The sequence below is a fragment of the Sphingomonas sp. UYEF23 genome, from assembly GCF_040546165.1.
GTDB lineage: Bacteria > Pseudomonadota > Alphaproteobacteria > Sphingomonadales > Sphingomonadaceae > Sphingomonas > Sphingomonas glacialis.
On the sequence record NZ_JBEPNG010000002.1, the window covers coordinates 448,226 to 562,664 of the forward strand.

Below are 114,439 nucleotides of genomic sequence, written 5' to 3' on the forward strand. Positions count from 1 at the left end.
CTCGGCCTGTCGGGAAGGCCGACTCGAAGCGCGCCAGACCGAGCGCGAGCGCGGCGATCTCGGCGCGCGCGGTCGGCATCGCGGGTGTCGCGCAGCCGTTGGCGAAGCGAGCGGGGATCGACCGTCCCCGGTTCGATCGCATTGCCGCGAAGCGCGGCTTGAGCCCGTGGATACCAATGAAATCCCATCGCTCGACATATTTCCCCGGCGGGCGCTGACGCAGTGTCGGCCGCTGCGGCCACAGCGACGAACCTTCGGCAGGCGGCGGGCAATCTGCCTCAGCACGAATCGCACGGGCAAGCGGGCTCCAACCTTGGGGACGATGCGCGAGAGCCTGCCACCCCGACTGACAGATACGCCGGCGTGCCGGTGTCGTTGCGGGAATGTAACCGAATCAGCCTTTTAAGGTAATCTTTAGGTCTGGCGGTGCAGGGAAATGGATCACAGGAGCTTTGTTTGTGCCTCAGGAAATTGCGTTCGAATCTCTTTCCCTCACGACCCTAGACGGAATGAGCGACGTCGAACGCGATGCCTTGCCGTTCGGGATCGTCGGGTTCCCTGCGGATACGACGGTACAGGTCTATAACGCCACCGAGGCACGCCTTTCGGGGCTCGACCGTGCCAGCGTCATGGGCGTCCCGTTCTTCGAGGCGGTCGCGCAGTGCATGAACAACTTCATGGTTGCGCAGCGGTTCGAGGAAGAGCCTGAAATCGACGACATCGTGCCCTATGTCCTGACGCTGCGCATGCGGCCGACCAAGGTGCGGCTGCGCCTGCTGGCCTCGCCCGAAGCGGCGCGCCGCTACGTTCTCATCGAACGCTAGGAACCGCCATGACCGAGCGGTCGAGTGAAGAGCAGCTGCTCGAGTTCCTTTACGCATGCCCGGTCGGCCTGCTCGAATGCGACATGGCGGTCGAGATCGGGATGATGAATCCGCACGCCATGCAGCATCTGCTGCCGTTGGCGGGCCCGCGCGATGCCGGCAATCTGTTTTCGGCGTTGGAACAGCACGCCCCCGAGCTGCGCAGCATCGCTGCCGCGTTCGCCCCCGCGACTGGACGCGTCTGCGACGGCCATCGCATCTTCGTCGAGCTCGGATGTGCGCGGCGTACTACCCCGCGCAAGGTGCTGGCGTGCACGATGGTAAAACTTGCGCCCGATCGGCTGATGGTGACGCTGACCGATATCAGCCAGCAAGTCGTGCAGGAACAACGGCTTCGCCAGGCGGACACGTGGTTCGCAACGCTGCTGAATGGGATCAACGATTATGCGGCGCTGACCGTCCGGCCGGACGGTGAGGTCATCACTGGCGATCCCGGCTTCACGCGCCAGACGGGATACGATCTTGCCGCGGTGATCGGTCAAAAACTCGGCGACGTGCTGAAGACCGATACGACCGGCGGGGACTTGCGTCTGGACGAGCAACTGGTGGTCGCCGAGCGGGATGGCTGGCACCTGCAGGAAGGCTGGCAGCAGCGTGCCAACGGCGAGCGCTATTGGTGCCAGCGTCTGGTGGTCGCGCGCTCGCGCGATGACGAAACGGGCCCGATCGGCTTCTCCGTGATCCTGCGGGACGTGCCGCGGCGAGAAGCGGCGGCAGAGGATCTGCGACGCGTGCTGACTCGCGACCATCTCACCGGCGCCGCCAACCGGCGGCATTTCAGCCACGCGATGGAACGCGAGCAGACGCGGTGGCGCGACCTGCGGCATTCGCTGTCGCTGATCATGCTCGATCTCGATCATTTCAAGGCGATCAACGACACCTACGGGCACCCTGTCGGTGACATCATGTTGCGCCGCGTCGCGGAGGCGTGCGCGCCGTTGCTCCCGCCGCGTGGCGTATTCGCGCGGCTTGGGGGTGAGGAATTCGCTGCGTTGCTGCCACGGTACGATGGGGAACAGGCAATCGGGCTCGCCGAGGACCTGCGCGCGGCCATCGCCGCAATCGAGGTCGAGACGGCGGGCACGATATTGACGCTGACAGCCAGCTTCGGCTGCGCGACGCTGGATGAAGCGGATGGTTCGATCGACGCGCTGATCGCGCTGGCGGACAAGCGGCTGTATGCGGCCAAACGCGGCGGACGCAATCAGGTGTTCCAACCACAAGCCGCTGCAGCGTGAGCAGCGTCGAACTGCGGCGCTCCGCCGTGCATCGCATCGCGTGTGCCGCTGTGGCCGCCGAAGTGCGGCGAATCCGGGAAACGGTTCTGCCACCGCTTGTCGAGGGCATCTGGCCCGAGGCGATGGCGATCGACGAGGCGGGGCTTGGGCTCGATTCGCTCGAGCAGCTCGGCGCGCTCGGCGCGTTGGCGGAGATGTTCGATCTCGACGATAGCCTGCTCGATGAGGCTCCACCGAGCACCGTCGGCGCGTGGATCGACTGGATCATGGCCGGACAGACCGCGGCGGACAGCAACATGACGGTCAGGACGTCGGGTTCTACCGGCGAGCAGCGGCCGTGCGTCCATGCCACGTCCGATCTGCTCGACGAGGCGGCGTGGCTTGCGGCGCGGTTTGCCGATCGGCGGCGCATCGTCGCGCTGGTTCCCGCAAACCATCTGTACGGCATCGTCTGGACCGCATTGGTGCCAAGCGTGCTGGGCGTTCCAATCGTCGTGCGTACGCTCGGCGCGCCGCTTGGCCTCGTCGCTGGCGATCTCGTCGTCGCCGTCCCCGAACAGTGGCAGGCAGCGCTGCGCCTGATCCGCCGTTTCCCCGAAGACGTGGTCGGCGTCAGTTCGGCAGGCGTGCTCGACGCATCGGTTGCCGATGCGCTGCGTGCGGCGGGGCTGGCGCGCCTGGTGGACGTCTATGGCGCATCGGAGACCAGCGCCATCGCGATCCGCGAAGTGCCGGCGGCGCGTTATGACTTGTTGCCGCGGTGGCGCCTTGTTCCGCACGGCGCGGACGACTGGCAGCTCAGCGACCGCGCAGGTGTGATCACGGACTTGCCCGATCACGTCGAGCGAATGGGCGATCGCGCCTTTCGGCTGCTCGGTCGGCGGGATGGCGCCGTGCAAGTCGCAGGACATAATGTCTGGCCGGCCCGCGTCATCGAAGCGTTGAGATCGGTCGATGGAGTGGCGGAGGCGGCCGTCCGGCTTAACGCAGCCGGGCGGCTCAAGGCCTTCATCGTGCCGCGCGATTGGCAAGATCCTGTCACCCTCGGCGTCCTCCTCGAGCAGGTCGCGGCGGAGCAACTGACGGTTCACGAACGGCCCAAGAGCTTCCGTTTCGGGGCGGCGCTGCCCCGCAACGCGATGGGTAAATTGGAAGATTGGGCATGAACGACGGTGAAGTCGGCATCGGCGCTGCCGCGTATCCCGCCAAGGCGGCTTGCGCGGGTTGCAAGACGAGCAAGCCATTGAAGACGCAAATCACCATGGCCTTCCAGCCGATCGTCGACATCGCGACCGGCTCGGTCTTCGCCTATGAGGCGCTGGTACGGGGCATCGCCGGCCAATCCGCGGCCGAGGTGATCGCGAGTGTCGAGCCGGACGTGATCTACAAGTTCGACCAGACCTGCCGCGTCAAGGCGATCGAGCTCGCCGGGGGTCTGTTCGCGCCTGACAGCGCCACCAAGCTCTCGATCAACTTCATGCCCAATGCCGTGTACGAGCCGAACGCCTGTATCCGGGCGTCGCTCGCTGCGGCGCGGCGTGTCGGGTTCGATCCGGCGCGGTTGATGTTCGAATTCACCGAAGACGAGCGGATGCGCGATGTCACCCACGTCCGTAGGATCATCGAGGCCTATCGCGCGCGCGGCTTCACCACCGCGATCGATGATTTCGGTGCCGGTTATGCTGGCCTCAGCTTGCTCGCCGATCTTCGCCCGGACATGCTGAAGCTCGACATGGCGCTCATCCGCGGGATCGATTCCTCGATGGCGCGGCAGACGATCGTCGCGGGCGTCGCTTGGATGGCCGAAGCGCTCGGTATCGGTTGCATCGCCGAGGGGATCGAGACGGCCGCGGAATTGCAGACGCTGAAGACGATCGGGATCCGCCTTGCCCAGGGCTATCTGCTCGGCCGGCCTGCAATCGAGGCGCTTTCGCCCAGCTACCTGGTGCCGCCGCGTGGGGTGCTCGCGTTGGAGGACGCGAGGAGTACCCTCAACCGAGCATGGCCCTGGTCCGCACCGGTGCCCGAAGCGAGCGCGGCTAGGGTTTTGCCCGCCGCGCCGTCAGAACCTTTACCGGTGCTATCGGCACTTCGCCCTTGAATGCGCCACGCTGCGTGGCGGTCGGCGAGACGGGCGCGTCCATGATGCCGACGATCACGTCCATGCCCTCCACGACGTGGCCGAACGCCGCATAGCCAAGATTGTCCGCGGGCTGCCCCCGCCCGGCGTCGAGCGAATGCGTCTGATCGCCGACGCTGATCGTGAATTCGCCGCCGCCGGTGCCCGGCGCGCGGCGGGCGAGCGAGATTTCGCCGTCGGTGTGGTGAAGGCCGGTCTGTGTCGTCGGCTCGTGCGCAATTGGCGGGAGTAAGCGCTTGGGGTCACTGTTCGCCCCGAATTGCACGAAACCAAAATGATCGGCGGCCCTCACCGCGCGGTAGAATTCGGTGCCGTCGAGCTTCTTCTGTTCGACGTATTTGAGGAAATTGCCGGCGGTGATCGGCGCTTTCATGGTCTCGAGTTCGATCACGATCCGTCCCGCACTGGTCTCAAGCGCGACGCGCGGCAGCATCGGGGATGGCGCGGCAACCGGCACCGGTGCGGCCGCCGGCCCCTGCGCCAAAGTCGGGGTGCCAACAGCGACCAGCAGTGCGGCGAGACAGGCCTTCATCGCATTTCCTTCTATCTAATAAGGCGTATCGAATAGCGTCCGTCCGTCGTCCCGGCCACTTCCGATGACGAATCCCGGTGGCGGCAAATGGAACAGCGGCACGCCTCTCGCTTTGTGGGGCAAAGTGCGTCCAACTGGCGATGCGATGGATCGGCTCAGCGCGGCGCGGCGCGAAGCGGGCTTCCGGGCTTCCACGCCGGCGCGGTCGGCTGATCCGCGACGCGAGCCGCGAGCGTGTAGAAGAACCGGTTGAAGTCCGCGGCCGCCTGCCAGTCGATCGGCTGGTCGAGATCGTCCTGCGGCTTGTGATAGCCGGTCTTGTACCAGCGGCGGTAGATGCGCTCGCTCTCGGTGCCCGGGCGGTAGCCGAAGACGAACGCGGTCGCCGGAATGCCGGCCTGGAGGAAGGGCCATTGGTCGGCGCGGCGCAGCAGATTGCGCTCGGGCTCCGGATCGGGCTGAACGGCGATCTGCAGGCCGGCGGCGACCGCGCGCGCATTGTCGCCGAGCGTAGTGTCCGTGAGCGCATGTACCGTCAGCAGCCGAAGCGGGAAGATCGGGCGCAATTGGTCGAGGTTGATATCGGCGGCGATGCGGGCGATCGGAACCGTCGGATGCGCGACGAACCAGCGCGCGCCGAGCAGGCCCTTTTCCTCGCCGGTGAAAGCGGCGAACAGCACTGGCCGCCGAAACCCGGACTGGTGCCGCCGCTCGGCCAAGCGGATCAGCAACGCGACATAGGCGGCGTCGTCGAGCGTGCCGTTGTAGATGCGGTCGCCGGCAACGGGTTCGCCGGGGCCGTAGCCGTCGAGATGCGCCGACAGAACGATCGTCTGCGCGGCAAGCGCGGCATCGGTGCCGGGCAAGCGTGCAAGCACATTGGGCGCGCTGATCGCACGCTCCGCCAGTCGGAAATCGGCGCGGAAGCGGCCGGGGGTGTCGAAGGCGGGCAGGGGGGCGCCCGCGCTCCCCGCCGCGATCAGCTGCGCGGCATCGTGGCCGGCCCCTGCGATCATTCGGCCGAGCGCATCGGCATTGAGGATGAAACGGGCGATCCCCGGCGCCTCGGGCGCGCTGCCGCGGAGCCACACCGTGCGCGCATAGGCGAACGGCCAGCGCGGCGGCTCCACCGCGAAGCCGGGATCGGCGATGGTGACGAGCGCCAAGGCACCCGCCGTCTTCACCGTGGCGGCGCGATCGGCATCCGTAGGCAGGCCGGCCCGGTGGGTCCCGTGACAGATCACCACCTTGCCGCGCACATCGCCGAGCGTACCCGCCGCGCAATAGCCGCGATACGCGATCGCAGCGTCGAACCGCGTCGGCATGCTCGGATAAGGGTTCGTCATGATGTCGTGCAGGAACCGCAGCGGCCGGGAATCAATGCGCACCGTCGCCTGTTCGATCGACAACGCCTGCATCGGCACGCGCTGGAAATAGCTGCCATTCTCGCCGGCGGGCGCGAGCCCGGCGGCCGCGAACCGCGCCGCCACCAACGTCGCGGCGCGCTCGTAAGCGGCCGAGCCAGTGTCGCGGCCTGCCATCGCATCGCCCGAAAGCGCCGCGGTCGTCGCCCACCAGGCGCGCGTGTCGGGATCGACCGGCAGAGGTCGGGACGCCCCGGTCAGGAGCAGGCAAAGCGGGATCACCGCGCGGAAGGGCTTGAGCATAGCGGTGAAGCTGCCCAAAACGCGGCGCCGCGGCAAGGTGTACCGGTGCTCGACATCCACGTCGCCCCCGCCGACGCCCGAACCGAGGTCTTCGTGCGCCACGCGCGTGATCGCGACGTTGGAGCGCGGCGTGCCACCCCGAGGGAACCTCGGTCGACCTACGGGGCGTCCCCGGCATCCTGCGCTGTGACGGCAGCACGTCCTGACCCTAGTCGCGAACGCCGGATCAGTGTAGCCGGAAGGCAAGAGTCCCGGGGCGAGTGCTGTGCTCACGCCGGACGATCGAGCTTCGGAGTGACCGACATACCACGCAAGACAAATTACGACTTCGAGCGCCGCGAGCGGGAAAAGACCAAAGCGGCCGAGACGGCGAAGAAGGCGCAAGCCAAGGCGGACAAGCGGGCCGTCGATCAGGCAACGCCGGATGCCGATGAATGAGGACGTCCTCAGGACGGCTGAAGCTGCGGTGAAAACGTCCGACCTCAGTCTTGCGCAGCTCGGCTGGAAAGCGTTCTTCAGCGAGCAGGTCTCTCTCGAGGAGAGCCGCAGTTTTCAGCCTGCCCGGGTGATTTCGGTTCACCGCGGAAGGGTGAGCGTTGCGGGTGAGGGGCTCGAAGACTCGATCCCCTCCAGTCTGCCCGTGGCAGGGGGCGCGGAGGACAGGCCGACCGTGGGCGACTGGCTGCTGGTCGACCGGAACAGCCGAACCATCGCGCGCATCCTGGCGCGGACGAGCCTTTTCAAGCGGCCTGCCCCCGGGGATGAGCGCCGGGTGCAGCTCATCGCCGCGAATGTCGACACGCTTTTCATCGTCACGGCGTGCAAGCAGGACTTCAACATCGCGCGGTTGGAACGCTATCTGGTGCTCGCGCGCGAGGTGGGTGTTCGTCCCGTCGTGGTCCTGACGAAGGCCGATCTATCGCCTGCGCCCGAGCTGTTGGTCGATGCAGCGCGTGCGCTCCAGTCGGGATTGCAGGTGGAACTCGTCGACGGGCGAGATCCGACGAGCGTGGCTCGCCTGGCAGACTATTGCGGCGTCGGACAGACCGTCGCGCTGGTGGGATCATCGGGTGTCGGCAAGTCCACGCTCGTAAAGACGTTGACGGGATCGAGCAGCATCGCAACCCAGGCGGTCCGTGAGGACGACGGCAAAGGCCGCCACACGACGACGGTCCGCGAGATGTATCGCCTCGCCAATGGCGCGGACGAAGGTGGCTGGCTCGTGGACACGCCCGGCATGCGCGAGCTCCAGATGTCCGAAGTGAGCACTGGAGTGACCGAGGTCTTTGACGATGTCACGAACGTGGCGCTCGACTGTCGGTTCTCGAACTGCACGCATATCGCGGAGCCCGGATGCGCTATCAACGCCGCGATGGCGGCGGGAGAGCTCGATCCCGCCCGCGTTGCCCGGTGGCGCAAGCTCGCGCACGAGGATGCGGCCAACAGCGGTGCCGCGGCCGCGCGCCGCTCCCGACCTGGAAACGCTGCAAACAGGCGATGACGCTTTCGGGCATGCCCGCTACCCCGCCGCGTAAGCGAGACCCCGTTCGAGCCCGCGCAATTCGGCAAGGCCCCGCATGCGGCCGAGCAACGAGTAACCCGGGTTGGTGATCCGTGCGAGATCATCGAGCATCTGATGCCCGTGGTCTGGCCGCATCGGGATGCTGCGGTGTTCGCGCACCGACAAGCGATGCACTGCCGCGACGATCGCTGCCATCGCGGCGTCGCCGCCGAGATGCTCGGCCTCGTGGAACGCGCCGTCGGGCTCGCGCTGGACCGAGCGGAGATGCAGGAAACCGATGCGATCGCCGAGCCGATCGACCATTCCGGGCAAATCGTTGTCGGCGCGAACCCCGAGCGACCCCGTGCACAGGCACAGCCCGTTAGACCGGTTCGGTACGCGCGCGAAGAGGTTGGCGAGGTCGGCTTCGGTGCTGACGACGCGCGGCAGGCCGAAGATCGGGAAGGGTGGGTCATCGGGATGGACGACCAGGCGGATGCCCAGCGCATCCGCGGTCGGACACACCGCCGCCAGGAACGCGACATGATGCTCGCGCAGCGTGGCGGCGTCGATCTCGGCATAGGTCTCGATTGCGCGCAGGAAGGCAGGCGAGGTGAAGCCTTCCTCGCTGCCCGGCAGCCCGGCGATGATCGTCCGTTCGAGCTCGCGGCGCGCGGCCTCGTCCATCGTCGCATAGCGCTGCTCGGCCGCAGCGCAGGTCGCCGCGTCGTAGCTCTCGGCCGCCCCCGGCCGCTGCAGGATGAACAGATCGTAGGCGGCGAGCGCGACCAGCTCGAAACGCAGCGCGCGCGCGCCGTCGGGCAATTCCCAGCCGAGGTCGGTGCGCGTCCAATCGAGCAGCGGCATGAAATTATAGGTCACCACGTCGATGCCGCAGGCCGCGAGGTTGGTCAGGCTCTGAGAATATTGCGCGATCAGGCGGTCCCACTCGGGTGAGCGCGTCTTGATCCCTTCGTCGACCGGCAGGCTCTCGACCACGCGCCAGTCGAGCCCGGCGGCGCGCACCATCGCCTTGCGCGCGGCGATCGCGTCGCGCTCCCACACCGCGCCATTGGGCACTTCGTGGAGCGCGGTCACCACTTCGGTCGCGCCCGCTTGCCGAATGGCGCGCAACTGCACCGGATCGTTCGGACCGAACCAGCGCATCGTCTGTGTCATTAACACGAATTAGCCTTTCTGCATTTCAACGGGTGCGCGCGGCTTGGCGCGCAACAGGCTCCACAGCACAGCGGCTGCGAGAAGATCGAGCGCCGCCAAGGCGGCAAAGAGCGGGTCATAGCCGAATGCGTCCGCGCTCTGCCCGATGAGCAGCGTGAACAGCACGCCGCCGATCCACGCGGAGGTACCGGCCATCCCGCTCGCGGTGCCGACCGTCCGGCTGTCGAACATGTCGGCGCATAGCGTGATCAGCGCGCCGCTCAGCATTTGATGCGCAAAGCCACCGACGCAGAACAGGATGATCGCGACGCCGGGGGATCCCGCAAGGCCGATGCACGCCGGCCCGATCATGCACAGCGCGCCGACCGTCATCGTCACCTTGCGCGACGCGACCAGCGGCACGCCGCGCTTCATCAACCAGGTCGGCAGCACGCCCGCGGCAAGGCTGCCGAAGTCGGCGGCGAGAAAGGGCATCCACGCCCACAGTGCGATGCTCTTGAGATCGAGGTGCCATACCGACACGAGATAGAGCGGGATGAAGAAGTTGAAGGTCTGCCACGCCGGTTCCGCGAGGAAGCGCGGCACGGCGATACCCCAGAAGGCGCGGCTTCGCAGCAGGTCCTTGCGCGTCGCGGGCTTGGCGCTGACATCCTCGTCGCGCGCCGCGGTGATCGCCGCGCGTTCGGCCGGGCTCAGGCGCGGATGGTCGGCCGGGCTGCGATAGCTCCAATACCATAGCAACGCCCATATCAGGCTGAGCCCACCGGTGACGATGAAGGCGGCCTGCCAGTTCCAGGCGAGGATGCAGAAGGCGACCAGCGGCGGTGCGATCATGTTGCCGACGCTGGTGCCCATCTGGAACACGCTGGTCGCAAGCGGACGTTCGCGCGGGGGGAACCACTCCGACACGGTCTTGGCGCCCGCCGGGATGGCCGCCGCCTCGCTCGCGCCGAGCAGCGCGCGGAACACGGCGAGGCTCGGCCAGCCGGTCGCCAGCGCGTGCGCCATGTTGGCGAGCGCCCAGCCGAGCGCGAAGAGGAAGAAGCCGAGCCGCGTGCCGAGCGCATCGAGCACCCCGCCTGCGACGGTCTGCATGATCGTGTAGCTCGCCTGGAAGGCGAGCACGACCCAGCTGTAATCCTCGGTCGTCATGCCGAATTCGGTCTTCAGACGCGGTGCCGCGACCGACAGCGTCGAGCGCGCGAGATAGTTGAGGATCGTCCCAAGCGTGACGAGCCCGATCAGCTTCCAGCGGAGCGGTACGTCGCGCCAACCGCGACCCTCGATCCTCAATGCCATGCCGCAATCCTCCGCTGGCGGGTCGACGCGATCATCGCAGGATCTCGATTGCCGAGACGATCGCGGCGCCCGTGCGCGGCACGAACGCCAGGTCGAGCTTGCCGCCGCGAACGGTGACGGTCGCGGTGCGGGTCAGCGCCTTGGCCGATCCGCCGGCGCTGCGCGCGATGTCGAGCCGCTCAACGATCGTGCGCCCGTTGGCGGTGACGTCGAACACGCGGGCTCCGGCTGCCAGCGACGGTTCGACGAAGGTCAGCGCGACGCGGTACTGCCCGTCGGCGAGCGGGACCGCATAGCTGAAGCGGCCCTCGCGATAGGTCGCAGCGACGGCGGCGTCCTGCGCTCCGGCGATCACGGCTGCGACGGCGGGCTTGCCGTAATCGGCCGGCTTGGTCAGCGTGCCCGCCTTGCCGCCAGTGAAGAAGGCATCCGATCCGAACCGCTGCGTCGCCTTCGCCGCGACGATCGCGCCGGCGTCGATCCGCACGTTGGCGGCGGCGTCGGGCGACAGCGTCCAGGTGAGGCTATCCTCTGCCGTGCCGCCCCGTGCGACGAGCGCGTTGTTGCCGGCCGTGAGCGCGACGTTTTGCCACACGCAGATCCGGTCGGGGCAATCGCTGCGCTGCCCGAGCGAACGTCCGTTGAGCAGCAGATCGGTCGTCGCGGCATTGCTGTAGACGCGCACGTCGGTCACCCGATAAGCGCGATCGGCATAGCGTCGGCCGGTGATGTGGACCGTCGGCGTCGCGCTCCAATTCGCCTTGTAGAAATAATAGGCGTCCTTGCGGATCGCGCGGTCGTAGGTGACGAGCCCCTTGGTGTTGATGTCCTGCGCGTCGCCCTCGGCGCGGATCGTCGTCGCGAAATCGAACGCGTTCCACAGGAAGGTGCCCCAGAGATACGGACGCGCCTTGAGCGCACGCCATGCGTCCTCGTGGACATAGCTCTCATATTCCTCGGGCTGCGTGACGCCGCGTGAATCGATCGGGCCGCCCAGGACATTGTCGCTGTGGATGCTGGTTGCGCCGCCCGCGCCATATTCGGTGACCGACAGCGGCTGTTGCGGCCGCTTGGCGTGGAGCATGTCGAGATGCGGGCCGAGATCGCCGGGCACGCCGAAATACCAGCCGAAATAGCGATTGGCGCCGCCGAGATCGGCGGCGGTGGCGGTGGTCGGAATCGCGACCCCCTGATCGAACAGCCGCCCCTCACAGCACGTGGCGAGCGCGGTGGGGCGGCTCGGATCCTCGCGATGCGTGAGATCCTGCAGCGTCTTGAGCAACGGCATCGGGTCAGGCGTCTTGCCGTCGGGGAAGCCGGTCAGGAAGGCCGGGAAGGAATTGCCGAAATCGACTTCATTGGCGATGCCCCAGGTGACCACCGAGGGATGGTTGCCGTTCTGGCGGATCAACTCGCGCATCTGCTGCTGCGCATTGTCGACCAGCGCGGCGCGCGGCTCGAGCTCGCCGCGCCGAGTCCAGGCGGACACCAGCGGAATCTCGTCCCACAACAGCAGGCCGTAGCGATCGGCGAGATCGTGGATCGTCTGGCCGTGCTGGTAATGCGTCAGGCGGATCGCGTTGACCCCCATCTCGCGCAGGATCGCCACGTCGGCGGCGACGTCGGCGGCGTCGATTGCCCAGCCTTTGCCCTCGTGATCCTGGTGATAGCCGACGCCGCGAAGCTGGACGTGCTTGCCATTGAGGAACAGCCCCGCCTCGGGGTCGATCCGGATCGTGCGGATCCCGAACGGCTGGCGGACGCGATCGAGCAGACGGCCGCGCGCGTCCGTCACATCGACGGCGAGGGTGTAGAGATAGGGATCCTCGACGCCCTGCCACAGATGCGGATTGGCGACCGTGAGCTTCAGTGCCGCTTCCTGCGTCGCCGCCGCGGCGAGCGTTTGCGCCGTCTGCAGCGACGCCGCCACGCGGCCGTTCGTGTCGATCAGACTGGCGGTGATGCGGACCGCGCCCGAACGGTGGCTCGCATTGGCGATGCGCGTCCGCACATCGACCTGCGCGGTGGCCGCCGTGGCGGCGGTGGTGGCCGCGGACACGCCCGAGCCGCCGAAATCGGCCAAGTCGATATGGATCGGATCGACCGCAATCAGCCGCACCGGGCGATAAAGGCCACCATGGACGAAGAAGTCGCCGGTCAGCGGCAGGATGTCGGCGGTCGTCGCGTCCTTGCCGCCGGGCGCGCTATTGTCGGTCCGCACCACGAGCACGTTGTCGCCCGAGGCGCGCAGCGCGTCGGTGGCGTCGAGCCGGAAGCGCGAGAAGCCGCCGGCATGGTCGCCGAGTTTGGTGCCGTTGAGCCATACGCTCGCGGTACGGCTGGCGGCGTCGAATTCGAGCCAGATGCGCTTGCCGCGCATTGCCGCGGGCACGGCGAAGCGCTGGCGATACCAGCCGAGCCCCTGTGTCTTGTTGATCGTATCGGCGCGGTTGATGTGGCTTTGCGGATCGGGGCGATAGAAGCCGACGCGATTCCACGTGTGCGGCACTGCAACCGACTGCCAGTCAGCATCGTCGAACCCGGGGGTGGTCACCGCCTCGGGCGCATCGCCCTGGTGGAACCGCCAGCCGGTCGCCAGCGTGCTGGCAACCCGGGCATCGCTCGCTGCCGCTTCCGCCGCGATGGCCGGGGCGGACGCCATCATCAGTGCGGTCGCAGAGACAAGCGTTGCGGCGGCGATCCCGCGCATAAGACGGTCGTTCATGGTTTTCGCTCTCCTATCCGACCATCGATATCATTGCCGATGCGGTCTTACCAGATGGTGTGCTGTGCCAGTCGCAACTTTCTACCTCGCCGAAAAGGAAATGCGCGGAAGGCCGCAAAATGAGGATAATCCGGGTAATTTGTGGCAGAACCTGACGGTGATCTAACCACATCACGTTTTAACTAACCGTCAGGTGTAGCTAAGTGGCTAGACCAGACTGCGGCTATGCGGTGTCTTTTGAGGGTGAGGATTTATGCGCAACGGTATCGTTTGGCTCGGTGGCGTAGCGGCAGTGGCACTCGCCACTCCGTTTCGGCGCCAGCGAGCCGCGCGGCAACGGCGCCCGTGCCCCACTCGCGACAGCGCGGTCGCTCCCCAAGTGGCGACGACAGCGCCCGTCGCCAAAGGCACTCTGACCGACATCGTCGTTACCGCGCAGAAGCGCGAACAGGCTATTCAGGACGTGCCGGTCGCCGTCACCGCGATCTCGGACGGCACGCCGATCAACCGCAACGTCGCTACCGTGACCGACCTCACGCGCCTCGCGCCGAGCCTGACCGCCCCTACCGGCGCTGTACCGACCAACACTTCGCTCGACATCGGCATCGACGACGCCGTGGATCATTGCAATCTGGTGCGTGTAGTCACCTTCTGCATCAGGATGACTCAGCGCTCTATGCGATTGGCGCTGCTGCTAAGCGTTTGGCTTCTTCGCCGCGGATGGCGAGCAGATACATCACCGGCGTGACGATCCGGCTGAGGAAGGTCGAGCTGATCAGCCCGCCGATGATCACCCACGCCAGCGGCGAATACAGCGACGATCCCCCGAGCGCCAACGGCAGCAAGCCGCCGATGGCGGTGACGGAGGTCAGCAGCACCGGGAGGAAGCGGATCTCGCCCGCCTTCTCGATCGCTTCGCGGAGCGGCATCCCGCGTGCGCGCAGTTGCGTGGTGAAATCGACCAGCAGGATCGAATTCTTGATCTCGATCCCGATCAACGCGACGAAGCCGATGATCGCGAGGAACGACAGCGAATTGCCCGTCAACAGCATCGCCACCAGCCCGCCGACGGTGCCGAGCGGAATGACCCCCGCCACCACCATCGTCTCGCGGAAACGCCCGAATTCGAGCACCAGCACGCCGAAAATCCCGAAGGTCGCGAGCAGGATGATCGGCCCAAGCCCGGAGAAATTGCGCCGCGCCGCCTCCGCCTCGCCACCGATGCCGAAGCTGTAGCCGGCTGGCAGGTCGATCTTTGCCAGCCGTTGCGTCACCGCAATGTTGAGGTTGGAGGTCAACACGCCTGGCTGGTTGTACGCGGTGATCGTGACGGTGCGCTGCAATTTGTAGCGCGTGATCAGCGGCGGCACGCTCGTCAGCTTGGGGGACGCGATCTCGAGCAAGGGGATGCTGCCGCCCGCGAGTGTCGGCACATAGATGCTCGAAAGCGCCGAGACCGGCTGGTTCGTCGCCATCGGGAGGCGGACGGTGACGGGCCAGGTATCGCCTTCATTGTCGCGCAACCGGCTCGCTTGCTCGCCGCTGATCGCGAGCCGAACCGCACGCCGCGCTTCTCCCGGCGCAACGCCGAGCAGACTGGCCTTCGCGGCATCGAGCCCGAGATCCATGTCGACCCGGTCGAACGCGAAAGGATTGTCGATATCCCGCAAGCCCCGAATTTGTGTCAGCGCCGCACCGACCCGGTCTGACAGCGTTTTCAACACGGCGAGATCGGGTCCGCTGATCCGCACCGCGACGGGGGCTTCGACCGGCGGGCCATTTTCGAAATTGACCAAGGTCACGCGCGCATCGGGATAGGCGGCGAGTGTAGTGCGCAGGCGTTTCAACAGCTTGGGGCTTTCACGCACGTCCCAATCCTGCATCGTCACGAAGATATCGCCGTAGCGCGCACGCTCCTCGCGCGGGAAGATGTTGTAGAAGATTTGCGGATTGCCGCGCCCGGCGTTTTCCATGACGTTGGCCACCACCCGCTCGCGCCGGAGGATCGCCGCGACCTGCGCCACGGCGCGGTTGGTCGCGGTGGTCGTGCTGCCCTCGGGCGTTTCGACGCGAACGATGAAATACGGCGTCTCGGCGGCGGGAAACAGGCTGAAGCCCAGCACCGGGACGAGCGCGAACGCACCGACACACACCGCCATCGCCGCCCAGAACCACGTGCGCGGCCGATCGAGCGCACGGTGGAGGATCGGCGCGTAAATGCGGTGGATCCCCGCCATGATCCAGCGCAGGAGCGCATTGCCCGCGCCGGCGTGCGGGCGCAGCAGCTTGCTCGCGACGAATGGGATGATCGTCAGCGACACGAGCAGCGAACTCGCCACCGTGACGAGCACCGCCATCGGCAACCCGCGCACGAAATCGCCGGCCCCCTCGGGCAGGAAGGTCAGGGGCAGGAAGGCGAAGAGCAGCACGCCGGTCGCGCCCATCACTGCCGCCGTGATTTCGTTGGTGCCGTTGATCGCGGCATCGGTTGGCGTGTCGCCGTCGCGCAGATGGCGCTCGATATTCTCGGTCACCACGATCGAATCGTCGACCAGCAGTCCGAGCGAGATGATGAACCCTGAAATGCTGATCTGGTTGAGCGAATAGCCGAGCAAGGCGAGCAGCAGGACGCCCATCGCCAGGCTCAAGGGTATCGAGATCGCGACGATCAGCGACGGGCGGAACCCGAGCGGCAGGATCGTCACCAGCACCAGCGCCAGCGCGATCGCGAAATCGCGCGCGAGTTGTGCCAGTTTGCGCTGGATGTCGTTGCTCTGGTCGAAGCCGATCTCGAGCTTCAGATCGGGCGGCAATTGCGTGCGGACTCTCCCGATCGCCGCAACGAGATCGTTGCGCAACGTCCCCGCATCGGCCTCATCCTTTTGCCGCACGGTCACGAACAAGGCGCGGTGTCCGTTGAAGCGCGCGATATGCGTCTGCTCGGCCTCGCGCCAATCGACGGTCGCGATGTCGCCGACGCGCACCAGCCGACCATCACCCGCGCGTACCGGGACCGCGCGGATCGCCTCGACATCACGGTAGGCGCCGCCCGCATCGAGATTGTAGCGCCGACCTGCAGCGTTCAGCGTGCCGGCCGGCAAATCGACCCCGCCCTGCTGGATCGCGGTGGCAACAGCGGAGGCAGGGATGCGCGCCTCGGCCAGCCGCCCGGCATCGATCGCGACGCGCACCTCGGGGCTGGCCGCGCCGTCGATGCTGGTCGAGCGCACGCCGCGAACGACGTTCAGCCGGTCGCGCATGTCCTCGGCGAACTTCGCCATGCGGCGCCAGCTCGCGGTGTCGCTGACCAAGGCGAGCTGCAACACCCCCGCCTCGGTCGTACGCGGACGGCGGAAGGCGATGCGTTGGATCCCCTGTGGCAAGCGGTCGCGCACCGATTGCACTTCGCGCACGACGCGGTCGAGCGATTGTTCGGCGTCGGTGCCATGTTCGAAATTGACCGAGATGACCGCCGTGCCATCAGTGCTGGTCGAGCGAATCTCGTCGATCTTGTCGAGGCCCTGCAGCACGTCCTCGAGCGGCTTGGCGATGGTCTCCTCCATATCGGCGGCGTCCGCCCCGGGCAGGATGACCGTCACCACCACGGTCGGGATTGGAAAATGCGGATCGACCGAGCGCGGTATTGCGAGGAACGCCGATACGCCCAGCAATGCGAGCAGCACGAAGGCGACCAACGTCACCTGCCAGCGCCGCACCGCAAAGGCGGTCAGGTTCATCGAGCGGGGCCGAGCGGCGCGACCTTCATGCCGTCGGTCAGCCGGTCGACGCGCGACAGCGCGACCCATTCGCCGGGCTTGATGCCGCCGGTCACGCCAATGCCCGCGTCATTCGCCTCGCCAATGTGGATCTTGCGCAAATGCACCCGCGACGTGGCGAGATCGACGACATAGACCAGCGCCTCGCCCGCGCGCGGGCCGAACACCGCGCTCGGCGGCACCGCGAGCGTGGTCGCACCGACGCCGTTTGCGGTGATCCTGGCATTGCCGATCTGGCCCGACCGCAAGCGCTTGTCGTCGGGCAGCGCGATCTCGACCGCGAAGGTGCCGGTCGCCCGATCGGCGCGCCCCGCGATTTCGATCACGCGCCCGACGATCACAGCATCGTCGAGCGCGGCAAGCGTGGTTTGCGCCGCCGCGCCGAGCGTGAGACGCGCGGCGTCCCGGTCCGACACCGGCAAACGCAGCACATAGCCGCTCGCTTCCTCGCCGATCACGAGCACTGGCGTTCCCGCTGCAACGACTTGCCCCGGCTCGGCGAGCCGCGCGAGCACGGTGCCGGGGCCGGGCGCGGCGATCGTCGCATTCGCGCGCTGGAACCCCGCCGCACGGACTTGCGCCTCGGCCGCGAGCAGCGCGGCGCGTGCGCTTTCGAGGCGTGGCCGCGTGATCCAGCCTTGCTGCATCAATCCGTCGCTCCGCGCATATTCCGCGCGCGCGCGCTCGCGCCCGGCGGTCGCGCGTGTCAGATCGGCGGCGACCGTCGTGGTATCGAGCGCGGCGAGGATCTGCCCGCGCCGAACGGTGTCGCCTTCATTGACGCCGAGCCGCGCGATCCGGCCCGCGCTGGTGAAGCCGAGCGAGGTCTCGCGGCGGAGTGCCACGGTGCCGACCCCGGCAACGGTCGGCGCAATCGCGGTGCCACCGATTTGTGCAATCCGCACCTGCGGGAGCTGCGGGACATCGTTTTCGACGGCGCGAGTCCCACACGCACTCACCACGGCACACAGGACAAGGCCGATAAGCCTTCGCGTGTACGCCCCATGTCGCCGATGCAGTCCCGCGGGGTTCGTCGTCAGACAAAAAATCAATCGTCTCCTTTGCCGCAAGTGGGCGATAGGAACAAATAATCGATCAGAATCAGTAATATGCTAAAAACTAGATCTATATTTATGAAGTGACGCTGAGGGCCGCAAATCCTGCGAAAGGTACGACGGTTTTATCCGATCAGTCTATCTCTGATTGAGACGAATTTGAATATAGGTCGGGTCATTGCCAACCATGAAACGCGCTTGCGCGAAGTCGGGAGGTTTCATCCAGACTTTGGGATTGTTGCTCCAGCCAAGCCCTTCCTTGGGCAGTACGCCGAGCGTCATATCGAGCTTCTGGTTGCTGTTTTCATCATGAAAGGCGGTGATCGCGGCCGGGCCGGTTTCGACGCCTTGAAAGACGCAGGTTGCCGTTCTGCCCGATAGTGTTCCGATGATCCGCTTGGCTGCCAGTTCGGGCTGGCGGGGAAAGCCCTGGGCCGAGCGGAACAGCGTGCAGTGCATCTGGCCGGTTCCGGTTTTCAGGTTTGATACCGTCACGACGATGCTGGAACGCGCGGGCTCCTGCGCTGCACCTGTACACGGGGCGGTTGCGGTGGCGGCGGCGACAGCGAGCAAAGCAAAGTTTTTCATCTTCATGACTCTTTCCTAGTCTCAGGGCTAGTGTTGCGCTGCCGGTGGAGCAAGTCCGGCTTGCCGCGCGTGTCGAGGATCACCGCACCCAAAAACAGGGCCATGCCGGCAAGCGCGGCAATCGCCCCCAGCTTGAAGACCCAATCCAAGTCCGAACCCAGCGCACGCAGAGCGTGGGCGAGGGGTAGCACCAGCCCGCCGCAACCCGACATCAGGAGATTGAGGAACGACCAGCGCGGCCGGGCTGGCGAATGGCGGTAATAGCCCCCCATCAAGGCGAGCGTGACCCAGCCGAGCAAGTTGAGATGCGCGTGTGCGGCGATCAGGGTATAGTCATCCCTCAGGCCCATCAGCGCGCCGACGCCCATGCCGCCCAGGCCGCACAGTGCTGCCAAGCAGAAGAAATATTGCGCGATGCGGCGCTGACCGCCGTCGGTGTTCGATGGCATCGTTACCGCCCTCCATCGGACAAGAAATAGATCGCCTGTTCCGGGCAGACGGCTTCGCACATGCGGCAGCCGCGGCAGGCGGACGGATCGACCAGCACGGCCTGTTGCCAGCCATGGGCATAGCCCTTTAGGATTCCCGGCAGCGAAAGCCCTTGCCGTTCGACCTTGGGCAGCGGCGCCACCACAAGCGCGTCCCATGGGCATGCAGGCACGCAGGCGGCTTTGCCTTCGCAGCGGTTGCGGTCGATGATCGGCCGGTGCGCGCGTGGGTCCGCGTTCGGGTCAGTCATGGACCAGCCCCCGCCGTTCGGCTTTCAAAACGCGGCGATAAGCCAGTTTGTTAACCATCAACACATCCTTGCTGCTGGAGTCACGGTCGAGACGATAGCCACCCTTGGACAGGAGATCGAACGCTGTGCGGCGTGCCTTGCTGGCGGTCAGGTATGTCGCAATCAACTGCGCCTGCCACTCGAAGACGCGCCAGTGCGCGCCGATGGGATGGATCAAGCCAACGAAGAAGAGCGTCGGTTCATCTCGATGGAAGATCTGCCGCCGCAGCGCGCTTTTACGCTCCGGGTCATTCGGCTGATGCTTGGGATCGAGGAATGGGAAATCGGCGCGATACCCGGTACTGCACACGATCAAGTCGATGGCATCGCGGTTTCCATCTGCAAAGGCGACGTGTCCGTCATCAAGCGCCGCCACCGGCCCGCGATGGATGATGTCGCCGATCGCGTAGAAGGTATAGACTCGCTGATCCATGGTGGGCGGTGGCGGGCTGTCATCTATTGTGTACGGTGGGATCCCTAATTTGGCATTTGTCGCGCCGGAAACGCGAAGCACCGTTTCGGACATCAGCGCGATCATTCGAAACATGCTGGTCAATGGTAAGCGCGCCAGCAGCGCACCGATCAATGGCGGCGGCGATTCCATCATCGCTTCGGTGGGGTGACCCATGAAAAACCGGGGTGTGCAGATGAAGCCGCGGCGCGTGCTATGGTAGACGGCTTTCGCGACCGCCGCAGCGTCGCACAGCACATCCATGGCGGACTGGCCCGCACCGATCACCAGCACGCGCTTCCCGGCGACCGTCTCGGGGCCGGTGTAGTCTTTCGAATGGAGAATTCGCCCGGCGAACGGGCCTTTAAGATCCGGCATCCGCGGGGTGTCGTGGTGGCCGCTGGCGACGATCAAATGGCTGAACCGGTCTTGCGTGCCGTCGGTAAAATGCAGTTGCCAGCCGCCCGCGTCGCGCCGTGCGCTTTCAAGCGCGCGTCCGCACCGGACATGATCGCGCAAGCCGCACGATTCCGCATAGTCTTGCAGATAGGACAGTACGAGATCGTGGCGCGGATAGATCGGAAAGGCGTCGGGCATCGGCTGATCCGAGAAAGCCTGTGCCGATTTGGGCGAAACAAGGTGCGTGTTGCGCGCGACGCCGCTGCCACTGTCGGCGTGCCACAACCCGCCAATATCCGGCCGCCGTTCGAATACGGTGATCGCCACATTGGCATCCAGCAGCGCCTTGGCGGCGGCCAGCCCGGCGGCACCCGCCCCGACGATAGCCACATGTCGCTCGGTCTCGGGACTGTGGAGGTCGGCGCGCGCGACCTGCGCGCCGGCGAGCGCCGATTCTTCGACCGCGCGCCGTCCAGAAAGAAGGATTGCCTCCAGGACGCCAAACGCCAGCGCCGTCATCCACGCGCCATGGATCATCGGGACGGCCGCAATCTCGATCATGACGCCGAGCCAGTTGGGATGGCGCATCACCGCATAGATGCCGCCGGTCTCCGCTGCCTCGCCTGGCTTCACGATCGTCGGCAACGTCCAGCGCGACCCGAGGCGGATCATCGCCAAAACGCGCAGGCCGAGCGCGATCAAGGCCAGGCAGATCGCCAGCCGGCCGATCGAGCGATCAAAGGCGCGGTTCAGGCAGTGCACTTCCGCGAGCATCGCGACGATCCAGCCGCACCTGAGCGCAATGTTGGCCCGGCCGATCCCGCTGGCATCGACATTGACCGCGCCGTGGGCCAGCCGACGCGCGACATTATGTCGGCTATACACTGCCAACCCGATGAGCTGGGCCGCCGTCACTGCAACTACGACGTCGAACAGGGCAAGTGGCGCCATGGCGGTCAGTGCCAGTGGACTAGCGTGGCTTCTTGCGAGAATCCCGGACCCATCGCGACGAGCAGCCCGTTGCGGTTCGTGGGTCGGTCGCCGCCGCGCATTATGCGATCCAGCATGACCAATACGGTAGCCGAAGAGATATTGCCCAAGTCCCGAAGGATATCGCGGCTAGGACGCATCATCGCTTCCGACAGCTTAAACGCGTGTTCTGCGGCGTCCATGATTTTGGGACCGCCGGGGTGAAGCGTCCAATGGTCGATATCTGCGACGGCCAGATTCGATTCAGCCAGCATCGGCAGGATGACATCGGCCAACGCCTCCCCGACAAAGGTCTTGACCTCGGGCCGCAGGATGTTGCGCATGCCTTCGTCGATATAGTCCAGCCCCATGATGTGTGCCGTATCCGGCACCCAGTTTGAGCGATTGTCGATGACGGACAGCACGGCCCGGTCGGCCAGTGGATGTTCATCTCCCACCAGCATCACTGCACCCGACCCGTCACCAAACAGCGCCGCCGTGACAATCGCCATGACGATTTCGCCATAGAGCTGAGGCTCGCCTTCCAGGCGCGTAATCATCTTCTGAAGATCCGCTTGAACCGAACCCTGCCAGAGGCCGGATGACAGTTCGCAAGATATCAGGATCGCCGCCTCATCGGGATGACCCGCGAGATAGTCTGCCACACGATTGATGCCGGCAACTCCCGCCATGCACCCAAGGCCGGCTAGCGGCATCCGTCGCGTGCTTCTTCCGAAATCGATCCGGTTCATCAGCCGGGCTTCAATGCTGGGGACCGCGGGCGTCAGGGTGACGGAAGCGATCAGCGAAATGTCGCGCGGGCAAAGCCCGGTATCGGCCAGCAATGTGCGGACGTTCGTCTCGGAATGGGCCACGCACGCCTCGACTGCGCTAGCGGCCGACTGCGCGATGGTTGGCGGCGCGCAGAAATTGCTGACACTGAATTCAAAATGCCGTCCGTCGACGCGCACGTTGGCAAAAAGATTTGCGACAAGCTGACGGGAAAAATCGAGATTGTGCTTGTCGAGGAACGCCACAATCGTCTCGGCGAGCTCCGCCTGAGTGTAATAGGTCGCTGGGAGAGAACTGGCGGACGCGACGATATGCGCCTTAGGTCGGGTGGGCGGCTTCAGCATGAAAGAACCTCCTCGGGTGGGGACGTATCTGCTTGATCCAGGAGGTGGTTCTGCACGGCGGCGATGCGGCTGATCCCGGCTAAGGCGGCGTCGGTTGGCACGCCAAAATCCACCAGACATGCAATCTCCGTCACGCCGATCGCGCGGAGCGCGTCGGCGCGGTCGGCGCACTCCTGCGGAGTTCCACACAGCGAGTGCGTCCGCACATAGCGTTCGAAGGCGAATTCGATGACTCGGTCCCGATCGGCATCGCTCAGTTCGTCAAATGCCGGAAATTGCTGTTTCCACAAATCGGTCGAGTCGCGCAGATACCCGAGCAGCGGCTGACGGACGGCGCGACGCACACCCTCCCGGCTCTCGCCGACATAGGTATGCAACATCAGCGTGACCTGCCCACGCCCGTCATGCCCGGCTTTCTCGCGTGCCTCGCGGTAGCATGTGATTTTTTCGGCCAGCTCGGCTATGGTCTGAAACAGCAGCGCGGTCAGGACGTTGGCGCCCATCTCGCCGGCTTGTCGAAAGCGGTCGATCGACCCCGAGCATGTCAGCCAGAGCCCGAAACTATCCTGTACCGGCCTGGGAAAAGTTCGGACGTCGGCCACTTCACCGATACCGTTGCGGCGCGTTTGCGGGGTTCCCGCCCAAAGCGACGAAACGGTTTCGATCCCGTCGTGCAAATTTGCCAGGCGGCCGGCAAAGGCGTCTGGCATCAAAACGAAATCGTTCGGGTTCCAGCCCTGGCCGAACCCGAGATCGACTCGCCCGTCGGACAGATTGTCGACAACCGCCCATTCCTCGGCGATCCGGATCGGATCGTTGAGCGGCAGAATGACGCTGCCCGCACGAATGCGCAGCCGGCTGGTGACCGCCGCCACTGCCGCGCCGACCACCGCCGGGTTCGGGAAAGCGCCGCCAAAGCGGTGAAAATGGCGTTCCGGCAACCAGACGGCCAAGAGCCCTTGCTGATCGGCCAGGCGGCAGGCGTCCATCAGAAAGCTGTAAATCCCGTCGGGACTTTTGACGCCATCGCTGGCGAAGAACATGAGGCTGAACTGCATGGTAGCGCCGCTGCTCACGCGTTTTCGATCAACTGTCCGACGCCCCGGATAGAGACGCCGTCGAAATAATGCTCGACCTCAATTTCGACCCCGAATTTTGCGCTGATTTCGTGCGTCAATTGCAGCTGCGAAAGCGAATCGATCCCCATGTCGATAATCGGCGTGTCGCACCGCACCAGATCCCGGTCGATCTTGAGATTGCGCGCCACCAATTCGAGCAGCCACGCCTCGGTTTCTGACCGGGGGTGTATCGCCGCGTCTGCATCTGCCGCCAGAAGTTCGGTCGTCGTACCAGGGAGTGCCAAACGGTCATCAAAGGTCAGGCAATCGAATTCCCCGTCGGCGTGCATGTCTCTTGCGCGGGACCGTTGAACCTTGCCGCTGCTTGTCCGGGGCAGCGCGCGGGGCCGGACGAGTCCGACCGCAATACCGGCAAGCTGGAATTCAGACGAAAGCGCGCTGCGGATCGCCGCGACAATGTCTGCCGAGTCTATTTTGCTCAGCATTTCGCGCCGGATCTCGGCAATAAGAATGATATCCAGCGGGTTGGACGGCTCAACTTGGAAGGCGATGACACCGCTTGGCTCGATCGCGGGATGGGAGCGCCACGCGGCTTCTTCCAGATCCTGCGGATGATAATTGAGCCCGCGCACGATGATCAGGTCCTTGATCCGCCCGGTGACGAACAACTGGCCATCCGAGACGAAGCCGAGGTCTCCGGTCCGCAGATAGCGCTTGGGCTCGCCGTCGTGGTTGTTCAGCATGGCGAACGGCTGGGGCTGGTCGGGCGCGTCTGCGGCATTCGCGGCCCAATAGCCCGGTGTGACGCTCGGTCCCGACACCCAGATTTCCCCGCAGCGGTTCTCCGGCAATCGCTCTTCCGTCGCCGGATCGGCGATCACCAGATCATGGCCCGAAATAACGCTGCCACAGCTCACAAAGGGCTGAATTCCAGCGGCGCTGCGCGTCCTAAACACCACGCGCCCGTGTTTGAGACCGGTCTTGTCGACGTAACGGACGGCTGCCTGATCTTGCACCGACACGCCCGTTACCATCAACGCGCTTTCGGCCAGGCCGTAACAGGGGAGGAACGCCTTGCGGCTGAACCCGCACTCCGCGAATTTCTCGCAAAAGGCTTCGAGGACCGCGCTCCTGACCGGCTCCGCCCCGTTGGTCGCGACGCGCCATCCCGACAGGTCGAGATCGGCGATCACGGCTGGGCCAATTCGGTCAACGCAATGTTGATAGGCGAAATTCGGCCCACCGCTATAGCGCGCTTTCGTTTCGACGATGGCCTGAAGCCAACGGGCCGGATTGCGCACGAACTCGGTCGGCGCCATGAAGTTTAGGGTAACGCCGGAATACAGCGAGCCCAATACCATGCCGATCAAGCCCATGTCATGGTACATGGGCAGCCAGCTGACGGCTGTTTCGCCGGAAGTTGTACCCATATGGCTGGTGATGGCCGCGACATTGGCTAGCAGGTTCGCATGGGTCAGGACCACGCCCTTTGGCGCGCTGGTCGATCCGGACGTATATTGCAGCAGCGCGATTTCGTGTGGCGTCGCGACCAATTCCCCGACATCGGCGCCGAAATCTGTATCGACGGCGACGAGCCGGTCTGGCGATAGCGAAAGCCCCCCGAATTTGGAGACGATTCGGTGGTGCACCGCCGTGCTGGCCAGCACCCACGACGCCTCGCAATGCGTGATGATGCGCCGAGCGGTCAAAGCATCGCGTTGCGGCGGATAAGCGGGAACCGGGATCGCGCCTATCCACTGGCAAGCCAGAAAGCTGGCGATGAAATCTAGGCTGGAGGGAAAGAGCAGAACAACCCGCTCGCCGTGCCGTACGCCAATCGACTGGAGACCGGCACCGATGGACCCAGCACGCGAGCGGAGCGCTCCATAGGACAGCGCGCCAGCCACCTGACCATCCTGCAAATGGACGAAGGCGCGCGTATCCGGCCGCTCTTCCGCATGGGTCCTCAACCGCTCGAGGATGGTCTGTGCAACCGTAACGCCCCTAGCGGGCGTCGACAGCGACGGTGCAGGAATGATGGCGGTGCGCATCAAGTCTGCGTCGCGTTAGCGGTGCTAGCGAACCCGCCGATCGCGACGGTTTGCCAAATTTCTGGTAACGTCTGGCGACGCGCGCGCCGCAATTCGATGTTGTGTTGCCTGCGGCGATCCACCGCCTCGGTGATGGAGCAGAGGGTATCCCAATTTTCGGGGATGTCGGGCCGAACACTATAATTACGGAACGCCGTAAAAATATAAGAGTTTTTCATGCCCCCTCCCGACTGAATAAATTACGTCAATAGAGATTCATAAATATGGGTTTACATCAAATGCGATTTATAAATTCGTATAATTCAAATAAATGTATTTGATAGTTCGTAGTAATTGAAAGAAGCATATGCATATTCTGATTGATGATCAATAATTCTAGGTAATCAATGTAGGTAACTAAGGCGATTCTGGTTATAATTTGTACGCCTTCGAGCCAAAATGGATTTTTATAGCGGCTGGTGACCCTGTCGGCTTCCCTTCGGCATAACGAAGCCGGTTTCGGCATTCGTCGGGCGGAAACAGATCGACACGGTGACCGATGCGGTCCCAGCGTCCGGAGCGATTTTTTTTGAGATGGCCATTTCGATCGGGTTCAGACCGGGTGAGTAGCGCAGGAGGAAGCGCGACGTCGCGCCTTTGTCGGCGATGATCTGTGCGGTCTCGGTGTCTTTACGGCTTGAAACGCGGAGGCATCTGACGATGTCACCGCCTTGGAGCGCGGGAACCAGATACTGCGAGGCGTAGTCTAGCAAGACCGCCCGGTTCATCGGTTGACCGACGATCAGCGGTGTCATGATGCCCTTGCGGTCGAGCCCGGCAAGACGGCCGTGATCCGCCGATCGCCAACGAGCGCGAAGCCATTGATGCGCTGCCCTTTGCGCCCTTGGCACTCATATCGGACCATGTTGATCGTGACGCCTGTTTCGTCGCAGAAGATCAGCCGCCTGCCGGCAATCATCGACGCAACGTCGCGCGCTACAGTGCGGGCATCGGCTGCATCAGACCGGAACTACTCCCTGTCGTGTACGCTATTCGCCAATCCCACACTGCGTATGAAACCGGCTGCGCCGCTCGGCATCGGCCACGACGCAGCACCCGCCGCCGCCCTTCGGTCGTCGCCCGCGTAGCGCTGGCGCAGCACCTATGCCGGAGACCGTCGAGTGTCTGACCCTGATCGAAAGAGGGCAACCAATCGTCGCGATAGACCCGAGGCAGTCCATTCGCGCCGACACAAAGGGAGAAACCAAAATGCGGATGCGGATCTCGCCGCACCGTCACAAGGCCCGACGATTTTGGTTTGGCGATGGTGACCCCTACGGGAATCGAACCCGTGCTTCAGCCGTGAAAGGGCCGCGTCCTAACCGCTAGACGAAGGGGCCATGCCGGCGTCGCCGGTTGGTTGGAGGCGGTTAGGGAAACTCGCCGCGCCGGTCAAGCCATCTCTTGCACGAAATCGCCTCAATCGGCCCAGGCCGCATCGTCGATGTGCAATTCGGCGGCTGGGCGCGAGCCCCAATCGTCGATCTTGGCGCGGCCCGCGAGCCACAGGCGGCGGTGCGGCGCGGCGCCGAGCAGCGCCTGGCCGAGCGCGGTGTCGGCCTGGCGGAAGGCGACGGTCTTGAGCGACCCCCCGCCATCGCCCGCGACGATCGCGCGGACATGGCCGTTGCCGACGACATCGGCCTTGATGATCCGCACGGGGCCGGCGACGACGCGCGGCTGCGGCCAGCCCATGCCGTAGGGACCGCCGAGCTCCATCGCGGTGACGAGATCAGGGGTGACGCCGCCCGCGGTCAGCACTGCGTCGAGCAGCAGCGCGCGGTCGCCCATCGCGCGCGCGACCGCGGCTTCGAGTCGCTCGCTGAGGAAGGCCGCGAAGGCATCGACGTGATCCTCGGCGATCGTCAGCCCGGCCGCCATCGCGTGACCGCCACCCGCGACGAGCAGGCCTTGCTCCTTCGCCGCAAGCACCGCCGCACCGAGGTCAACGCCGCTGATCGAGCGGCCCGAGCCCTTGCCGAGCCCCGCATCGTCGAGCGCGATGACGAGGGCAGGGCGGCCGTATTTCTCCTTCAAGCGCCCCGCGACGATGCCGATCACGCCGGGGTGCCAGCCATGCCCTGCGACGACGAGCACCGCGCGGTTGCTCTGGTTGAGCGCGATGAGTTCGGCGGCTTCCTGGACGATGCCTTCGATCGCGCGGCGTTCCTCGTTCAAACGGTCGAGCTCGACCGCGATTCGCTCGGCCTCGGCCGGGTCGCGCGTCGTGAGCAAGCGGACGCCGAGATCGGACTTGCCGACGCGTCCGCCAGCGTTGATCCGCGGCCCGAGCGCGAAGCCCAGATCGGTGCTGGTCGGCGCGCGCGTCAGGCGCGACGCGGTGATCAGCGCGTTCAGCCCGATGTTGCGGCGCTGCGCCATCACCTTGAGCCCCTGCGCCACGAAGGCACGGTTGAGCCCGCGCAGGGCCGCCACGTCGGCGACGGTGCCGAGCGCGACGAGATCGAGCAGATCGAGCAATTTGGGTTCGGGGCGATCGGCGAAATAGCCGCGCCCGCGCAGCGTGCGGATCAACGCCGCGCCGAGCAGGAAGGCGACGCCGACCGCGGCGAGATGACCGTGCTCGGCGCCCTCGGTCTCATCGAGCCGGTTGGGATTGACGAGCGCGTGCGCATGCGGAAGCGCGGCGGCGCATTTGTGGTGATCGACCACCAGCACATCGACCCCGGCATCGCGCGCCGTTGCGAGCGCGTCGAACGCCTGTGCGCCGCAATCGACGGTGACGATCAGCGTCGCGCCTTCGTCCTTGAGCCGCACCAGAGCGGCGCCGGTCGGGCCATAGCCCTCGCGCATCCGGTCGGGGATGTAGGGCCGCGCCTCGAGCCCGAGATCGCGCAGCAGCAGGATCATCAGCGCCGCCGACGTCGCCCCGTCGACGTCGTAATCGCCGAAGATCGCGAGCTGCTCGCCCGCCTGCACCGCATCGGCGAGCCGGTCGGCGGCGCGGTCCATGTCGCGAAAGATCGAGGGGTCGGGCATGAAGCCGCGGATGCTCGGCGCCTTGTGCGCGTCGAGCGCGTCGCGCGGGCAGCCGCGCGCGAGCAGCAATTGCGTAACGAGATCGTCGGGCGCGAAACCGGGATCGCGCGCGTCGGTCTCGAGCATGCGCCAGCGCCAGGGCTGGCCGAGGATCGAATGGCTGATGTTGAGGACGGTGTTCATTGCCCGCCCTCCTACGCGCTTGGCGGAGGAGCGCAAATCGGAGCGGTCAGCGCAAAGGCTGGGGTCAGGCCTTGATCCACTTCCCCTCGCGAAACCATTTGGTCACGATGTACTTGGTGCCGCTCACTACAGGCATGCCCTCGTGGAGCGTCTCGGTGTTGCGGCTGCCATCGCGGTTCATGTTGTTCCACGCGAGCAGCAGGCCCTTCTTGGGGGCGACGCGAATGCCGATCTGCGGGAACCAGGTCGCGCCGCCCTCCTCGACATGGTTGAGATAGATCATCGCGGTCCAGGTGCGTTGCCCGCCGGTCTCGATCATTTGCGGCCAATAGGCCTGCTTCTCGTTGAAATAATCGAAATGCGCGCGGAAATGCTGGCCGACGGCGTAGCGTTGGCCCTGCATCGTCTCGCCTTGCACCGGATCGATCCCGAGCAGGTGCGCGATCGCCTCGTCGGTCGGGCGGACGTCGGGCGACCAGCGGTCCATGTCGCAGCTTTCGCTCGTGCGGAACTCCTGGATGTTCTCCTCGGCAAGCACCGTCGAGCGGCGCTTGTTGGCGTCGATCATCGCGACGAGCGCGTCGCAGGTGGCGGCGTCCAGGAAATCGGGGTGCTGATAGATTTGCGCGCCGTCGACCGCGAAGCGCTTGACCGCGGGATTGGCATCGAGCCGCGCCCCGACGGTTTCGCCGAACTGGCGGCGCAGCGGCGAGGCGCCGTTGGGTTTCCTTGCAAAGAGAGCCATGCGCGCGACTTTGCCGCGGGCGGCTCAAAAAACAAGGGGTCCGCAAGCGGCGAGCCTGCGGACCCCGAGGTCGGTCTTCCGGGTCTTACCAGAAGATGTCGTACACCGTGTCGACGACATATCCGGTGCGGATGTCGACCAGCAGCGCGTCGTTGTAATAGCGCACCCAGCGATACGGACCGTAGGCCGGCGGCAGGCGGTAGTAATCGGCGTCTTCGATCCAGTAATTCTGGTTGAACAGCACCGAACTCAGCGAGAAGCCGACCGAGAAGCGACGATAGCCGCCCGACCAGCCCGACGGCGCATAGTAGCGCGGGAGGCGATAGAGATTGCGGTTCTGGGTGCGATAGCTGTTGTAATTGTAGCGGTTGTCGCGCCGCCAATCGCGGTTCCACCCACCGCGATTGTCATTGCGGTCATAGCCGCCGCCATATCCGACGCCATTGCCACGATTGTAGCCACGATCGCCGAAGCGCCCGTCATTGCCACGGAAATCGCCACGATCATTGCCGCGGAAATCCCCGCCGCGCTGCTGCCCGTCGAACGCAGGGCGCCCGTCGCGTGGGCCACCTTCGAAACCGGGGCGACCATCGCGCTGGCCGCGGTTGAAATCCGGGCGGCCGTCGCGCTGACCACCGTTGACGTCGGGGCGGCCATCGCGCTGCCCGCGGTTGAAATCCGGCCGGCCGTCGCGCTGGCCGCCGTTGAAATCGGGGCGGCCTTCGCGTTGCTCACGCTCGAAGCCCGGGCGGCCGTCGCGCTGCCTGCCGGGGAAACCGGGCTGGCCAGCTTGCGCCTGCGGCGGGACAGCTTGCGGCTGGCCGCGATACTCGCCGCGTCCGCCGAAGTCGCGCCCACCGCCGCCCTGGCGATCGGGGCGCTGCTGCTGTTGCTGTTGCTGCGGCTGCGGCTGAGCCTGGACCGGCGCCTGGACCTGAACCGGCTGCTGCACCTGGCCCTGCGGGCGCTGCCAGTTCATGCGGCCTTCGGCACCCGGCATCGCCTGGCGCTCGGGGCGGCCTTCGCCCTGTCCCTCCTGCAGGCCGCGCCGCCCTTGACCGTCGCCGCGGTTTGGCCGATCGCCAGCATCCTGCGCCATCGCGGTGGCGGGGATCAACGCAGAAGCCGCCATGATCGCGGCGAGCAAAGACTTGCGCATCGATACTTCCTTATCTTCGTCCGGAAAGCATTTCCGGTCGTTAAACGCGGTATACTCTGCGCGCGATGAGCCGTGGCTGAATTGCGATGACAGCGTTGCGAAAGCTTTGGCTCATCTTGGCGGGGTCAGTGCTGGAACTTCGCGCGCTGCGTCGGCGGGCGTGATGGCAGGGCGCGGCGGTGCAGCAATCGTCTCGTCGCCGCGCTGGACGCTGGCGGCGAGCAGGATCGCCTCGACCAGTCGTGGATAGATGCCGCAGCGACACAGATTGGTGATCCCGGCGCGAATATCGTCCTCGCTCGGGTTGCGATTCTTCTTCAGCAGAGCCGATGCGGCCATGATGATACCGGGGATACAGAAACCGCATTGCGTGACGTTCTTGTCGAGGAACGCCATTTGCACCGGGTGCGTGCGGTCACGCGACAGGCCCTCGATCGTGGTGACATAGCTCCCCTCGATCGCGCCGATCGTCCGCTGGCACGATCGCACCGCCTCGCCGTCGATATCGACGGTGCAGGCACCGCAGTCGCCGGTGCCGCAGCCATATTTGGTGCCGGTCAGGTTCGACGCATCGCGCAGCGCCCAGAGCAGCGGGGTGTTGGGATCGATCCGGTACTGGACCGGCTGATTATTGACGGTGAAGCGCGTCATGCGTGGCCTCCACGGCGATGGCGCGAGCGTGGGGCAGGGGCGAGTGGCCGGGACATGCGACGACCATGCCCGCGCGCGACCGGCCCGGCAAGCATGCGGCGAACACCGCGAAACGCGCCGTTTCCGGCTGCGCGATTGTCGGCGCGGCGCCCGCGCCCGATATAGCGGGGATGAAACTTCCAACGCTCTTCATCCCGCATGGCGGTGGCCCGTGCTTCTTCATGGATCCAGCCGGCGGCCTGCCCGACCCGATGTGGCGCCCGATGCAGGCGTACCTTGCCGGATTGATCGCATCGCTGCCCGAGCGGCCGCGCGCGATCTTGCTCGTGTCGGGACATTGGGAGACGCCCGAACTCGCTATCAACACCGGCGACGGGCATCCGCTCGATTACGACTATTTCGGCTTCCCGCCGCATACCTATCGGCTCGACTGGCCGTCGCACGGCGATCCTGCGCTCGCGCAGCGCGTGAGCGCGCTGCTCGCCGACGCAGGGATCGCGCATCACGGCGAGGAGCGCGGCTGGGACCACGGCGTGTTCATCCCGATGATGGTTGCGGTGCCAGGTGCCGACATCCCGCTCGTCCAACTCTCATTGCGCGCCGATCTCGATCCGGCGGGACATATCGCGATCGGGCGAGCGCTCGCACCGCTGCGCGACGAAGGCGTGCTGATCGTCGGATCGGGGATGAGCTTCCACAATCTGCGCGCGCGCGGGCCCCAGGTCACGCCGATCGCCGCGGCCTGGGCTGTCGCACTGACCGCGGCGGTGACCGATCCCGATCCGGTGGCGCGCGCCGCACGCGTCGCCGCCTGGGACACGCTGCCCAACGCCCGCTTCGCGCATCCCGAGGCCGAGCATCTGCTCCCGCTGATGGTCGCGCTCGGTGCTGGCGGTGAGGATGCGGCGATCTGCGATTACCGCGATGTCGTAATGGGGTGGGTGGTGTCGGGCTATCGCTTCGGATGAAGCGTGCGGGGCGGCGTAGCGCCGCCCCGCGACGATCAGGCGGGCTTCGCGCCGGGCGTGCCGCATTTGGCGAACTTGCCGTTCAACCGGCACTTGGTCGCGACCGGCTTGGCGGGCGGGCACTTCATGAAGCGGCCCTTGGCGTCCTTGCACGGCGCCGCCATGACGGGTGTCGAGGCGAGCGAAAGCGTAGCAGCGACAAGCAGGATCTTGAGCATTCTTGGTCTCCACACGGTAAGGCCCGACCGAGGTTAGGCGCGTGCCCGTGGGAGGCAAGAGTGCTATAACAGGTTATTGATTAGATTGGCTTTGCTGCGAGAATCAAGCACGCCAGCCGGTGTCGATCTTGTCGACCAGTCGCACCATCGCCGCGAAATCGGCAGCGCCTGCGCCGCCCGGGACTTGCGCCATGTGCAGATCGCGCTGGTGGACCGCCACGACGTCGGGCGTCACTTCGATCGGCGTTCCCATCGACATTGTGGCGATCTGGATCTCGCACGCGCGCTGGAGCGACCAATGCTTGATGAACGCCTCGGGCAGCGTCTTGCCCATCACCAGGATGCCGTGATTTTTGAGCAGCATCACGCGCTTGTTGCCGAGATGCTCGAGCAGCCGCGCGCCTTCCTCGTCGCGGACCGTCACGCCCTCGAAGTCGTGATAGGCGATCTGCCCGGCGAAGTTGCACGCGTAGAAATTGGTCGCGCGCAGCCCGCCCTCGAGCGAACTGACCGCCATCCCGGCCGTGGTGTGGGTGTGCATGATGCAATGCGCGTCGGGCAAGTGGCGGTGGAACAGCGCGTGCTGGACGAAGCCCGCGCGGTTGACGGGGTAGGGGCTGTCGTCGAGCTTGTTGCCGTCGATGTCGATCTTGACGAGGCTCGATGCCGTCACCTCGCTGAAGTGCAGCCCGAACGGGTTGATCAGGAAGGCACCGTCCTCGCCCGGGATCTTGAGCGTGATATGATTGTAGATCATCTCGGACCAGCCGAGCATCGCGAAGACCCGGTAACAGGCGGCGAGCTCCTGGCGCGCTTCCCATTCGGCTTCGGACATCTGCACGCGGTCGACAGCGGCGGTAGCCATGGCGGACTCTCCTGATCCGGATTGTTCTAGGCGCTGGGTATCGCATGGCATTCTGCGGATTGCCAGACCGGGCGTCGGCGGGGCAAGGGATGCTACGAGAGAGACTGGCGGCGAGAGCGGCCGATTAGGGGATCGCATATGCACATAGAGGCCGCCACGACGCCGCACGGCACCGACGAAATCGCCACCAAGGGGATCAACGCGCCCGACCTGCAGGTCTTCGTGTTCGCCCTGTTCTTCATCTTCGGCGGCATCACCAGCCTCAACGACGTGATCATCCCCAAGCTCAAGGACCTGTTCACGCTGAGCTATGCGCAGGCGCTGCTCGTGCAATCGGCGTTTTTCGCGGCCTATTTCGTCTTCTCGATCCCCGCCGCGGCGATCGTGCGCAAGGCAGGCTATATGCGCTCGGCCTCGATCGGCCTGCTGACGATGACCGCGGGCTGCCTGCTGTTCGTGCCGGCATCGCAGTCGGGCACGTTCGCGGTGTTCCTGCTCGCGCTGTTCGTGCTCGCGGCGGGGATCACGATGGTGCAAGTCGTCGCCAACCCGCTGATCTCGCTGCTCGGGCCGCCCAAGACCGCGTCGAGCCGGTTGACCTTCGCGCAGGCGTTCAACTCGCTCGGCACGACGATCTTCCCGTATGTCGGCTCGATCGTGATCCTCGGGTCGCTCGCGAGGATCGATCCCAAGACGCTGACCGGCGCTGCGCTCGACGCGTATCGCACCGCCGAGACGCAGACCGTCGTGCACACCTATATTGGGCTCGCGGTGGCGCTGGTGATCGTCGCGGCCGTCGTGTGGACGCGCCGCAACCGGCTGCAGACCGCGGTCGATGACCAGGGCAGCATCGTCAAGGCGTTCGGGCTGCTCCGCCTGCCGCGCTTTGGTTTCGGCACGCTGTGCATCTTCCTCTATGTCGGCGCCGAAGTCGCGATCGGCTCGCTAATCGTCAGCTATCTGACGCAGGCCGATACGCTCGCGCTCGGTGCCGAGGCGGCGGGCAAGCATGTGCCGTTCTACTGGGGCGGCGCGCTGGTCGGGCGCTTCATCGGGGCAGCCGTGCTGCGCTACGTCTCGCCGGGCAAGGTGCTCGCCGGCGTCGCGATCGCCGGGATCGCGCTGATCGCGCTGTCGACGCACACCACCGGGCTCGTCTCGGGCTGGTCGCTGCTCGCGATCGGGCTGACCAATTCGATCATGTTCCCGACGATCTTCAGCCTGGCGAGCGAAGGCCTCGGCAAGCGTGCGGCCGAGGGGTCGGGCGTGCTGGCGATGGCGATCGTCGGTGGCGCGATCATCCCGCCGCTGACCGGCCTGATCGCCGATCAGAGCGGGCTGCGCTTCGCCATGATCCTGCCCGCGGCCTGCTATGCGATCATCGCCTGCTACGGCGTCTTCGCGCGCAAGCCGGTGGTCGCTTAACCGAGCAGCGCCTCGATCTCGGCCGGAGCGAAGCCCGCTTCGGCCAGGATCGCGGCGCCGTCCTGCGCGCCAGCCATGCGCGGGGCCACGGTTTCGCTGACCGAATACCGCGGGGCGGGGGCGGGCTGCGTCACGCCGCCCGCGGTCACGAATGCACCGCGCGCGACGTTGTGCGGATGCGCGGCGGCTTCCTCGAACGCCAGCACGGGCGCGACGCACGCCTCGTGCCCGTCGAACGCCGCGACCCATGCGTCGCGGCTGCGCTGCTTGAAGCGATACGCCAGTTCCTGCTTGAGCCGCGGCCAGACGGCCGGCGCAAACTGCGCGTCCCATTCGGCGCCGTCGAGGTGCATCACGCGGCGCAGCGCGGCGTAGAATTGCGGTTCGATCGCGCCGACCGCGATCCATTTGCCGTCGGCGGTCTCATAGGTGTCGTAGAAATGCGCGCCGCCGTCGAGCAAATGGGTGCCGCGCGCGCCGCTCCATTGGCCCATGCCGCGAAACCCCCAGATCATGCTGGCGAGCACCGCCGATCCTTCGGTCATCGCGCAATCGACGACCTGACCCGTGCCGCTCGCCTGCGCCTGCAGGATCGCGGCGAGCATCCCGAACGCGAGCATCATCCCGCCACCGCCGAAATCGCCTGCAAGGTTGATCGGCGCGGTCGGCTTGCGGCCTGCTTCGCCGAGTGCGTGGAGCAGGCCCGAGATCGCGATATAATCGATGTCGTGGCCGGGTTCGTGGGCGAGCGGGCCGCTTTGCCCCCAGCCGGTCATGCGGCCATAGACGAGCCGAGGGTTATCGCCGATCAGCACGTCGGGCCCAAGGCCGAGGCGCTCCATCACGCCCGGGCGAAAGCCCTCGATCAGCCCGTCGCACGTCCCCGCCAGGCGGCGCACCGCCGCGACCGCCTCGGGCTGCTTGAGATCGAGCGCGATCGTCCGGCGCGAGCGCAGCAGCGGGTCGCGCGTCGGATCGGTCAGCCCCGGCGGGCCGGGACGTTCCACGCGGATCACCTCGGCGCCGTGGTCGGCCAGCATCATTCCACAGAACGGGCCGGGCCCGATCCCCGCCATTTCGAGGATCCGCAGGCCGGTCAGGGGGGCTGATGCTCGGCCGTTCATCCTATCCTCCTTCAGTCCCGCAAAGGCGGAAATCCCGCTTCTTCCCGCCGCTAGAAGAAGCGGGACCCCCGCTTGCGCGGGGGTGACGGGAAGGGCGGTGCGCCATCAGAACGCGGCGATCCCCGTGATCGCGCGACCGAGGATCAGCGCATGGACGTCGTGCGCGCCCTCGTACGTGTTGACGGTTTCCAGGTTCATCATGTGGCGCATGACCTGATATTCGCCCGAAATGCCGTTGCCGCCATGCATGTCACGGCTCATCCGCGCGATATCGAGCGCCTTGCCGACATTGTTGCGCTTGACGATCGAGATCATCTCGGGCGCGAACTTGCCCGCGTCCATCAGGCGGCCGACACGCAGCGACGCCTGTAGCCCGAGCGCGATCTCGGTCTCCATGTCCGCGAGTTTCTTCTGGTAGAGCTGGCGCCCGGCGAGCGGGGTGCCGAACTGGTTACGGTCGAGCCCGTACTGGCGTGCGGCATGGAAGCAGAATTCGGCAGCGCCGAGCGCGCCCCAGCTGATCCCGTAGCGCGCACGGTTGAGGCAGCCGAACGGACCCTTCAGCCCTTGTACGTCGGGGAGCAAGGCATCCTCGGACAGCTCGATTTCGTCCATCAGGATCATGCCGGTGATCGAGGCGCGCAGCGACAGCTTGCCCTCGATCTTGGGCGTGGCGAGCCGCTTGGCGCCCTTTTCGACGATGAAACCGCGAATGCCGTCGCCGTGCGCTTCCGACTTCGCCCAGATGACGAACACGTCGGCGATCGGCGAATTGGAGATCCAGGTCTTGGCGCCCGACAGCAAATAGCCGCCGTCGATCTTCTTCGCGCGCGTCGTCATGCTGCCGGGGTCCGATCCGGCATCGGGTTCGGTCAGGCCGAAGCAGCCGATCCATTCGCCGCTCGCCAGCTTTGGCAGATACTTCCGCTTCTGCGCTTCCGAACCATAAGCGAAGATCGGGTACATCACGAGGCTCGACTGCACCGACATCATCGAGCGATAGCCCGAATCGATCCGCTCGACCTCGCGCGCGACGAGGCCATAGGCGACGTAGGACGCGCCGACGCCGCCATATTCCTCGGGAACGGTCGGGCCGAGCAGGCCTTGCGCACCCATCTCGCGGAAGATCTCGGGATCGGTGGTTTCGTTCTGGAAGGCGTCGACGATGCGCGGGGCGAGCTTGTCCTGCGCATAGGCGCGCGCAGAGTCGCGGATCATCCGCTCGTCATCTTCTAACTGATCGTCGAGGAAGAAGGGGTCTGCCCAATCGAAACGCGCCATGTCGGCCATGTCAGGTCCTTTGATTTCCACGTCGCCCCGGCGGAAGCCGGGGCCGCTGGATTATGACGCGAAGATCGTGCCCCAAACCCAGCGGCCCCGGCCTGCGCCGGGGTGACGACTATTGTTGTAAGATCCGGTCGTCGAACAAGCCGAACGCCAGGGTCGAGGCATAATATCCGATCGCGCGCTCGCGTGTCATCGTATGTGCCCATTTGCGCATGTCGAACGCCGCATTCTGCATCGCCATCAGCGCCTGCGCCGCGATCAGCGGATCGACCGGGCGGATCGAACCCTCGGCGATGCCGTCGCTCATCGTGCCGGCGAAGCGACGCGCGATACGGTTCGAACGGTCGACCATCTGCGTGCGCGATTCGCTCGGCAGGCCCGATAGCGCCGTCGTGCGCAGCAGTGGCCCACGTTCGGAAAACTGGACGTCGAGCAATGTCGCGATCGTCCCCGACAGCCGCTCCCAATGGCTCCCGCCGCGCTCGTCGGCGAGCCGCTGCGCGTCGGCGACGGTATCGAGGCTGCGCTTGTAACACGCGAGCACCAGATCGTCCTTGGCATCGAGATGGTGGTAGAAGCTGCCCTTGGTGACGTTGAGCTCGGACGCGATCTTCTGGACCGAGGCACCGCGATAGCCGAGCTGGTTGATCAGCCGCGTCGCGGCCAGCAGGAACGCCTCGCGCCCGGGCTCGGGCTCGTCATGCGCCAGATCGATCAGCTCGGGATCCCAGCTCGCTTTCGGCCCGGCGATGCCGTGGGCGAACACGTCCATCAGCCGTTCCTCGATCCGTGGATATTGATCGGGATCATAGCGCGTCAGCCAGATCGGCAGCCAGAAGGTGTTCTCGAGCAGCACATGCGCGCGCCCGCCGTGAAGATCGGTCTGCGCGCGGTTGGCGGCGGGGCCCCACAGGCTGCGCGTCTTGCGGAACACTTCGCGCCAGCCCGCCATCAACTTGCCGAGCACGGGCTCCTCCATCGCGCGCAGATCCGACAGGATCGCGAACGCGGTCTCTTCGCCGCGCTGGATCCGGGTGAGCCGGATCATGTTGAGCGAGAGGTATTTCGCGACGCGCGCTTGCGGCGTCGGCTCGAGCAGCGATTCGTCGAGCATCGCCAGCAGCTTTTCGAGCGTGTACTCGAAGCAGGCGGCGGCGAGGTCTTCCTTGCGCTTGAAATAGTAGGTCACGCTCGTCGTGTTGAGCCCGACACGGCGCGCGACATCGGCGAAGGTCATGCCCTTGGCGCTCTGTTCGTTGATCGCTTCGGCCGCTGCAGCGAGGATCGCGTCGCGCTTGGCGCGGAAGCGCTTGGTACTGGTGTCGGAGTCCAGGCTCTCGGCGGTCGGAATGGTGTCGTTGGCCTCCATGCGGCAATCTGTAACATCATCTTTTAGAAGAAACAGTCCCTTTCGTGCGCGCGGGCAATGCGTGGCTTTTCCACGCCAAAGACGCTTTACCGAAAACGCGGTACGGTATACCCAGCCTCCCAACGACCCGATTGGAGAGAGCAGATGGACTTCAGCTTCAGCGAACGCGAGATCTATTTCAGGGATCGTGTGAAGGGGTTCATCGACCAGCAGATTCGCCCGCGCCAGGCCGAATATGACGAGCAGCACCATAGCGGCGAGCGCTGGAAGGTCATTCCGGTGATCGAGGAGATGAAGGAAAAGACCAAGGCCGCCGGCCTGTGGAATTTCTTCATGCCGCCGCATTCGGGTCAGAGCCATGTCGATGATTCGTTCGTCTTCGAAGGCACGCAGCTGACCAATCTCGAATATGCGTTATGCGCCGAGGAGATGGGCAAGGTCGGTTGGGCGAGCGAATGCTTCAATTGCTCGGCTCCCGACACCGGCAATATGGAGGTGCTCCACCGCTACGGCACGCTCGAGCAGAAGGAGCGCTGGCTGCGCCCGCTGATGAACGGCGAGATCCGTTCGGCCTTCCTGATGACCGAGCCGGCGGTCGCTTCGTCCGACGCGACCAATATCGAGACTTCGATCGTCCGCGACGGCGACGAATACGTCATCAACGGCACGAAATGGTGGTCGTCGGGCGTCGGCGATCCGCGCTGCAGAATCGCGATCACGATGGGCAAGACCAACCCCGACGCCTCGCGCCACAGCCAGCAGAGCCAGATCCTCGTGCCGATGGATGCGCCCGGCGTGACGATCAAGCGGATGCTGTCGGTCTATGGCTATGACCATGCGCCGCACGGTCACGGCGAAGTCTTGCTCGAAAATGTCCGCGTTCCCGTCGAGAACATCCTGCTCGGCGAGGGCCGCGGGTTCGAGATCGCGCAGGGGCGCTTGGGGCCGGGCCGCATCCATCACTGCATGCGCACGATCGGCGTCGCCGAGACGGGCATCGAGGCGATGGCCAAGCGGCTGCTGAGCCGCGTCGCGTTCGGCAAGCGGATCGCCGACCAGTCGGTGTGGGAGGAGCGCATCGCGCGCGCGCGCATCGACATCGAGATGACGCGGCTGCTCTGCCTCAAGGCAGCCGACATGATGGACAGAGCGGGCAACAAGTCGGCGCAGCAAGAGATCGCGATGATCAAGGTGCAGGCGCCCAACATGGCGCTCAAGATCCTCGACGATGCGATCCAGGCGCATGGCGGCGGCGGCGTGTCGGGCGATTTCGCGCTGGCGCATGATTGGGCCGCGATGCGCACGCTGCGCTTCGCCGATGGTCCCGACGAAGTGCACAACCGGGCGATCGCGCGCAACGAGTTCGGCAAGTACGCGGATCTGCCGGCGGCAGTTGCGGCGAAGGACGCGGTGCGGCGCTAAACTAACCGTCACCCCGGCCTCGTGCCGGGGCCCACCGCGCTTCGCCTACGATGCGTGAGTGGTGAGATGGACCCCGGCACAAGGCCGGGGTGACGAAGAGAAAAAGAGGGACACGTGAAAGCAGCCATCCTTTACGCCCCGAACACCGAGCTGGTGATCGACGATGTCGCGATCTCCGACCCCGGCCCGCGCGAAGTGCTGATCCGCACCGTGGCGTGCGGGGTGTGCCGCAGCGACCTGCACTTCGTCGACGGTGCCTTCCCGCACCCGATGCCGACCGTGCCGGGGCACGAGGCGGCGGGGATCGTCGAGGCGGTCGGTTCGGACGTCGCGCATCTCAAGGTCGGCGACCATGTCATCACCTTCTTCACCGTGTTCTGCGGCGCGTGCGAGATGTGCGTCACCGGGCGGCCGTCTTTGTGTGTCGATCCCTCGACGCGGCGGCCCAAGGGCGCACCGCCGCGGTTGGCGCTGAACGACGGCACGCCGCTCGCGCCGTTCCTCAATTTGTCGGCGTTCGCCGAGATGATGCTGGTCCACGAAAACGCCTGCGTCGCGATCAGCAAGGAGATGCCGCTCGACCGAGCCGCTTTGCTCGGCTGTGCGGTGATCACCGGGGCGGGCTCTATCTTCAACGACAGCCAGTTGCGCCCCGGCGAAAGCGTCGCGGTGATCGGCTGCGGCGGGATCGGGCTCGCCGCGATCAATGCCGCCAAGATCGCCGGCGCGGGGCAGATCATCGCGATCGACCCCGTCGCCGACAAGCGCGCGCTCGCCGAGAAGCTCGGCGCGACGCACACGCTCGATTCGAACGATGCTGACCTCGCCAAGAAAGTCTTCGGGATGACCGGCGGCGGGGTGCATTACGCGATCGAAGCGGTCGGGCGGAGCAACACTGCCGAGCTCGCCTGGACGATCCTGCGGCGCGGCGGCACTGCGACGATTCTCGGCATGATCGCGCCGGGCAACGACGTGAAGATTGCGGGGCCGACCTTCCTGACGGGCAAGAAGCTGCAAGGCTCGCTGCTGGGCTCGACGCGCTTCCCGATCGATTTGCCGCGGCTGGTGCAGATGTATCTCGACGGCAAGCTCGACCTCGACACGATGGTCGCCGAGCGGATCAAGCTCGAGGACGTCAACCACGCGCTCGCAAACTTGCGCACCGGCGACACCGTGCGCTCCGTGATCGAGTTTTCGTGATGGACGATTTCGCGCCCCAGACGATCGCCGTTCCCGAGAAGGACCGGCTCGACGAGGCCGCGCTGACGGCGTGGATGGTCGCCAATGTCGAGGGCTTTGTGGGGCCGCTGAGCTACGCGAAGTTTGCGGGCGGGCAGTCCAACCCGACCTTCAAGATCGAGTCGCCCTCGGGCACCTATGTGTTGCGGCGCAAGCCGATGGGGGTGCTGTTGCCCTCGGCGCATGCGGTTGACCGGGAGTATCGGGTGATCGCGGGGCTCTATCCGACGGGTTTTCCGGTCGCGAAACCCTATGGGCTGTGCACCGACCCCGCGGTGATCGGCACCGATTTCTACGTGATGGGCTTCGCCGATGGGCGCAATCTGTGGGACGGCACCTTGCCCGACTACGCGCCTGGTGAGCGTGCCGGCATCTACAACGCGATGTGCGACACGCTCGCGGCGTTGCATAATACTGATCATGTCGCCGCGGGGCTCGGCGAATACGGCGGCCCCGGCAATTATTTCGAACGCCAGGTGGCGCGCTGGACCAAGCAGTATCGTGCGTCCGAAACCGAGCCTATGCCGCAGGTCGAGAAACTGATCGAGTATCTCGGCCGCACCGTGCCCGAACAGACGCGCACCTCGGTGGTGCATGGCGATTACCGCATCGACAACATGATCTTCGATAAGACCGAGCCGCGCGTGATTGCGTTGCTCGACTGGGAATTGTCGACGCTCGGCGATCCGCTGGCCGATTTCTCCTATTTCCTGATGAGCTGGGTGACCGCTCCAGAGGGGCGGTCGGGGGTGCTCGGGCATACCGGGCCGGCGACGGGAATCCCGACGATCGAGGCGATGGTCGAGCGCTATTGCGCGGCGACGGGGCGGGACGGCGTGCCCGATCTCAACTGGTATTTCTCGTACAACCTCTTCCGGCTGACCGGGATTGTCCAGGGGATCAAGAAGCGGATTGTCGAGGGGACCGCGTCGAGCGCGCAGGCGGAGAAGTCGGCGGCAGGCGTGTACCGGCTGGCCGATGCGGCGTGGGATTTCGCGGTGAAGGCGGGGGCTTAGTTTCTTATTCCCCTCCCGCTTGCGGGAGGGGTTAGGGGAGGGAAGTGGCGGAGCGCCTGCGGACAGGCCCACCCCCAGCCCCTCCCGCAAGCGGGAGGGGAGTCAGCATGTCGCAATTCGATCTTACCGGCAAAGTCGCCATCGTCACCGGGTCCTCGCGCGGGATCGGCAAGGCGAGCGCGTTCGAGCTCGCCGAACACGGCGCCAAGGTCGTCATCTCGAGCCGCAAGCAGGACGCCTGCGATGCGGTCGCCGCCGAGCTCAACGCGCGCTTCGGCGAGGGCACGGCGATCGCGGTTGCCGCCAACATCTCGGACAAAGCGGGGCTCCAGCACCTCGTCGACGCCACCCGCATGGCGTTCGGCCAGATCGACGTGCTCATCTGTAACGCCGCGTCGAACCCCTATTACGGCCCGCAAGCCGGGATCGCCGACGAGCAGTTCCGCAAGATTCTCGACAACAATATCGTCTCGAACCACTGGCTGATTTCGATGGTCGCGCCCGAGATGCGCGAACGCCGGTCGGGCAGCATCGTCATCGTCTCGTCGATCGGGGGCTTGCGCGGGTCGACCGTAATCGGCGCGTACTGCATCTCCAAGGCCGCCGACATGCAGCTCGCGCGCAACCTTGCGCATGAATTCGGGCCCGACAATGTCCGCGTCAACTGCATCGCGCCCGGGCTGATCAAGACCGATTTCGCGCGCGCTTTGTGGGAGGATCCCGAGCGGATCGAGGCCGCGAACAAGACCGTGCCGCTGCGGCGGATCGGCGAGCCCGAGGAGATTGCCGGTGCGGTCGTTTTTCTGGCCAGCGCGGCGAGCAGCTTCATGACCGGGCAGACGATCGTGCTCGATGGCGGGGTTACCATCTAGCGCCGTCGCCCCGGCGGAGGCCGGGGCCGGTGTGGCTTGGCACGCGTGTGCCTCAAACGAAACGGCCCCGGCCTTCGCCGGGGCGACGGAGGATGCAATGGCACGGTTCAGCGGAAAATCGATCATCGTCACTGGGGCGGGCTCGGGCATCGGGCGCGCGACGGCGTTGCTGTTCGCGAAGGACGGCGGCAGCGTGATCGTCGCCGATCAGAGCGAAACGGTCCACGAAACCGCCGCGATGATCGAGCGGGCGGGCGGCGCGGCGCACGCGATCCAGATCGACGCGGGCAACGAGGACGACGTGATCCGCGCGGTCAACGTCGCGTGCGAATATTATGGCGGGCTCGACATCATGTTCGCCAATGCCGGGATCTCCGGCGGGATGGCGAACCTGTTCGACACCGATGTCGCGCTGATCACCGAGGTGCTGCGCGTCAATTTGATCGGGCCGTTCCTCGCGATCAAGCACGCTGCCCCCAAGATCGCAGAGCGCGGCGGCGGCGCGATCGTGCTGACGGCTAGCGTTGCGGGGATCCGCTCGGGCGCCGGATCGCCGGCCTATTCGGCGTCGAAGGCGGGTGTGATCAACCTCGCGATGGTGTCGGCGCAGCAGCTGTCGGGATCGAACGTGCGCGTCAATGCGATCTGCCCGGGGCTGACCGAAACGGGGATGACCAAGCCGACCTTCGATTACGCGCGCGAAGCGGGGAAGATAGATCGCGTAGGCCGGCTCAACCCATTGCGGCGTGGCGCGCAGCCCGAGGAACTGGCCGAGGTCGCGGCGTTCCTCGCCTCCGATGCGGCGAGCTACGTCAACGGACAGGCGATCGCGGTCGATGGCGGTCTGTCGAGCAGCCATCCGGTGACCAAGCAGGAATATGGCAAGACGGCGGTGTAGCGGTCACTCGCGCAGGCGGATCAGCCCTTCCTGCGCGACGCTCGCGACGAGCCGCCCGTCGCGCGCGAAGATCTTGCCGCGGTTGAAACCGCGCGCATGGCCTGCCCAGGGGCTGTCGCAGACATAGAGCAGCCACTCGTCGGCGCGGAAATCCTCGTGCAGCCACAGCGCGTGGTCGAGACTGGCGGTCTGCAATTTGTGCGTCATCCAGTTGACGCCGTGCGCCAGCGTCGCGGTGCCGAGCAGCGACATGTCGGAAGCGTACGCCAGGATCGCGCGGTGAAGCGCGGGATCATCGCCGATCGGCGCGACGACGCGGAACCAGCTGTTCTGGCGGGGCTCCTGCTCGACCGGGTCGAGCCAGCTGCGGGGGCTGACCGGGCGGATGTCGACCATGCGCGGGCGCAGGAAAACGCCACGGAATTTCTCGGGGATGCGGTCGATCATCGCAAGGCGGAGCTCGCGGTCGCTGGTCAGATCCTCGGGCGGCGGCACGTCCGGCATCGCGTCCTGATGCGCGAGGCCGCCTTCGGGGACTTGCAGCGAGCAGGCGAGGTTGAGGATCGGAAGCCCACGCTGCGTCGCGATGACCCGGCGCGTGGCGAAGCTCTTGCCGTCGAAATCGCGCACGACGCGGTAGAGGATCGGGTGGCTCTCGTCGCCCGCGCGCATGAAATAGGCGTGGAGCGAATGCGCTTGCTTAGGGACATCGGTCGAACGCTGCGCCGCCTGCAGCGCCTGCGCGATGACTTGCCCGCCGAACACGCGGCCGAAACCGTCGGTGCCGCGAATGCCGCGATAGAGATCGGTGTCGATTTCCTCGATGTCGAGCAAATCGACGAGGTTCTGGGCGAGTTGGGCGGGGGTTGGGTCGGTCATGGTGTGCCTTAACGCTTCCTCCCCGGGACGGGGAGGGGGACCGTGAGCCTTGATCGAACGGTGGAGGGGGCGTGCCTCGGGCCTGGTGTTGGTGGAGGTCCCCCTCCACCACTCGGCTGAAGAAGCCGCGCGGTCCCCCTCCTCGTTCCGTGGGGAATCAATACCCTGCCGCGCGTGCAACCTTGTCGGCGTGGAAGTTGGCATCGCCGAACATCTCGGCCAGCACGCGCGCGCGCTTCATGTAGAAGCCGATGTCATATTCGTCGGTCATCCCGATCCCGCCGTGCATCTGGACGCCTTCCTGCACCGACAGCGTCGTCGCCAGCGCGGTCATCGCCTTGGCGACCGAGACTGCGGTGTCGGCATGTGGGCTATCGAGATCGAGCAGTTGCTGGGCTTTCAGCACCGCGGCGCGCGCGACTTCCATCTCCGAATACAGGTGCGCGGCGCGATGCTGGAGCGCCTGGAAGCTACCGATCAACGTGCCGAACTGCTTGCGCTGCTTGAGATAGCCGACCGTCATGTCCATCGCGCCGCCACCGACGCCGAGCAATTCGGCCGAGGCGCCGGTCCGGCCGGCGCGCAGCAGCCGGTCGAGCGGCGAGCGGCCGCCATCGACGTCGCCGATCACCGCATCGGCATCGACCTCGACGCCATCGAACTCGAGCCGCGCGGCGAGGCTCGCGTCCGCAAGGCGCTCGGGGGTCGCGGTGAGGTTGGCGGCGTCCTTGGGGATCGCGAAGAGCGTCACGCCCTCGGCGTCGTCGGCGCTGCCGGCGGTGCGCGCGGCGACGATCAGCAGGTCGGCGACATGGCCGTGCGTGACGAACTGCTTCTTGCCAGTCAGCTTGAAGCCGTTGCCCGAACGCTCGGCGGTGAGGCCGACGCTGTCGCGGTGCTTGGCGGCCTCGTCGATCGCGAGCGCAGCGACGGTGTCGCCAGCGATGATGCCGGGGAACCAGCGCGCGGCATGCGCCGTGCCCTTGAGCGCCTCGACCGCCGCGACTGCGGTGGTGAGGAACGGCGAGGGCGACAGGTTGCGGCCGATCTCCTCGAGCACGACGCCCGCCTCGACATGGCCGAGCCCGAGCCCGCCTTCATCCTCGCCGATCAGGAGGCCGGTGAAGCCCATCTCGGCGAAGCTCTTCCACAGGTCGCGGCTGAAGCCGGTCGCATCCTTGGCGTCACGAAGCCCGCGCATGTGGCTGACGGGCGCCTGCTCGCCGACGAAATCGCGGATCGTGTCCTGCAGGGCGGTTTGGTCTTCGTTGAGAAACAGGGGCATTGCTAAACTCCGTCGCCCCGGCGAAGGCCGGGGCCGCTGTGATACGTGCACTCGCGGCGTTGCGCGCGGCAACGCGGCGGCCCCGGCCTTCGCCGGGGCGACGTTGCTTACGCCGGCAATTCGAGGATGCGCTTGGCGATGATGTTGAGCTGGACCTCGCTCGTCCCGCCCTCGATCGAATTGGCCTTGGTGCGCAGCCAGGCGCGCGCCTCGGCGCCGCCGCGCGAGCCTTCGCTCTCCCATTCGAGCGCGTCCGATCCGCCCGATGCCATCATCAGCTCGTGGCGGCTCTTGTTGAGCTCGGTGCCGTAATATTTCATCATCGAGGGCTGCGCCGGGTGTGCGCGACCGGCCTTCAGCTCGTCGATGAAGCGCTCGGACATCGATCCGAATGCTTTCGCGCGAACCTCGAACGTCGCAATCGCCGCGCGCAGCAGCGGATCGGCGAGGCGCCCTTCCGAATCGAGCCCGATCGTCGCGATTGCACCGTCGAGCAGCGGATTGCCGCCGGTCGAGGCGAGCCCCATGCCCGAGATCATCTCGCGCTCATGCCCGAGCAGATACTTCGCGACGTCCCAGCCCTTATTCTCTTCATGGATGCGCTGCGACTTGGGCACCTTCACATTGTCCATGAAGGTCTCACAGAACGGCGAATATCCCGAGATCAGCAGGATCGGCTTGGTCGAGACGCCTTCGCTCGCCATGTCGAACAGCACGAAGCTGATCCCGCCCTGCTTGCTGCTCTTGTCGGTGCGGACGAGGCAGAAGATCCAGTCGGCCTTGTCGGCGTAGGACGTCCATACCTTCTGGCCGTTGACGATGTAATGATCGCCCGCATCCTCGGCCGAGGTCGCGAGGCTGGCGAGATCCGAGCCGGCATTGGGCTCGGAATACCCTTGGCACCAGCGGATCTCGCCGCGTGCGATCTTGGTGAGATATTCGAGCTTCTGCTCCTCGGTGCCGTATTTCAGCAACGCTGGCCCGAGCATCGAAATGCCGAACGAATTGAGCGGATTGCGCGCCTTGATCGCCGCCATTTCCTCGCGCAGGATCTTGGTTTCGGCAGGCGACAGGCCGCCGCCGCCATACGCCTTGGGCCAATCGGGCACGGTCCAGCCGCGCGACGCCATCGCGTCCATCCACTCCTTCTGGCCCGGCTGAAAATCGGGGTTGCGGCCGCCCCAGCACGCGTCCTTTTCGGAGCGGACGGGTTGGCGCATTTCGGGCGGGCAATTGGCTTCGAGCCAGACGCGGGTTTCGCTGCGGAAAGTGTCGAGGTCTTGCGTCATGGAATCAACTCCTCATCAAGGCATGGGCGGCGCGCGCCACCGCGATGGCGGTGAAGTCGCGATTGTAATCGGCGATCACTTGGACGCCGATCGGCAGACCGTCGGGGTCGGTGCCGATCCGCACGCTCGTCGCGGGCAGCATCGGGAAGGTGGCGAGGCCGGGATAGGCCATTTGCAGCGCGGCTTGCGTGTCGACACCGTCGATCATCGCGATCCGCGTCGCGAGCGGGGTGTCGTCGTGGTGATAGGCGGTGGTGCCCCAGGCGGGCGCGATCACCGCGTCATAGGCGCCGAACAGCCGTGCCCAATCGCGACGGCTCTTGGCCTGCGCATCGACCAGCGTGAACCAATCGGGGAGCGGAAGCGGTTGCCCGCCGTCCATCGGCGCGCCGCGCGCCATCGCGACGAGCAGCATGTGGATATAGGCGCCGTGTTGCGCGACGAGATCTGGCAGCAAGGCGCTGGCATCGTCGACCTGCGCGCCTTCCGCGCGGAACGCCGCACCGACCGCGGCGATCGCTTCCTCGATCGACGCTTGCGAGCGCGCGAGCGGATGTTCCGGAAGCAGCAGGATCCGCCATTCGCCGGCTCCGCGCGGCGCGGGGCGGGCGAGCGCGTCGCCGCCCATCACGCCGAACAGCGCCTCTAGATCGTCGGGATCGCGCGCGAGCGGCCCGGCGACGTTGAGCGCCACCCCGCAGCTTTGCGTGCGCGGGAAATTGTGGCCGAACGCGTTGAGCGCATTGTACGTCGGCTTGTGGCCCCACACGCCGCAAAAGGCAGCGGGCAGGCGAATCGATCCGCCAATGTCGGAGCCGATCTCGACGGCCACGAACCCCGCGGCGAGTGCCGCCGCCGCGCCGCCCGACGATCCCCCGGGAACGCGGTCATGATCAATCGGATTGCGCGTGCGACCATAGACCGGGTTGTTGGTCTGGAGATCGGCGAGCGCGACCGGGACGTTGGTCTTGCCGAGGATGACCGCGCCGGCTTGCTTGAGCCGCGTGACCTGGACCGCGTCTTCGGTCGCGACGAAATCGGCATGTTCGGCAAAGCCCCAGCACGAGACGAGCCCGGCGACATCGAAGCTTTCCTTGACCGTCATCGGCACGCCGAGCAGCACGCTTGTCGCGTCCTTGGGGCAAGCGTCGATCGCGCGCGCGGCATCGCGCGCGCGATCGAAATCGCGGACGACGACGGCGTTGATCTCGCCGTCGCCCGCCTCGATCCGCGCGATCGCGGCATCGCATTCGGCGAGCGCGGTGGTCTCACCGCTACGGATTGCGGCGGCGGTCTGGAGCGCGGACCGGACCGCCGTCACCCCGGCGGAGGCCGGGGTCGTCCTGCCGTGATGCGAGTCGGGTGCCTCACTCCCAGCGGCCCCGGCCTTCGCCGGGGCGACGGCGGTTTGCTCATCCATTGAACCGACCGCCGCTTTCCGCCTTCGACTTGAGCAGTTCCGCCACCGCGAAGCCGTGCTTCTCGAGCCCGGCGACGATCTTCTTGAGCCCCTCGGTATCGGCCCAGAACATCGGCCCGCCGCGATAGACCGGCCAGCCATAGCCGTAGATCCATACCACATCGATGTCGCTCGCGCGCTGCGCCATCTTCTCCTCGAGGATCAACGCGCCTTCGTTGACCATCGTGTAGAGCGTCTTCTCGACGATCTCCTCATCGCTGATCTCGCGCTTCTGCATGTTCGACTTCGAGCGGAAATCCTCGATGATCTCGGCCACGCGGGGGCTGGGCGTCGGGTTCCGCTTCTCGTCATAATCGTAGAAGCCCTTGGCGGTCTTCTGCCCCCAGCGCCCTTCGGCGGCGAGCGCGTCGCGGATGTTCTCGATCCGGTTGGGGTCGCGGTGCCAGCCGATGTCGACGCCGGCGAGATCGCTCATCTGGAACGGCCCCATCGGCATGCCGAACGCGACATGGACGCGGTCGATCTGCTCGGGGGTGGCGCCTTCCATCAGCAGCTTCATCGCCTCGACCTGGCGGGGCTTGAGCATCCGGTTGCCGATGAACCCGTCGCACACGCCGGCGACCACGGCGACCTTCTTGATCGTCTTGGCGAGGGCCATCACGGTGGCGAGGACATCGTCCTCGGTCTGCGCGCCGCGGACGACCTCGAGCAGCTTCATCACGTTGGCGGGCGAGAAGAAGTGCATGCCGACCACGTCACCGGGCCGCTTGGTGACCGAGGCGATCTCGTCGATGTCGAGATACGACGTGTTCGAGGCGAGGATCGCGCCGGGCTTGGCGAGCGCGTCGAGGCGGGTGAAGATCTCCTTCTTCACGTCCATATTCTCGTACACTGCCTCGATGATGAGATCGCACTCGGCGAGCGCCTCAAAATCGAGCGTCGGGTTGAGCGCGCCCATCGCTGCCTCGACCTGTTCTGGCTTCAAGCGGCCCTTGGCGGCTGAGGCCTCGTAATTCTTGCGGATCGTGCCGGCACCGCGATCGAGCGCGTCCTGCGCCATTTCGACGATCGTCACGGGGATGCCCGCCGACAGGAAGTTCATCGAGATGCCGCCGCCCATCGTGCCCGCGCCGATCACGCCGACACGCTTGATCTCGCGCAGCGCGATCTTGGGGTCGATGCCGTCGATCTTGGCGGCCTGGCGCTCGGCGAAGAAGATGTGGCGCTGTGCAGCGGACTGGACGCCCATCATCAGCTTCATGAATTCCTGGCGCTCGAAGGCGATGCCCTTGTCGAAGCTCGATCCGTCGGCCGCCTTCTCGACGCAGGCGATGTTGGCGGCGGGGGCATCGAAGCCGCGGAAGCGCCGGGCGTTGTCCTTCTTGAACGCGGCGACGGCTTCGGGGTCGGCGTGCGCGACCTTCTCGCGGGCGCGGGGCAGGGGCTTGGTGTCGGCGACTTCGCGCGCAAAGGCGATCGCGTCGGCGGCCAGGCTGTCCTCACCTGCCAAGCGATCGATCAGGCCGGCCGACAGCGCGAGCTTGGCCGGGATCGGATCACCCTTGGCGGTCATTTCGAGCGCGAGCTTGACCCCGGCGATGCGCGGGATGCGCTGCGTTCCGCCGGCCCCTGGCAGCAAGCCGAGCTTGACCTCGGGCGTGCCGATCTTCGCGCTCGGCACGGCGATGCGATAGTGGCAGCCGAGCGTCACCTCGCACCCGCCGCCAAGCGCGGTGCCGTGGATCGCGGCGATAACCGGCTTGTCCGACGCTTCGATCATGTCGACCACGGTGGGGAGGCCGGGCTCCTGCATCGGCTTGCCGAATTCGGTGATGTCGGCGCCGGCAAAGAAGGTGCGGCCGTCGCAGCGGATCACCATCGCCTTGACCTGCGGATTGGCGAGGCCCTCCTTGATCCCCGCCTCGAGCCCCTGGCGCACGGCCGCGCCGAGCGCGTTGACCGGCGGGTTGTTCGAAATGATGACGAGGACGTCGTCGTGGAGTTCGGTGGTGATCGGGCCGGTCATTCTTCTCTCCTGCTACGAACGTCGCCCCGGCGAAGGCCGGGGCCGCTGGAGGTGGTCCGCGACGTCAGCGACGCGCGCCCGACCCAGCGGCCCCGGCCTGCGCCGGGGCGACGGATGGGTTAGGTCAAGGCACTGTAAATCAACGTCTTCAACTCGCGTCGGATCGGGTAGATGTTCGACGGCGACACTTGCGTCATGAACACCATGTGCAGCTGCTCGACGGGATCGACGAAGAAGGCGGTCGAGAACATGCCACCCCAATAATATTCGCCGACCGACCCCGGGATCATCGAGCGCGCGACGTCGATGTTGACCGCGAAGCCGAGCCCGAAACCGGTTCCTGCATTCGCCGCCTCGCTGAACAGCGATTTCGACAGCGTCGAGAGATCCGCACCGCCGGGGAGGTGGTTCATCGTCATCAGCTCGATCGTCTTGCGCCCGACGATCCGCGCGCCGTCGAGCTCGCCGCCGTTCAGCAGCATCGTGCAGAAACGATGATAATCGAGCGCGGTCGAGACGAGCCCGCCGCCGCCCGAGACGAGCTTGGGCGGCTTGCTCCACGCGCTCGCCGCGCCGCGATCGTAGAGCACGCGGCCCTTGCCGGCGGCGAGCGTGTAGCAATCGGTCAGCCGGTCGATCTTATCTGCGGGGACGTGGAAGAAGGTGTCGTCCATTTTCAACGGCGCGAAGATGCGCGTTGCGAAGACTTCGGGCAGCGAAAGCCCCGAGACGCGCGCGACGACCGCGCCGAGTACGTCGGTCGCGACCGAGTAATTCCACGCGCTGCCGGGCGAGAATTCGAGCGGCAGCCGGCCGAGCGCGGCGACGAGCCCGTCGAGATCGAGCCCGCCATGCCAATTCTCGATCCGTCCCTCGCGGTACGCGGCATCGATATTCGAGCGGTTCTGGAAGCCGTAGGTCAGCCCCGCGGTATGGCGCAGCAGATCGACCATCCGCATCGGGTCGCTCGTCGGCCGGGTCTGGAACGGCACGCCCGCGCCGCCGCCGTTATAGACGCCGATATCCTTGAATTCGGGCAGCACGTGGTGAACCGGCGTATCGAGCGCGACCTTGCCTTCCTCGACCAGCATCATGAACGCGATCGAGGTAATCGGCTTGGTCATCGAGGCGATGCGGAATAGCGAGCCCTCGTCGATCGCCGTGCCGCCACCTTCGCGCGCCGCGCCTTGCGAGGAGAAATGGACGATCTCGCCACGCTGCGCGATCAGCAGCTGCGCGTTCGGCAGCTTTCCCGAATCGAGATAGCGTTCCTTGAGAAAGGCATCGATCCGGGCGAGACGGCCTGAGTCGAACCGCGCGGCGGGGGGCAGGTTTGCAGCCATCGTGGTTTCCATACCCCCTGTTCGAAAGCGATGACACCCTATTGCCTTGAGTGGCGCACGAATCAACACTAACCTTGCTGAAACAGTGTTCCGCGGCAAACCCGAGTTTCAACTCACCGGGTATCTGGCGCGCTTGAGGAGAGATGATCGTGGATATCGAACCGCTCGTCGCGCTCGATCCGGCCTGGCCCAGGATGACGTTGCCGCAAGTCGAGGCGGCGCTGGTCGCGCCGGGTGGCAAGTTCGAGATCGAGACGATCCCGATCCGCGGCATCCCGACTCGCGTATGGAAGAACGCCCCGCCGACGCTTGCCTGGCTGATCGCGGCATCGCGTGCGCATGGCGATCGGATCTTCACCGTCTATGAGGACGAACGCGTCAGCTACGACGCCAATTTCCGCGCGGTCGCGACGCTGGCGCACGCGCTGGTCGAGATGGGGATCGGCAAGGGCGACCGCGTCGGGCTGGCGATGCGCAATCTGCCCGAATGGCCGGTGATCTTCTTTGCCGCGGCAAGCATCGGCGCGATTATCGTGCCCCTCAACGCATGGTGGACCGCGGGCGAGCTGGCGTATGGCATCACCGATTCGGGTTGCCGGCTGCTGTTCGTCGACGACGAGCGCTATCAGCGACTGGTGGCGGAGGGCGCGGCGTTTGCGGCGGTCGAGACTACCGTCGTCGCGCGCGCCTCGGTCGCGCTCGGCGCGGATGCGGTTCGGCTCGAGGACCTGATCGGCACGCCGACCGGCTATGCGACGCTGCCCGAGCGCGACTTGCCCACGGCCGAGATCGCGACCGATGACGATGCGACGATCTTCTATACCAGCGGGACGACGGGCCATCCCAAGGGCGCGCTGGGGACGCATCGCAACCTCACGACCAACATCCTGACCTCGGCGTTCGGCGGCGCGCGTGCCTTCCTGCGGCGCGGCGAGGCGCCGCCGGCGCCCGAGCCCAAGACCTTTCTCACCGTGATCCCGATGTTCCACGTCACCGCGTGCAGCGCGACGATGATGATGTCGATCGCGGCGGGCAACACGCTCGTCTTCATGCGCAAATGGGACACGGTCCGCGCGATGGAGATCATCGAGCGCGAGAAGGTGCAGGTTACCGGCGGCGTGCCGACGATCGCGTGGCAGATCCTCGAGCATCCCGACCGCGCGAAGTACGATCTCTCCTCGCTCGAGGCGATTGCCTATGGCGGCGCGCCCTCGGCACCCGAGCTGGTGCGGCGGATCTACACCGAATTCGGCGCGCTGCCGTCGAACGGCTGGGGGATGACCGAGACGATGGCGACCGTCACCGGGCATGGCGGCGAGGATTATCTCGCACGGCCGACCAGCGCCGGGCCGCCGGCCCCCGTCGCCGATCTCAAGATCATGGACGAGGATGGGACGACCGAGCTGCCGATCGGCGAAGTCGGCGAATTGTGGGCGCGCGGCCCGATGATCGTGAAAGGCTATTGGAACAAGCCCGAGGCGACCGCGGCGACCTTTGTCGATGGATGGGTGCGCACCGGCGATCTCGCGCGGCTCGATACCGAGGGTTTCCTCTACATCGTCGACCGCGCCAAGGACATGATCATCCGCGGCGGCGAGAACATCTATTCGTCGGAGGTCGAGAACGTCCTCTACGCCCACCCAGCGGTGACCGACTGCGCGCTGATCGGCTTGCCGCATCGCACCTTGGGCGAGGAGCCGGCGGCGGTGGTCCATCTGCGGCCCGGCACGAGCGTGAGCGAGGCCGAGCTCCAGGCATGGGTTCGCGCGCGGCTGGCGATCTTCAAGACCCCCGTTGCCATCCGCTTCGTCGACGACACCTTGCCGCGCAACGCCAATGGCAAGATCCTCAAAAAGGACTTGAAGGCGCTCTTCGAGGATCGACTTATCGCGGTCGCGTAACGCCACCGCCGGTCCCGCCAAAGGACTTTAACCAGCTCCGTTAACGCCGCGGCAACGATTTTACCCGTGCATATGGTAAATTCGGTCTTAACGCGCTGGCCGTTTGCAAGGCTTTGACGCTTTGCTCTGTCATGGGGAACAGAGAAGGGCGGGGTATGGCGGCGACTCGATCACTGAGCGCACGGATCGCGACGATCGAGACCGCGCCATGGGTCGTGCCCGCGCTGTTCGCGCTTGCGCTGCTGTTACGGCTCGCCATGCTGGTGCTGCTGCCGCAGGATCCCGTTTCCGACGGTGAATGGTACATGGTCCGCGCCGCCGAGATGGCGCGCGGCATGGGCTATCAGGAGGCTGGGCACCCGACCGCGTTCTGGCCGGTCGGCTATCCGGCGCTGCTCGCGGGGAGCATGCTGCTGTTCGGGCCCGGGCTGTTCGGGCCGTTGCTGGTCAACCTCGTGTCGGTCGCGATGATCCTCGGCGCGATCGTGTGGCTCGGTCGGGCGCTCGGCGCAGGCGCGCTGGCGACGCGAATCGCGTTGCTGCTGTATGCGCTCTATCCCGCGCACATCGCCTATGTCGGACAGCCGTGTTCCGAGACCGCGTCGACCGCGATCGGCATGGGGGCTTTCGTGCTGCTGATCGTCGGACGCAAGCGCAGCCTCGCGCTGATCGGCGCTGGCGCGCTGTTCGGGCTCGCGACGCTGCTGCGCGCACAGATGATGCTGTTCCCGATCGGCGTGATCGTCGCGATGTTGCTGGCGTTCCGCGATTTTCGCTGGCGCGATGCGCTGCGGGCGGCGGTGCTGGTGCACATCACGCTAGCGGCGGTGGTGCTGCCCTGGTCGCTGCGCAACGTCGCGCAGATGGGGGCGTTCGTGCCGGTCTCGACCAATGGCGGCGTCGCCTTGTTCTACGGCGCGAACGATCGTGCTACAGGCGACTGGTTCGCGTGGGAGCGCACGCCCTATTGGGACGAGATGGTCGGCATCCCCTATAGCCAGCGCGTCGCGCAGCAGGTCGAGCTCGACCGCCGCTTCAAGGCGCGCGCGACACACTGGATCGCGGCGCATCCCGCACAATGGAGCGTGCTCGGCATCCGCAAGATGGTGTTGCTGTGGTTGAAGGATTCGGACGCTTTCTGGTCGCTCGAAAAGACCTATCCCGATCGCTCGACGGTGTGGCGGGCCGTGCAGGGTGTCGACCAGCTCTATTACATGGCGCTCGTCGGTCTTGGCCTGTTCGCGCTCGGCATCGCGGTGCGCGATCGGAGTCGTGGACGCTGGGAGCGCGCCCCGCTGCTGCTGCTCGGCTGCATGCCGGCGTTCGCGACGCTGACGGCGTTCGGCTTCACCGGCCAGACGCGGTATCATTATCCCGCGATGCCGTTCCTCATCCTCGCGGCGGGCTGGATGCTCGCGCTGATCCTGCGTCAGCTTGCCGCGCGCGAGCCAAGTGTCCGGCTCCGCCCGCGCGCTGTGTGACGCTCAGGCGTCGAATGCGGTCGCGCGCCGCGGCAGCGTGCGGTGGATGATGAGGATCGTCAGCAGCAAGGTCGGGACGATCAGCACGCTGCCCTCGGGGCCGGTCGCGCCGCCCGACAGCAAGGCCGCGCCAGTCGGATGCGTCGCGAGCAGATGCCCTTCCATCATCATCCCCGAATCGGGAACGCCGTAGAGGAACGACTGCGCCCAGTCCCACGTCGCGTGGAAGCCGATCGCCCACCACAACGAGCCCGTGCGATAGAGCGCATAGGCAAAGGTCAGCCCGGCAAGCGCGACGCTGAGCAGCCCCATCGCCGATTCGCCGGCGTTCGAGATATGCCCGGCGGCAAACAGCCCGACCGAAAAGACCGCCGCTGCGACCCAGAAGCCGATCGTCCGTGCTGAGCGCGCGCTCGGCGAAACCGACGCGATCAGGCCGGCGACACCCCGCGCGAGCGTATATTGCAAAAAGCCGCGCGTGAGGAATTCCTCGAACAGGCCGACGAGGCAGAAGAAGCCGAACCACGCTGCGCCATATCCCAAGGCCGCACCCGCGCCGAGCGCGACGCCGTCGAATACCAGCGCGCCGCACAGCGCCATCAGGCCGATCAGCAGCGACAGCATCGCCGCACCCCAGCCCATGCCGGCGAGCAGATCCTTCCCCCGCCGTTCGCGCCGCAAGCCGTAGCTCGCGAACCGCCGCCGCTCTATCAGCGACAGCAGCAGTCCTGAGACAAGCACCGCGACGCAGAATGCGGCCTCGGGGACGAGCGACCCGAGCAGCGGTTGCGGCAGGCCGGGGCCGGGCGGCTTGGGCCGGATAATGACGCTTGCCACCACCATCAACGCGCTGAAGATCGCGAGGAAGATCGCCAGGCTCCACCCGGCGCGCAGGCCGTCCTTGCCCTTGAAAATGAAACCGATCCCGCGGCGCGGAGCAGGCGTGGCGGGTGCGTGGTCGATCATCTGGAATCCTTGGGTAACAGCGCGGTCGCGCGACGCCTGCCGCGCTTCACGGCGCCGCGATGACGCGTTGGACGGCGGCGCGCCAGCCGTCGAGCCGCGCGTCACGCGCGTCGGGGGCGATTTGCGGTTCGAACGTTTCGACCGCACCGCGCATCACGCTCGCGGCGGCGAGATCCTCGAACAGCCCGCAGCCGATCCCGGCGAGCATCGCCGCGCCGAGCGCGGTGGTCTCGGCGAACTTGGGCCGTTCGACGCAGACCCCGAGGATGTCGGCCATGTCCTGCGCCATCCAGTTGTTGGCGACCATCCCGCCATCGATCCGTACGCTTTTCCAGTCGACGCCATCGGCGGCGAAGGCGGTCTTGAGGTCGTGCGCCTGATGCGCCATCGCCTCGAGCGCGGCACGGACGATATGCGCCTTGCCGGTCGAGAAGCTCAGGCCCGAGATCGATCCGCGCGCATCGGGCTCCCACCACGGCGCGCCGAGCCCCGACAGTGCGGGGACGCAATAGACGCCGCCATTGTCGGCCACGCTGTGCGCAAGCGCCTCGGTCTCGGCCGCGCTGCCGATCAGCCCGACCTCGTCGCGCAGCCATTTGATCAAGCTGCCCGCGACGAACACCGAGCCCTCGAGCGCATAGGCGCGCCGCCCGTCGAGCTGCCACACGATCGTCGAGAGCAAGCGATTGCGCGATGTGGGGGGCGTCGGGCCGGCCTGGCTCAGCACGAACGCGCCGGTGCCGAAGGTTGCCTTGGTCTCGCCGACCTTGAGGCATGACTGGCCGATCGTCGCGGCTTGCTGGTCGCCCGCGATGCCGCAGATCGGGATTGCGGCGCCGAACAGCGTCGTCTCGCCGAAGCGGCCTGCGCAATCGACGATCTCGGGCAAGGCGGCGCGCGGTGCGCCGAACAGGTCGATCAACCCGTCGTCCCAATTGCCGCTGCCGATCGCCATCAGCGCGGTGCGGCTGGCATTGGTCGCATCGGTGATGTGCAGGCCGCCCCGATTTTCGTTGGCCGTTAGCTTCCAGATCAGCCAGCTCTCGACCGTGCCGACCGCCAGACGCTTGCCCGCCGCCTTTACCTCTGGCCAGTTCTGCATCGCCCAGCCGATCTTGCTCCCCGAGAAATACGGGTCGAGTAGCAGGCCGGTCTTGGCCTGGACCATCGGTTCGTTGCCGGCCTCCTTGAGGTCGCGGCAGGTCGCGGCGGTGCGACGGTCCTGCCAGACGATTGCCGGGCTCAAGGGCTCGCCGGTCTCGCGGTCCCAGAACACCACGGTCTCGCGCTGGTTGGTGATGCCGATCGCCGCGATCTTCTCGGCACCGCCCGCCTCCGCGATCACGGCGCGAGTCACCGCGAGCGTCTTCTCCCAGACTTCGCGCGCGTCATGCTCGACTCGCCCGGGGGCCGGATAGTGCTGGGTGAGCTCGAGCGCCTTGGTCGCGCGGCACTGGCCGTCGGGCTGGAACAGCATGGCACGAGTCGAGGTCGTGCCTTCGTCGATAACGAGGAGAAGATCGGACATAAGGCTATGGCTAGCGCCGTTTGCGTGGCGTGGGAATGCCGCTACGGTCGCGCGCATGGCAGAACGCGACAACAGCACGAGTGGGGCGTTCGAACTCCCCCCGGTTCCGACCGAGGAGCCCGAGGATGAATGGCGGATCGCGATGCGGCGCGATCGCCTGCTCGCGGCGCTGACGCTCATTGCCGGCGTGGGGCTGGCAGTCGCCTTGCCGTTCGCGCTCAAGGCGGGGGCGGAGTTCTTCCTGCCGACGACCGCGGCGCTGGTGATCGCGATCGCGCTGGTGCCGATTCTCGAATGGCTCGAGCGGCGGCGCGTGCCGTCGGCGCTCGCGGCGCTGACGTGCGTCCTGCTGTTCCTCGTTGCGGCAAACGTCGCGCTGGCAGCGATCATCGTGCCCGCCACCGAGTTCTTTCGGCGGCTGCCCGAGCGGATTGACCGCATCCAGATGAACATCGCTCCGCTGATCGATCTCTATGCGAGCTTCCAGAAATACCTCAATCGCACGGTGCAGCACCTCGCCGCGACGGGCCCGGTCAAGGCGCCACCGACGGCTGCGGTGACGCCGCCGAGCTCGATCCTCGAACTCGCCGCGAGCTTTGCGCCGTCGGTGATCGTCCAGGTGTTCTTCGGGATCCTCGTCGTCTTCTTCTTCCTGTCGGGCTGGACGCGGCTGCGTCGCCGCACGATCACCAGCCGCTCGAGCTTCGGCGGCGCGATGGCGACCGCGCGCGTCATCCAGAACGTGGTCGACGATACCTCGGCCTATCTCGGGACGATCACGATCATCAACCTCGCGCTCGGACTGGCGATTTCGGGGCTGCTGTACGTGATGGGCATGCCGTTTCCGCTGATGTGGGGCGGGATCGTCGCCTTGCTCAATTACGTACCCTATTTCGGGCCGATCACCGCCGCGCTGCTGCTCGCGCTCGGCGGGTTGATGACCTTTCACGACATCTGGGTGGCGCTGGTGCCGGCGTTCGTGATGATCGGCTGCCATCTGGTCGAGGCCAATGCGATCACCCCGCTGATCGTCGGGCACCGCCTGACGATCAACCCGATCATGATTCTCGTGTCGATTTCGTTCTGGTCGTGGGTGTGGGGGACGGCGGGAACGCTACTCGCCGTGCCGTTGCTGATTATCCTGCAAACCGTGCTGGGGGCGGCGGGGAAACCCGATATCGCCGGTTTCCTGTTTGAACACGGGACCTTGACCCAGCGCCGCCGCAGCAATTTTGCAAATTCTTCGGAAGAAGGTGAAACGGGCGGTTGACAGTCAGGAGTCACCCCCATAGAGACGCGCCTCACGCTGAATAAGCGGGTGTAGCTCAGTTGGTTAGAGCGCCGGCCTGTCACGCCGGAGGTCGCGGGTTCGAGTCCCGTCACTCGCGCCATTCCCTCGATTGGGATGGCGTTTCGCGGACTTAGATCCCAGACATTACATTATGTAACTCCGGCCACGGCTCATGCTTCAGCCAGATTGCACGTGCGCGTTTGTAGCACGCGGGGACATCGCCCCGCGAAACATGCCCGCTTCACCAGATGCCGGTTTCCATCCACGCCAGCATGCGCCGAAGCGGCAAGACCCAGATCCACGCGACGCCCGCGACAAGGTAGAACAGCGCTTGCAGCAGCGGGTGCCACTGGCCGACGACGCCCGACAGACTCGCCGCGACGACACACCACAGGCCAATCAAGGCGAGGATGGCGAGCATACCAACCGGTTTGCGCCAGCTAGGGGTCATCGACGTTCGCTCCATCCGGTTTCGGTGATGATCGCGTGGAGCGGCACGTCCCACGGATCGGTCGGCAAGCTGTCGACCTGTTGCACGCTCCACGCAACACCGATGCGGCGGGCGTGCGGGAATTGCGCGAAGGCGCGGTCATAATAGCCGGCGCCCTGGCCGAGCCGGTCGAGCTTGGCGTCGAACGCGAGCAGCGGCGTCAGGATGATGTCGGGGACTAGCGCGCTTGCATCGCTGGCGGGCTGGCTGAGGCCATAGGGGCCCGGCTGAAGGGCAGCTTCGGTTTCCCAGGCGAGAAAGCGCATCGGTTCGGTGCGAATCGTCACATGCGGCAGCGCGATGCTGCATCCGGCCTCGACCGCGGCGCGGGCGAGCAAGGCGGGGTCGGCTTCGCTGCCGATCGGGACGTAGGAGGTGACGGTCAGGCCGGGCTCGAGCAGCGCAAGCAATTCTGGCGGCGGCACGATGGCGGGAGGGCCGTCTGCGAAGAAGGCGTCGCGCGCGGCGCGGATGCGCGCGCGCAGAGCTCGCTTGTCGATCACGCGCAGTCGCCCCGGCGTAGGCCGGGGCCGTTCTGTCGGGCGCGTGAGGCTGGCCGCGCGCGCACCGCTGGCCGGCCCCGGCCTTCGCCGGGGCGACGGAGGCGTCGCAAGGGGGGGGAAGCGGTGGCGGGACCGCCGTGGCCGTGTGCCGGGTTATCCTCTGACGCGCGGTACGTCAGGTGGGGATCATGTGCTTCGGGCCAAGACCCTAGCAGGGACAACCCCCTTGGATGATGAATAGCCTCAGGGATAATAAAGGCTCGTACCGGGCAGTGCCCGCCACCAATCGATATAGGCGCTGTGCCGCTATTGCTCAAGGGAGTTGGCGAGCGATTCGAGCCGCTCGGCGATCGTGGTGAGCAGCACCTCGTCCTTGATCTCGGCCGGGCGGCGATTGGCCTCCTCGAGCGAGTCGGCGAGCATCAGCGCGACGAACATCATCGTGCGCTCGCCGCTGAGCCCGCCCGATGCGCGCACCGCCATCGGCCAATGCGCGTCGAGCATCGCGGCGAGCCGGCGCAACTGGTCCTCCTGCCCGTCGGGCGAGGAGACGACGTGGCGACGATCGCCGATCTCGAGCGTGACGTCGGCCATCAGGCTTCGCTCTCGCGTGCGATTACGGTGTCGAGCGCCGAGACGGCTTCGGCCATGCGCGCGCGCAGCTTTTCGTGGCGCTTCTGGAGGGCGGCGGTGCTGGCGGTGCGGGCGGCGGCGGCGGCTTCGATGCGCTCCAGCGCGCGGTCGATGCGGTCGAGGGTCGAAGCGGTGGAGGTGTCTGCCATTCCGAGTGAGATAGCATGGCGCACCGCCCGAACAAGGCGGGTTCGTGCGCGCGCTGCCCCACTCGCCGCGCGTTCGGGGCGGTTGACGCGCTGCCCGCGCGCCCGCAAAGACGCGCGCATCGAAGAAGAGTCGGCGGCGCGCCGCCGATCGACCGCAAAGCTTTAAGGAGCCAGGACGATGACGATCAAGGTAGCGATCAACGGTTTTGGGCGCATTGGCCGCCTTGTCGCGCGTGCAGTGCTCGAACGCGGTGACACGGGTCTCGAACTGGTGGCGATCAACGATCTCGCCGACGCCAAGTCGAACGCCTGGCTGTTCAGCCGCGATTCGGTCCACGGCAAATATCCCGGCGAGGTTTCGGCCGAGGGGAACGATCTCGTCGTCGACGGTAAGCGCATCCGCGTCACTGCCGAGCGCGACCCCGCCAATCTCCCGCACAAGGAACTCGGCGTCGACATCGTGCTCGAATGCACCGGCTTCTTTACCGACCGCGAGAGCTGCCAGAAGCATCTCGACGCGGGCGCCAAGAAGGTGCTGATCTCGGCACCGGGCAAGGGCGTCGACCTGACCGTCGTGTTCGGCGTCAACCATGACAAGCTGACCGCCGAGCACACGATCGTGTCGAACGCCTCGTGCACGACCAACTGCCTCGCGCCCGTCGCCAAGGTGCTGAACGATGCGATCGGCATCGAGCGCGGCCTGATGACGACGGTTCATGCGTACACCAACGACCAGAAGATCCTCGACCAGATCCACCCGGACCTGCGCCGCGCACGCGCCGCTGCGATGTCGATGATCCCGACCACCACCGGTGCGGCGCGCGCCGTCGGCGAAGTGCTTCCCGAGCTCAAGGGCAAGCTTGACGGCTCGGCGATCCGTGTTCCCGTTCCCGACGGCAGCCTGATCGACCTGACCTTCATGCCGTCGCGCGAGACGACCAAGGACGAGGTCAACGCGATCCTCAAGGCAGCGTCGGAGAGCGGTCCGCTCAAGGGCGTGCTGGTCTATTCGGACGAGCCGCTCGTCTCGATCGATATCGTCCACACGCCGGCGTCGTCGACGATCGACAGCCTCGAGACCGCGGTGATGGACGGCAAGCTCGTCCGCGTCGTCAGCTGGTACGACAACGAATGGGGCTTCTCGAACCGGATGGTCGATACCGCCGGCGCGATGGGGAAGTTCCTCTAAGGTGACCTCGACCACCGCCCGTCATCCCCGCGAAAGCGGGGATCCCGCTTTTTCTGCAACGACGGACAAAAGCGGGACCCCCGCCTCCGCGGGGGTGACGGGGGGTAGGTTGAGTACAGTGCTCGGAACCTTGGCGGGCATCGCGCGCCACGGCCGACCCAAAGGGCCGATGGAGACCGTCGATCATGTCGAGGTCACGCTCGATGGCGGGATCCACGGCGACTTTCGCGGAACGATAAAGCCCGGTGGCAAGGGGCGGCGGCAGGTCACGTTGATCGAGCGTGCCGACTGGGACGCCGCGATGGAAGAGGTCGGCCACAGCCTGCCGTGGTTCGAGCGGCGTTCGAACCTGCTCGTCGAAGGCCTTGATCTGCCACAGCGCGCCGGCACCAAAGTGCATATCGGGGACGATGTCGTCCTCACCATCACACGCGAGACCGATCCGTGCGAACGGATGGAAGCGCTCGCGCCCGGCTTGAAGGCAGCATTGCTGCCCGATTGGCGCGGCGGCGCTTGTTCGCGTGTTCTTGTCGGCGGGATCATCCGCGTCGGCGATTCAATCAGGGTGGAACCATGACGGATTCTTCAGTGACGCGCGCTTTCAAGACCCTCGATGACATGGGCGACGTGCGCGGAAAGCGCGTGCTGGTCCGCGAAGATCTCAACGTCCCCATGGCAGACGGAAAAGTCAGCGATGACACGCGCTTCCGCGCAACCTTGCCGACGGTGACCGAACTGTCCGACAAGGGCGCGATCGTGCTGATCCTCGCGCATTTCGGGCGGCCCAAGGGCATGCGCAATCCCGATATGTCGCTCGCCTTGCTCACCAAGCCGTACGAGACCGTCCTCGGCCGTCCGGTCCAGTTCGTCGACTATGACGGCGCGGCGGATGCGATGGCGAACCTGCAGCCGGGCGATGTCGCAATTCTCGAGAATACGCGCTTCAATGCCGGCGAGGAAAAGAACGACCCCGCGTTTGCGGCGCAACTCGCCGCGCTCGGCGATTTCTACGTCAATGATGCCTTCTCGGCCGCACACCGCGCACACGCCTCGACCGAGGGGCTCGCGCATCTGCTCCCGGCGTTTGCGGGTCGCGCGATGGAGACCGAGCTCGACGCGCTCGACAAGGCGCTCGGCAATCCCGAGCATCCCGTCGCGGCGGTGGTCGGTGGCGCCAAGGTGTCGACCAAGCTCGACGTGCTCAAGCATCTCGTCGCCCGCGTCGATCATCTCATCATCGGTGGCGGGATGGCGAACACCTTCCTTGCGGCGCGCGGTGTCGATGTCGGGAAAAGCCTGTGCGAGCATGAGCTTACAGGCACTGCCGAAGAGATCTTCGCAGCAGCCGAGCAAGCCAATTGCACGATCCATCTGCCCTATGACGTCGTGGTGGCGAAGGAATTCCGCGCCAACCCGCCGGTCCGTACCGTCAACGTCCATGAGGTCGCCGCCGACGAGATGATCCTCGACGTGGGGCCGGCGGCGACCGAGGCGCTTGCCGACGTGCTCAAGAACTGCCGCACGCTGGTGTGGAACGGCCCGCTCGGCGCGTTCGAGACGCCGCCGTTCGACACCGCAACCGTCGCGCTGGCGGAGACCGCGGCGGCGCTGACCAAGAGCGGCTCGCTCGTTTCGGTCGCGGGGGGCGGCGATACCGTCGCGGCGCTCAACCAGGCGGGCGCGGCCGACGACTTCACCTTCGTCTCGACCGCGGGTGGTGCGTTCCTGGAATGGATGGAAGGCAAGGACTTGCCGGGGGTTGCTGCGCTCTCGCGGTAAACGGCCGGCCGACCGTCTCCTTCCCCGGCAGGTGCCGGGGAGGGGGGGTTGCGGCTCACCCCGCCGGCACGGGCTCCTGGAGCAGTGGCACGAGCAGCGCGTTGAGTTCACCGAGCTCGAACGCATTGGCCTTGGCGTAGCGCAGGCGCCCGGCGCGATCGATGATGAAGTTGGTCGGCACGCCCGCCATCGCGGCGTAGGGCCCCTTGATCCGCCGCGCCGATTGCATGTGCATCACCGCAAACAGCTTCTTGAGCTGGAACGGTTGGAGCGAATCCTCGGTCGCGATCGCGAAGACTTTGAGGCCGTGGCCTTTCTGCGCTTCGTAATAGGCATCGAGCAGTGGTAGCTCCTGCTTGCACGGCCCGCACCACGTCGCCCAGAAGTTGAGCACGACGACGTGCCCGTGAAGCTGGTCGGAGGAAACCTTGCTGCCGTCGATCAGCGTCAGTTCGAACGGCGGAGCCAGATCGCCGACCTTGGGTTGCGGGCTCGCGCCCGCCAATAGAGCAGCCGCAACAACCAGCGCCCAGCTGCAAGAAAATCTCGATAAAATCCGCATCGCGACGCCCCCGTAAGCGCACGAGAGTGTCGCGGATCACGCGGGCGGTCAATCCTTGGCGCGCTCGGCTTGGGGGGCGGACGGGCGATCGAACAGCAGATAGAGCAGCAACGCCAAACCGCCGATCGCAGCGCCGATCAGGCTCGAGAACGACCAACCGCCCGCCGCGAAACTCGCGCTGCCGATCAGCGATCCGCTCGCGCCGAACACGAAGACGATCGTCATATAGGCGGCATTGATCCGCCCGCCGGCCGCGCTGTCGAGCCCGAAGATGATGCGTTGCCCCGAAATCTGGTTGAGCTGCACCGCCGCGTCGATCAGCACCGCGGTCACCGCAAACGCGATCAGCGCGCCGGCCGCGACGACCAGATCGGCGGCGATGAACGACAGCATCAGGAGCACCAGCGCGACGAGCGTCGTCGCGCGCGCGTGGCCCTTGTCGGCGAGATAGCCGGCAATTGGTGCCGCAAGCGCGCCGCCCGCGCCGGCAAGCGCGAACAAGGCGATGCCGTTCGCCCCTAGCCCGAAGCGCTGCGTGAGGACGAGCGGCGCCGCGGTCCAGAACAGGTTGAACGCGATAAACAGCAGCGCCTGGTACGCCGCGCGCAGCCGCAGGACGGGATAGCGCCGCAGCAGTTCGAGCGAGGAGGCCAGCAGCGCGGAATAGGTGAGGGTGCTGTCAGGACGTCGCGATGGCAGCATCAGCAGCAAGGCGAGGCCGACCAGCGCGGTGACGCCAGCCGACCAGAAGAACAAGGCGCGCCACCCCAGCGCGCCGGCAACGAAGCTCGCGACCGGTCGCGCGAGCATGATCCCGGTAAGCAGTCCGCTCATCACCAGCCCGATCGTCCGGCCTTGGCGCGCTTCGCTGCTGAGCTTGGCGGCGAGCGGGACGAGGACTTGCGCGCCGACCGAGCAAATCCCGGTGGCGAGTCCTGCTATCAGGAAGGTCCGCGGCCCCTCGGCCAGCGCAATGCCGATGCAGCCGAGCGCCGCGCCGACGGTGGCGATGATGATCAGCCGCTTGTTCTCGATCAGATCGGACAGCGGCACTATGAAGGCGAGGCCAAGGCCGTAGCCAAGCTGGGTCAGCGTGACGATGCCGCCGGCCGCCGACGGCGACAGGCCGATGTCGGGGCCGATCATGCCGATCAGCGTCTGGGCGTAATAGAGGTTGGCCACCATCGCCCCGCAGGCAACCGCAATAAGGGCGGTGACGGCGGGGGACAGGTCATGCGTATCGGGATCACTCATGCCGCCTGCGAAAGCGCGCGCGGCGACGAAAGGCAAGTGCGCAGGTCGCAATCGCCTAGCCCACGATTGCTGCGTTGCAGTCCATTGCCGGGCTGACTATCAGCCGCACAAAGAGTCACAACCGGAGAGCTGTCGATGACCCCAATAGTTCAAGCCATTCTCGACAAATATGAGTCGGATAGCCCTGCTACCAAGGCAAATCTTGCGCGCATCCTGATGCACGGCAAGCTCGGCGGCACCGGCAAATTGGTGATTCTCCCGGTCGATCAGGGCTTCGAACACGGCCCGGCGCGCAGCTTCGCGGTCAATCCGGCGGCGTATGACCCGCATTATCACTGGCAGCTTGCGGTCGATGCCGGCCTCTCGGCGTTCGCTGCACCGCTCGGCATGATCGAGGCGGGCGCACAAACCTTTGCCGGCCAGGTCCCGACGATCCTCAAGGTCAACAGCTCGAACAGCTGGGCGCAGGGCGCCAACCAGGCGGTGACGGGTTCGGTCGAGGACGCGGTGCGGCTCGGCTGCGCGGCGATCGGCTTCACCATCTATCCGGGTTCGGACGATTTGTTCGAGATGATCGGCCAGATCCGCGAAATGTCCGCCGAAGCCAAGTCGGTCGGCATCGCCACGGTGATCTGGTCGTACCCGCGTGGCGGCGTGCTGCCCAAGTCGGGCGAGCTCGCGCTCGACGTCGGCGCCTATGCCGCGCACATGGCGGCATTGCTCGGCGCGCACATCATCAAGGTCAAGCTGCCGAGCGATCACATCGAGCAGAAAGAGGCCAAGCCGATGTACGAGGGCACCGACTGGTCGAACCAGGCGGACCGCGTCAAGCACGTCGTCCAGTCGAGCTTTGCCGGGCGCCGGATCGTCGTCTTCTCGGGCGGCGCGGCGAAGGGGTCGGACGCGGTCTATCAGGACGCGCGCGACATTCGCGACGGCGGCGGCAACGGCTCGATCATCGGGCGCAACACCTTCCAGCGCCCGCGCGACGAAGCGCTCGAGATGCTCGCCAAGATCGTCGCAATCTACAAGAACGAGGAATAAGCCGTGGAATTCGCCTATCATCGGAGTTTGGCTCCGATGATAGGCGTTCTGCTCGGCATCGCGATCGTCGAGATGCTGGTGGTGCATCTCGTCGTCGTCGCATGGCTCGGCTGGTGGGCGGCGCTGGTTGCTGGCGTGCTCGATGCCTCGCTGGTGATTGCGCTGATCGGCCTGATCCGATCGTTCCGGCGCCTGCCCGTGACGCTGGCGGATGGCGTGCTGACGATGCGCGCCGGGTGGCTGAAGAGTGTGACGATGCCCGTGGCGCAGATCGCGGGGCTGCGCGCCAGCTGGGATGCAGCGGCGATCAAGCAGCGTGGTGTCCTCAACCTTGCTTTGGCAAGCTGGCCGAACGTTGTCGTCGATCTCCACCCGCCGCTCGCCACGCGGCGCGGCGGGCAACTCCACGCAGTCGCGCACAAGCTCGATGATCCGGTGGCTTTCCATGCCGCGATCGCGGCGCTATCGCGAAGCGATGGACATTGAAGATGCACGCGGCGAAGATCCGCTCGGCCCGCTTGACCCCAATTTCGCGGCACGCTTCACGCGCGACATCCGCCGGCCGCCGTGCCAGCTCTATCTCGTCTCGCCGCTCGACGTCACCGGCGGCTTCGCCGATCGTTTGAAGCGCGCGCTCGACGGCGGGCCGGTCGCGGCGTTCCAGTTCCGCGTCAAGGACGTCGACCAGCACGTCGCCGCCGCGCTTGCCGATCCGCTGCAGCGGATCTGTGCCGATGCCGATGTCGCCTTCATCGTCAACGACAGCATCGCGCTCGCCAAGCGGCTCGGCGCCGATGGCGTGCATCTCGGCCAGGAAGACGGCGACCCGCGCGAGGCGCGCAGCGAATTGGGGACGACGGCGCAAATCGGCGTGTCGTGCCACGACAGCCGCCACCTCGCGATGGAAGCGGGCGAGGCTGGGGCGGACTATGTCGCGTTCGGCGCTTTCTATCCGACGACGACGAAGGTGACCGACCATGTCGCCGATCCGGTGCTGCTGAGCTGGTGGACGACGGTGTTCGAAATCCCCTGCGTCGCGATCGGCGGGATAACCCCGGCCAATGCCGCGCCGCTGGTTGCGGCAGGTGCGGACTTCGTCGCGGTATCGAGCGCGGTGTGGGGCGGCGATGAGGCCGCTGCGGTTCAAGCCTTCGCAGCGGTGCTCGCTGGCTAGAGGCTGGCGCGGATTCGTGCTAAAGCGGGGGCATGGCCAAGCTGTCTCCGATCGAGTCCGAATTCGCCACCACCGAGGAGGCCGAGGCATATGATGTCTGGTTTCGGGCGAAAGTCCAGGAGGCGCTTGATTCGACTCGGCCTAAGATCCCGCATGACGAAGCGATGCGGCGGGTGCGCGGGACGATAGCCGAGGCGAAGCGTGCTGCCGGTCGTCTGGACCGCTGAAGCGCTCGACGCGCTGGACCAGATTGCGGCGTTCATCGCCGCGCGCAACCCGCTCGCGGCGGATCGCCTGCAGTCGCTGTTCGAGCAGGCCGCGGAGAGGCTGCCGCTCCATCCCTAGATGTATCGGTCCGGCCGGGTGAGTGGGACGCGCGAGGCGGTCGTCCACCCGAATTATATCTTGGTCTATCAGGTCGGCGAGACCGCAATCGACATTCTTGCCGTCCTGCACACCCGGCAAGACTACCCCTGATCTACCAGTGCCGCACGCGCCCGGTGTCGACGTGGACGAAACCGTCGCGCGGATAAAACCCCACACCGCCGCCGCCCAGCGCCAACGCCGCGCCGTGCAACCGATCAAGCCGCACGCCAGCGACCTTGATGTCGGTCGCCTTGCCCAGCATGTGCTGGCTCTGGCTCGCAACGCCGGTATGCGAACCGCCTCGGGCGCGCAGCGAGGCGTTGGTGGCGGGTGATCGGTAGCCCGAAATAAGGTCGATCTTGGTACGGCCGCTCAATTCCAGCTTGTCGCGCAGCCTCACCAGCAAGGCGAGCAGCCGGCGGTCCATCGCGGTCGCCTGGCCGGTGCGCCAGTCGCGCAGGCCGTGGTTGAGCTCGGCCAAGCCTTGCGGAACGAACGATCCGTTGCGCGCGAACAGCGCGTCAACGCTCTCGCCGGTGTGGACGTTGCGGATCGCGAGGCGCCACTCCGTGCCAACGGCGACCGCGGGAAGCGGAAGGGCGAGCGCCGCACCGCCGGCAAGCACGCCGCCGATCAGGCCCCGTCGCGAAAGTTTCATTTCGGGATCGCGTAAAGTGTCGGACACAAGCGTGTCACAAGTCGTTGTCTGCATAGTGAATATGTAGGAGCCGAGCGTAATGCGGAAAATGGTGGCCGGAACGGCCTGTCTGGCGATAGCCTCCTTTGGGCTGATCGCCGCTGCCGCGCCGGGAACAAAAGCTGCGTCCGCCGCGACCAAGCTCGATCCGTCCACGCTTCACGTTCAAGTGATCCTCGATCATCTCGGCTTCTCGCCCGGCGTGCTGGATGGTCGCGAGGGTAAGTCGCTGGTTGCCGCACTGAAGGGTTTTCAGGAAACGCGCGGTCTTGAGCAAACCGGCGCAATGGACAAGCCGACGCTGCAGGCACTGTATCCCGATCGTAAGTGGCGCCCGACCGTGATGGTGACGCTCACGCCGGAAATGCTTGCGGGCCCGTACATCAACCCGCTGCCGAAGGACCCGGCGCTGCAGGCGAAGCTGCCGCAGCTTGGCTATCGCACTGCGATGGAGAAGCTCGGCGAGATGTTCCACACCACGCCAGCGGTGTTGGTCGAGCTTAACAGCCCGACGACGCCGCTCAAAGCGGGGAGCAAGATCGTCGTCCCGAACGCAATCGCGACGTCGATGGCGTACAATCCGAAACTGCCGGAGAAATGGCGGCAGACCCTGGCTTCTCTCAACGTCGATTCGACGCAGCCGGCAGGCGCGAAGATCGTGGTGAGCAAATCGCGCGAAGTGCTGCGCGTGCTCGACAAGGACGGCAAGCTCGTCGCGCAGTTCATGGCGACGATGGGCAGCGAGCATGATCCGCTGCCGATCGGCACGTGGAAGATCAACGGCCCGTCGTACAACCCGCCATTTCATTACAACCCCAAGCTGTTCTGGGATGCCAAGGGCAGCGCGAAGGCCGCCTTGCTTCCGCCGGGGCCGAACGGTCCTGTCGGCGTGGTGTGGCTCGATCTTTCGAAGGAGCATTACGGCATCCACGGCACGCCCTCGCCCGAGACGATCGGTCGCGCCGAAAGCCATGGCTGCATCCGCCTGACCAATTGGGACGCCGCGCGGCTCGCAATGATGGTCAAGCCTGGCACGCCGGCCATTTTCGAGAAGTGACCGCGTGAGCCGGGTTGCGCGTTTCGTTCTGATCTCGCTGGCGATCATGGCGGCGGCGTGGATCGCGCTGCTCGCCTTGCTGCCGGAGGCCTCGCGCCGCATCGGTGGCAGCGCCGAGCGATCGCCCGCCGTGAAGTCCCCGCCAGCGGTCGGTGCGGCGGGGGAGGGCGCAGTGCTCGCGGTCCCGATCGGCGGCGTGCGGCGACACGATGTTCGCGAGTCGTGGGGCGATCCGCGCGAAAACGGGCTGCGCGAACATCATGGCACCGACCTGGCAGCGCCTGCCAACACGCCGGTTTTGGCGGCGGCGCCCGGTACCGTTGAGAAGCTCTGGACCAGCGCCGCGGGCGGGACGACCGTGTACGTCCGTTCCCCGGCGCGGAACTGGACCTATTATTATGCCCATCTCAGCGGTTATGCGCCGGGCCTTCATGAGGGCCAGTCGGTCAAGGTCGGGGCCGTGCTCGGCTATGTCGGCGACACCGGGAATGCCGGCGCCGGCAATTTCCACCTGCATTTCGGTCTGACGCACACCACGCCCGACCAGCATTGGTACGAAGGCATGGACGTCGATCCCTACCCCTATCTTGCCGGAAAGGCCTTGCCCCGCTAAGGCGCACGTCCGCGCGGCGTGCCGTGCGCTTGGCTCTTTCCAACTACAGGCTCCCCCATGAAGATCAACGCGGTCGAAATTCGTCCCGGCAATATCCTGGAATATGAAGGCGGTATCTGGAAGACCGTCAAGATCCAGCATACCCAGCCGGGCAAGGGCGGGGCCTATATGCAGGTCGAGATGAAGAACCTCATCGACGGCCGCAAGACCAATGTCCGCTTCCGTTCGGCCGAAAGCGTCGAGAAAGTCCGGATGGACACGGTCGATTTCCAGTATCTGTTCCGCGAGGGCGACACGCTGACCTTCATGGACAAGATCAATTACGAGCAGATCACGCTCGACGCCGGCATTCTCGGCGACGCGGCGGCTTTCCTGCAGGACGGTATGGACGTCGTCATGGAGCTCTGGGACGAGCGCCCGATTTCGGTGCAGCTCCCCGACACGATCGAAGCAACGATCGTCGAGGCCGATGCCGTGGTGAAGGGTCAGACCGCCTCTTCGTCTTACAAGCCGGCGATCCTCGAGAACGGGGTGCGCGTGATGGTGCCGCCGCATATCGGGGCTGGCACGCGGATCGTCGTCGATGTGTACGAGCAGACCTACGTCCGCCGCGCGGACTGATCAATTCTGCCTAACCCTCTCCCGCTTTCGCGGGAGAGGGTTGGGTGAGGGCCTTCTTCTAATCGACGCGCCGAACGAAGAAGGCCCTCACCGACTACGACTAGGCCCGCCCGAAGAGGGCGGACCAAGTCTCCGTAGCCTCTCCCGCGCGCGGGAGAGGGCAAGAGTCTCTATCGAGTATAGCCAATGCCCTCCCATTCCGGCCTCATGACGATCATCGACCGCGCGGTCCGCAAGGCCGGCCCGCGGCTGCGGCGCGACTTCAACGAAGTCCAGCAGCTTCAGGTCAGCCGCAAGGGGCCCGCCGACTTCGTGTCGATGGCCGACGAGCGCGCCGAGCAGACGATCTACGAGGAATTGTCGCGCGCGCGCCCCGATTGGGGTTTTCTGATGGAAGAGCGCGGCGAAGTCCCCGGCGACCCCAACAAGCCGCGCTTCATCGTCGATCCGCTCGATGGTACGACTAACTTCCTCCACGGCATCCCGCATTTCTCGATCTCGATCGCGGTCGAGGAGACGCTGCCCAACGGCAAGCGCGAGATCACCTCGGCGATGGTCTATCAGCCGATCACCGACGAAGCCTTCTGGGCCGAAAAGGGCCGCGGCGCGTGGGTGCAGGAGCAGCGCCTGCGCGTCTCGGCACGCCGCGACCTCTCCGATTCGCTGATCGCGACGGGCATTCCCTTCCTCGGCCACGGCAATTTCACCGAGTGGAGCCGCATCTTCGGTGCGATCGCGCCCGAAGTCGCTGGCATCCGCCGGATGGGCTCGGCCGCACTCGACCTCGCCTGGGTCGCGGCGGGGCGGTACGACGGGTATTGGGAAAGCGGCCTCAAGCCGTGGGACGTCGCGGCGGGCATGCTGCTGGTCAAGGAAGCCGGCGGTTTCGTCAGCGATTTCCGTGGCAGCGACCAGATGATGCAGCGCAGCGAGATTCTTGCGGCAAACGACGCGCTGCAATCGCGACTGCACAAGCTGCTCGCAAACGCGCTGCGGTAAGCGGACCAAAGCCCCTCCCTTGAAGGGGAGGGGCAAGAATTTATCGGGTCTGCGCGCCGGTTAGGCCATGCGCCGCGCGATAATGATCGACCTCGATCAATATCCCCGCGATCTCGGCCGGGGCAAAGCCCTCGTCCCGCTCGGCGCCGGTTTTCGCCTTCAGACGATATTTCCACACCGCGACCCGGCCCGGCAGGTACTTCGCCGCGAGCGTGCGCAGCAGTGCTTCCTCGACCGGGAAAGCGAAGGTCTCGAGATACGCGCACCCGACATAGACGCGGCACGATCCGCGGTAGCGGCCGATGGGGATGAGCGGCACCGACACCGGTCCGTCGGGCGTTTCGTAGTTCACCACCTCGAACCGAGCACGGTGCTGCTCGGTGTAGCGCACCATATGATAGACCTGGAACCGCGTCTCGCCGCTCGTCTTGTCGATGAACGCCCGAAAGAAGCCGTCGTCGTTGACGATCCCGAGCAGCCCGTCGTGCTGCTGCCAGCCGCGCATCGTGGATATCGTCGCGATGGTCTCGAGCGCGTCGTCCTTCACATCGGCCGCGGCGGCGAATTGATCGGGCGTCATCGCGAAAAGCGTGCGGACTTGCCGGGGCAGGGCGTCAGCCGACACGCTGGAGGGCGCCGCAGCCGCCATTAAAACCGCCAGCCGAAGCACGATATGCCGCGCGCGCATTGCCATCCCCCGATGCTCGTCCCCGCTAAGAGTTTGACGCATCGCGATTGTACGTCAAGCACGACGCTTCGCCGGACTTGTTGCGATTCATTCTCACGCCTCTAAGCCTTGCCCGCTCCGGGGCATCGTCCTAAAGCCCCGGGCATCCGTTCGCACATGCGAGAAGCACCCAAGGCTGATCATGCTCGACCTGTCGCAATATCTCCCGATTCTGCTGTTCCTGGGCGTAGCCCTGGTGCTGTCGAGCGCCTTCGTGTTCCTGCCGATTCTGGCGGCACGCTTTACCGGCGCGCACAAGCCTACCGCCGAAAAGCTCAGCGAATATGAGTGCGGCTTCCCCGCATTCGAGGATCCGCGCAGCCAGTTCGACGTGCGCTTCTACCTCGTCGCCATCCTGTTCATCATCTTCGACCTGGAAGCGGCGTTTCTCTATCCCTGGGCCGTATCGGTCTTCAAACTCGGCTGGGTCGCCTGGGGCTCGATGATGCTGTTCATCGTCGAACTCGCGCTCGGCCTCGTCTATGCATGGAAGAAGGGAGCGCTCGAATGGGAGTAGCACCAAGCCTGCCCGGTCACTCGGGCCCCGTCGAACTGCTGCGGCAGCCGAGCGGCAGCGACATCATCCAGCCCGATCAGGCGTTCTTCAACGATCTGAATGGCGAACTCGGCGACAAGGGTTTCCTCGTCACCTCGACCGAGGATCTGTTTCACTGGGCGCGCACCGGCTCGCTGTGGTGGATGACGTTCGGTCTGGCGTGCTGCGCGGTCGAAATGATCCACGTCAACATGCCGCGTTACGATCTCGAGCGCTTCGGCGCCGCACCGCGCGCGTCGCCGCGCCAGTCGGACGTGATGATCGTCGCCGGCACGCTGTGCAACAAGATGGCCCCGGCGCTGCGCAAGGTCTACGACCAGATGTCGGAGCCGAAATACGTTATCTCGATGGGGTCGTGCGCCAATGGCGGCGGCTATTATCACTATAGCTATTCGGTCGTTCGTGGCTGTGACCGGATCGTTCCGGTCGACATCTACGTGCCGGGCTGCCCGCCGACCGCCGAAGCGCTGCTTTACGGGATCATGCAGCTCCAGCGGAAGATCCGCCGCGTCGGGACGATCGAACGGTGAGGGCGCCTGCACCCGCCTATGTCGCCAATGACGGCGTGATCGAAGCCGCTTCGGCGGCACTCGGTGGCCGTTTGCTGCATTCGCTCGACGCCGTCGGCGAAGTCGCGCTGCACGTCGATCGCGTCTCGCTGCTCGAGACGATGGTCGCGCTGCGCGATACGCCCGGTCTCGAATATCAGCAGCTGATGGAAATCGCCGGCGTCGACTATCCCGATCGCGGGGTCGATCGCTTCGAAGTCGTCTATTGCCTGCTCTCGCTGACGCGCAACCATCGCATCCGCGTGCATGTGCAGACCGATGACGAGAAGCCGGTGCCATCGGTGACGGGCATCTGGCCGGTCGCGGGTTGGCTCGAGCGCGAAGTGTACGACATGTACGGCGTGCTCTTCTCGAGCAATGCCGATCTGCGTCGCATCCTCACCGACTACGGTTTTCGCGGTCATCCGCAGCGCAAGGACTTCCCGCTGAGCGGTTATGTCGAACTGCGCTATTCGGAAGAGGCCAAGCGCGTCGTGTACGAGCCTGTCCAGCTTGCGCAGGATTTTCGCACGTTCGACTTCATGAGCCCGTGGGAAGGCGCCGAATACGTCCTTCCGGGCGACGAGAACGCTAAGCTTCCCGAAGAGAAGGGCGCGCCGACGCCGCTCAAGGCCGACGAGATCGTCAAGGCCGACGCCAACGTGTCGGCCAAGGCCGCGCCGAGCGACCCGAAGACGACCGAAAGCACCGCGCAATCGGGCGCCGGCAAGCCCGGTCCGAGTGCCGGCGAGAAGCCTGCCGATCCCGATGTCGTTCCCTCCCCCAAGGGGCAGAACCAGTGACAGAGTATCTCGACCAGCTCGAAAAGCGTTTCGACGGCGAAGACCCCGAGGTCGGCGACGTCGAAATCCAGAACTACACGATCAATTTCGGTCCGCAGCATCCCGCGGCGCACGGCGTGCTTCGCCTGGTGATGGAGCTCGACGGCGAGATCATCGAGCGCGTCGATCCGCATGTCGGCCTGCTGCACCGCGGCACCGAGAAGCTGATCGAATACAAGACCTACATGCAGGCGCTGCCGTATTTCGATCGCCTCGATTACTGCTCGCCGCTGTGCATGGAGCATAGCTATGTGCTCGCGGTCGAGAAATTGCTCGATCTCGAAGTGCCGCTTCGCGCGCAATATCTGCGCGTGCTGTTCGCCGAACTGACGCGCATCTCGAACCACATGCTGAACCTCGGGTCGCACGTCATGGACGTCGGCGCGATGACGCCGAACTTGTGGCTGTTCGAGATCCGCGAAGATTGCATGAACTTCTTCGAGCGCGTCTCGGGCGCACGCATGCACAGCGCCTATTTCCGTCCGGGCGGCGTCCACCAGGATGCGCCGCTCAAGCTGCTGACCGACATCGCCGACTGGCTCGACACGCGCCTGCCGCGTCTGTTCGAGGATGCGATCTCGCTCGTCGCCGACAACCGCATCTTCAAGCAGCGCAACGTCGACATCGCGACCGTCAGCCGTGACGATGCGATCAAATGGGGCTTCTCGGGTCCGATGATCCGCGGCTCGGGCATCGCCTGGGATCTGCGCAAGTCGCAGCCGTACGACGTGTACGACCGGATGGACTTCGACGTGCCGGTCGGCACGCGTGGCGATTGCTATGACCGGTTCATGGTGCGCGTCGAGGAAGTCCGCCAGTCGGCGCGGATCATGAAGCAGTGCCTCAACGAGATGCCAGAGGGGCCGATCGCGTCGCTCGACCGCAAGGTCGTCCCGCCCAAGCGCGCCGAGATGAAGCGCTCGATGGAAGCGCTGATCCACCACTTCAAGCTTTACACCGAGGGCTTCCACGTGCCGGCCGGCGACGTCTATGTCGCGACCGAAAGCCCCAAGGGCGAGTTCGGCGTGTATCTCGTCGCCGATGGCACCAACAAGCCGTATCGCTGCAAGATCCGCCCGACCGCCTTCTCGCATCTGCAGGCGATGGACTTCATGTCGAAGGGCCACATGCTCGCCGACACGACCGCGATCCTCGGTGCGATGGACATCGTTTTTGGTGAATGTGACCGCTAATGGCTGAAGCCCCCAAGATCCCCGACGAAGCCGAGACCCGCGCCCGCTGGGGCGCGTTCGCCTGGACCGAAGAAAACCAGAAGAAAGCGAACGAGATCCTCGGTCGCTATCCCAAGGGGCGCGAGCAATCGGCGTCGCTTCCGCTGCTCGATCTCGCGCAGCGCCAGGTCGGCGCCGAGACGCAGACGCAAGGCTGGCTGCCGGTTCCGGTGATCGAGTTCGTCGCGCGCCAGATCGGCGTGCCGTACATGCGCGTCTACGAAGTCGTCAGCTTCTACACGATGTTCAACATGGCGCCGGTCGGCCGCTATCACGTCCAGGTCTGCGGCACGACGCCGTGCCTGCTCGGCGGCAGCGACGACGTGCTCTCGGCATGCAAGAACAAGGGGCTGATCAAGGGGCGCACGACGCCCGACGGCATGTTCACGCTCACCGAGGTCGAGTGCCTCGGTGCCTGCGCCAACGCGCCGATGGTCCAGATCAACGACGATAATTTCGAAGACCTGGATTACGACAAGACCACGGCGATCCTCGAGGCACTCGCCACGGGCGGGACGGTGACGCCGGGCTCGCAGACCGGGCGTCGCGACAGCTGCCCGGCGGGCGGGCCGACCTCGCTCACCGCAATGGTCGATGAAAACCACGATTATCGCGAGGAGTGGGCCTGATGCTCGCCGACAAGGATCGCATCTTCACCAACGTCTACGGTTTCCAGCCGTGGAACATCGACGCCGCGATCAAGCGTGGTGATTGGGACAACACCAAGGGCCTGATGGCGCTCGGGCAGGATGCGCTGATCGACGCGGTCAAGGCATCGGGCCTGCGCGGCCGTGGTGGCGCCGGCTTCCCGACCGGGACCAAATGGTCGTTCATGCCCAAGGAGCCGAAGGCGGATCGCCCGAACTTCCTGGTGATCAATGCGGACGAGTCCGAGCCGGGCTCATGCAAGGATCGCGAGATCATCCGCCACGATCCGCACAAGCTGATCGAGGGCGCGCTGATAGCGGGCTTCGCGATGCGCGCGCGCGCGGCGTACATCTACATCCGCGGTGAATATATCCGCGAGGCCGAAGTGCTCTTCGCGGCGATTGCCGAGGCGTATGACAAGGGCTTGATCGGCAAGAATGCTTGCGGGTCGGGCTATGATTTCGACGTGTTCTGCCATCGCGGCGCCGGCGCATACATCTGCGGCGAAGAGACGGCGATGCTCGAGAGCCTCGAGGGCAAGAAGGGCCAGCCGCGCCTGAAACCACCGTTCCCGGCAGGGGCGGGGCTCTACGGCTGCCCGACGACGGTCAACAACGTCGAGTCGATCGCGGTCGTTCCGACGATCCTGCGCCGCTCGCCGGAGTGGTTCGCCAGCTTCGGCGCGGAGAACAACCGCGGCACCAAGCTGTTCCAGATCAGCGGCCATGTGAACAAGCCGTGCGTCGTCGAAGAGGCGATGTCGATCACCTTCCGCGAGTTGATCGAGACGCATTGCGGCGGGATCCGCGGCGGCTGGGACAACCTCCTCGCGGTGATCCCCGGTGGTTCCTCGGTGCCGTTGGTGCCAGCGGCCGAGATCATGGACTGCCCGATGGACTTCGACGGCCTCAAGAAGGTCGGCTCGGGGCTCGGCACCGCGGCGATCATCGTGATGGACAAGTCGACCGACATCGTCCGCGCGATCAGCCGCCTCTCGTACTTCTACAAGCATGAGAGCTGCGGCCAGTGCACGCCGTGCCGCGAGGGCACCGGCTGGATGTGGCGCGTGATGGAGCGGATGCGCACCGGCGACGCCGACATCTCCGAGATCGACACGCTGTATCAAGTGACCAAGCAGGTCGAAGGCCACACGATCTGTGCGCTCGGCGATGCTGCGGCGTGGCCGATCCAGGGCCTGATCAAGCACTTCCGCCCCGAAATGGAGCGGCGGATTACGGAAAAGCGCGGTGGTGGTCTCTCGCCGATGATGGAAGCGGCTGAATGACCGCGAAAGTTTTCAAAGAGGCGCGCCGGCCCGATGGTAGCATCGAGCGGTTCGAACCCTATCCATACCAGTGCGGAAATTACATGCGCGGCGACTCAACGCGATCAGACGAACCCATGCAGCCGGAATCCACTCTAAATTCCTTGGCCGCTTGGATAGAAAATCGCCGAGCCAATGGGCTCGGTGGTGGAGTTCGGATGAAGTCGGTCTTAACCGGCAATCAGGGCTTGCACACAATCGCTAAGATCGAGATTCACTGATGCCTATTGTCAAAGTCGATGGCGTCGAAGTCGAAGTGCCAGCGGGCGCGACCGTGCTCCAGGCGTGCGAGATCGCCGGCAAGGAAATCCCGCGCTTCTGCTATCACGAGCGCCTGAGCATCGCCGGCAATTGCCGGATGTGCCTGGTCGAAGTGAAGCCCGGCCCCCCCAAGCCGCAGGCGTCGTGCGCGCTGCCGGCGGCGGACAAGCAGGAGATCTTCACCAACTCGCCGATGGTCAAGCAGGCGCGTGAAGGGGTGATGGAGTTCCTCCTCATCAACCATCCGCTCGATTGCCCGATCTGCGACCAGGGTGGCGAATGCGACCTGCAGGACCAGAGCCTCGCTTACGGCCGCGGCCACTCGCGCTATGACGAGAACAAGCGCGCGGTCACCGAGAAATATATGGGGCCGATCGTCAAGACGGTGATGACGCGCTGCATCCAGTGCACGCGCTGCATTCGCTTTGCCGAGGAAGTCGCCGGCGTCGAGGAAATCGGCGCGATCGGTCGCGGCGAGGACATGCAGATCGTGTCGTACCTCGAAGGCGCGGTCACGAGCGAGCTTTCGGGCAATGTCGTCGATCTCTGCCCGGTCGGCGCGCTGACCTCGAAGCCCTACGCTTTCGAGGCGCGTCCGTGGGAGCTCAAGAAGACGCTGACGATCGACGTGATGGACGCGGTCGGCACCAACATCCGGCTCGACAGCCGCGGTCGCCAGGTGCTGCGCGCCGTGCCGCGGGTCAACGAGGACGTGAACGAGGAGTGGGCGAGCGACAAGACTCGCCACGCCGTCGATGGCTTGGTGCGCAAGCGCCTCGACACGCCGTACATCCGCAAGGACGGCCGCTTGACCAAGGCGACCTGGGACGAAGCGTTCGCTGCCATCGCCGCAGTCGACGCGGGTTCTAGCGTTGCCGCCGTTGCCGGTGACCTGGTCGACGCCGAGACGATGTATGCCGCCAAGGCGCTGCTCGCGAGCATGGGGTCGACCCTGCTCGAGGGCCGCCAGACCGGCATGGATTACGACACGTCGAGCCTCGCCGCGGTCAATTTCAACACCACGATCGCCGGCACCGAAAAGGCCGACGTGATCCTGCTCGTCGGCAGCAACCTGCGCTGGGAAGCGCCGCTGGTGAACACGCGGATCCGCAAGGCGATCAAGAAGGGCGCCAAGGTCTTCGCGATCGGGCCGGAAACCGAGCTGACCTACAAGGTCGAATGGCTCGGCGCCGATCTGGCGCTGCTCGGCAATTTGCCGGAAGCCGTCACCGAGGCGTTCGCTTCGGCAGAGCGTCCGATGGTGATCGTCGGCGGGGCAGGGCTCAAGGCGCTCGGCGCCGCGCTCGCGCTGGTTTCGCCGCTTGGCCTGATCAAGGATGCGTGGAACGGCTTCAACGTCGTTCATATGGCGGCGAGCCGGATGGGTGGTTTGATGCTCGGCTTCGCGCAGAAGGGCGGCATCGCCGATCTCGTCGCGGCGGCGCCTAAGCTCGTTTTCTTCCTCGGCGCCGACGAAGTCGATTTCAGCAAATTCGCTCGCAGCTTCAAGGTCTATGTCGGCCATCACGGCGACAAGGGCGCGGCGGCTGCCGACGTGATCCTGCCGGGCGCGAGCTACGCCGAGAAGTCGGGCACCTACGTCAACCTCGAAGGCCGCGTTCAGCGCGGCGAGCGGGCTGTGTTCCCGCCGGGCGACGCGCGTGACGACTGGACGATCCTGCGCGCGCTGTCGGCGGTGCTCGGCAAGACGCTGCCGTTCGACACGATAGAGGAATTGCGTGCGAACATGGGCGTCGATACGCCTGCGCTCGCGACGCTCGGCCTCGCCAGCTTCGACTGGGCACCGCCTGCGCTCGACGCATCGGTGACTGGCGAGATCACCGGCTATCCGATCCAGGACTTCTACTTGACCAACGCGATCTGCCGCGCGAGCCCGACGATGCAGCGCTGCTCGTCCGAACTCGTCCACGGTGTCGACTATGCGGAGGCGGCGGAATGACCTCCTTCTTCACCTATCGTTTCGGCTGGGACTATGGTTGGGCGTGGTTCGCCGCCACGCTGATGGACATCCTGCTCGTCGCGCTGCCGCTGATGCTGTCGGTTGCGATGATCATCTATGCCGATCGCAAGATCTGGGCGTCGATGGCGCTGCGCCGCGGCCCCAACGTCGTTGGGCCGTTCGGCCTGCTCCAGTCGTTCGCCGACGGGTTGAAGGTTTTCCTGCAGGAAACCATCATCCCGTCCGCGTCGAACAAGGTGCTCTTCCTGCTCGCGCCGATCATCACCTTCACGGTGGCACTGATCGTGTGGGCGGTGGTGCCGTTCGATGCGCGTGCCGCGATCGCCGATATCAATGTCGGCTTGCTCTACGTGCTCGCGGCGTCGTCGCTCGGCGTGTACGGCATCATCCTCGCCGGCTGGTCGTCCAACTCGAAATATCCGTTCTACTCGGCGATCCGCGCTGCGGCGCAGATGGTATCGTATGAAGTCGCGATCGGCTTCGTGCTGATCTCGATCGTGCTGTGGACCGGCAGCTTTAACCTGACGAACATCGTTCAGGCGCAGAAGGGCATGGGCTTCGGCCTGATCAACGGCTTCTTCATCAACCCGTTGCTGTTCCCGATGGCGGTGGTGTTCTTCATCTCGTCGCTCGCCGAGACGCAGCGTGCGCCGTTCGATCTGACCGAGGCGGAGAGCGAGCTCGTCGCCGGCTACCAGACCGAATATTCGTCGATGTCGTTCGCGCTCTACTGGCTTGGCGAATATGCCAACGTCATCCTGATGTGCACGCTCAACGCGACGCTGTTCTGGGGTGGCTATCTGCCGCCGCTCGACATCCCGATCCTGTACATGGTGCCGGGGATCCTCTGGCTCTTCCTCAAGATGCTGGTGTTCTTCTTCCTGTTCAGCTGGGTGAAGGCGACCGTGCCGCGCTATCGCTACGACCAGCTGATGCGGCTCGGCTGGAAGATCTTCCTTCCGCTGTCGCTGTTCTGGGTGTTCCTCGTCTCGGGCGTGCTGATGCTCACCCGCGTCGGTACCGAGTGTGCGCCGCAGGACCGGGTCTATTCCAAGCAATATCTCTATGACGACGGTCGTCCGCGCTATCCCACCGATGGCATGTGCCAGACCGCGTCCGCGAACCAGACGGAGAAGCGCTCGTGAACATCGGGCAGATCATCAAGTCGTACACGCTCTGGGAATTTCTCAAGGCGCACACGCTGACCTTGAAATATTTCTTCAAGGCCAAGGCGACGATCAACTATCCGTTCGAGAAGAACCCGATCTCGCCGCGCTTCCGTGGCGAGCACGTGCTGCGGCGCTATCCGAACGGCGAGGAACGCTGCATCGCGTGCAAGCTGTGCGAGGCGGTGTGCCCGGCGCAGGCGATCACGATCGAGGCCGAACCGCGCGACGACGGCAGCCGCCGCACCACGCGCTACGACATCGACATGACCAAGTGCATCTTCTGTGGCCTGTGCCAGGAAGCCTGCCCGGTCGACGCCGTCGTCGAAGGCCCGAACTTCGAATATGCGACCGAAACGCGCGAAGAGCTGATCTACGACAAAGCGAAACTGCTCGCCAACGGCGACCGCTGGGAAAGCGCCATCGCGGCGAACCTTGCCGCCGATGCACCGTACCGTTAAGCGCCACGCGACTTAGAGGGGCCCACTGATTCCGTGATCCAAGCAATCGCCTTTTACCTGTTCGCTGGTCTGGTCATCGCGTCCGCCGCGCTGACCATTACCGCGCGCAATCCGGTGCACGCCGTGCTGTGGCTGATCCTGGCCTTCTTCAACGCTGCCGGCCTCATGGTCCTGGTCGGCGCCGAGTTCATCGCGATGCTGCTCGTCATCGTCTATGTCGGCGCGGTCGCGGTGCTGTTCCTGTTCGTCGTGATGATGCTCAACATCGACTTCGCCGAGCTGCGCGCCGGGTTCGCCAAATATGCGGCGATCGGCGCGGTGTTCGCGGTCGGCCTCGCCGCCGAGATCATGGTCGCGTTCGGTGCCTGGAGCGCCGGCAAGATCGAGCTCGCGCGCCGCGCCGCGCCGACGCCCGACACGCTGCCCAACATCGAGGCGCTCGGGATGCTGCTCTACACGCGCTATCTGTTCGTGTTCGAGGGGGCGGGTCTCGTGCTGCTTGTCGCGATGATCGGCGCGATCGTGCTGACGCACCGCGAGCGCAAGGGTGCGCGCGCGCAGAATGTCAGCCGCCAGAACGCACGGCGTCCGCAGGATGCCACGCGCAACACGCAACCTACCGTCGGCAAGGGAATTGAGCTGTGATTGGTCTCGGCCATTATCTCGTGGTCGGCGCGATCCTGTTCGCGCTTGGCGTGCTCGGCATCATCGCCAACCGCAAGAACCTCATCGTCATGCTGATGGCGGTCGAGCTGATCCTGCTCGCGGTGAACCTCAACTTCGTCGCCTTCTCGGGGTATCTTCACGATCTCGTCGGCCAGGTGTTCGCGATGTTCGTGCTGACCGTCGCGGCGGGTGAGGCCGCGATCGGGCTTGCCATTCTCGTCATCTATTTCCGTAGCCGCGGGACGATCTCGGTCGACGACGCCAACCGGATGCAGGGGTAAATTTCGTGATCCTCTTCATCGTCTTCCTGCCGCTGCTCGCGGCGATCGTCGCGGGCTTCGCGAACAAGAGCTTCGGTGCGATCCTGCCGAAGGTCGTTACTACGGGCGCGCTGTTCGCCTCGTGCATCCTTAGCTGGCCGATCTTCATCCATTACCTCGGTGGTGGCGAAGCGACGGTCACGCCGGTGCTCGACTGGATCCATTCGGGCGACATGCACATCGACTGGTCGCTGCGCGTCGACGCGCTGACCGCGGTGATGCTCGTTGTCGTCACGTCGGTGTCGGCGCTCGTCCATCTGTATAGCTGGGGCTATATGGAGGAGGATCCCGACCAGCCGCGCTTCTTCGCGTATCTGTCGCTTTTCACCTTCGCGATGCTGATGCTGGTGACCGCCGACAACCTGGTCCAGATGTTCTTCGGCTGGGAAGGCGTGGGTCTCGCATCCTACCTCCTGATCGGTTTCTGGTTCCGGAAACCCAGCGCCAACGCTGCCGCGATCAAGGCGTTCGTCGTCAACCGCGTCGGCGATCTCGGTTTCATGCTCGGCATCTTCGGCACGTATCTGGTGTTCAACACCGTCTCGATCCCAGAGATTCTGCGGCTCGCGCCCGGGATGGCCGGGTCGACGATCGGCTTCTTCGGCGGCCGCTTCGATACGATGACGGTGCTCTGCCTGCTGCTGTTCGTCGGCGCGATGGGCAAGTCGGCGCAGCTCGGGCTCCACACCTGGCTGCCCGACGCGATGGAAGGCCCGACCCCGGTGTCGGCGCTGATCCACGCGGCGACGATGGTCACTGCGGGCGTGTTCATGGTGTGCCGCCTGTCGCCGATGTTCGAGACCTCGCCGTTCGCGCTGACCGTCGTGATGACGGTGGGTGCCGCGACGTGCCTGTTCGCAGCGACCGTCGGGCTGGTGCAGACCGACATCAAGCGCGTGATCGCCTATTCGACCTGCTCGCAGCTCGGCTATATGTTCTTCGCCGCTGGCTGTGGTGCGTATGGCGCTGCGATGTTCCACCTCTTCACGCACGCTTTCTTCAAGGCGCTGCTATTCCTCGGTGCGGGTTCGGTGATCCATTCGATGCATCACGAGCAGGACATGCGCTATTATGGCGGCCTGCGGAAATCGATCCCGATCACCTTCTGGGGGATGATGATGGGCACGCTGGCGATCACCGGTGTCGGCATCCCCGCCGTGTTCGGCAACCCGCTTGCGATCGGTTTCGCCGGCTTCCATTCGAAGGATGCGATCATCGAGGCGGCGTGGGCTTCGGGCCAGCATGGCGCGTCGATCGTCGGGATCATCGTCGCGCTGCTGACCAGCTTCTACTCTTGGCGCCTGATGTTCCTGACCTTCTGGGGCAAGCCGCGCTGGGAGCAGTCCGAGCATATCCAGCACGCGATCCACGACGCGCATGGCCACGGCCATGACGACCACGGCACGACTGCCGCACATGCGCACCACGGCGAAGCCGCCGAGGAAGGGCAGGGCAGCGAGCCGCATGGTCACGATCATGGCCGTGGCCACGTCGTCCAGGCGCATCCGGTGTTCACCACGCATGGCGACGGCACGGGCGGCTATCATCCGCACGAGAGCCCGTTCCCGATCCTGCTGCCGCTGATTATCCTGTCGATCGGCGCGATCGCTGCGGGCTTCGTGTTCCACGGCTATTTCATCGAGCCGACCGCAGGCGGGGAATATTGGCACGGCGCGATCGCGTTCCGCGAGCATCTGATGCACGCGATGCACGAAGTGCCGCTGGGCGTGAAACTGTCGGCGTCGATCGCGATGCTGACCGGGTTGCTCGGCGCCTACATTTTCTACATCCGCTCGCCGCACGCGCCGCGGAAGCTCGCCGAGACCTATGCCCCGGTCTACGACTTCCTGTTCAACAAATGGTATTTCGACGAGCTGTACAACCTGCTCTTCGTCAAACCCGCTTTCGCCATCGGCCGCTTCTTCTGGCACCGCGGTGACGAGCAGACGATCGATCGGCTCGGCCCCAACGGCTCGGCTTGGGTCGTGTCGCAAGGCTCGCGCGTCGCTGGAAAGCTGCAAACTGGATATGTCTACACTTATGCCTTTGTCATGCTGCTCGGTCTGACCGGCGCCGTCACCTGGGCGATCACGCGATGAGCGCGCGCCTCTTTTTCGTCGCCCCGGCGCCGGGGCACCCCAAAAAGTATTACTTTTTGGGGACCCCGCAGGCCGGGGCCGGCCAGCCGCATGTGGCTGACGCCGGACACACCAACGCAGCGACCCCGGCCTTCGCCGGGGTGACGGGGATATAATGACCGGTTTCCCCATCCTCTCCGTTATGCTCGCCATCCCCGCGCTTGCGGCGGTTGCGTGCCTCTTCGTCAGTGCGCAGGGCGCACGCTGGATCGCGCTGATCGCGACGCTGATCGATTTCGTGCTCGGGATCGGCCTGTGGGCGAGCTTCGACATCGGCGGTCCGCAGTGGCAGTTCGTCGAGAATGCCGGCAGCCTTGGCGTGTTCAGCTGGAAGCTCGGCCTCGACGGCTTCGCGCTGCTGCTGGTCATGCTCAGCGTCTTCCTGATGCCGATCTGCATCGGCGCGAGCTGGGTCGCGATCGAAAAGCGCGTCCAAGAATATATGGCGGCGTTCCTCATCACCGAAGTGCTGATGATCGGCACCTTCGCGGCGCAGGATCTGTTCCTGTTCTACATCTTCTTCGAAGCCGGCCTGATCCCGATGTATTTGATCATCGGCATTTGGGGCGGGGTGAACCGGATCTACGCATCGTACAAATTCTTCCTCTACACGCTGCTCGGCTCGCTGCTGATGCTCGTCGCGATGCTGTGGATGGTGAATTTCGCCGGCACCTCGGACATCCCGACTTTGCTCAACACCGATTTCCCGGTGCAGGTGCAGACCTGGCTGTGGCTTGCCTTCTTCGCGTCGTTTGCGGTGAAGATGCCGATGTGGCCGTTCCACACCTGGCTTCCCGACGCGCACGTGCAGGCGCCGACCGCAGGGTCTGTGATCCTGGCGGGCGTGCTTCTGAAGCTCGGCGGATACGGCTTCCTGCGCTTCTCGCTGCCGATGTTCCCCGAAGCCTCGGCGCAGCTGACCTGGCTGATCCTCGCTTTGTCGGCCGTCGCGGTGATCTACACCTCGCTCGTCGCACTCGTGCAGTCCGACATGAAGAAGCTGATCGCTTATTCGTCGGTCGCGCATATGGCGATCGTGACGATCGGCCTGTTCGCCTTCAACCGGCAGGGCATCGAGGGCGCGATGATCGTCATGCTTTCGCATGGCCTCGTCTCGGCGGCTTTGTTCCTGTGCGTCGGCGTCATCTACGACCGGCTCCATACCCGCGAGATCTCGCGCTATGGCGGCCTGGCGATCAACATGCCGCGGTATGCGATGCTGTTCCTGTTCTTCACGATGGCCTCGATCGGCCTGCCGGGGACGAGCGGCTTCGTCGGCGAGTTCCTCTCGCTCGCCGGGACCTACCGTGTCTCCACCACTGCCACCTTGCTCTGCACGACGGGCATCATCCTGGGTGCCGCCTACATGCTCTACCTCTACCGCCGTGTCGTTTTCGGCGAGATCGTTCATGACGACGTCCGTGCGATGAAGGACATTAGCCTGCGTGAAATGGCGCTGCTCGCCCCGATCGCTGCTGTCGCTCTGTGGATGGGTGTGTACCCCGAGAGCTTCCTTGCCCCGATGCGCAGCGATGTCGCGACGCTCGAGGCACGGATCGCACGCGCGACGCCCAAGGGTGACTCGCTGCCGACGCCGGGCAAGGCTCCGGCCACACCCGCGGCACATGCGGAGGCACGGCCATGAACGCTTCGCTGTTGATGACGTTGCCCGAGCTGGTGCTTGCGGCAGGGGCGATCGCTTTGATGCTGGTGTCCGCCTGGGGCGGGCAGGGCTCGACGCGGCTGGTGTCGTGGGCCTCGGTCGCGGTGCTGATCGGCGCCGGGCTGGCGCTGCTCGGGCCGGCATCTAAGGGTGGCGCTGCGTTCGAAGGGCTGTATCGCGCCGATGCCTTTGCGGCTTACGCCAAGGTGCTGATCTACGTAGCCTCGGCGGTTGCGATCCTGATCGCGCCGCGCTTCTTCGCGCAGGGGCGCGGTGACGATCTGCGTCCCGAATATCCGGTGCTGATCCTGCTCTCCGCAGCGGGCATGGGCATGATGGTGTCGGCGGGCGATCTGCTGACGCTCTATGTCGGTCTCGAGCTGCAGAGCCTTGCGGCGTACGTGCTGGCGAGCTTCATGCGGCGCGATACGCGCTCGGCGGAAGCGGGCCTCAAATATTTCGTGCTCGGCGCGCTGGCGAGCGGCATCCTGCTCTACGGTATCAGCCTCGTGTATGGTTTCAGCGGCACGACGCTCTTCTCGTCGATCGCGACGGCGTATGGCGCGGGCCATTCGCTCGGCCTGACCTTCGGGTTGGTGTTCGTCTTTGCTGGCCTCGCCTTCAAGATGAGCGCGGTGCCGTTCCACATGTGGACCCCCGACGTGTACGAAGGCGCGCCGACCCCGGTGACGACCTTCTTCGCGTCGGCGCCGAAGGTTGCGGCGGTCGCGCTTGCGGTGCGTGTCGCGATCGAGGCGATGGGCCCGGCGACCGACCAGTGGCGCCAGATCGTGATCTTCGCGTCGCTCGCGTCGATCATCTTCGGCGCGGTCGCGGCGATCGGCCAGACCAACGTGAAGCGACTGCTGGCCTATTCGTCGATCAACAATGTCGGCTTCCTGCTCGTCGGCCTTGCGGCCGGCACGCAGGAGGGCGTCGCGTCGGTGCTGTTCTACCTCACCGTCTATGTCGTGATGACGCTCGGCAGCTTCGTCGTCGTCCTGCAGATGAAGGATGCCGAGGGCCAGCCGGTCGAGACGCTGGCGAGCTTGGCTGGCCTGTCGCGCGCGCGGCCGGGACTGGCGCTGGCGATGGCGATCTTCATGTTCTCGCTCGCGGGTATCCCGCCGTTGCTGGGCTTCAACGCCAAGCTGGCGGTGTTTACAGCAGCCGTGAATGCGGGGCTCTATCCGCTGGCCGTGGTCGGCTTCGTCGCCTCGGTGATCGGTGCGTACTATTATCTGCGCGTCATCAAGGTGATGTACTTCGATGAACCTGCGGAGGCCTATTCGGGCCGCGCGACGCCGGTCGAGAGCGCGGTGATCGCGGTGTCGGCGGTGTTCGTGTCGCCGGTCGGCTGGCTGCTGCTCGCACCGCTCGGCGTGGCGACGATGTTCGCGGCGAAGGCGCTGTTCTGACGGCTATGATCCGGACCGTCGCCGAGACGGGGTCTACCAACGCCGATATGCTCCTCCTCGCCGCTGCGGGCGCCGAGGAGGGGGTGTGGCTGCGGGCCGAGCGGCAGAGTGGCGGGCGCGGGCGGCAGGGGCGCGTGTGGGCCTCGCCGGTCGGGAATTTCTACGGGTCGACGGTGGTGCGGGTGCGCGCTGGGGATCCGGCGGCGGCTACGCTGGCTTTGGTTGCTGCGATTGCCTTGGAAGAGGTGGTTCGCGTCTATCTGACCGATACCGTCGCCCCGGCGGAGGCCGGGGGCGCTGCGTTAGGACATGCACCGGCCGGTGCGCGCGATGCGCCAGCGGCCCCGGCCTGCGCCGGGGCGACGATGTGGATCAAGTGGCCTAACGACTTGCTTCTGAACGGTGCGAAGCTCTCCGGCATTCTGCTCGAACGCTCCGGTGACGCGGTGATCGTCGGGATCGGCATCAATCTCGCGCATCACCCTGACGATACCGATCGGCTGGCCACCAGCCTTGCCGATCACGGCGTAACCCCAGACCCTGCCGACTTCGCCGAAACGCTCGCCGAGGCCTTCTCCCGCTGGCTCGCGATCTGGCGCGGGCAGGGGCTCGCGCCGATCCGCGCGCTCTGGCTCGAGCGCGCGCACCCGGTCGGCACCGCGCTTACCGCGCGGCTGCCCGACGGCCAGGCGATCGACGGGCTGTTCGGCGGGCTCGACGGCGACGGCGCGCTCATCCTGCGCTTGGCGGATGGCGGCAGCCGTGTCATTCACGCCGGCGACGTGTTCCTGCTTTAGCTTCCCATCCGTTCGGACAAGGCTCATCCCATGCTGCTCGCGATCGATGCCGGCAACACCAACATCGTCTTCGCCTTGCTCGAAGGCGGCGCGATCAAGGCGCGCTGGCGGATCGCGACCGATCCGCGCCGCACCGCCGACGAATATGCCGTGTGGCTCCACCAGTTGCTCAACCTCGAAGGCTATGACCGCCAGTCGGTGAGCGGCGTCATCATCGCCACCGTCGTCCCGCGCGCGCTCCACAACCTGCAGACGCTCGCGCGGAAATATTTCAACACCGAGCCGCTCGTCGCGGGCGAACCGCCGGTCGAATGGGGTATGGCGCTCGACGTGCTCGAGCCCAAGAGCGTCGGCGCCGATCGCGCCGTCACGATGATCGCGGCGCACGCGCGTCACCCCGGCGACCTGATCGTGATCGATTTCGGCACCGCCACCACGCTCGACGTCGTCGATTATACCGGCGCGTACAAAGGCGGGATCATCGCGCCGGGGATCAATCTGTCGCTCGATGCGCTCGTCACTGCCGCGGCCAAGCTACCGCGCATCGCGATCGAGGCGCCCGCTACCAGCAGCGTGATCGGCCGCGATACCGTCAGCCAGATGCAGATCGGCATCTTCTGGGGCTATGTGGCGATGATCGAGGGGCTCGTCGCGCGGATGAAGGCCGAGGTCGGGCGGCCGATCAAGGTCGTCGCGACGGGTGGTCTCGCGATCCTGTTCGAGCAGCACACCAGCATGTTCGACGTGGTCGAACCCGATCTTACCATTCAGGGGCTGGCGATTCTGTGGGATCGCGCCCATATAGAGGCCTAGAGTCAGCGAGTGTGCGCCGCGTTTCGGAGCCCCGCTTCCCCAACTCTTACGAAATTCCGCGCTTAACAGGCGCAAACCCGAAGGCACGCGCTTGGCGCGGCCGAAATGAAAGTACCGATTCTACGTGACGAAACCAAAGAACGAGCTTCTCTTCCTGGCCCTTGGCGGGTCGGGCGAAATCGGCATGAACGTCAATCTCTACGGCTGCGAAGGCAAGTGGCTGATGGTCGATTGCGGCATCACCTTCGCCGATCCGCAATATCCCGGCATCGACGTGATCCTGCCCGACCTGCAATTTATCGAGGAACGCCTCGACGATCTGGTCGGCATCGTCCTGACGCATGGTCATGAAGATCACATCGGTGCGCTGCCGTATCTCGCCGAGGACCTCGGCGTGCCGCTGTACGCGACGCCGTTCACGGCTGGCCTGATCCGCGGCAAGCTCGAGGAAGAGGGCAACGCCAACCGCGTCAAGCTGCGCGTGATCCAGCCCAACGCGCCGTTCGACCTGGGGCCGTTCGGCGTGACCTTCGTGCCGATGTCGCACTCGATCCCTGAAGCAAGCGCGCTGCTGATCGACACGCCCTATGGCCGGATCTTCCACACCGGCGACTGGAAGCTCGATGCGGCGCCCGTCATCGGCCATCCGTCGAGCCCGGCCGAACTCGCCGCGATCGGCGAGGACGGTATCCTGGCGCTGGTCTGCGACTCGACCAACATCTTCAACAACGAGGCTTCGGGCTCAGAGAGCGACGTGTTCTCGGGCCTGATGGACGTCATCAGCAAGGCCAAGGGCCGCGTGATGGTCACGTCGTTCGCGTCGAACGCCGCGCGCCTCCACACGCTCGGCAAGGTCGCGATCGAGACTGGCCGTTCGCTCTGCGTCCAGGGCCGCTCGCTCGACCGGATCCTCAAGGTCGCGCGTGCGACGGGCTATCTCAAGGACTTCCCGGAGACGATCGACGCCGAGGCCGCGATGCGGCTGCCGCGCGACAAGGTGCTCGTCGTCGCGACGGGCGGGCAGGGCGAGGAACGGGCTGCGCTAGCACGCGTCGCCAATGGCCAGCACCCGATCGCGCTGGCGAGCGGAGACACCGTCGTCTTCTCGTCGAAGCAGATCCCCGGTAACGAAGTTGCGATCGGTCGCATCCAGAACCAACTCGCCGCCAAGGGCGTGATCATGATCACCGACCGCCAGGCGCATGTCCATGTGTCGGGCCATCCGGGTCGCCCCGAGCTGCTCCAGATGTACCGCTGGATGAAGCCCGAGATCCTGATGCCGGTGCACGGCGAAATGCGCCATCTGATGGAGCATGCGCGCTTCGGCCTGTCCGAGAGCATTCCGCGCGCGCTGGTGCAGACCAATGGCGACATCGTGCGGCTCGCGCCGGGTGCGCCGACCAAGATCGGCAATGCGCCGGTCGGCCGGCTCGTGCTCGACGGCGACGTGATCTTGCCGGGTGACGGCCAGACGATCAACGAGCGCCGCAAGCTCGCGCTCAATGGCCAGATCTCGGTTGCTGTCGCGATCGGGTCGCGTGGGCTGATCGGCACGCCGCAAGTCCGCATCCAGGGCATCCCGGTCGAGGAAGACCGCGAGCCGTTCCTCGAGGAAACCGTCAGCGCGGTGATCGCGGCGACCAAGCAGGGCGGACGCGACCGTGACAAGCTGCGCGAGCAGATCCGCCTCGCCACGCGCAAGGTCGCGACGCGCTGGACCGGCAAGAAGCCGAACGTCGACGTGCTGCTGATCGAGGCGTAAGACAACGCCGTTGCCCTTCCCTTGATCGGGAGGGGCGAACCTATCGGGCTCGGGACGGGATCAAGACCAATGCGGTGGACTTCGGCGCTGGCGATCTACTTCCTTTTCTGGGCCTTTTCGGTGTTCTTCGTGCTGCCGTTCGGCGTGAAGACCAGTGATGAAGCCGGCGTCGAGCGCATCCCCGGCCAGGCCGAAAGCGCGCCGCACGAATTCAACCCCGGTCGGATCGCCAAGCGCGTGACGATCCTCGCGACGATCCTGTGGTCGCTCTACATGCTCAACTTCCATTTCGGCTGGCTCACGCCGCAAATGCTCGACGTGTTCGGCACGTGGAACGGCGTCGAATAAAGGGACCGCCGCGGCAACGATTTTCACATCGTTCTGCATCCGTTATTAACCCGCTGTCGGTACCATGGCTGCGGGAAACGGGGCAGGTCATGAAGTTCGGGCGGACGCAACAGGGGGCGATGGACGGTTCTGAGAGCGGCACGCCGTTCAAGGAGATAGCTGCGAGTGTCCTTGCATTTCTTGACGATCAGTCGCTCGATCCCACTCCTGGGAATTACGAACTGGGGTTCCTCTATCGCACCGATCCCGAAAGTCTTGCCGCCCGCTCGGTCGACAGCGTCCTGACGACCGGTGCAAAGCTGCGCCAGGACCAGGCCGATTATATCCTCGGCGCCTATCACGCCTTAGTACGAACGCAGGGAGCTTCGCCAGAGGCCGCGCCCGAGGCCGAAACCAGGACCGGAGCACGGTTGCGTCACCAGACGCTTCAGCTCCACGACCTGGCCTCCGATGCAGTGTCGGTCACCGGGCAGTTCGGGCGCGATCTCACCGCAGAGCTCGACCAGATCGAGGTCGAATCGCTGCCGATCGCGCGGACGATCTCGACGATGATCGCGCGGTCGAGCGATGCCGAGCGCAACCTCGTCGCGGCGCTGAAGGAGATCGACGCCTTGCATGCCGAAGTCGCCGCCGCGCAGAACGATGCGCTGCGCGACTCGCTGACCGGGCTCGCCAATCGGCGTGGGTTCGCCGCCGAACTCACCAAGGGGCCGGGCGATGCGCCGCTCGCCTTGGCGATTTGCGATATCGACCGGTTCAAGGCGATCAACGATCGCCACGGGCATCCCGTCGGCGATCGCGTGATCAAGGCGGTTGCCGAGTCGATTGCGCGCAGCTGCGCACCGCACGTCGTATCGCGCTGGGGTGGGGAGGAATTCGTCATCCTGATGGACGGCGTCACGCTCGATGAGGCGTACGAGATCATCGCGACCGCAAACCAGGCGCTGCAGAAGCGCGCGTTCCGGATCCGGGAATCAGGCGAAGCGCTTGCTCCGATCAGCTTTTCTGCAGGGATCGTGCTGACGCAGCGGACCCGGGCGCTCGACGCGATCGCCGCCGCGGACTTGCTGCTTTACCGCGCGAAGCAGGCGGGGCGAAACACGGTGTATGTCCAGGACACCGCGCTCGCTGCCTGACCGGCGCGCTTATTTCGCCGGCGCTGCCGCAGCGGTGCGCCCTGCGTCGATCTCCGCACCCCAGGGATCGCGGTGCGCGTCGGCTTTGCCGTCTGCGCCGAAGTCCATGATCATGTCGTTCGCACGTGTGTAGCGCGGCCAGACGGGAAGGCCCGCGCCGTTGGGCGTGCCGGTCCTGGCGAAGGTGACGATCGCGCGGCTGATCGTCTTTGCGACCGCGACGTCCGCGGGGGTCGTCGCAGCACCATATTTGATTGCGGCGGTATCGAGAAAGAATGGAATATCGGTCGCGTGCTGGGCGCCGGGCTTGCCGATCGAGGTGGCGACATAGCTGAAGCGATACCCCCAGACCGGCACGCCCGCATCGGCGAGCATTGCCGAAATATCGCGCGCGCCGGCAATCATCCCTCCGGTCTTGCCGCCCATGTCGGCGCTGGTCGCGCCGATCAATATCGGCACCTTGGCGAAGCGCCCGGTCGTATAGGCCTGCCGCGTATCGACCACCACGGTTCCGTCGGTGAAGGGGCCGCCATACGTGGCCGGCCCGGGCTTGGGTTGGAACAGCTCGATCAAGCTGAGCCCATCGGTGACTTGGTCGGCGCTCAAAGCGCGCAATTTGGCGAGTGCGTCGGGTGCGGCGGGGTCGATGCCGTGCGTCTTGGCGAAGGTCATGCCGATCTGCTCGGCGGCCGCGAGCGGCTTGCCGGGCTCGACGGCGGCGTCACCACCCGACATCACGATCGCCTTGGCGAACAGGCCGGACGCCAGCGGCGACGTCACCAGCGCATGGACCGAGCGGCCGCCGGCGCTTTCGCCGATGATCGTGACGTTCGCCGGATCGCCGCCGAAGCGCGCGACGTTGCGCCGCACCCATTGCAGCGCCGCGATCTGGTCCATTATGCCGTAATTGCCGAGCCGTCCGCCGTCGGCATTGGCCTTGGTCAGCTGCGGCAGAGCGAAGGTGCCGAACCGCCCGACACGGTAGTTGAAGCTGACGAAGACGACCCCCTGCCGCGCGAGCGCAGCGCCGGCATAGGTCGGCGGCGAGGCCCCGCCATTGACGAACCCTCCGCCATAAATCCACACGATCACCGGCAGTTTCGCAGCCGCCGCGGCGGGTTTCCAGACATTGGCGTAGAGGCAGTCCTCGGCCGGCTGCGTGCCGAGCGGGGCGGCGTCGCTGGGGAAGGGCAGCTGCATGCAGTCGTGCGCATAGGCGGTCGCGTCGCGTACGCCTGTCCACGGCGATACGGGTTGCGGTGCGCGCCAGCGCAACGCGCCGATCGGCGGTGCGGCAAAGGGAATGCCCTTCCAGCTGGCGACGCCCTCGGTGAGGGCTCCGCGAACGCTGCCCGTGTCGGTCTGCACGATTGGCGGCGTTTCGCTGTGTGCGACGGCAGGCGCGGCGAGGGCAAGGCCCGCAAGCAAGGCGATCAGGCGGTGCGATGTCATCTGGTGCGTCCCCTCGTTGAGCGGAGGACGCTACGCGATTGTCGGCAACGATGCGAGGTCGCTCCGTCGCGCGAATGGCGTGGGTGGATCAAGCGCGCAGGCGGGTAGCGACTTGCGGCGATCGGCACGACGAGCGGATACGCTCGATGGGGTGCGAGGTTCGGTGTCCTGACGGACTGCCGTCCACGTGATCAATACAGACGAAGTGTAGGGGCGTTTGCACGCCCCTACACTGATCGTCAGAAGTTGGCGGTGAAGCCGATCGCGATGTTGCGGCCCAGGCTGTCGTAGCGCGCCGGGATGGTGTTGCTGCGCGCGAGGCTGATATCGTACGAATTCGGCAGGATCGGCGCCGATTTGTCGAGCAGGTTGTTCGAGATGAGACGCAGGCTGTAGCGCTTGGCGATGTTGAAGGTCAGCGCGAGATCGAAATAGCTGATTGGAGCGATCCGATAGAAGGTCGTCTGCGCGCGGTCGGGCGTGCCGCCGATTGCAGGATCGCCCGAATTGTTGGCACTCGTCAACGAACCCACATAGCGCCAGTTGAACGAGGCGTTGAACACGCCGTTGGGCGTGGTGTAGGTCGTGCGCAGCCCGTGGCTCCACTTCGGCAGCAGCTGGCTGCAGCCATTGCCATAATAGCCCGCGCAGTTGCGCTGCGGCTGCAGCGGCGAATCCTGGCCGCCGGCAAAGGTGGTGAGCGAGCCGTTGAAGCTCATGTCGAGCTTGCCGACCGAGCCGAGGCGCACGCCGTACTGCCCCTGGAAATCATAGCCGCGCGAGATCGAGAAGTAATAATTGGTCGTGCCCGCGCGAATGAAGCCGCTGGTCGGGTTGGTGTTGGCGGTGGCGTACAAGGTGCCATTGGCGGCGCGGACGATCCCCGAGCAGAAGAACGGATCGCCGTTCGAGCGCATGCAGCCATCGGTGTAATAGCTGTCGTCGTTATAGCCGAGCGAGTTGTTGATCTTGATCCGATAGCGATCGACCGACAGCACCAGGCCAGGAATGAAGCTTGGCTTGAGGATGATGCCATAGGTCTGGGTGTAGGCGGTCTCGGGATTGGCGGTGAAGCCGCCCGACCGGACCGTGCACTGATTGTCCGGGCACAGCAGCAGCGCGCTGCCGTACAGCGCGTCGGACAGGCCAGTCGCGCGGCACACCGCCTGCGACGCGAGCGGCGCGGTGGTGGTGATCGTCTGGCCGGGACGCGCCGGATCGGCGATCAGGCGCGGGACGGGCGCGCAGAAATCGTTCTGCGAGCCGCCCTGCTTGCTGAAGTTGATGTTGGTCGCCTGATACGTCTCGGTCACCGTCGGCGCGCGCTGCGCCTTGTTGAACGAGGCGCGCAGCACGATGTCGCGGACCGGTGAATAGAGGCCCTCGAGCTTCCACGTCGTGAATTTGTCGGGATTGGTATTGTACTTCGACAGGCGGAAGCCGCCATTGACTTGCAATTGCTCGATGAACGGCTTGTGTTGGACGAGCGGCGCCTGGAGCTCGATATTGCCTTCCCAGACATGCTGGCTGAGGTTCGAATCCGACCCACCGTAATCGGCGCGGAACGCCGCGTTGCCGACCGAGCTCAGGCGGTCCTCGCGATATTCGACGCCCGCCGCGAAGGCGAGACCCTGCTCGGCGAAGGGCGAGGTGATGCCGTATTTGCCAAGGTCGCCGGTCACGTTGGCGAGCACGTTGGTCAGGGTATTGACCGTGCGCTGCTTTTCGGGATCGACGCCACCCGAGATGAAGTTGACGAACGCCTGGTTCGCGTTGCCCGCGCTGAACGCGTCGAACGGAACGCAGCCGGCCGCCGCGCCGACCGCGCAGGTCGGCGTGCCGCCTACGTTGACGACGTTGAGCGCCTGGTTGATGCGACTGAAGTTCGGCAGCGTTGCCGGCATCCAGTCCTGCTGGTTGCGCGCATAGACGCCGCCGACGTCGTAGGTCCACGCCGTACCGATCTTGCCGCGGACGCCGCCGGTCGCACGAATGCCGGTGTTGATATAGGTGTCGACCAGGTCGGGCGCGTTAAGACGATAGCGAATGTCGAGCGGGACCAGCGCGCTGGTGCCCGCCGCCGCGCCGCACAATGCAGTTGCCTGCGAGCCCGACAGATACGGGTTGTTGCAGTTTACCTGGTACGGCGTCGAGCCATAGTTGTTGTAGGCGAAAACGCGCGTTGGGACATTGTTGGTCGACTTGTCGCGGAACCACAGGCCCGAACCGTACAACTCGATCTCGGGCGAAAGCTTGAGCGAGGCGAAGCCACCGGCATTCACGCGCTCGTCGGCGCGCTGATACGAATAATTGTCGTATGGGTTGGCGGCATTGTTGGGGCCAGGGCCGTACGGCACGAAGGTCCGCGTGCCATCCGGATTGTTGATATAGGCGGCGCCGTTGTTCGCGCCCGAACGCGGCGAGATGTAGCCGCTCTTGGAATAGCTCGACAGCGAGCAGCTGAGCGGGCCGTCCTTGCCGGTCTGGATGAGCTGGCACGCCGAGGTCGAACGGTTGCCATAGGGGACGAGGTCGGCGTGCTTGTAGTTGACGAAGCCCGATACCTTCAGCTTGTCGTCGAACAAGGCGGTGCCGGCGGTGAGCGTCAGGTCGGCGCGGCCGCCATCGGTGACCATCCCGGTATTGGTCGGGAAGCCGTTCTTCTGCGCTTGATCGGTGACTATGTTCGCGCGGTTGATATGGTTGTAGAAATTATAGTTGGCGTCGACGCGGATGCCCTTGAAGTCGGGCTTCAGGATGAAGTTGACCACGCCCGCGACCGCGTCCGAGCCGTAGACCGACGAGGCGCCGCCGGTCAGCACGTCGACGCGCTCGATCAGCGAGACCGGGATGATGCCGGCGTCTTCGCCGTTCTGCGTGCCGAGCCGCTTGCCGTCGACCAGGACCAGCGTTCGCTCGAAGCCGAGGCTGCGCAGCTTGATGCGCTGGCGACCATCCGAATCCTGGTAGTTTTGCTGGCTGTCGGGCGAGATCTGCGGAAGGCGGTTGAGCACTTCCTCGATATTGCTCGGCGACTGTGCCTTGATGTCGGCCGAGGTGACCGAGGTGATCGGTGCTGCTGCGGTGATGTTGGGACGCGATGGGATGCGCGTGCCGGTGACCGTGATATCGGCGCCGGTTTCCTCGGGGGCGGCCTGGCCGGTCATCACCGCGGTGCGGGTCGCGGTCGACTGGTCTTGGCTCGCGGACGAATCCGCTGACGTTTGTTGCGCGAACGCGGGGGTCGCAAAGACCAGTGCCGCGCTCAGCGCGCCCAAGGATACGGAATGTCGGAACACCATGGAGCTTCCCCTAATTCGACCAGCAGCGCGCATTTTGCGTCACCACATCTGGTCAGTAGGTTCTATTGGATTTGCTAGTCGGTCAATACCTAAATGATACCAGACCGAACCTCTTTTGACATTTATGTGGCATGTGGCATGATCGCATCATCGGAAGCGAAGGGGAACGGCATGACCAGTAGAAGATCATTGCTTGCGATGGTTGGCGCAGCGGCCGGTGCCTGGCCCGCTGCAAAGGTGCTAGGGGCGACCGGTGCTGGCGCGCCCGCAAGTGCACAGATCGTGTCGACCTGGGATTTCGGCGCCGCCGCCAATGACGCGGCGTTCGCGCGGCTGCGGCGTGGCGGCTCGCTGCTCGATGCGGTCGAGGCGGGCGCGATGGTGCCCGAGGCCGACCCCAACAATCACTCGGTCGGCTATAGCGGCTATCCCGACCGCGATGGCCATGTGACGCTCGACGCAGTCATCATGGACGACACCGGGCAAGTCGGCGCGGTCGCCGCGCTCGAGGATACGATGCACGCCATTTCGGTCGCGCGACGGGTGATGGAGAAGACGCCGCACACGCTGCTGGTTGGTGCCGGCGCAACGCGCTTCGCCAAGGATCAGGGTTTTCCGCAACAGACGCTGCTGACCCCCGAATCCGAGAAGGCGTGGCGCGAGTGGCTGAAGACCGCGCACTATAGCCCGCAGGCGAACAGCGAGAATGCGCCCTTCCACACGCCTGGCGGGGCGCTCGATCATGACACGATCGGCTTGCTCGCGCGCGATGCGCGGGGCCGGCTGGCGGGCGCCTGCACCACCTCGGGCATGGCGTTCAAGATGCGCGGGCGGGTCGGCGATTCGCCGCAGGTCGGTAGCGGGCTGTTCGTCGAGGCGGGCGTCGGCGGCGCGACGTCGACGGGTCTCGGCGAAGAAGTGACTCGTGTCGCGGGCAGCGCGCGGGTGATCGCCTCGATGCGCGCCGGGCGCTCGCCGCAAGCGGCATGCGAGGAGGTCGTGCGCCACATCGCCACCCTGCGCGGCGCTGCGATCCGCGGCGTGCAGGTGGGATTCCTCGCGCTCGATCCGCGCGGGAATGTCGGCGCCTTTTGTTTGCTGCCGGGGTTCACCTATGCCGTGACCGACATGGCGGGACATACGGTGATCCACAAAGCGGCGTCGCTGTTCCAGGCATAGGCGGCACAGGGTGAAGGACCGGGTCATGCTCGAAGTGTGCGTCGAGACCGTCGCCGGGATCGGCGCGGCGGTGGCGGGTGGTGCCGATCGGATCGAACTGTGCGCGGCGCTGTCGGTCGGGGGGCTCACCCCTCCGGGTTCGCTGATCCGGGCGGCGGCAGAGGCGCCTTTGCCGGTTCATCTCCTGGCGCGGCCGCGTGCGGGCGGATTCGTCTATGGTCCGGCCGAGCAGGCGTTGATTGCCGGGGATATGCGCGATGCTGCCGAGGCCGGGCTTGCGGGGGTGGTGATCGGCGCGTCGAGGGTCGACTATTGCCTCGATACGACGCTGCTGGCGCAGTGGATCGCACAGGCGCGCGCGCTTGGCACCGCGCGGGGCGTGCCGCTGTCGCTCACGCTGCATCGCGCGTTCGATCTGGTGCCCGATCCGGCGGCGGCGCTCCAGCAAGCGATCGCGCTCGGGTTCGATCGGATCCTGACCTCGGGCTGTGCGCCGCGCGCGATCGACGGCGTGGCGACGCTCGCCGCGCTGCAAGTGCAGGCCGCAGGGCGGATCGTCCTGCTTGCCGGGAGCGGGGTCACCCCCGCGACTGTGCCGGCGCTTCTCGCGACCGGAATCCGCGAAGTCCACGCCTCGGCGCGGGCGCTCCACGATGTCGCCGAGGAGCTTGCCGAACGGCGTTTCGGCTTCCTCGGTCCGCAAGCGGGCGACACCGATGTCGCGCAGGTTGCCGCCCTTGCTGAAAAGTTGCGGTCCGCCCCTTGAGTAATACCAATATACAACCTATCCAGCCTGACCTCGCAGATGGATCGGGCATGCACGAAACCAAGTCTCCACAGCCTGCGGGCGCCACGCTGATGTTCCAGGAGGCCGCCGACGCGGGTAACGCCGTTGCGCGGATGCTCGCGGCCAATGCCGCGACCTTTGCCGCGCTCGGCGCGCGCTTGCGCGATGCGCCGCCGGCCGTTGTGGTGACGTGCGCGCGTGGCTCGTCCGACCATGCGGCGACCTACGGCAAATATCTGATCGAAACCTATCTCGGCGTGCCGGTCGCCTCGGCCGCACCCTCGGTCGCCTCGGTTTATCATGCCCCGGCCGCGGCAGGGCGGGCGCTGTGCATCGCGATCTCGCAAAGCGGGCGCAGCAGCGACCTGTTGAGCACGGTTGCAGCACAGCAGGCAGCCGGCGGCCACGTGGTGGCGCTGGTCAACGATGTGGAATCTCCGCTCGCGCAGATGGCGGATACGCTGGTGCCGCTGTCGGCCGGGGTCGAGCGGTCGGTCGCGGCGACCAAATCGTATATCGCCGCGCTCGCCGCGCTCGCCGCGCTGGTCGCGGCGTGGCGCGAGGATGCGGCTTTGCAGGACGCGGTCGCGCGGCTGCCTGAGGCGCTGGCGCACGCCTGGATGCTCGACTGGCCAGACGCCGCGGCGATGCTGCGGCCGGCGACCAACCTGTTCGTGATCGGCCGCGGGCTGGGGCTCGGCATCGCGCAGGAGGCTGCGCTCAAGCTCAAGGAAACCTGCGGGCTGCATGCCGAAGCGTTCAGCGCCGCCGAAGTGCGCCACGGTCCGATGGCGATCGTCGGCGCGGGTTTCCCGATCCTGGCCTTTGCCACCTCGGACCGGGCGGGCGACGACGTTCGCGCGGTCGCGGCCGAATTTGCCGCGCGCGGCGCGAACGTCGCGCTGTGCGATGCCGCCGCGGTGCCCGCGCTGCACGGTCATCCCGCGATCGAGCCGATCCTGATGATCCAGCGCTGCTATCGCATGGTCGATGCGCTCGCGCGGGCGCGCGGCTATGATCCCGACGCGCCAAGCCACCTCAGCAAGGTAACCATTACGCTATGACTTCGCATTTGTTCGTCAACGGTCATATCGTCACGCCGCGTGGGGTGCTCAGCGACGCGATGGTCGACGTCGAGGGCGGTATCATCGTCGCGATCGTCGACCGCGCCGGTCCAGGAGCGATCGATCTCGACGGCGGTTGGCTGATGCCCGGCTTCATCGATACACAGGTCAATGGCGGCGGCGGCGTCCTCTTCAACGACGCGCTGAGTGTCGAGGGCATTGCCGCGATCGGCGATGCGCATCGCCCGTTCGGCACCACCGCGTTCCTGCCGACGCTGATCAGCGATACCCACGAAGCGATCGCGCAAGCGCTCGACGCGACCGACGCGGCGATCGCGGCGGGCGTACCGGGCGTGCTCGGTGCGCATATCGAGGGCCCGGTGATCAACATCGCGCGCAAGGGGATCCACGATCCTCGGCATTTCGGTGCGCTCGACGATGCGCTGATGGCGCTGCTGCTCAAGCCGCGGCGCGGCCAGGTGATGGTGACGCTCGCGCCCGAGCTGGCGCCGGCCGATCGAATCGCGGCACTGGCGCGGGCCGGCGTGCTGGTCAGCCTGGGACATAGCGACGCGACATATGCCGAGGCGACCGCTGGGTTCGCCGCCGGGGTGACCGGCGTGACGCATCTGTTCAACGCGATGTCGCCGCTGGTCCACCGTGCACCGGGCGTGGTCGGTGCGGCGCTCGACGACAGCTATGTCTATTGCGGGCTGATCGTCGATGGCTTCCATGTCGACGATGCCGTGTTGCGGATCGCGCTGCGCGCACGACCGGCCGACCGGATGATGCTGGTGTCGGACGCGATGCCGTGCGTCAACGCGGCGACCAAGAGCTTCGTTTTGCAAGGGCGCGAGATTCGCGTCGAGGGCGGACGCTGCGTCGGCGCCGATGGCACGCTCGCCGGGTCCGACCTCGATATGGCGGCGGCGGTGCGCAACACCGTAGACCGCCTCGGCGTGCCTGCGGAACGAGCCGCGGCAATGGCGGCGACCAATCCCGCCGCGTTCCTCGGCCTGTCGCGCGAACGCGGCACGATCGCGACCGGACGCCGCGCCGATTGGGTGCAGCTCGACGCCGGTCTCCATGCAGTGACGACGGTCATCGCCGGCGAGATCGCCGCGCACGCTCCGCCGCCATCGGTTGCGGCCTGAGCACGACCTACCTTTCTAGGAGAGACCATGGCGCCGATCCTGCTGTTCGCACCGCTGCAAGGCTGGGTCACTGCGCTCGACGACGTTCCCGACGCGGTGTTCGCGAGCCGGATGCTCGGCGACGGGATCGCGATCGATCCGACCGGTACGTGCCTGTTCGCGCCGTGCGCCGGGCGCATCGTCGGCTTGCAGGCGACGCACCACGCGGTGACGCTCGAAGCCGATAACGGCGCGCAGATCCTGATCCATCTCGGGATCGACACCGTCGCGCTGGGCGGGCGCGGTTTTACCCCGCGTGTCGCGGTCGGCGATGTGGTGGCGGCGGGCGATCCGCTGATCGACTTCGATCTCGACCTGCTGGTGCGCGAAGCGCGCGCGGTGGTGACGCCGATCCTGCTCGTCGAGGGCGCCGGGATCACGGTCGAGCGCACCGCCGATATCGGCCTGATCGAAGTCGGCGCGCCGTTGATGACGTTGAGCGGTGGCCTCGGCGAGACCTTGGCCACCGATGCGACGGGGCCGACCGAGACGCGCCTGCTCCAGATCGCGCTGCCGCACGGCATCCACGCGCGCCCCGCCGGACGGATCGCGATGCTGGCGCGCAGTTTTACGGCGACCATTACGCTCGAGAAAGACGGGCAGGGGGCTCCGGCGACGAGCCCGACCGCGCTGCTCGCACTCGCCATCGGACGGGGCGATACGGTGCGGTTGATCGCGAGCGGGCAGGATTCGCTGGCGGCGCTCGATGCGCTGGTCGGATTGATCGAGAGTGGGATGGAAGAGCCGGTGGCGGCACCGACAGCGCCGGCCGCGGTCATGCCCCGCGACGTGCCCGACGGCGCGTTGGCCGGTGTCACCGCTGCGCCCGGCATCGCCATCGGGACGGTGCGGCATCACCGTGCGGTCGACCGCGAGGTTGCGCTCGAAGGCAATGGCATTGCTGCCGAGGAAACCGCCTTCCGGGCCGCACATGCCGCGCTGACTGGTGAGCTCGCCGAGCGCTCGGTCGCGGCGAGCGGCGCGGCGCGCGCCATTCTCGACGCGCATGCCGCGCTGCTTGGCGACCCGGCGTTGCTCGATGCGACGCACGCCGGGATCGCGCGTGGCGAAAGCGCCGGGCATGCCTGGCGCAGCGCGATCCGGCCGCAGGCCGACGCATTGCGCGGCGGCGGCGATGCCCGCCTCGCCGAGCGCGCCGATGATTTGCTCGATCTCGAACGACAGGTGCTGGCCCGGCTCGCCGGGGCGGAGTCGGGCACGGTCGAATACCCCGCCGGGACGATCCTGCTTGCCGACGATCTGATGCCCTCGGACTTCCTTGCGGCAGGCGCAGGGCTGGCCGGGCTGTGCGTTGCCAAGGGCGGGCCGACCTCGCATGTCGCGATCCTCGCCGGGGCGACGGGCGTGCCCGCGCTGGTCGCGATCGGTTCGGCTTTGCAGGGCGTGGCCGAGGGCACGCGCGTGATCCTCGATGCGTCGGCCGGCCTGTTGCACACCGCACCCTCGGCCGAGCAGTTCGCCGAAGCCGAACGGGCACAGGCCGTTGCCGCAACGCGTCGCGCCGACTCGCTCGTGCGTGCGCATACGCTGTGCCACACCGCCGATGGCGTGCGGATCGAAGTGGTCGCCAATCTCGGCCATCGCGCCGAGGCGGCGCCGGCAGTGGCGAACGGGGCCGAAGGCTGCGGGTTGCTGCGCACCGAATTCCTGTTCCTCGAGCGCGCGACGCCGCCGAGCGTGTCCGAACAGACCGCCGAGTATCAGGCGATCGCCGATGCGCTTGCGGGGCGACCGTTGATCGTCCGCTTGCTCGACATCGGCGGCGACAAGCCCGCGCCCTATCTGCCGATCGCGCCCGAGGAAAATCCGGCGCTCGGCTTGCGCGGTATCCGCGTCGGATTGGCGCATCCCGATCTGCTCGAAGACCAGTTGCGCGCGATCCTGGCGGTGCGGCCGATCGGCCGGTGCCGGATCATGCTGCCGATGGTGGCGCGGATCGAGGAACTGCGCGCGGTGCGTGCCGTACTCGACCGGCTTCGTGGCGAACTGGCGATCGCCGAGCCCGTTGCGCTGGGCATTATGGTCGAGACCCCGGCGGCGGCAATCACCGCCGACCTGCTCGCGTGCGAGGCCGATTTCCTGTCGATCGGCACCAACGACCTGACGCAATATACGCTGGCGATGGACCGCGCCAATCCGGCGGTGGCGAGTGCGCTCGACGGGCTCCACCCCGCGGTCCTGCGGCTGATCGGCGAGACGTGTCGGGGCGGGGCGCGCCATGCGCGCTGGACCGGGGTGTGCGGCGGGCTCGCCTCCGATCCGCTCGCGGTGCCGATCCTGCTCGGGCTCGGCGTGACCGAATTGTCCGCGACCCCGGGTATGATCCCGACGATCAAGGCGCTGGTCGCCCGCCTGACGCTCGCCGCATGCCGCGCGCACGCGGCGCAAGCGCTTGAGTGCACCTCGGCCGATCACGTCCGCGCGCTCGCGCGCGCCTTCGCCCCCCTGGAGATGCCGGCATGAAATCGATCCTCGGCGCGCTCCAGCCACTCGGTCGGGCGCTGATGCTGCCGATCGCCGTTCTGCCGATTGCCGGGCTCTTGCTGCGGCTCGGCCAGCCCGATCTCCACGGCCTGCCGTTCATCGGCGCGGCGGGGCAGGCGATCTTCGCGCATCTCGGGCTGCTGTTCGCGATCGGCGTGGCGACCGGTTTTGCGCGCGACGGCAATGGCGCGGCGTGCCTCGCCGGCGTGACCTGCTTCCTGGTGACGACCGAGGCGGGCAAGACCTTGCTGAGCGTTCCGCCAGAGGCCGCCGCCGGGTTCACCGGCGCGTCGATCGATCTCGCGGTCACGGCGTGGAAGGCCAAGGTGATGGCGCGGCTCGACGTTCCGATCGGCATTCTCTCGGGGCTGGTGGGTGGCCTGTTCTACAATCGGTTCGCGACGATCAAGTTGCCCGAATATCTCGCTTTCTTCGGTGGGCGCCGTTTCGTGCCGATCGTGGCGGGGCTGGCCGGCTTGCTGCTGGCGATGGTGGTCGGCTTCGGCTTTCAGACGATCAGCGGCGGGATCGACGCGCTGAGCTTTGCCGCGACCAGCGCCGGGGCGCCCGGCGTGTTCGCGTTCGGCGTGCTCAACCGGCTGCTGCTGGTGACCGGGCTGCATCACGTCCTCAACAACGTCGCTTGGTTCGTCGTCGGCGACTGGCACGGCACGACCGGCGATTTGCGGCGTTTCTTTGCTGGCGACCCGAGCGCGGGTAGCTTCATGGCGGGGTTCTTCCCGGTGATGATGTTCGGCCTGCCCGCGGCATGCCTCGCCATGTACCACGCCGCCGCGCCCTACCGGCGCAAGGCCGTTGGGGGCATGCTGTTCAGCCTGGCGCTGACCTCGGCGTTGACCGGGGTGACCGAGCCGATCGAGTTCAGCTTCATGTTCCTCGCGCCATTGCTGTATGTGATCCACGCGCTGCTGACCGGCCTGTCGATGGCGGTGATGGATCTGCTCGGCGTGAAGCTCGGCTTCGGTTTCTCGGCCGGGCTGCTCGATTATGTCCTCAATTACGGCAAGGCGACGCGGCCGCTGCTGCTGTTGCCGGTCGGGGCGGTGTATTTCCTGCTCTATTACGGGCTGTTCCGCTTCTTCATCCGGCGCTTCGACTTGCCGACACCGGGTCGCGAGCCGCTGCTCGGTACGCCGACGAGCGCGCCGCCGGTCGCGGCAGGCGGGCGCGGACGCGCGTTTGCGCAAGCGCTTGGCGGCAGCGCGAACCTCACCACGGTCAGCGCTTGCACGACGCGGCTGCGGCTGGTGGTGCGCGATCAGGCCGCGGTCGACGAGGCGGCGTTGAAGGCGCTCGGTGCGCGTGGATTGATCCGTCCCTCCGCGACCGCACTGCAAGTCGTGCTGGGCCCGATCGCCGACCTGGTGGCGGTCGAGATCCGCGACGCGCTGGCGATGGACGACGTCGCGGCGGCGACGCCGGTGGCGGACGAGACGGCCCCGCTGGTGCTGTCGGACCGTTTGATCGCGGCGCTGGGCGGTTCGGGCAATATCGCGGGCAGTTCACGGCATCATGGCCGGTTGCGCATCGCGCTCCGCGACGACGCCGCGGCCGATGCGGCGACGCTTGCCGCGCTTGGGCCGCACGGGATCGCGCGACCGGCGCCGGGGCTCGTGCATCTGCTTGGCAATGAGACCGCGCTGGCCGCGCTGGCCGCGCTGGTGGTCGGCTGACCTAGTCGGCGGCCAGCGTCACCGGGCCGAGCAGCCCCGACGCGGTGTCGCGTTCGGCCTGAACCAGCAGCACGATGCGGCGACGCCCCGCGCCAGCGGGCATCCGGCCCGTTAGCGCAGCGGTACCCGGGCCCTTGTCGGCGACGCGCTGCCCGTCGATCCACAGCTCGGCGCGCCCCGCGACCGACGCGAAGCGCAGCGTGCCGCCGCCAGCCGCCACCGCGCGCCATGGCTCGACGGACGCGCGATAGAGCTGCCAGCCGCCGGCCGCGTCAGGCGGGGTTGGCGTTCCGGCGCGAACGAACGCCCAGCTGTTATTGTCGCCATCGGCCGGCGCCAGATCGGGCGAGGGGCGCTCGGCGAAGCGCATCGAGCGCCGCCACTGCGCAATCCGCTGCGCGCTTACCGTCACCGCAGCTTGCGGCGGCGGCGCGATGGCCAGGCGGTCGATCGACAGCCGCGCGGGCTTCAGGCCGTCGGTGCGCGCCTCGACCAGCACCCGCCCGCGCCCGACATCGGCGCGGACGATCAGCTGCGCCAGCCCGTTGAACAGCGATCGTGCGCCGGCATGCGCGGCGGACTGCTCGGGCTCGTGGCAGTTGGGATCGCCATTGCCCAGCCCGATGATCGCTGCACCCTGCACCGTGAAATCGACCGGCAGATTGGTGGTCGGCACATGGCGCCCGTGCGCGTCGATCGCATCGACCGAAATCGGCTGCACATCCTCGCCATCGCCTGCCATCACGCTGCGCGCAGGCGTCAGGCGCAGCGCCACCGGCGACCCGGCGGTCTCGTGCGCCGCCCGTGCGACGATCCGCCCGGCGCGGCGCGCGACGACGTCGATCCGGCCGGGGGCATAGAGCACTTTCCAGCTATTGCCGAGGAAGCGGTCGACCGGCTGCGTGCCGAGATCGCGCCCGTTGAGACTGAGCGTCACCTGTTCGGCATTGCTCATCACCACGACATCGATGCTCTGCCCCTCACGCCCCGGCCAGGTCCAATGCGGGGCGAGGCTGACGACGGGCGCATCGTCGATCCATTGCGCGCTGCGCAAGCCGAAGGCGGTCTTGGGGAAGCCGCACAGATCGAGGATGCCGAACACGCTCGACGTGGTCGGCCAGTCATACGGTGTCGGCTCGCCGTGATAATCGAAGCCGGTCCAGACGAAACCGCCCGCGACGAACGGGCGATCGGCGATCATCTTCCAGCTCGGCCCATGCGGTGCGCCCCAGCCTGCCGCCTCGCGGTCATAGGACGTCGCGACATGCGCCTTCGGGTCGCTCTCGAACGCGCCGCGCGTCTGATAGGCGCTGGTGTCTTCGGTGCTGATGATCGGCTTGGTGGGGACCAGCCGATGGTAGACGTCATATTGGTCCTGATAATAATTGAAGCCGGTGACATCGACTTCGGTCGAAGTGTTGACCGGATCGTTGAACGCGCCGTTCATTGCGACCGTCACCGGCCGCGCAGAGTCGAGCCGCTTGAGCGTCGTCACCATCCTGCGCGTCATCTCCACGCCCTGCGGTGTCGATTTGAGCGGTTCCTCGTTCCACAGCGTCCAGATGATGATGCTGGGGTGGTTGCGATCGCGCCGGACGAGCCATTCGAGCTGCGCCTTATAATCGGGCGACGGGTTGAAGTGGCGGTTCTCGTTCATCACGAGCATCCCGATCCGGTCGCAATAGTCGAGCAGTTCGGCGGTCGGCGCATTGGACGACATGCGCACCGCATTGCAGCCCATCGCCTTCAGCCGTTGCAGCCGCCAGTAGAGCAGGGCATCGGGCATGGCGGTGCCGACGCCAGCGTGATCCTGATGGATGCACACGCCTTTGATCTTCACCGCGCGATCATTGAGGAAAAAGCCCTGCGCGGCATCGAAACGAATCGTGCGGAAGCCGATCGGGATTTGCCGCAGATCGACCACGGTGCCCTCGCGCAGCACGCGTACGCGGACGGTGTACAGCGTCGGCGTCTCGACCGACCACAGTTTTGGATCGCCGACATCGAGCGTCAGCGCGGCATCGACCTGGTCGAGCACCGGCACGCTCACCGAAACGCTCGCGTGCGTCACTTCGCGGCGATCGGGGTCGAGCAGCGCGGCCTCGATCGTTACCGCCGCGGCTGCGCGCTCGATATTGCCGAGCGTCGCCACGACGGGAACGTGCCAGCGCCCCGCGGCATCGCGGCGCGGATCGCAATAGACGCCGTCGCTGACGATCGCGACCGGCGCGCGGCGCACCAGCCAGGCGTGGCGGTAGAGCCCGGCGCCTTCATACCACCAGCCTTCCCATGCGCTCGCATCGACGCGGATCGCGATGACATTGGGCTCGTCGCCATAGGTCGCGAACGGCGTGATGTCGGCATGGATGCTGGCATAGCCTGACCAGCTATGCGCGACGACGCTGCCATTGACCCAGATCGTGGCATTTGTCGCGATTCCGTCGAACTGCAGCTCGATCGTCTTGCCGCGATCCGCGGGGTCGAGCAGCAGCGTGCGGCGATACCAGCCAATCCCGCGAGGGCGATAGCCTTGCGAGACGTTCGCGCTTTGCACGTAGGGCTGCGCTGCCGCCCAATCATGCGGCAAGCGCACCGCGGCCCAATCGCTATCGTCATACAGCACCGCCGCCGCGCCGATCGCGTTGCCCGCCATCGCCGAGAGATAGGTGTCGTTATGGCTGGCGGGCGCCGGCGCGGGAATGTCGCCTTCGTGGAACCGCCAACCGAGGTCGAGCAGCATGCGCGCCGGATCCTGTTGCGGCAGCCGGGGTGGCAGCTGCGTTTCGGGTTGCGGCATCGGGAAACCGTCGGTCTCTTTCGGCACGGCGGCAGCCGCCACGCCGGGAACGGCGCGCAAGGCACTCAGGCCCGCGCTGGCGAGCAGAAGCTGGCGACGGTTCATGGCAATACTCCGGGGAGGGAAAGTCGGCTCGCGAACCCGGCTAAAGGTCGGACAGTTCGGCGACGAAATCATAGGCGTCGCCGCGATAGTAAGAGCGGGTGAATTCGGCGGCGCGGCCGTCCTTGAGGAACCCGCGGCGCTCGATCAGAAGCCCGGGTTGCCCTGGATCGACGCCAAGCATCCGCGCATGCTCCGTGCCGAACGGGACGGCGCGCAAGCGCTGCAGCGCGCGCACCGGGCGGCTGCCGGCCTTTTCCAGCGCGGTGTAGAGCGAGTCCTCGACCGCGCCGAGATTGGGCAAGCAATAGCCGGCGATGGTCGAGAATTCGAGCGCCATCGGCTGATCGTCGGCAAGCCGGATGCGGTGGAAGCGATAGACCGGCGTGCCGGGCGAGAGCCCGAGCGACATCGCTTCCTCGGGATCGACGGTACCGGCGGCGCGGCTGATCCAATGGGTCGAGGCGGTCTTGCCGCGCGCTGCCATATCCTCGGAGAAAGACGACAGTTTCGAAAAGTTCTTCTCGACACGGCCGGTGACGAAGGTGCCCGCACCACGTCGGCGGGTGAGCAGACCCTCTTCGACCAACCCGCCGATCGCCTTGCGTACGGTGATGCGCGAGATGGCATATTCGGTCGCAAGGTCGCGCTCGGCGGGGATCGCGTCGCCTTGCGCGAGCAGATCCTGGCCGATCGCTTCGCGGATAAGGTGCTGCAGCTGGATGTAGAGCGGCGCCGGGTTGCCCTTGCGGAAATGGCCGATCTGTTGCGAAAATTCCAAAGTCCGTCCCTCTTGCCCCGTACCGGCCCCCGCCTGCGTCGCGGGCCGCGACGCAGACTTGGAGGCGAGCCTAATGCGTCGATGGCTGGTGAGCAATCGGGTTTGGTCGGAATCCAGATTGGTATTCTTGCTCAGGGCGCGTGCAATGCTGCGATTGCGCAAAAGGAGCCACTTCGGCTGCTTTGTCGCGCTTGCAAGTGGACTTATATTGGTTACACTTCATCGCAAGAGCACGCGCTGTCGCGTCGCAATGGGGGACGGTCGATGACGAACGGGACGCGCAGCAAGAGCCAGCGCGCCATGCGACGGATCGCTCGTCTCGCCGCCGCGGCGGCAGCCGTCACCCCGGCGCTGCTCGCCGCCCAGCAAGCGACGTTGCCGCTGCTTCCCATGCCCGCCAGCATCGTTCGCGGCGCTGGCAGTTTCATCGTGGCTGCTGGGGCGGGGATCAGTGTTCCGGCGGGCGACGCGGATGCCGAAGGCGCGGCGCAATTGCTGGTCGCGCAGGTCGCCAGCACACGCGGCCTCGCGCTGCGCCTGACGCGCGACGCCGCGCCGATCCGCTTCGAGCGCGATCCGGCGGTGGTCGGCGCGGAGGGTTATCGGCTCACGGTTGATGCGCACGGCATCCGCATCGCCGCGGCGACGCATGCCGGGCTGGTCTATGGCGCGATGACGCTGGCGCAATTGCTCAGCCCCGATGGCGCGCGCGGCGGTGCGGTCGCAATGCCGCTGCTCGACATTCGCGATGCGCCGCGCTTTGCCTGGCGCGGATTGATGATCGATCCCGCGCGGCACTTTCAACCGCTGCCGTCGCTCTACCGGATCGTCGACCAGATGGCGGCGGTGAAGCTCAACACGCTCCATTTGCATCTCACCGACGACCAGGGCTGGCGCTTCGAGGTCAAGCGCTATCCCAAGCTGACCGAGATCGGCGCGTGGCGGAAGGGCCCCAGCACCGGCGGCCCGGCGCCGACGACGCGCGTCGGCGGCTTCTACACTCAAGACGAACTGCGCGCGCTGGTGCGCTACGCGGCCGATCGCAGCATCACGATCGTTCCCGAGATCGACTTGCCCGGCCATGCGCAGGCTTTGGTCGCCGCCTATTCCGAAATGGGCGTGCTCGGCGACCGGCCGGTGGTGAGCCACGATTGGGGCGTCAATCCGTATCTGTTCGATCCCGGCCCCAAGGGCGTGGCGTTTGTCGAGAATGTGCTCGACGAACTGATCGCCGTCTTCCCCGGCAGCTTCGTCCATCTCGGTGGCGACGAAGCGGTCAAGGATCAGTGGCAGCGCTCGCCGCGCGTCCAGGCGCAAATGAAGACGCTCGGTCTCAAGGACGAGAATGCGCTGCAGAGCTGGATGATCGACACCTTCGGTCGCTATCTCGCGAGCAAGGGGCGGCGGCTGATCGGCTGGGACGAGATCCTCGAAGGTGGCCTCCCGCCGTCCGCGTCGGTGATGTCGTGGCGTGGCGAGAAGGGCGCGGTCGATGCCGCCAACCAGGGGCATGACGTCGTGCTGACGCCTGCACCGACGCTGTATTTCGACAGCCTGCAAAGCGATCAGGCCGACGAGCCGCCCGGGCGCCTGTCGATCCAGACGCTCGCCGATGTCTACGCCTATGAGCCGATGCCCGCCGGGATCGATGCCGCCAAGGCCAAGCACGTGCTCGGCGCGCAGGGCAATGCGTGGAGCGAATATCTCGTCACGCCGTATCAAGTGCAGCACGCCGTCTTCCCGCGCGCCGCCGCGCTCGCCGAGACGACCTGGTCGACCGCGCCGCGCGATTTTCCCGGCTTCGTCGCGCGGCTGCGGCCGCAGGTGCTGCGCTGGCGGCAGGGCGGGATCGAGGTCGCCGACAGCGCCTTTGCCGTGACCTATCGCCTGCAGGGGACGCGCGGCGATGCGCTGCGGAGCGGCAAGCTGAGCGTCGCGCTGGCGACGCAGGTACCCGCCGGCACGATCCGCTATACGCTCGACGGCAGCGCGCCGGGCGCGCGGTCGCCCGCCTATGCCGCACCGCTGGCGCTCGCGTCCGGCGCGACGATCCGCGCTGCGGCGTTCGGCGAGGACGGCGTCGCGATCGCCGGCGCGCGGGGGTTCGCGACCGACCGTGCGGCGCTGCTCCATCGTTCGGCGTCCGATCTGGTGGCGTGCCCGCGCGGCGCGCTCGGCCTGCGCGTGCCGTTGACGTCGGAGGCGCAGGGCAATGCGCCGGTGTTCAACATCAACCTGTTCGACACGTGCAGCGCCTATCCCGCCGCGCCGCTCGACGTGGCGAAGGGCTTTACGGTGCAAGTCGCGCGGCTCGCGCGGCATTACGGGCTGGCGCACGAAGCTTCGGCAGTGCGCGAGCATTACAACGTGACCGCGCATGGCGAACTCGTCGTGCTCGCCGGCTGCCAGGCCGGGCGCAAGGGCCCGCCCGACAAGGACGCGCCCGCACCGGTGGTGGCGGCGAGCTTCCCCTTGCCCGATCCGGCGACCGCGCCGACGCTGCTGACCTTCTCGGGTGCGCTGCCGCCGATGGCGGGGGATCGCGACCTGTGCTTCCAGTTCACCTCGCCGGTCGCCGAACCCTATTATGCGGTCGCCGACGTCCAACTGAAGGAAACGCGCTGATGCGCCCAGTCCTCCATGGGGTAGCGCTGGCGGCGTTGCTGTCGAGTGCGAGCGTTCTCAGCGCGGCGCCACGGCAGGCGATCGCGCTCAACAGCGGATGGCAGGCACGGATCGCCCCCGGCGATACCGACGCGGTCGCCGCGCACCGGCGCGAGGCGCGCTGGTTCGCGGTGCAGGTGCCCGGCAGCATCCAGCAGGATCTGATCGCGCAGCACCGCGCGCCCGATCCGTTCCTCGCGACGAACGAAGCCGCGATCCAATGGGTCGGGCAGACCGACTGGCAGTATCGCCATACCCTCGTCGCGACGCCGGCGCTGCTGGCGCGCGATCATCTCGATCTGGTGTTCGACGGGCTCGACACCTTCGCGACCGTGACGATCAATGGGCAGGCCGTGCTCAGCGCCGACAATGCGCATCGTCGCTGGCGGATCGACGCCAAGCGCTACCTTAAGCCCGGCGCGAACACGATCCTGATCACCATCGCCGCGCCGATCCGCGCGCTCGCGCCGGTCGTGCTGGCGGCGAAGCGGTCGCTGCCGGGCGAGTACGACTCGGCGTTCGGCGATGATCCCGGCGGGCGCCAGACGTCGCCGTATATCCGCAAGCCGAAATACCAGTACGGGTGGGACTGGGGTCCGCGGATCATCGCGATGGGACCGTGGCGTCCGGTCCGGCTCGAGGCGTGGGACAGCGCGCGGATCGCCACGCTGTGCGTCGACCAGGATGCGCTGAACGATGCCGAAGCGCGGCTGTCGGCGCGCGCGACGGTGCAGGCGGATCGTGCCGACGTGGCGACGCTGCGCGTGGTGCTGACCGCGCCCGACGGTTCGCACCAGACGGTGACGCAGCGCGTCACGCTGGCGGCGGGCGACAATGCGGTGACGCTGCCGATCACCGTCGCGCAGCCGCAGCGCTGGCAGCCGGTCGGCTATGGCGCGCAGCCGCTCTACCGGGTGGCAGCAACGCTCGAGCAGGATGGTGCTGCGACCGACACGGCCGAACGGCGGATCGGCCTGCGCACGGTCGAGCTGATCCGCGAGGGCGGCGCGATGGGGTTCCGCGTCAACGGCACGCCGATCTTCGCCAAGGGCGCCAATCTGATCCCGTTCGACAGCCTGCCGACGTGCACCACCGCCGCGACGATGCGCCCGCTGCTCGTCGCCGCGCGCGACGCCAACATGAACATGCTGCGCGTCTGGGGCGGTGGCTATTATCTCGACGATGCCTTTTACGACATGGCCGACGAACTCGGGCTGATGGTGTGGCAGGACTTCATGTTCGGCGGAGCGGTCACCCCGCCCGACGCGGCGTTTCGCGACAACGTCCGCATCGAAGCCGAGCAGCAGGTCGAACGGCTCGGCAATCACCCTTCGATCGTCCTGTGGGCGGGCGGTAACGAGGTCCTGTCGGGCTGGGAGAATTGGTCCGACCGCAAGGCCTATAAGCGCGCCGTCGGGCCCGACGAGCAGGAGCGCGTCGGCGCTGGCATGGCGGTGTTGTTCGATCGCGTGCTGCGTGACGCGGTGCTGACTCGATCGCCGGGGACGCCCTATTGGCCGGGCTCGCCGTCGACCGATTACCAAGGGCCGGTCGATACCGATGCTTCGGGCGACCGCCATTTCTGGGACGTCTGGTCGGGCTCGAAGCCGGTCGAGCGCTATCTCGATGCGTGCCCGCGCTTCATG

101 protein-coding genes, 2 tRNA genes and 1 pseudogene (2 of these 104 cut by a window edge) are annotated in these 114,439 nt (G+C 66.2%); 57 read left to right on the plus strand and 47 right to left on the minus strand.

Features of this window, described 5'->3' with window-relative positions:
- Positions 1-142: the 5' portion of a hypothetical protein gene (locus ABIB28_RS05385; protein ID WP_354286903.1), read on the minus strand. Its footprint begins 23 nt before the window's first position; 142 of the gene's 165 nt are visible here — the first part of the coding sequence; the start codon lies at positions 140-142; its stop codon lies beyond the left edge, outside the window.
- Between the two features lie 367 nt (positions 143-509).
- Between ABIB28_RS05385 and ABIB28_RS05390 the strand changes: the two genes are divergently transcribed.
- From ABIB28_RS05390 to ABIB28_RS05405, 4 genes are read left to right on the plus strand one after another with little or no spacing between them, the layout of a single operon-like run.
- Positions 510-824 carry a phosphonate transporter gene (locus ABIB28_RS05390; protein ID WP_189675286.1) on the plus strand — a complete coding sequence of 105 codons (315 nt, stop codon included), beginning with the start codon at positions 510-512 and terminating at the stop codon, positions 822-824.
- An 8-nt stretch (positions 825-832) separates the two neighbouring features.
- Positions 833-2,122 (plus strand): diguanylate cyclase, encoded by a 1,290-nt coding sequence (locus ABIB28_RS05395; protein WP_354286905.1) that lies wholly within the window; start codon positions 833-835, stop codon positions 2,120-2,122.
- On the plus strand, positions 2,119-3,288 hold the full coding sequence (locus ABIB28_RS05400; RefSeq protein WP_354286907.1) for an AMP-binding protein: 1,170 nt from the start codon (positions 2,119-2,121) through the stop codon (positions 3,286-3,288). The genes ABIB28_RS05395 and ABIB28_RS05400 overlap by 4 nt, the downstream gene beginning before the upstream one ends.
- On the plus strand, positions 3,285-4,223 hold the full coding sequence (locus ABIB28_RS05405) for an EAL domain-containing protein (protein ID WP_354286909.1): 939 nt from the start codon (positions 3,285-3,287) through the stop codon (positions 4,221-4,223). The genes ABIB28_RS05400 and ABIB28_RS05405 overlap by 4 nt, the downstream gene beginning before the upstream one ends.
- On the opposite strand, the gene ABIB28_RS05410 is transcribed toward ABIB28_RS05405, so the two are convergent.
- Together ABIB28_RS05410 and ABIB28_RS05415 are read right to left on the minus strand one after the other, a co-directional pair.
- The gene (locus ABIB28_RS05410; RefSeq protein ID WP_502958206.1) at positions 4,162-4,794 is read right to left on the minus strand and encodes a peptidylprolyl isomerase; all 633 of its coding nucleotides are present in this window, start codon (positions 4,792-4,794) and stop codon (positions 4,162-4,164) included. The two genes, ABIB28_RS05405 and ABIB28_RS05410, sit on opposite strands and share 62 nt — an antisense overlap.
- A gap of 155 nt (positions 4,795-4,949) precedes the next feature.
- Positions 4,950-6,563, minus strand: a complete 1,614-nt coding sequence (locus tag ABIB28_RS05415) for a M28 family peptidase (RefSeq protein WP_354286911.1) — start codon at positions 6,561-6,563, stop codon at positions 4,950-4,952.
- 192 nt (positions 6,564-6,755) lie between these two features.
- Between ABIB28_RS05415 and ABIB28_RS05420 the strand changes: the two genes are divergently transcribed.
- Positions 6,756-6,899, plus strand: a complete 144-nt coding sequence (locus ABIB28_RS05420) for a hypothetical protein (protein WP_165954417.1) — start codon at positions 6,756-6,758, stop codon at positions 6,897-6,899.
- Positions 6,886-7,962, plus strand: a complete 1,077-nt coding sequence (rsgA, locus tag ABIB28_RS05425) for a ribosome small subunit-dependent GTPase A (RefSeq protein WP_354286914.1) — start codon at positions 6,886-6,888, stop codon at positions 7,960-7,962. Before ABIB28_RS05420 ends, rsgA begins: the two co-directional genes overlap by 14 nt.
- A gap of 18 nt (positions 7,963-7,980) precedes the next feature.
- On the opposite strand, the gene uxuA is transcribed toward rsgA, so the two are convergent.
- The 3 genes from uxuA to ABIB28_RS05440 are packed head-to-tail and all read right to left on the minus strand — an operon-like array spanning position 7,981 to position 13,165.
- A complete protein-coding gene (uxuA, locus tag ABIB28_RS05430) occupies positions 7,981-9,141 on the minus strand; it encodes a mannonate dehydratase (RefSeq protein WP_354286916.1) in 1,161 nt (386 codons plus the stop codon).
- Positions 9,142-9,150: 9 nt separating this feature from the next.
- Entirely contained in the window at positions 9,151-10,440 is a 1,290-nt protein-coding gene (locus ABIB28_RS05435) for an MFS transporter (RefSeq protein ID WP_354286918.1), read from the minus strand.
- A gap of 31 nt (positions 10,441-10,471) precedes the next feature.
- Complete coding sequence (locus ABIB28_RS05440) at positions 10,472-13,165, minus strand: glycoside hydrolase family 2 TIM barrel-domain containing protein (protein WP_354286920.1); 2,694 nt, start codon at positions 13,163-13,165, stop codon at positions 10,472-10,474.
- 379 nt (positions 13,166-13,544) lie between these two features.
- Between ABIB28_RS05440 and ABIB28_RS05445 the strand changes: the two genes are divergently transcribed.
- The gene (locus ABIB28_RS05445) at positions 13,545-13,913 is read left to right on the plus strand and encodes a hypothetical protein (RefSeq protein ID WP_354286921.1); all 369 of its coding nucleotides are present in this window, start codon (positions 13,545-13,547) and stop codon (positions 13,911-13,913) included.
- On the opposite strand, the gene ABIB28_RS05450 is transcribed toward ABIB28_RS05445, so the two are convergent.
- The 16 genes from ABIB28_RS05450 to ABIB28_RS05525 all read right to left on the minus strand — a co-directional run bounded on the left by ABIB28_RS05450 (position 13,840) and on the right by ABIB28_RS05525 (position 31,224).
- Positions 13,840-16,902: an efflux RND transporter permease subunit gene (locus ABIB28_RS05450; protein WP_354286923.1), complete on the minus strand. Its 3,063-nt coding sequence runs from the start codon at positions 16,900-16,902 to the stop codon at positions 13,840-13,842. The genes ABIB28_RS05445 and ABIB28_RS05450 overlap by 74 nt on opposite strands.
- The gene (locus ABIB28_RS05455) at positions 16,899-17,846 is read right to left on the minus strand and encodes an efflux RND transporter periplasmic adaptor subunit (RefSeq protein WP_354286925.1); all 948 of its coding nucleotides are present in this window, start codon (positions 17,844-17,846) and stop codon (positions 16,899-16,901) included. Before ABIB28_RS05455 ends, ABIB28_RS05450 begins: the two co-directional genes overlap by 4 nt.
- A 288-nt stretch (positions 17,847-18,134) precedes the next feature.
- On the minus strand, positions 18,135-18,590 hold the full coding sequence (locus ABIB28_RS05460; protein ID WP_322162828.1) for a DUF2141 domain-containing protein: 456 nt from the start codon (positions 18,588-18,590) through the stop codon (positions 18,135-18,137).
- Positions 18,587-19,033 (minus strand): hypothetical protein, encoded by a 447-nt coding sequence (locus tag ABIB28_RS05465; protein WP_354286927.1) that lies wholly within the window; start codon positions 19,031-19,033, stop codon positions 18,587-18,589. Before ABIB28_RS05465 ends, ABIB28_RS05460 begins: the two co-directional genes overlap by 4 nt.
- A gap of 2 nt (positions 19,034-19,035) precedes the next feature.
- Positions 19,036-19,323, minus strand: coding sequence for a 4Fe-4S dicluster domain-containing protein (locus ABIB28_RS05470; RefSeq protein WP_354286928.1), 288 nt, complete (start codon positions 19,321-19,323; stop codon positions 19,036-19,038).
- Positions 19,316-21,163 (minus strand): NAD(P)-binding domain-containing protein, encoded by a 1,848-nt coding sequence (locus ABIB28_RS05475; protein ID WP_354286930.1) that lies wholly within the window; start codon positions 21,161-21,163, stop codon positions 19,316-19,318. The genes ABIB28_RS05470 and ABIB28_RS05475 overlap by 8 nt, the downstream gene beginning before the upstream one ends.
- Positions 21,164-21,168: 5 nt before the next feature.
- Positions 21,169-22,317, minus strand: a complete 1,149-nt coding sequence (locus tag ABIB28_RS05480; RefSeq protein WP_354286932.1) for a type III polyketide synthase — start codon at positions 22,315-22,317, stop codon at positions 21,169-21,171.
- Complete coding sequence (locus tag ABIB28_RS05485; protein WP_354286934.1) at positions 22,311-23,375, minus strand: MupA/Atu3671 family FMN-dependent luciferase-like monooxygenase; 1,065 nt, start codon at positions 23,373-23,375, stop codon at positions 22,311-22,313. Before ABIB28_RS05485 ends, ABIB28_RS05480 begins: the two co-directional genes overlap by 7 nt.
- A gap of 14 nt (positions 23,376-23,389) precedes the next feature.
- On the minus strand, positions 23,390-25,447 hold the full coding sequence (locus ABIB28_RS05490; protein WP_354286936.1) for an AMP-binding protein: 2,058 nt from the start codon (positions 25,445-25,447) through the stop codon (positions 23,390-23,392).
- Positions 25,447-25,665 carry a hypothetical protein gene (locus ABIB28_RS05495; RefSeq protein WP_354286938.1) on the minus strand — a complete coding sequence of 73 codons (219 nt, stop codon included), beginning with the start codon at positions 25,663-25,665 and terminating at the stop codon, positions 25,447-25,449. Before ABIB28_RS05495 ends, ABIB28_RS05490 begins: the two co-directional genes overlap by 1 nt.
- Before the next feature lie 228 nt (positions 25,666-25,893).
- Complete coding sequence (locus tag ABIB28_RS05500; protein WP_354286940.1) at positions 25,894-26,241, minus strand: transposase; 348 nt, start codon at positions 26,239-26,241, stop codon at positions 25,894-25,896.
- Between the two features lie 510 nt (positions 26,242-26,751).
- A tRNA-Glu gene (locus tag ABIB28_RS05505) sits at positions 26,752-26,826 on the minus strand.
- Between the two features lie 79 nt (positions 26,827-26,905).
- Positions 26,906-28,669 carry a single-stranded-DNA-specific exonuclease RecJ gene (gene recJ / locus ABIB28_RS05510; protein WP_354286942.1) on the minus strand — a complete coding sequence of 588 codons (1,764 nt, stop codon included), beginning with the start codon at positions 28,667-28,669 and terminating at the stop codon, positions 26,906-26,908.
- A gap of 64 nt (positions 28,670-28,733) precedes the next feature.
- Positions 28,734-29,414: a prolyl hydroxylase family protein gene (locus tag ABIB28_RS05515; RefSeq protein WP_322162839.1), complete on the minus strand. Its 681-nt coding sequence runs from the start codon at positions 29,412-29,414 to the stop codon at positions 28,734-28,736.
- A gap of 85 nt (positions 29,415-29,499) precedes the next feature.
- The gene (locus tag ABIB28_RS05520) at positions 29,500-30,573 is read right to left on the minus strand and encodes an RcnB family protein (RefSeq protein ID WP_354286945.1); all 1,074 of its coding nucleotides are present in this window, start codon (positions 30,571-30,573) and stop codon (positions 29,500-29,502) included.
- A gap of 111 nt (positions 30,574-30,684) precedes the next feature.
- The gene (locus tag ABIB28_RS05525) at positions 30,685-31,224 is read right to left on the minus strand and encodes a (2Fe-2S)-binding protein (protein ID WP_133189456.1); all 540 of its coding nucleotides are present in this window, start codon (positions 31,222-31,224) and stop codon (positions 30,685-30,687) included.
- A gap of 170 nt (positions 31,225-31,394) precedes the next feature.
- Between ABIB28_RS05525 and ABIB28_RS05530 the strand changes: the two genes are divergently transcribed.
- The gene (locus tag ABIB28_RS05530) at positions 31,395-32,192 is read left to right on the plus strand and encodes a DODA-type extradiol aromatic ring-opening family dioxygenase (RefSeq protein ID WP_354286947.1); all 798 of its coding nucleotides are present in this window, start codon (positions 31,395-31,397) and stop codon (positions 32,190-32,192) included.
- Between the two features lie 35 nt (positions 32,193-32,227).
- Here ABIB28_RS05530 and ABIB28_RS05535 read toward each other — a convergent pair whose 3' ends face one another.
- Both ABIB28_RS05535 and ABIB28_RS05540 read right to left on the minus strand, forming a co-directional pair.
- Positions 32,228-32,410, minus strand: a complete 183-nt coding sequence (locus tag ABIB28_RS05535; protein WP_133189452.1) for a hypothetical protein — start codon at positions 32,408-32,410, stop codon at positions 32,228-32,230.
- Between the two features lie 103 nt (positions 32,411-32,513).
- The gene (locus ABIB28_RS05540; protein WP_133189450.1) at positions 32,514-33,275 is read right to left on the minus strand and encodes a class II aldolase/adducin family protein; all 762 of its coding nucleotides are present in this window, start codon (positions 33,273-33,275) and stop codon (positions 32,514-32,516) included.
- 138 nt (positions 33,276-33,413) lie between these two features.
- Here ABIB28_RS05540 and ABIB28_RS05545 point away from each other — a divergent pair, with 138 nt between their 5' ends.
- Entirely contained in the window at positions 33,414-34,700 is a 1,287-nt protein-coding gene (locus ABIB28_RS05545) for a sugar MFS transporter (RefSeq protein ID WP_133189448.1), read from the plus strand.
- Here ABIB28_RS05545 and ABIB28_RS05550 read toward each other — a convergent pair.
- From ABIB28_RS05550 to ABIB28_RS05560, 3 genes are all read right to left on the minus strand, one after another.
- Positions 34,697-35,824, minus strand: a complete 1,128-nt coding sequence (locus tag ABIB28_RS05550; protein ID WP_354286950.1) for a CaiB/BaiF CoA transferase family protein — start codon at positions 35,822-35,824, stop codon at positions 34,697-34,699. The genes ABIB28_RS05545 and ABIB28_RS05550 overlap by 4 nt on opposite strands.
- Before the next feature lie 105 nt (positions 35,825-35,929).
- Positions 35,930-37,114 (minus strand): acyl-CoA dehydrogenase, encoded by a 1,185-nt coding sequence (locus tag ABIB28_RS05555; RefSeq protein ID WP_354286952.1) that lies wholly within the window; start codon positions 37,112-37,114, stop codon positions 35,930-35,932.
- A gap of 109 nt (positions 37,115-37,223) precedes the next feature.
- Positions 37,224-38,480, minus strand: coding sequence for a TetR/AcrR family transcriptional regulator (locus ABIB28_RS05560; protein ID WP_354286954.1), 1,257 nt, complete (start codon positions 38,478-38,480; stop codon positions 37,224-37,226).
- A 144-nt stretch (positions 38,481-38,624) separates the two neighbouring features.
- Here ABIB28_RS05560 and ABIB28_RS05565 point away from each other — a divergent pair, with 144 nt between their 5' ends.
- The 5 genes from ABIB28_RS05565 to ABIB28_RS05585 all read left to right on the plus strand — a co-directional run bounded on the left by ABIB28_RS05565 (position 38,625) and on the right by ABIB28_RS05585 (position 43,927).
- On the plus strand, positions 38,625-39,902 hold the full coding sequence (locus ABIB28_RS05565; RefSeq protein ID WP_354286956.1) for an acyl-CoA dehydrogenase family protein: 1,278 nt from the start codon (positions 38,625-38,627) through the stop codon (positions 39,900-39,902).
- 114 nt (positions 39,903-40,016) lie between these two features.
- A complete protein-coding gene (locus ABIB28_RS05570) occupies positions 40,017-41,102 on the plus strand; it encodes a Zn-dependent alcohol dehydrogenase (RefSeq protein ID WP_354286958.1) in 1,086 nt (361 codons plus the stop codon).
- Positions 41,102-42,157 carry a phosphotransferase family protein gene (locus ABIB28_RS05575; RefSeq protein WP_354286959.1) on the plus strand — a complete coding sequence of 352 codons (1,056 nt, stop codon included), beginning with the start codon at positions 41,102-41,104 and terminating at the stop codon, positions 42,155-42,157. Before ABIB28_RS05570 ends, ABIB28_RS05575 begins: the two co-directional genes overlap by 1 nt.
- 107 nt (positions 42,158-42,264) lie before the next feature.
- Positions 42,265-43,029, plus strand: a complete 765-nt coding sequence (locus tag ABIB28_RS05580) for an SDR family oxidoreductase (protein WP_133189434.1) — start codon at positions 42,265-42,267, stop codon at positions 43,027-43,029.
- Between the two features lie 97 nt (positions 43,030-43,126).
- On the plus strand, positions 43,127-43,927 hold the full coding sequence (locus ABIB28_RS05585) for an SDR family NAD(P)-dependent oxidoreductase (protein WP_354286962.1): 801 nt from the start codon (positions 43,127-43,129) through the stop codon (positions 43,925-43,927).
- 3 nt (positions 43,928-43,930) lie between these two features.
- Here the strand turns inward: ABIB28_RS05585 and ABIB28_RS05590 are convergent, their stop codons facing one another.
- The 6 genes from ABIB28_RS05590 to ABIB28_RS05615 form a co-directional block, all read right to left on the minus strand.
- Complete coding sequence (locus tag ABIB28_RS05590; protein ID WP_354286964.1) at positions 43,931-44,806, minus strand: acyl-CoA thioesterase; 876 nt, start codon at positions 44,804-44,806, stop codon at positions 43,931-43,933.
- A gap of 157 nt (positions 44,807-44,963) precedes the next feature.
- A complete protein-coding gene (locus ABIB28_RS05595; protein ID WP_189675259.1) occupies positions 44,964-46,091 on the minus strand; it encodes an acyl-CoA dehydrogenase family protein in 1,128 nt (375 codons plus the stop codon).
- Between the two features lie 107 nt (positions 46,092-46,198).
- Positions 46,199-47,380, minus strand: coding sequence for an acyl-CoA dehydrogenase family protein (locus ABIB28_RS05600; protein WP_354286966.1), 1,182 nt, complete (start codon positions 47,378-47,380; stop codon positions 46,199-46,201).
- Between the two features lie 4 nt (positions 47,381-47,384).
- Positions 47,385-48,701 (minus strand): amidase family protein, encoded by a 1,317-nt coding sequence (locus ABIB28_RS05605; protein WP_354286967.1) that lies wholly within the window; start codon positions 48,699-48,701, stop codon positions 47,385-47,387.
- 91 nt (positions 48,702-48,792) lie between these two features.
- The gene (locus ABIB28_RS05610) at positions 48,793-50,826 is read right to left on the minus strand and encodes a 3-hydroxyacyl-CoA dehydrogenase NAD-binding domain-containing protein (protein ID WP_354286969.1); all 2,034 of its coding nucleotides are present in this window, start codon (positions 50,824-50,826) and stop codon (positions 48,793-48,795) included.
- A gap of 119 nt (positions 50,827-50,945) precedes the next feature.
- Positions 50,946-52,169 (minus strand): serine hydrolase domain-containing protein, encoded by a 1,224-nt coding sequence (locus ABIB28_RS05615; RefSeq protein WP_354286971.1) that lies wholly within the window; start codon positions 52,167-52,169, stop codon positions 50,946-50,948.
- Positions 52,170-52,312: 143 nt separating this feature from the next.
- On the opposite strand from ABIB28_RS05615, the gene ABIB28_RS05620 reads away from it, so the two are divergent.
- Positions 52,313-54,070 carry a class I adenylate-forming enzyme family protein gene (locus tag ABIB28_RS05620; protein ID WP_354286973.1) on the plus strand — a complete coding sequence of 586 codons (1,758 nt, stop codon included), beginning with the start codon at positions 52,313-52,315 and terminating at the stop codon, positions 54,068-54,070.
- Positions 54,071-54,225: 155 nt separating this feature from the next.
- Positions 54,226-55,551: a hypothetical protein gene (locus ABIB28_RS05625; RefSeq protein WP_354286975.1), complete on the plus strand. Its 1,326-nt coding sequence runs from the start codon at positions 54,226-54,228 to the stop codon at positions 55,549-55,551.
- A 3-nt stretch (positions 55,552-55,554) separates the two neighbouring features.
- Here the strand turns inward: ABIB28_RS05625 and ABIB28_RS05630 are convergent, their stop codons facing one another.
- Together ABIB28_RS05630 and ABIB28_RS05635 are read right to left on the minus strand one after the other, a co-directional pair.
- On the minus strand, positions 55,555-56,517 hold the full coding sequence (locus tag ABIB28_RS05630; protein WP_354286977.1) for a CPBP family intramembrane glutamic endopeptidase: 963 nt from the start codon (positions 56,515-56,517) through the stop codon (positions 55,555-55,557).
- A 46-nt stretch (positions 56,518-56,563) separates the two neighbouring features.
- Positions 56,564-58,045, minus strand: a complete 1,482-nt coding sequence (locus tag ABIB28_RS05635; protein WP_354286979.1) for an FGGY family carbohydrate kinase — start codon at positions 58,043-58,045, stop codon at positions 56,564-56,566.
- A gap of 55 nt (positions 58,046-58,100) precedes the next feature.
- Here ABIB28_RS05635 and ABIB28_RS05640 point away from each other — a divergent pair, with 55 nt between their 5' ends.
- Positions 58,101-59,315, plus strand: coding sequence for an AI-2E family transporter (locus tag ABIB28_RS05640; protein WP_133189412.1), 1,215 nt, complete (start codon positions 58,101-58,103; stop codon positions 59,313-59,315).
- 44 nt (positions 59,316-59,359) lie between these two features.
- Positions 59,360-59,436: transfer RNA gene (locus ABIB28_RS05645), tRNA-Asp, on the plus strand.
- 141 nt (positions 59,437-59,577) lie between these two features.
- On the opposite strand, the gene ABIB28_RS05650 is transcribed toward ABIB28_RS05645, so the two are convergent.
- The 4 genes from ABIB28_RS05650 to ABIB28_RS05665 form a co-directional block, all read right to left on the minus strand.
- On the minus strand, positions 59,578-59,787 hold the full coding sequence (locus ABIB28_RS05650) for a DUF2842 domain-containing protein (protein WP_189675250.1): 210 nt from the start codon (positions 59,785-59,787) through the stop codon (positions 59,578-59,580).
- The gene (locus ABIB28_RS05655; protein WP_354286981.1) at positions 59,784-60,329 is read right to left on the minus strand and encodes a 5-formyltetrahydrofolate cyclo-ligase; all 546 of its coding nucleotides are present in this window, start codon (positions 60,327-60,329) and stop codon (positions 59,784-59,786) included. The genes ABIB28_RS05650 and ABIB28_RS05655 overlap by 4 nt, the downstream gene beginning before the upstream one ends.
- Positions 60,330-60,635: 306 nt before the next feature.
- Positions 60,636-60,923, minus strand: coding sequence for a cell division protein ZapA (locus ABIB28_RS05660; protein WP_133189409.1), 288 nt, complete (start codon positions 60,921-60,923; stop codon positions 60,636-60,638).
- A complete protein-coding gene (locus ABIB28_RS05665; RefSeq protein WP_354286983.1) occupies positions 60,923-61,111 on the minus strand; it encodes a hypothetical protein in 189 nt (62 codons plus the stop codon). Before ABIB28_RS05665 ends, ABIB28_RS05660 begins: the two co-directional genes overlap by 1 nt.
- Positions 61,112-61,289: 178 nt before the next feature.
- Between ABIB28_RS05665 and gap the strand changes: the two genes are divergently transcribed.
- The 3 genes from gap (at position 61,290) to ABIB28_RS05680 (ending at position 64,079) form a co-directional block, all read left to right on the plus strand.
- Complete coding sequence (gene gap / locus ABIB28_RS05670) at positions 61,290-62,300, plus strand: type I glyceraldehyde-3-phosphate dehydrogenase (RefSeq protein ID WP_133189407.1); 1,011 nt, start codon at positions 61,290-61,292, stop codon at positions 62,298-62,300.
- 169 nt (positions 62,301-62,469) lie between these two features.
- Entirely contained in the window at positions 62,470-62,877 is a 408-nt protein-coding gene (locus tag ABIB28_RS05675; protein WP_189675588.1) for an MOSC domain-containing protein, read from the plus strand.
- Positions 62,874-64,079: a phosphoglycerate kinase gene (locus tag ABIB28_RS05680; protein ID WP_354286985.1), complete on the plus strand. Its 1,206-nt coding sequence runs from the start codon at positions 62,874-62,876 to the stop codon at positions 64,077-64,079. Before ABIB28_RS05675 ends, ABIB28_RS05680 begins: the two co-directional genes overlap by 4 nt.
- A gap of 55 nt (positions 64,080-64,134) precedes the next feature.
- On the opposite strand, the gene ABIB28_RS05685 is transcribed toward ABIB28_RS05680, so the two are convergent.
- Positions 64,135-64,641, minus strand: coding sequence for a TlpA family protein disulfide reductase (locus ABIB28_RS05685; RefSeq protein ID WP_354286987.1), 507 nt, complete (start codon positions 64,639-64,641; stop codon positions 64,135-64,137).
- 48 nt (positions 64,642-64,689) lie between these two features.
- Positions 64,690-65,895 carry an MFS transporter gene (locus tag ABIB28_RS05690; protein WP_354286989.1) on the minus strand — a complete coding sequence of 402 codons (1,206 nt, stop codon included), beginning with the start codon at positions 65,893-65,895 and terminating at the stop codon, positions 64,690-64,692.
- Positions 65,896-66,030: 135 nt separating this feature from the next.
- On the opposite strand from ABIB28_RS05690, the gene ABIB28_RS05695 reads away from it, so the two are divergent.
- The 5 genes and pseudogenes from ABIB28_RS05695 (at position 66,031) to ABIB28_RS05715 (ending at position 68,590) form a co-directional block, all read left to right on the plus strand.
- Positions 66,031-66,939: a class I fructose-bisphosphate aldolase gene (locus ABIB28_RS05695; protein ID WP_133189402.1), complete on the plus strand. Its 909-nt coding sequence runs from the start codon at positions 66,031-66,033 to the stop codon at positions 66,937-66,939.
- A 36-nt stretch (positions 66,940-66,975) separates the two neighbouring features.
- Positions 66,976-67,425, plus strand: a complete 450-nt coding sequence (locus ABIB28_RS05700; RefSeq protein ID WP_189675245.1) for a hypothetical protein — start codon at positions 66,976-66,978, stop codon at positions 67,423-67,425.
- Positions 67,415-68,113: a thiamine phosphate synthase gene (gene thiE, locus ABIB28_RS05705; protein ID WP_189675244.1), complete on the plus strand. Its 699-nt coding sequence runs from the start codon at positions 67,415-67,417 to the stop codon at positions 68,111-68,113. The genes ABIB28_RS05700 and thiE overlap by 11 nt, the downstream gene beginning before the upstream one ends.
- Before the next feature lie 32 nt (positions 68,114-68,145).
- On the plus strand, positions 68,146-68,340 hold the full coding sequence (relB, locus tag ABIB28_RS05710; protein WP_322162890.1) for a type II toxin-antitoxin system RelB family antitoxin: 195 nt from the start codon (positions 68,146-68,148) through the stop codon (positions 68,338-68,340).
- A pseudogene (locus tag ABIB28_RS05715) lies at positions 68,315-68,590 on the plus strand (type II toxin-antitoxin system RelE/ParE family toxin). Before relB ends, ABIB28_RS05715 begins: the two are co-directional and overlap by 26 nt.
- A 1-nt stretch (position 68,591) precedes the next feature.
- Here ABIB28_RS05715 and ABIB28_RS05720 read toward each other — a convergent pair.
- The gene (locus ABIB28_RS05720; protein ID WP_354286992.1) at positions 68,592-69,137 is read right to left on the minus strand and encodes a peptidoglycan L,D-endopeptidase MepK; all 546 of its coding nucleotides are present in this window, start codon (positions 69,135-69,137) and stop codon (positions 68,592-68,594) included.
- A 79-nt stretch (positions 69,138-69,216) separates the two neighbouring features.
- Between ABIB28_RS05720 and ABIB28_RS05725 the strand changes: the two genes are divergently transcribed.
- From ABIB28_RS05725 to ABIB28_RS05740, 4 genes are all read left to right on the plus strand, one after another.
- Positions 69,217-70,233 (plus strand): L,D-transpeptidase family protein, encoded by a 1,017-nt coding sequence (locus ABIB28_RS05725; RefSeq protein WP_354286993.1) that lies wholly within the window; start codon positions 69,217-69,219, stop codon positions 70,231-70,233.
- A 4-nt stretch (positions 70,234-70,237) separates the two neighbouring features.
- On the plus strand, positions 70,238-70,846 hold the full coding sequence (locus tag ABIB28_RS05730; protein WP_354286995.1) for a M23 family metallopeptidase: 609 nt from the start codon (positions 70,238-70,240) through the stop codon (positions 70,844-70,846).
- Positions 70,847-70,903: 57 nt separating this feature from the next.
- On the plus strand, positions 70,904-71,467 hold the full coding sequence (gene efp / locus ABIB28_RS05735) for an elongation factor P (protein WP_010187254.1): 564 nt from the start codon (positions 70,904-70,906) through the stop codon (positions 71,465-71,467).
- A 186-nt stretch (positions 71,468-71,653) separates the two neighbouring features.
- Positions 71,654-72,466: an inositol monophosphatase family protein gene (locus ABIB28_RS05740; protein ID WP_133189384.1), complete on the plus strand. Its 813-nt coding sequence runs from the start codon at positions 71,654-71,656 to the stop codon at positions 72,464-72,466.
- 40 nt (positions 72,467-72,506) lie between these two features.
- On the opposite strand, the gene ABIB28_RS05745 is transcribed toward ABIB28_RS05740, so the two are convergent.
- Entirely contained in the window at positions 72,507-73,091 is a 585-nt protein-coding gene (locus ABIB28_RS05745) for a hypothetical protein (protein WP_354286998.1), read from the minus strand.
- Positions 73,092-73,335: 244 nt separating this feature from the next.
- Between ABIB28_RS05745 and ndhC the strand changes: the two genes are divergently transcribed.
- The 19 genes from ndhC to ABIB28_RS05840 all read left to right on the plus strand — a co-directional run bounded on the left by ndhC (position 73,336) and on the right by ABIB28_RS05840 (position 93,273).
- Positions 73,336-73,710 carry an NADH-quinone oxidoreductase subunit A gene (gene ndhC / locus ABIB28_RS05750; protein WP_133189380.1) on the plus strand — a complete coding sequence of 125 codons (375 nt, stop codon included), beginning with the start codon at positions 73,336-73,338 and terminating at the stop codon, positions 73,708-73,710.
- Positions 73,701-74,279, plus strand: a complete 579-nt coding sequence (locus ABIB28_RS05755; protein WP_229839220.1) for a NuoB/complex I 20 kDa subunit family protein — start codon at positions 73,701-73,703, stop codon at positions 74,277-74,279. The genes ndhC and ABIB28_RS05755 overlap by 10 nt, the downstream gene beginning before the upstream one ends.
- Entirely contained in the window at positions 74,276-75,100 is an 825-nt protein-coding gene (locus ABIB28_RS05760; RefSeq protein ID WP_354287000.1) for an NADH-quinone oxidoreductase subunit C, read from the plus strand. The genes ABIB28_RS05755 and ABIB28_RS05760 overlap by 4 nt, the downstream gene beginning before the upstream one ends.
- On the plus strand, positions 75,097-76,332 hold the full coding sequence (locus tag ABIB28_RS05765) for an NADH-quinone oxidoreductase subunit D (protein WP_133189376.1): 1,236 nt from the start codon (positions 75,097-75,099) through the stop codon (positions 76,330-76,332). The genes ABIB28_RS05760 and ABIB28_RS05765 overlap by 4 nt, the downstream gene beginning before the upstream one ends.
- Positions 76,332-77,000, plus strand: a complete 669-nt coding sequence (locus ABIB28_RS05770; RefSeq protein WP_189675238.1) for a complex I 24 kDa subunit family protein — start codon at positions 76,332-76,334, stop codon at positions 76,998-77,000. Before ABIB28_RS05765 ends, ABIB28_RS05770 begins: the two co-directional genes overlap by 1 nt.
- A complete protein-coding gene (gene nuoF, locus ABIB28_RS05775) occupies positions 77,000-78,304 on the plus strand; it encodes an NADH-quinone oxidoreductase subunit NuoF (protein ID WP_189675237.1) in 1,305 nt (434 codons plus the stop codon). Before ABIB28_RS05770 ends, nuoF begins: the two co-directional genes overlap by 1 nt.
- A 259-nt stretch (positions 78,305-78,563) precedes the next feature.
- The gene (gene nuoG / locus ABIB28_RS05780) at positions 78,564-80,564 is read left to right on the plus strand and encodes an NADH-quinone oxidoreductase subunit NuoG (protein WP_354287003.1); all 2,001 of its coding nucleotides are present in this window, start codon (positions 78,564-78,566) and stop codon (positions 80,562-80,564) included.
- Positions 80,561-81,730, plus strand: a complete 1,170-nt coding sequence (gene nuoH / locus ABIB28_RS05785; RefSeq protein ID WP_354287005.1) for an NADH-quinone oxidoreductase subunit NuoH — start codon at positions 80,561-80,563, stop codon at positions 81,728-81,730. Before nuoG ends, nuoH begins: the two co-directional genes overlap by 4 nt.
- Positions 81,727-82,212, plus strand: coding sequence for an NADH-quinone oxidoreductase subunit NuoI (gene nuoI / locus ABIB28_RS05790; protein ID WP_133189365.1), 486 nt, complete (start codon positions 81,727-81,729; stop codon positions 82,210-82,212). The genes nuoH and nuoI overlap by 4 nt, the downstream gene beginning before the upstream one ends.
- Before the next feature lie 33 nt (positions 82,213-82,245).
- The gene (locus tag ABIB28_RS05795; protein WP_133189363.1) at positions 82,246-82,857 is read left to right on the plus strand and encodes an NADH-quinone oxidoreductase subunit J; all 612 of its coding nucleotides are present in this window, start codon (positions 82,246-82,248) and stop codon (positions 82,855-82,857) included.
- A complete protein-coding gene (gene nuoK, locus ABIB28_RS05800; RefSeq protein WP_010187224.1) occupies positions 82,854-83,159 on the plus strand; it encodes an NADH-quinone oxidoreductase subunit NuoK in 306 nt (101 codons plus the stop codon). The genes ABIB28_RS05795 and nuoK overlap by 4 nt, the downstream gene beginning before the upstream one ends.
- Before the next feature lie 5 nt (positions 83,160-83,164).
- Complete coding sequence (gene nuoL, locus ABIB28_RS05805; RefSeq protein ID WP_354287007.1) at positions 83,165-85,297, plus strand: NADH-quinone oxidoreductase subunit L; 2,133 nt, start codon at positions 83,165-83,167, stop codon at positions 85,295-85,297.
- Positions 85,298-85,451: 154 nt separating this feature from the next.
- The gene (locus tag ABIB28_RS05810; RefSeq protein WP_354287009.1) at positions 85,452-86,981 is read left to right on the plus strand and encodes an NADH-quinone oxidoreductase subunit M; all 1,530 of its coding nucleotides are present in this window, start codon (positions 85,452-85,454) and stop codon (positions 86,979-86,981) included.
- A complete protein-coding gene (gene nuoN / locus ABIB28_RS05815; protein WP_354287011.1) occupies positions 86,978-88,417 on the plus strand; it encodes an NADH-quinone oxidoreductase subunit NuoN in 1,440 nt (479 codons plus the stop codon). The genes ABIB28_RS05810 and nuoN overlap by 4 nt, the downstream gene beginning before the upstream one ends.
- A gap of 5 nt (positions 88,418-88,422) precedes the next feature.
- Positions 88,423-89,214 (plus strand): biotin--[acetyl-CoA-carboxylase] ligase, encoded by a 792-nt coding sequence (locus ABIB28_RS05820; RefSeq protein ID WP_354287013.1) that lies wholly within the window; start codon positions 88,423-88,425, stop codon positions 89,212-89,214.
- Positions 89,215-89,244: 30 nt separating this feature from the next.
- On the plus strand, positions 89,245-90,027 hold the full coding sequence (locus ABIB28_RS05825) for a type III pantothenate kinase (protein WP_133189351.1): 783 nt from the start codon (positions 89,245-89,247) through the stop codon (positions 90,025-90,027).
- 124 nt (positions 90,028-90,151) lie between these two features.
- Positions 90,152-91,789: a ribonuclease J gene (locus ABIB28_RS05830; RefSeq protein ID WP_133189348.1), complete on the plus strand. Its 1,638-nt coding sequence runs from the start codon at positions 90,152-90,154 to the stop codon at positions 91,787-91,789.
- A gap of 69 nt (positions 91,790-91,858) precedes the next feature.
- Positions 91,859-92,137, plus strand: coding sequence for a DUF1467 family protein (locus ABIB28_RS05835; protein WP_133189345.1), 279 nt, complete (start codon positions 91,859-91,861; stop codon positions 92,135-92,137).
- Between the two features lie 89 nt (positions 92,138-92,226).
- Entirely contained in the window at positions 92,227-93,273 is a 1,047-nt protein-coding gene (locus ABIB28_RS05840) for a GGDEF domain-containing protein (protein WP_354287015.1), read from the plus strand.
- A gap of 9 nt (positions 93,274-93,282) precedes the next feature.
- Here the strand turns inward: ABIB28_RS05840 and ABIB28_RS05845 are convergent, their stop codons facing one another.
- Together ABIB28_RS05845 and ABIB28_RS05850 are read right to left on the minus strand one after the other, a co-directional pair.
- Complete coding sequence (locus tag ABIB28_RS05845; RefSeq protein ID WP_354287017.1) at positions 93,283-94,725, minus strand: carboxylesterase/lipase family protein; 1,443 nt, start codon at positions 94,723-94,725, stop codon at positions 93,283-93,285.
- Between the two features lie 239 nt (positions 94,726-94,964).
- Entirely contained in the window at positions 94,965-98,027 is a 3,063-nt protein-coding gene (locus ABIB28_RS05850; protein WP_354287019.1) for a TonB-dependent receptor domain-containing protein, read from the minus strand.
- Positions 98,028-98,198: 171 nt separating this feature from the next.
- Here ABIB28_RS05850 and ABIB28_RS05855 point away from each other — a divergent pair, with 171 nt between their 5' ends.
- The 6 genes from ABIB28_RS05855 to nagE are packed head-to-tail and all read left to right on the plus strand — an operon-like array spanning position 98,199 to position 106,449.
- A complete protein-coding gene (locus tag ABIB28_RS05855) occupies positions 98,199-99,206 on the plus strand; it encodes a glycosylasparaginase (protein WP_189675226.1) in 1,008 nt (335 codons plus the stop codon).
- 10 nt (positions 99,207-99,216) lie between these two features.
- Positions 99,217-99,972, plus strand: coding sequence for a copper homeostasis protein CutC (locus ABIB28_RS05860; protein ID WP_354287021.1), 756 nt, complete (start codon positions 99,217-99,219; stop codon positions 99,970-99,972).
- A gap of 50 nt (positions 99,973-100,022) precedes the next feature.
- The gene (locus ABIB28_RS05865; protein WP_354287023.1) at positions 100,023-101,057 is read left to right on the plus strand and encodes an SIS domain-containing protein; all 1,035 of its coding nucleotides are present in this window, start codon (positions 100,023-100,025) and stop codon (positions 101,055-101,057) included.
- The gene (nagA, locus tag ABIB28_RS05870) at positions 101,054-102,211 is read left to right on the plus strand and encodes an N-acetylglucosamine-6-phosphate deacetylase (RefSeq protein WP_354287025.1); all 1,158 of its coding nucleotides are present in this window, start codon (positions 101,054-101,056) and stop codon (positions 102,209-102,211) included. Before ABIB28_RS05865 ends, nagA begins: the two co-directional genes overlap by 4 nt.
- Positions 102,212-102,238: 27 nt before the next feature.
- Positions 102,239-104,734, plus strand: a complete 2,496-nt coding sequence (ptsP, locus tag ABIB28_RS05875; RefSeq protein ID WP_354287027.1) for a phosphoenolpyruvate--protein phosphotransferase — start codon at positions 102,239-102,241, stop codon at positions 104,732-104,734.
- Positions 104,731-106,449: an N-acetylglucosamine-specific PTS transporter subunit IIBC gene (nagE, locus tag ABIB28_RS05880; protein ID WP_354287029.1), complete on the plus strand. Its 1,719-nt coding sequence runs from the start codon at positions 104,731-104,733 to the stop codon at positions 106,447-106,449. The genes ptsP and nagE overlap by 4 nt, the downstream gene beginning before the upstream one ends.
- A 1-nt stretch (position 106,450) precedes the next feature.
- Here the strand turns inward: nagE and galA are convergent, their stop codons facing one another.
- The gene (gene galA, locus ABIB28_RS05885) at positions 106,451-109,351 is read right to left on the minus strand and encodes a beta-galactosidase GalA (RefSeq protein ID WP_354287031.1); all 2,901 of its coding nucleotides are present in this window, start codon (positions 109,349-109,351) and stop codon (positions 106,451-106,453) included.
- Positions 109,352-109,391: 40 nt separating this feature from the next.
- Entirely contained in the window at positions 109,392-110,129 is a 738-nt protein-coding gene (locus ABIB28_RS05890) for a GntR family transcriptional regulator (protein ID WP_133189314.1), read from the minus strand.
- 264 nt (positions 110,130-110,393) lie between these two features.
- Between ABIB28_RS05890 and ABIB28_RS05895 the strand changes: the two genes are divergently transcribed.
- Both ABIB28_RS05895 and ABIB28_RS05900 read left to right on the plus strand, forming a co-directional pair.
- Positions 110,394-112,754: a family 20 glycosylhydrolase gene (locus ABIB28_RS05895; RefSeq protein ID WP_354287034.1), complete on the plus strand. Its 2,361-nt coding sequence runs from the start codon at positions 110,394-110,396 to the stop codon at positions 112,752-112,754.
- Positions 112,754-114,439: the 5' portion of a beta-mannosidase gene (locus ABIB28_RS05900; RefSeq protein WP_354287036.1), read on the plus strand. 915 nt of this gene lie beyond the right edge of the window; the window shows 1,686 of its 2,601 coding nt (coding positions 1-1,686); its start codon is at positions 112,754-112,756; its stop codon lies beyond the right edge, outside the window. The genes ABIB28_RS05895 and ABIB28_RS05900 overlap by 1 nt, the downstream gene beginning before the upstream one ends.

Excerpts from the sequence above, each read along its gene's own strand:
- ABIB28_RS05475 (WP_354286930.1), bottom strand. The coding sequence starts at position 21,163 with ATGGCGCCACTTGCCCTGTTCGACGTCGTAGTTGCAGTGACGGCGGCC.
- ABIB28_RS05630 (WP_354286977.1), bottom strand. The coding sequence starts at position 56,517 with ATGATCGACCACGCACCCGCCACGCCTGCTCCGCGCCGCGGGATCGGT.
- ABIB28_RS05840 (WP_354287015.1), top strand. The coding sequence starts at position 92,227 with ATGAAGTTCGGGCGGACGCAACAGGGGGCGATGGACGGTTCTGAGAGC.
- ABIB28_RS05590 (WP_354286964.1), bottom strand. The coding sequence starts at position 44,806 with ATGACCGACCCAACCCCCGCCCAACTCGCCCAGAACCTCGTCGATTTG.
- ABIB28_RS05535 (WP_133189452.1), bottom strand. The coding sequence starts at position 32,410 with ATGCTCAAGATCCTGCTTGTCGCTGCTACGCTTTCGCTCGCCTCGACA.
- efp (WP_010187254.1), top strand. The coding sequence starts at position 70,904 with ATGAAGATCAACGCGGTCGAAATTCGTCCCGGCAATATCCTGGAATAT.
- ABIB28_RS05740 (WP_133189384.1), top strand. The coding sequence starts at position 71,654 with ATGCCCTCCCATTCCGGCCTCATGACGATCATCGACCGCGCGGTCCGC.
- ABIB28_RS05865 (WP_354287023.1), top strand. The coding sequence starts at position 100,023 with ATGCACGAAACCAAGTCTCCACAGCCTGCGGGCGCCACGCTGATGTTC.
- ABIB28_RS05675 (WP_189675588.1), top strand. The coding sequence starts at position 62,470 with ATGGAGACCGTCGATCATGTCGAGGTCACGCTCGATGGCGGGATCCAC.
- ABIB28_RS05495 (WP_354286938.1), bottom strand. The coding sequence starts at position 25,665 with ATGAAAAACTCTTATATTTTTACGGCGTTCCGTAATTATAGTGTTCGG.
- ABIB28_RS05530 (WP_354286947.1), top strand. The coding sequence starts at position 31,395 with ATGAAACTTCCAACGCTCTTCATCCCGCATGGCGGTGGCCCGTGCTTC.
- ABIB28_RS05525 (WP_133189456.1), bottom strand. The coding sequence starts at position 31,224 with ATGACGCGCTTCACCGTCAATAATCAGCCGGTCCAGTACCGGATCGAT.
- relB (WP_322162890.1), top strand. The coding sequence starts at position 68,146 with ATGGCCAAGCTGTCTCCGATCGAGTCCGAATTCGCCACCACCGAGGAG.
- ABIB28_RS05405 (WP_354286909.1), top strand. The coding sequence starts at position 3,285 with ATGAACGACGGTGAAGTCGGCATCGGCGCTGCCGCGTATCCCGCCAAG.
- uxuA (WP_354286916.1), bottom strand. The coding sequence starts at position 9,141 with ATGACACAGACGATGCGCTGGTTCGGTCCGAACGATCCGGTGCAGTTG.
- ABIB28_RS05720 (WP_354286992.1), bottom strand. The coding sequence starts at position 69,137 with ATGAAACTTTCGCGACGGGGCCTGATCGGCGGCGTGCTTGCCGGCGGT.
- ABIB28_RS05695 (WP_133189402.1), top strand. The coding sequence starts at position 66,031 with ATGACCCCAATAGTTCAAGCCATTCTCGACAAATATGAGTCGGATAGC.
- ABIB28_RS05620 (WP_354286973.1), top strand. The coding sequence starts at position 52,313 with ATGATCGTGGATATCGAACCGCTCGTCGCGCTCGATCCGGCCTGGCCC.
- ABIB28_RS05635 (WP_354286979.1), bottom strand. The coding sequence starts at position 58,045 with ATGTCCGATCTTCTCCTCGTTATCGACGAAGGCACGACCTCGACTCGT.
- ABIB28_RS05610 (WP_354286969.1), bottom strand. The coding sequence starts at position 50,826 with ATGACCGGCCCGATCACCACCGAACTCCACGACGACGTCCTCGTCATC.
- ABIB28_RS05485 (WP_354286934.1), bottom strand. The coding sequence starts at position 23,375 with ATGCAGTTCAGCCTCATGTTCTTCGCCAGCGATGGCGTCAAAAGTCCC.
- ABIB28_RS05545 (WP_133189448.1), top strand. The coding sequence starts at position 33,414 with ATGCACATAGAGGCCGCCACGACGCCGCACGGCACCGACGAAATCGCC.
- ABIB28_RS05520 (WP_354286945.1), bottom strand. The coding sequence starts at position 30,573 with ATGCGCAAGTCTTTGCTCGCCGCGATCATGGCGGCTTCTGCGTTGATC.
- ABIB28_RS05755 (WP_229839220.1), top strand. The coding sequence starts at position 73,701 with ATGGGAGTAGCACCAAGCCTGCCCGGTCACTCGGGCCCCGTCGAACTG.
- ABIB28_RS05500 (WP_354286940.1), bottom strand. The coding sequence starts at position 26,241 with ATGACACCGCTGATCGTCGGTCAACCGATGAACCGGGCGGTCTTGCTA.
- ABIB28_RS05820 (WP_354287013.1), top strand. The coding sequence starts at position 88,423 with ATGATCCGGACCGTCGCCGAGACGGGGTCTACCAACGCCGATATGCTC.
- ABIB28_RS05540 (WP_133189450.1), bottom strand. The coding sequence starts at position 33,275 with ATGGCTACCGCCGCTGTCGACCGCGTGCAGATGTCCGAAGCCGAATGG.
- ABIB28_RS05660 (WP_133189409.1), bottom strand. The coding sequence starts at position 60,923 with ATGGCCGACGTCACGCTCGAGATCGGCGATCGTCGCCACGTCGTCTCC.
- ABIB28_RS05625 (WP_354286975.1), top strand. The coding sequence starts at position 54,226 with ATGGCGGCGACTCGATCACTGAGCGCACGGATCGCGACGATCGAGACC.
- ABIB28_RS05580 (WP_133189434.1), top strand. The coding sequence starts at position 42,265 with ATGTCGCAATTCGATCTTACCGGCAAAGTCGCCATCGTCACCGGGTCC.
- nuoG (WP_354287003.1), top strand. The coding sequence starts at position 78,564 with ATGCCTATTGTCAAAGTCGATGGCGTCGAAGTCGAAGTGCCAGCGGGC.
- ABIB28_RS05490 (WP_354286936.1), bottom strand. The coding sequence starts at position 25,447 with ATGCGCACCGCCATCATTCCTGCACCGTCGCTGTCGACGCCCGCTAGG.
- ABIB28_RS05560 (WP_354286954.1), bottom strand. The coding sequence starts at position 38,480 with ATGGAGGCCAACGACACCATTCCGACCGCCGAGAGCCTGGACTCCGAC.
- ABIB28_RS05600 (WP_354286966.1), bottom strand. The coding sequence starts at position 47,380 with ATGACGCAAGACCTCGACACTTTCCGCAGCGAAACCCGCGTCTGGCTC.
- ABIB28_RS05550 (WP_354286950.1), bottom strand. The coding sequence starts at position 35,824 with ATGAACGGCCGAGCATCAGCCCCCCTGACCGGCCTGCGGATCCTCGAA.
- ABIB28_RS05680 (WP_354286985.1), top strand. The coding sequence starts at position 62,874 with ATGACGGATTCTTCAGTGACGCGCGCTTTCAAGACCCTCGATGACATG.
- galA (WP_354287031.1), bottom strand. The coding sequence starts at position 109,351 with ATGAACCGTCGCCAGCTTCTGCTCGCCAGCGCGGGCCTGAGTGCCTTG.
- ABIB28_RS05690 (WP_354286989.1), bottom strand. The coding sequence starts at position 65,895 with ATGAGTGATCCCGATACGCATGACCTGTCCCCCGCCGTCACCGCCCTT.
- ABIB28_RS05435 (WP_354286918.1), bottom strand. The coding sequence starts at position 10,440 with ATGGCATTGAGGATCGAGGGTCGCGGTTGGCGCGACGTACCGCTCCGC.
- ABIB28_RS05685 (WP_354286987.1), bottom strand. The coding sequence starts at position 64,641 with ATGCGGATTTTATCGAGATTTTCTTGCAGCTGGGCGCTGGTTGTTGCG.
- ABIB28_RS05770 (WP_189675238.1), top strand. The coding sequence starts at position 76,332 with ATGGCTGAAGCCCCCAAGATCCCCGACGAAGCCGAGACCCGCGCCCGC.
- ABIB28_RS05650 (WP_189675250.1), bottom strand. The coding sequence starts at position 59,787 with ATGACCCCTAGCTGGCGCAAACCGGTTGGTATGCTCGCCATCCTCGCC.
- ABIB28_RS05895 (WP_354287034.1), top strand. The coding sequence starts at position 110,394 with ATGACGAACGGGACGCGCAGCAAGAGCCAGCGCGCCATGCGACGGATC.
- ABIB28_RS05810 (WP_354287009.1), top strand. The coding sequence starts at position 85,452 with ATGACCGGTTTCCCCATCCTCTCCGTTATGCTCGCCATCCCCGCGCTT.
- ABIB28_RS05835 (WP_133189345.1), top strand. The coding sequence starts at position 91,859 with ATGCGGTGGACTTCGGCGCTGGCGATCTACTTCCTTTTCTGGGCCTTT.
- ABIB28_RS05725 (WP_354286993.1), top strand. The coding sequence starts at position 69,217 with ATGCGGAAAATGGTGGCCGGAACGGCCTGTCTGGCGATAGCCTCCTTT.
- ABIB28_RS05825 (WP_133189351.1), top strand. The coding sequence starts at position 89,245 with ATGCTGCTCGCGATCGATGCCGGCAACACCAACATCGTCTTCGCCTTG.
- ABIB28_RS05700 (WP_189675245.1), top strand. The coding sequence starts at position 66,976 with ATGATAGGCGTTCTGCTCGGCATCGCGATCGTCGAGATGCTGGTGGTG.
- ABIB28_RS05845 (WP_354287017.1), bottom strand. The coding sequence starts at position 94,725 with ATGACATCGCACCGCCTGATCGCCTTGCTTGCGGGCCTTGCCCTCGCC.
- ptsP (WP_354287027.1), top strand. The coding sequence starts at position 102,239 with ATGGCGCCGATCCTGCTGTTCGCACCGCTGCAAGGCTGGGTCACTGCG.
- ABIB28_RS05850 (WP_354287019.1), bottom strand. The coding sequence starts at position 98,027 with ATGGTGTTCCGACATTCCGTATCCTTGGGCGCGCTGAGCGCGGCACTG.
- nagA (WP_354287025.1), top strand. The coding sequence starts at position 101,054 with ATGACTTCGCATTTGTTCGTCAACGGTCATATCGTCACGCCGCGTGGG.
- ABIB28_RS05575 (WP_354286959.1), top strand. The coding sequence starts at position 41,102 with ATGGACGATTTCGCGCCCCAGACGATCGCCGTTCCCGAGAAGGACCGG.
- nuoN (WP_354287011.1), top strand. The coding sequence starts at position 86,978 with ATGAACGCTTCGCTGTTGATGACGTTGCCCGAGCTGGTGCTTGCGGCA.
- nuoH (WP_354287005.1), top strand. The coding sequence starts at position 80,561 with ATGACCTCCTTCTTCACCTATCGTTTCGGCTGGGACTATGGTTGGGCG.
- nagE (WP_354287029.1), top strand. The coding sequence starts at position 104,731 with ATGAAATCGATCCTCGGCGCGCTCCAGCCACTCGGTCGGGCGCTGATG.
- ABIB28_RS05450 (WP_354286923.1), bottom strand. The coding sequence starts at position 16,902 with ATGAACCTGACCGCCTTTGCGGTGCGGCGCTGGCAGGTGACGTTGGTC.
- ABIB28_RS05615 (WP_354286971.1), bottom strand. The coding sequence starts at position 52,169 with ATGGCTGCAAACCTGCCCCCCGCCGCGCGGTTCGACTCAGGCCGTCTC.
- ABIB28_RS05410 (WP_502958206.1), bottom strand. The coding sequence starts at position 4,794 with ATGAAGGCCTGTCTCGCCGCACTGCTGGTCGCTGTTGGCACCCCGACT.
- ABIB28_RS05855 (WP_189675226.1), top strand. The coding sequence starts at position 98,199 with ATGACCAGTAGAAGATCATTGCTTGCGATGGTTGGCGCAGCGGCCGGT.
- thiE (WP_189675244.1), top strand. The coding sequence starts at position 67,415 with ATGGACATTGAAGATGCACGCGGCGAAGATCCGCTCGGCCCGCTTGAC.
- ABIB28_RS05465 (WP_354286927.1), bottom strand. The coding sequence starts at position 19,033 with ATGCCATCGAACACCGACGGCGGTCAGCGCCGCATCGCGCAATATTTC.
- ndhC (WP_133189380.1), top strand. The coding sequence starts at position 73,336 with ATGCTCGACCTGTCGCAATATCTCCCGATTCTGCTGTTCCTGGGCGTA.
- ABIB28_RS05565 (WP_354286956.1), top strand. The coding sequence starts at position 38,625 with ATGGACTTCAGCTTCAGCGAACGCGAGATCTATTTCAGGGATCGTGTG.
- ABIB28_RS05480 (WP_354286932.1), bottom strand. The coding sequence starts at position 22,317 with ATGCTGAAGCCGCCCACCCGACCTAAGGCGCATATCGTCGCGTCCGCC.
- ABIB28_RS05460 (WP_322162828.1), bottom strand. The coding sequence starts at position 18,590 with ATGAAGATGAAAAACTTTGCTTTGCTCGCTGTCGCCGCCGCCACCGCA.
- ABIB28_RS05585 (WP_354286962.1), top strand. The coding sequence starts at position 43,127 with ATGGCACGGTTCAGCGGAAAATCGATCATCGTCACTGGGGCGGGCTCG.
- ABIB28_RS05470 (WP_354286928.1), bottom strand. The coding sequence starts at position 19,323 with ATGACTGACCCGAACGCGGACCCACGCGCGCACCGGCCGATCATCGAC.
- gap (WP_133189407.1), top strand. The coding sequence starts at position 61,290 with ATGACGATCAAGGTAGCGATCAACGGTTTTGGGCGCATTGGCCGCCTT.
- ABIB28_RS05440 (WP_354286920.1), bottom strand. The coding sequence starts at position 13,165 with ATGAACGACCGTCTTATGCGCGGGATCGCCGCCGCAACGCTTGTCTCT.
- ABIB28_RS05515 (WP_322162839.1), bottom strand. The coding sequence starts at position 29,414 with ATGGCTCTCTTTGCAAGGAAACCCAACGGCGCCTCGCCGCTGCGCCGC.
- recJ (WP_354286942.1), bottom strand. The coding sequence starts at position 28,669 with ATGAACACCGTCCTCAACATCAGCCATTCGATCCTCGGCCAGCCCTGG.
- ABIB28_RS05595 (WP_189675259.1), bottom strand. The coding sequence starts at position 46,091 with ATGCCCCTGTTTCTCAACGAAGACCAAACCGCCCTGCAGGACACGATC.
- ABIB28_RS05390 (WP_189675286.1), top strand. The coding sequence starts at position 510 with ATGAGCGACGTCGAACGCGATGCCTTGCCGTTCGGGATCGTCGGGTTC.
- ABIB28_RS05395 (WP_354286905.1), top strand. The coding sequence starts at position 833 with ATGACCGAGCGGTCGAGTGAAGAGCAGCTGCTCGAGTTCCTTTACGCA.
- rsgA (WP_354286914.1), top strand. The coding sequence starts at position 6,886 with ATGCCGATGAATGAGGACGTCCTCAGGACGGCTGAAGCTGCGGTGAAA.
- ABIB28_RS05555 (WP_354286952.1), bottom strand. The coding sequence starts at position 37,114 with ATGGCCGACATGGCGCGTTTCGATTGGGCAGACCCCTTCTTCCTCGAC.
- ABIB28_RS05665 (WP_354286983.1), bottom strand. The coding sequence starts at position 61,111 with ATGGCAGACACCTCCACCGCTTCGACCCTCGACCGCATCGACCGCGCG.
- nuoF (WP_189675237.1), top strand. The coding sequence starts at position 77,000 with ATGCTCGCCGACAAGGATCGCATCTTCACCAACGTCTACGGTTTCCAG.
- ABIB28_RS05640 (WP_133189412.1), top strand. The coding sequence starts at position 58,101 with ATGGCAGAACGCGACAACAGCACGAGTGGGGCGTTCGAACTCCCCCCG.